General features: G+C 50.5%; 81 protein-coding genes and 1 pseudogene (1 of these 82 running past the window's edge). 36 read left to right on the top strand and 46 right to left on the bottom strand.

Annotated features, from left to right (window positions below):
* The 6 genes from LZD49_RS29915 to LZD49_RS29890 all read right to left on the bottom strand — a co-directional run.
* A protein-coding gene (locus LZD49_RS29915) for a RagB/SusD family nutrient uptake outer membrane protein (RefSeq protein ID WP_234671688.1) crosses the window boundary here: on the bottom strand, positions 1-1,019 show its 5' portion. Its footprint begins 760 nt before the window's first position; the window shows 1,019 of its 1,779 coding nt (coding positions 1-1,019); it begins with the start codon at positions 1,017-1,019; its stop codon lies beyond the left edge, outside the window.
* 25 nt (positions 1,020-1,044) lie between these two features.
* The gene (locus LZD49_RS29910; protein ID WP_234671687.1) at positions 1,045-4,614 is read right to left on the bottom strand and encodes a TonB-dependent receptor; all 3,570 of its coding nucleotides are present in this window, start codon (positions 4,612-4,614) and stop codon (positions 1,045-1,047) included.
* A gap of 210 nt (positions 4,615-4,824) precedes the next feature.
* A complete protein-coding gene (locus tag LZD49_RS29905) occupies positions 4,825-5,916 on the bottom strand; it encodes a FecR family protein (protein ID WP_234671686.1) in 1,092 nt (363 codons plus the stop codon).
* Positions 5,917-6,001: 85 nt separating this feature from the next.
* The gene (locus LZD49_RS29900; RefSeq protein ID WP_234671685.1) at positions 6,002-6,595 is read right to left on the bottom strand and encodes an RNA polymerase sigma factor; all 594 of its coding nucleotides are present in this window, start codon (positions 6,593-6,595) and stop codon (positions 6,002-6,004) included.
* Between the two features lie 142 nt (positions 6,596-6,737).
* On the bottom strand, positions 6,738-10,094 hold the full coding sequence (locus LZD49_RS29895) for an ATP-binding protein (protein ID WP_234671684.1): 3,357 nt from the start codon (positions 10,092-10,094) through the stop codon (positions 6,738-6,740).
* Positions 10,091-10,495, bottom strand: a complete 405-nt coding sequence (locus LZD49_RS29890; protein WP_234671683.1) for a response regulator — start codon at positions 10,493-10,495, stop codon at positions 10,091-10,093. Before LZD49_RS29890 ends, LZD49_RS29895 begins: the two co-directional genes overlap by 4 nt.
* A 349-nt stretch (positions 10,496-10,844) precedes the next feature.
* Here LZD49_RS29890 and LZD49_RS29885 point away from each other — a divergent pair, with 349 nt between their 5' ends.
* The 4 genes from LZD49_RS29885 to LZD49_RS29870 all read left to right on the top strand — a co-directional run bounded on the left by LZD49_RS29885 (position 10,845) and on the right by LZD49_RS29870 (position 14,854).
* A complete protein-coding gene (locus LZD49_RS29885; protein WP_234671681.1) occupies positions 10,845-11,432 on the top strand; it encodes a hypothetical protein in 588 nt (195 codons plus the stop codon).
* Between the two features lie 75 nt (positions 11,433-11,507).
* Positions 11,508-11,732, top strand: a complete 225-nt coding sequence (locus LZD49_RS29880) for a hypothetical protein (protein WP_234671679.1) — start codon at positions 11,508-11,510, stop codon at positions 11,730-11,732.
* Between the two features lie 172 nt (positions 11,733-11,904).
* Positions 11,905-14,310 carry an outer membrane beta-barrel family protein gene (locus LZD49_RS29875; protein ID WP_234671677.1) on the top strand — a complete coding sequence of 802 codons (2,406 nt, stop codon included), beginning with the start codon at positions 11,905-11,907 and terminating at the stop codon, positions 14,308-14,310.
* A gap of 112 nt (positions 14,311-14,422) precedes the next feature.
* Positions 14,423-14,854 (top strand): SRPBCC domain-containing protein, encoded by a 432-nt coding sequence (locus LZD49_RS29870; RefSeq protein ID WP_234671675.1) that lies wholly within the window; start codon positions 14,423-14,425, stop codon positions 14,852-14,854.
* On the opposite strand, the gene LZD49_RS29865 is transcribed toward LZD49_RS29870, so the two are convergent.
* The 3 genes from LZD49_RS29865 to LZD49_RS29855 are packed head-to-tail and all read right to left on the bottom strand — an operon-like array spanning position 14,851 to position 16,830.
* Positions 14,851-15,897 carry an SDR family oxidoreductase gene (locus LZD49_RS29865; protein ID WP_234671674.1) on the bottom strand — a complete coding sequence of 349 codons (1,047 nt, stop codon included), beginning with the start codon at positions 15,895-15,897 and terminating at the stop codon, positions 14,851-14,853. The two genes, LZD49_RS29870 and LZD49_RS29865, sit on opposite strands and share 4 nt — an antisense overlap.
* A gap of 1 nt (position 15,898) precedes the next feature.
* Positions 15,899-16,195, bottom strand: coding sequence for a putative quinol monooxygenase (locus LZD49_RS29860; protein ID WP_234671673.1), 297 nt, complete (start codon positions 16,193-16,195; stop codon positions 15,899-15,901).
* 11 nt (positions 16,196-16,206) lie between these two features.
* On the bottom strand, positions 16,207-16,830 hold the full coding sequence (locus LZD49_RS29855) for an NAD(P)H-dependent oxidoreductase (protein WP_234671672.1): 624 nt from the start codon (positions 16,828-16,830) through the stop codon (positions 16,207-16,209).
* Positions 16,831-16,929: 99 nt separating this feature from the next.
* On the opposite strand from LZD49_RS29855, the gene LZD49_RS29850 reads away from it, so the two are divergent.
* Complete coding sequence (locus tag LZD49_RS29850) at positions 16,930-17,853, top strand: LysR family transcriptional regulator (RefSeq protein ID WP_234671671.1); 924 nt, start codon at positions 16,930-16,932, stop codon at positions 17,851-17,853.
* Positions 17,854-17,919: 66 nt separating this feature from the next.
* Here LZD49_RS29850 and LZD49_RS29845 read toward each other — a convergent pair whose 3' ends face one another.
* Positions 17,920-18,372 (bottom strand): organic hydroperoxide resistance protein, encoded by a 453-nt coding sequence (locus LZD49_RS29845; protein WP_234671670.1) that lies wholly within the window; start codon positions 18,370-18,372, stop codon positions 17,920-17,922.
* Between the two features lie 338 nt (positions 18,373-18,710).
* Between LZD49_RS29845 and LZD49_RS29840 the strand changes: the two genes are divergently transcribed.
* The 5 genes from LZD49_RS29840 to LZD49_RS29820 all read left to right on the top strand — a co-directional run bounded on the left by LZD49_RS29840 (position 18,711) and on the right by LZD49_RS29820 (position 23,166).
* On the top strand, positions 18,711-19,655 hold the full coding sequence (locus LZD49_RS29840; RefSeq protein ID WP_234671669.1) for a heme-binding domain-containing protein: 945 nt from the start codon (positions 18,711-18,713) through the stop codon (positions 19,653-19,655).
* A gap of 243 nt (positions 19,656-19,898) precedes the next feature.
* Complete coding sequence (locus tag LZD49_RS29835; RefSeq protein WP_234671668.1) at positions 19,899-20,711, top strand: thioredoxin family protein; 813 nt, start codon at positions 19,899-19,901, stop codon at positions 20,709-20,711.
* A gap of 208 nt (positions 20,712-20,919) precedes the next feature.
* The gene (locus tag LZD49_RS29830) at positions 20,920-21,378 is read left to right on the top strand and encodes a hypothetical protein (protein WP_234671667.1); all 459 of its coding nucleotides are present in this window, start codon (positions 20,920-20,922) and stop codon (positions 21,376-21,378) included.
* 20 nt (positions 21,379-21,398) lie between these two features.
* Complete coding sequence (locus LZD49_RS29825) at positions 21,399-22,418, top strand: sensor histidine kinase (RefSeq protein WP_234671666.1); 1,020 nt, start codon at positions 21,399-21,401, stop codon at positions 22,416-22,418.
* Positions 22,399-23,166: a LytTR family DNA-binding domain-containing protein gene (locus LZD49_RS29820; RefSeq protein ID WP_234671665.1), complete on the top strand. Its 768-nt coding sequence runs from the start codon at positions 22,399-22,401 to the stop codon at positions 23,164-23,166. The genes LZD49_RS29825 and LZD49_RS29820 overlap by 20 nt, the downstream gene beginning before the upstream one ends.
* 161 nt (positions 23,167-23,327) lie before the next feature.
* Here the strand turns inward: LZD49_RS29820 and LZD49_RS29815 are convergent, their stop codons facing one another.
* From LZD49_RS29815 to LZD49_RS29805, 3 genes are all read right to left on the bottom strand, one after another.
* Entirely contained in the window at positions 23,328-24,008 is a 681-nt protein-coding gene (locus tag LZD49_RS29815) for a metal-dependent hydrolase (protein WP_234671663.1), read from the bottom strand.
* 209 nt (positions 24,009-24,217) lie between these two features.
* Positions 24,218-24,760, bottom strand: a complete 543-nt coding sequence (locus LZD49_RS29810) for a DinB family protein (protein ID WP_234671661.1) — start codon at positions 24,758-24,760, stop codon at positions 24,218-24,220.
* 149 nt (positions 24,761-24,909) lie between these two features.
* Positions 24,910-28,884, bottom strand: coding sequence for an ATP-binding protein (locus LZD49_RS29805; RefSeq protein ID WP_234671658.1), 3,975 nt, complete (start codon positions 28,882-28,884; stop codon positions 24,910-24,912).
* 146 nt (positions 28,885-29,030) lie between these two features.
* Here LZD49_RS29805 and LZD49_RS29800 point away from each other — a divergent pair, with 146 nt between their 5' ends.
* The 5 genes from LZD49_RS29800 to LZD49_RS29780 all read left to right on the top strand — a co-directional run bounded on the left by LZD49_RS29800 (position 29,031) and on the right by LZD49_RS29780 (position 36,393).
* Complete coding sequence (locus LZD49_RS29800; protein ID WP_234671657.1) at positions 29,031-32,669, top strand: choice-of-anchor Q domain-containing protein; 3,639 nt, start codon at positions 29,031-29,033, stop codon at positions 32,667-32,669.
* A 121-nt stretch (positions 32,670-32,790) separates the two neighbouring features.
* Positions 32,791-33,426, top strand: a complete 636-nt coding sequence (locus LZD49_RS29795) for an NUDIX hydrolase N-terminal domain-containing protein (RefSeq protein ID WP_234671656.1) — start codon at positions 32,791-32,793, stop codon at positions 33,424-33,426.
* A 144-nt stretch (positions 33,427-33,570) separates the two neighbouring features.
* Positions 33,571-34,005, top strand: a complete 435-nt coding sequence (locus tag LZD49_RS29790; protein WP_234671655.1) for a globin — start codon at positions 33,571-33,573, stop codon at positions 34,003-34,005.
* Between the two features lie 67 nt (positions 34,006-34,072).
* Complete coding sequence (locus LZD49_RS29785) at positions 34,073-34,663, top strand: hypothetical protein (RefSeq protein ID WP_234671654.1); 591 nt, start codon at positions 34,073-34,075, stop codon at positions 34,661-34,663.
* Positions 34,660-36,393: an alpha-L-fucosidase gene (locus LZD49_RS29780; RefSeq protein WP_234671653.1), complete on the top strand. Its 1,734-nt coding sequence runs from the start codon at positions 34,660-34,662 to the stop codon at positions 36,391-36,393. The genes LZD49_RS29785 and LZD49_RS29780 overlap by 4 nt, the downstream gene beginning before the upstream one ends.
* Positions 36,394-36,467: 74 nt before the next feature.
* On the opposite strand, the gene LZD49_RS29775 is transcribed toward LZD49_RS29780, so the two are convergent.
* The 11 genes from LZD49_RS29775 to LZD49_RS29725 all read right to left on the bottom strand — a co-directional run bounded on the left by LZD49_RS29775 (position 36,468) and on the right by LZD49_RS29725 (position 61,873).
* On the bottom strand, positions 36,468-39,365 hold the full coding sequence (locus LZD49_RS29775) for a PQQ-dependent sugar dehydrogenase (protein WP_234671652.1): 2,898 nt from the start codon (positions 39,363-39,365) through the stop codon (positions 36,468-36,470).
* A 208-nt stretch (positions 39,366-39,573) separates the two neighbouring features.
* A complete protein-coding gene (locus LZD49_RS29770; RefSeq protein WP_234671651.1) occupies positions 39,574-40,872 on the bottom strand; it encodes a hypothetical protein in 1,299 nt (432 codons plus the stop codon).
* 153 nt (positions 40,873-41,025) lie between these two features.
* Positions 41,026-42,588, bottom strand: coding sequence for a glycoside hydrolase family 30 protein (locus tag LZD49_RS29765; protein WP_234671650.1), 1,563 nt, complete (start codon positions 42,586-42,588; stop codon positions 41,026-41,028).
* A gap of 68 nt (positions 42,589-42,656) precedes the next feature.
* The gene (locus LZD49_RS29760) at positions 42,657-44,336 is read right to left on the bottom strand and encodes a RagB/SusD family nutrient uptake outer membrane protein (RefSeq protein ID WP_234671649.1); all 1,680 of its coding nucleotides are present in this window, start codon (positions 44,334-44,336) and stop codon (positions 42,657-42,659) included.
* 17 nt (positions 44,337-44,353) lie between these two features.
* Complete coding sequence (locus LZD49_RS29755) at positions 44,354-47,521, bottom strand: TonB-dependent receptor (RefSeq protein WP_234671647.1); 3,168 nt, start codon at positions 47,519-47,521, stop codon at positions 44,354-44,356.
* Between the two features lie 268 nt (positions 47,522-47,789).
* Positions 47,790-51,923 (bottom strand): two-component regulator propeller domain-containing protein, encoded by a 4,134-nt coding sequence (locus LZD49_RS29750; RefSeq protein ID WP_234671644.1) that lies wholly within the window; start codon positions 51,921-51,923, stop codon positions 47,790-47,792.
* Between the two features lie 140 nt (positions 51,924-52,063).
* Positions 52,064-54,421, bottom strand: a complete 2,358-nt coding sequence (locus tag LZD49_RS29745; protein WP_234671643.1) for a PDZ domain-containing protein — start codon at positions 54,419-54,421, stop codon at positions 52,064-52,066.
* Positions 54,422-54,459: 38 nt separating this feature from the next.
* Positions 54,460-57,591, bottom strand: coding sequence for a PVC-type heme-binding CxxCH protein (locus LZD49_RS29740; protein WP_234671641.1), 3,132 nt, complete (start codon positions 57,589-57,591; stop codon positions 54,460-54,462).
* 423 nt (positions 57,592-58,014) lie between these two features.
* Positions 58,015-59,778 carry an FAD-dependent oxidoreductase gene (locus tag LZD49_RS29735; protein ID WP_234671640.1) on the bottom strand — a complete coding sequence of 588 codons (1,764 nt, stop codon included), beginning with the start codon at positions 59,776-59,778 and terminating at the stop codon, positions 58,015-58,017.
* A gap of 15 nt (positions 59,779-59,793) precedes the next feature.
* Positions 59,794-60,990 carry an FAD-dependent oxidoreductase gene (locus LZD49_RS29730; protein ID WP_234671638.1) on the bottom strand — a complete coding sequence of 399 codons (1,197 nt, stop codon included), beginning with the start codon at positions 60,988-60,990 and terminating at the stop codon, positions 59,794-59,796.
* A 37-nt stretch (positions 60,991-61,027) separates the two neighbouring features.
* Positions 61,028-61,873, bottom strand: coding sequence for a heme-binding protein (locus tag LZD49_RS29725; protein ID WP_234671636.1), 846 nt, complete (start codon positions 61,871-61,873; stop codon positions 61,028-61,030).
* Between the two features lie 287 nt (positions 61,874-62,160).
* Between LZD49_RS29725 and LZD49_RS29720 the strand changes: the two genes are divergently transcribed.
* Positions 62,161-63,333, top strand: a complete 1,173-nt coding sequence (locus tag LZD49_RS29720) for an exo-alpha-sialidase (protein ID WP_234671634.1) — start codon at positions 62,161-62,163, stop codon at positions 63,331-63,333.
* 49 nt (positions 63,334-63,382) lie between these two features.
* Here the strand turns inward: LZD49_RS29720 and LZD49_RS29715 are convergent, their stop codons facing one another.
* A complete protein-coding gene (locus LZD49_RS29715) occupies positions 63,383-64,693 on the bottom strand; it encodes a Gfo/Idh/MocA family protein (RefSeq protein ID WP_234671632.1) in 1,311 nt (436 codons plus the stop codon).
* A gap of 216 nt (positions 64,694-64,909) precedes the next feature.
* Here LZD49_RS29715 and LZD49_RS29710 point away from each other — a divergent pair, with 216 nt between their 5' ends.
* The 6 genes from LZD49_RS29710 to LZD49_RS29685 all read left to right on the top strand — a co-directional run bounded on the left by LZD49_RS29710 (position 64,910) and on the right by LZD49_RS29685 (position 75,327).
* A complete protein-coding gene (locus LZD49_RS29710) occupies positions 64,910-65,584 on the top strand; it encodes an RNA polymerase sigma-70 factor (RefSeq protein ID WP_234671630.1) in 675 nt (224 codons plus the stop codon).
* 237 nt (positions 65,585-65,821) lie between these two features.
* On the top strand, positions 65,822-66,865 hold the full coding sequence (locus tag LZD49_RS29705) for a FecR family protein (protein ID WP_234671628.1): 1,044 nt from the start codon (positions 65,822-65,824) through the stop codon (positions 66,863-66,865).
* A gap of 130 nt (positions 66,866-66,995) precedes the next feature.
* Positions 66,996-70,307 carry a TonB-dependent receptor gene (locus LZD49_RS29700; protein ID WP_234671626.1) on the top strand — a complete coding sequence of 1,104 codons (3,312 nt, stop codon included), beginning with the start codon at positions 66,996-66,998 and terminating at the stop codon, positions 70,305-70,307.
* Positions 70,308-70,329: 22 nt separating this feature from the next.
* Positions 70,330-71,976, top strand: a complete 1,647-nt coding sequence (locus LZD49_RS29695) for a RagB/SusD family nutrient uptake outer membrane protein (protein ID WP_234671625.1) — start codon at positions 70,330-70,332, stop codon at positions 71,974-71,976.
* A gap of 47 nt (positions 71,977-72,023) precedes the next feature.
* Entirely contained in the window at positions 72,024-73,679 is a 1,656-nt protein-coding gene (locus LZD49_RS29690) for a glycoside hydrolase family 28 protein (RefSeq protein ID WP_234671624.1), read from the top strand.
* Positions 73,666-75,327 carry a glycoside hydrolase 43 family protein gene (locus tag LZD49_RS29685; RefSeq protein WP_234671623.1) on the top strand — a complete coding sequence of 554 codons (1,662 nt, stop codon included), beginning with the start codon at positions 73,666-73,668 and terminating at the stop codon, positions 75,325-75,327. The genes LZD49_RS29690 and LZD49_RS29685 overlap by 14 nt, the downstream gene beginning before the upstream one ends.
* A gap of 2 nt (positions 75,328-75,329) precedes the next feature.
* Here the strand turns inward: LZD49_RS29685 and LZD49_RS29680 are convergent, their stop codons facing one another.
* From LZD49_RS29680 to LZD49_RS29670, 3 genes are all read right to left on the bottom strand, one after another.
* On the bottom strand, positions 75,330-75,716 hold the full coding sequence (locus LZD49_RS29680) for a hypothetical protein (RefSeq protein WP_234671622.1): 387 nt from the start codon (positions 75,714-75,716) through the stop codon (positions 75,330-75,332).
* A gap of 76 nt (positions 75,717-75,792) precedes the next feature.
* A complete protein-coding gene (locus LZD49_RS29675) occupies positions 75,793-76,557 on the bottom strand; it encodes a LytTR family DNA-binding domain-containing protein (protein WP_234671621.1) in 765 nt (254 codons plus the stop codon).
* A gap of 3 nt (positions 76,558-76,560) precedes the next feature.
* Positions 76,561-80,148 (bottom strand): histidine kinase, encoded by a 3,588-nt coding sequence (locus LZD49_RS29670; RefSeq protein ID WP_234671620.1) that lies wholly within the window; start codon positions 80,146-80,148, stop codon positions 76,561-76,563.
* A 302-nt stretch (positions 80,149-80,450) separates the two neighbouring features.
* Here LZD49_RS29670 and LZD49_RS29665 point away from each other — a divergent pair, with 302 nt between their 5' ends.
* Positions 80,451-81,155 carry a DKNYY domain-containing protein gene (locus tag LZD49_RS29665; RefSeq protein ID WP_234671619.1) on the top strand — a complete coding sequence of 235 codons (705 nt, stop codon included), beginning with the start codon at positions 80,451-80,453 and terminating at the stop codon, positions 81,153-81,155.
* 289 nt (positions 81,156-81,444) lie between these two features.
* On the opposite strand, the gene LZD49_RS29660 is transcribed toward LZD49_RS29665, so the two are convergent.
* The 4 genes from LZD49_RS29660 to LZD49_RS29645 form a co-directional block, all read right to left on the bottom strand.
* The gene (locus LZD49_RS29660; protein WP_234671618.1) at positions 81,445-81,825 is read right to left on the bottom strand and encodes a hypothetical protein; all 381 of its coding nucleotides are present in this window, start codon (positions 81,823-81,825) and stop codon (positions 81,445-81,447) included.
* A gap of 211 nt (positions 81,826-82,036) precedes the next feature.
* Positions 82,037-82,219: a hypothetical protein gene (locus LZD49_RS29655; protein WP_234671616.1), complete on the bottom strand. Its 183-nt coding sequence runs from the start codon at positions 82,217-82,219 to the stop codon at positions 82,037-82,039.
* Positions 82,220-82,324: 105 nt separating this feature from the next.
* Positions 82,325-82,759 (bottom strand): hypothetical protein, encoded by a 435-nt coding sequence (locus tag LZD49_RS29650; protein WP_234671614.1) that lies wholly within the window; start codon positions 82,757-82,759, stop codon positions 82,325-82,327.
* Positions 82,760-82,840: 81 nt separating this feature from the next.
* Positions 82,841-83,848 (bottom strand): glycoside hydrolase family 43 protein, encoded by a 1,008-nt coding sequence (locus LZD49_RS29645; protein ID WP_234671613.1) that lies wholly within the window; start codon positions 83,846-83,848, stop codon positions 82,841-82,843.
* A 172-nt stretch (positions 83,849-84,020) separates the two neighbouring features.
* Between LZD49_RS29645 and LZD49_RS29640 the strand changes: the two genes are divergently transcribed.
* On the top strand, positions 84,021-85,469 hold the full coding sequence (locus LZD49_RS29640; RefSeq protein WP_234671611.1) for a hypothetical protein: 1,449 nt from the start codon (positions 84,021-84,023) through the stop codon (positions 85,467-85,469).
* A 113-nt stretch (positions 85,470-85,582) separates the two neighbouring features.
* Here LZD49_RS29640 and LZD49_RS29635 read toward each other — a convergent pair whose 3' ends face one another.
* A complete protein-coding gene (locus LZD49_RS29635) occupies positions 85,583-87,244 on the bottom strand; it encodes an arylsulfatase (protein ID WP_234671609.1) in 1,662 nt (553 codons plus the stop codon).
* Between LZD49_RS29635 and LZD49_RS29630 the strand changes: the two genes are divergently transcribed.
* The 3 genes from LZD49_RS29630 to LZD49_RS29620 all read left to right on the top strand — a co-directional run bounded on the left by LZD49_RS29630 (position 87,243) and on the right by LZD49_RS29620 (position 91,289).
* Positions 87,243-87,638 carry a hypothetical protein gene (locus tag LZD49_RS29630; protein ID WP_234671607.1) on the top strand — a complete coding sequence of 132 codons (396 nt, stop codon included), beginning with the start codon at positions 87,243-87,245 and terminating at the stop codon, positions 87,636-87,638. The two genes, LZD49_RS29635 and LZD49_RS29630, sit on opposite strands and share 2 nt — an antisense overlap.
* A gap of 184 nt (positions 87,639-87,822) precedes the next feature.
* Entirely contained in the window at positions 87,823-88,239 is a 417-nt protein-coding gene (locus LZD49_RS29625; RefSeq protein ID WP_234671605.1) for a DoxX family protein, read from the top strand.
* A 485-nt stretch (positions 88,240-88,724) separates the two neighbouring features.
* Positions 88,725-91,289, top strand: coding sequence for a TonB-dependent receptor (locus LZD49_RS29620; protein WP_234671604.1), 2,565 nt, complete (start codon positions 88,725-88,727; stop codon positions 91,287-91,289).
* Positions 91,290-91,329: 40 nt separating this feature from the next.
* On the opposite strand, the pseudogene LZD49_RS29615 reads toward LZD49_RS29620, so the two are convergent.
* Positions 91,330-91,566: pseudogene (locus LZD49_RS29615) on the bottom strand (hypothetical protein); the annotation flags it as partial.
* 171 nt (positions 91,567-91,737) lie between these two features.
* On the opposite strand from LZD49_RS29615, the gene LZD49_RS29610 reads away from it, so the two are divergent.
* Positions 91,738-95,040: a glycosyl hydrolase gene (locus LZD49_RS29610; protein ID WP_234671602.1), complete on the top strand. Its 3,303-nt coding sequence runs from the start codon at positions 91,738-91,740 to the stop codon at positions 95,038-95,040.
* 65 nt (positions 95,041-95,105) lie between these two features.
* On the opposite strand, the gene LZD49_RS29605 is transcribed toward LZD49_RS29610, so the two are convergent.
* From LZD49_RS29605 to LZD49_RS29595, 3 genes are all read right to left on the bottom strand, one after another.
* Entirely contained in the window at positions 95,106-95,786 is a 681-nt protein-coding gene (locus tag LZD49_RS29605; protein WP_234671601.1) for a hypothetical protein, read from the bottom strand.
* 345 nt (positions 95,787-96,131) lie between these two features.
* Positions 96,132-96,884, bottom strand: coding sequence for a rhamnogalacturonan acetylesterase (locus tag LZD49_RS29600; RefSeq protein ID WP_234671599.1), 753 nt, complete (start codon positions 96,882-96,884; stop codon positions 96,132-96,134).
* Between the two features lie 2 nt (positions 96,885-96,886).
* Complete coding sequence (locus tag LZD49_RS29595; RefSeq protein WP_234671597.1) at positions 96,887-97,945, bottom strand: endonuclease/exonuclease/phosphatase family protein; 1,059 nt, start codon at positions 97,943-97,945, stop codon at positions 96,887-96,889.
* Between the two features lie 147 nt (positions 97,946-98,092).
* On the opposite strand from LZD49_RS29595, the gene LZD49_RS29590 reads away from it, so the two are divergent.
* Positions 98,093-99,667, top strand: a complete 1,575-nt coding sequence (locus tag LZD49_RS29590) for a glycoside hydrolase family 43 protein (RefSeq protein WP_234671595.1) — start codon at positions 98,093-98,095, stop codon at positions 99,665-99,667.
* Here LZD49_RS29590 and LZD49_RS29585 read toward each other — a convergent pair.
* The gene (locus tag LZD49_RS29585) at positions 99,664-100,665 is read right to left on the bottom strand and encodes a sugar phosphate isomerase/epimerase (RefSeq protein WP_234671594.1); all 1,002 of its coding nucleotides are present in this window, start codon (positions 100,663-100,665) and stop codon (positions 99,664-99,666) included. The genes LZD49_RS29590 and LZD49_RS29585 overlap by 4 nt on opposite strands.
* A gap of 25 nt (positions 100,666-100,690) precedes the next feature.
* The gene (locus LZD49_RS35605; RefSeq protein ID WP_255721284.1) at positions 100,691-100,822 is read right to left on the bottom strand and encodes a hypothetical protein; all 132 of its coding nucleotides are present in this window, start codon (positions 100,820-100,822) and stop codon (positions 100,691-100,693) included.
* 239 nt (positions 100,823-101,061) lie between these two features.
* Between LZD49_RS35605 and LZD49_RS29580 the strand changes: the two genes are divergently transcribed.
* From LZD49_RS29580 to LZD49_RS29565, 5 genes are all read left to right on the top strand, one after another.
* On the top strand, positions 101,062-102,306 hold the full coding sequence (locus LZD49_RS29580) for a hypothetical protein (RefSeq protein WP_234671592.1): 1,245 nt from the start codon (positions 101,062-101,064) through the stop codon (positions 102,304-102,306).
* Positions 102,307-102,479: 173 nt separating this feature from the next.
* On the top strand, positions 102,480-103,220 hold the full coding sequence (locus LZD49_RS29575) for a glucose 1-dehydrogenase (RefSeq protein WP_234671590.1): 741 nt from the start codon (positions 102,480-102,482) through the stop codon (positions 103,218-103,220).
* A gap of 251 nt (positions 103,221-103,471) precedes the next feature.
* On the top strand, positions 103,472-103,867 hold the full coding sequence (locus tag LZD49_RS29570; RefSeq protein ID WP_234671588.1) for a hypothetical protein: 396 nt from the start codon (positions 103,472-103,474) through the stop codon (positions 103,865-103,867).
* Between the two features lie 3 nt (positions 103,868-103,870).
* Positions 103,871-104,107, top strand: a complete 237-nt coding sequence (locus LZD49_RS36160) for a type II toxin-antitoxin system HicA family toxin (protein WP_409021360.1) — start codon at positions 103,871-103,873, stop codon at positions 104,105-104,107.
* 103 nt (positions 104,108-104,210) lie between these two features.
* Complete coding sequence (locus LZD49_RS29565; protein WP_234671586.1) at positions 104,211-105,539, top strand: glycoside hydrolase family 28 protein; 1,329 nt, start codon at positions 104,211-104,213, stop codon at positions 105,537-105,539.
* Positions 105,540-105,584: 45 nt separating this feature from the next.
* Here LZD49_RS29565 and LZD49_RS29560 read toward each other — a convergent pair whose 3' ends face one another.
* Positions 105,585-107,057 carry an MBOAT family protein gene (locus tag LZD49_RS29560; RefSeq protein WP_234671585.1) on the bottom strand — a complete coding sequence of 491 codons (1,473 nt, stop codon included), beginning with the start codon at positions 107,055-107,057 and terminating at the stop codon, positions 105,585-105,587.
* An 18-nt stretch (positions 107,058-107,075) separates the two neighbouring features.
* Positions 107,076-108,128 (bottom strand): hypothetical protein, encoded by a 1,053-nt coding sequence (locus LZD49_RS29555; RefSeq protein WP_234671584.1) that lies wholly within the window; start codon positions 108,126-108,128, stop codon positions 107,076-107,078.
* Between the two features lie 314 nt (positions 108,129-108,442).
* Here LZD49_RS29555 and LZD49_RS29550 point away from each other — a divergent pair, with 314 nt between their 5' ends.
* Positions 108,443-109,453 carry an AraC family transcriptional regulator gene (locus tag LZD49_RS29550; protein WP_234671583.1) on the top strand — a complete coding sequence of 337 codons (1,011 nt, stop codon included), beginning with the start codon at positions 108,443-108,445 and terminating at the stop codon, positions 109,451-109,453.
* 27 nt (positions 109,454-109,480) lie between these two features.
* Here LZD49_RS29550 and LZD49_RS29545 read toward each other — a convergent pair whose 3' ends face one another.
* The 4 genes from LZD49_RS29545 to LZD49_RS29530 all read right to left on the bottom strand — a co-directional run bounded on the left by LZD49_RS29545 (position 109,481) and on the right by LZD49_RS29530 (position 112,926).
* The gene (locus tag LZD49_RS29545; protein ID WP_234671582.1) at positions 109,481-109,882 is read right to left on the bottom strand and encodes a response regulator; all 402 of its coding nucleotides are present in this window, start codon (positions 109,880-109,882) and stop codon (positions 109,481-109,483) included.
* A 9-nt stretch (positions 109,883-109,891) separates the two neighbouring features.
* Entirely contained in the window at positions 109,892-111,781 is a 1,890-nt protein-coding gene (locus LZD49_RS29540) for a PAS domain S-box protein (protein WP_234671581.1), read from the bottom strand.
* 163 nt (positions 111,782-111,944) lie between these two features.
* A complete protein-coding gene (locus LZD49_RS29535; RefSeq protein WP_234671580.1) occupies positions 111,945-112,685 on the bottom strand; it encodes an SDR family NAD(P)-dependent oxidoreductase in 741 nt (246 codons plus the stop codon).
* A 19-nt stretch (positions 112,686-112,704) separates the two neighbouring features.
* The gene (locus tag LZD49_RS29530; protein WP_234671579.1) at positions 112,705-112,926 is read right to left on the bottom strand and encodes a 4-oxalocrotonate tautomerase family protein; all 222 of its coding nucleotides are present in this window, start codon (positions 112,924-112,926) and stop codon (positions 112,705-112,707) included.
* 214 nt (positions 112,927-113,140) lie between these two features.
* On the opposite strand from LZD49_RS29530, the gene LZD49_RS29525 reads away from it, so the two are divergent.
* Positions 113,141-114,400, top strand: a complete 1,260-nt coding sequence (locus LZD49_RS29525) for an Hsp70 family protein (protein WP_234671578.1) — start codon at positions 113,141-113,143, stop codon at positions 114,398-114,400.
* A 313-nt stretch (positions 114,401-114,713) separates the two neighbouring features.
* Here LZD49_RS29525 and LZD49_RS29520 read toward each other — a convergent pair whose 3' ends face one another.
* Positions 114,714-115,313: a hypothetical protein gene (locus LZD49_RS29520; RefSeq protein ID WP_234671577.1), complete on the bottom strand. Its 600-nt coding sequence runs from the start codon at positions 115,311-115,313 to the stop codon at positions 114,714-114,716.
* Positions 115,314-115,343 lie beyond the last annotated feature (30 nt).

Here is a 115,343-nt window from a genome sequence, read left to right as displayed (position 1 = left end):
ATCGTTGCATTGTAATCGGCCACTTTCGGCAGACCAGCTGCATCGGTTTGGAAAGAGTTGGCCAGGTCGACACTCGGCTGATAGAACCCGCAGCAACGGAACGGCGAATTGTAAGGAAAGTTCAGCATACCGCCCGTGTTGGCATTGTCGATCGTGTTGGTACCGTCGTTGGCAGCCATTTGGATCGCAAAAACCGACTCAGCGAGGTTTTTTTGAGCAGCATCGAAGTTGTCCTGGTATTTAGGCAACAGGTCATATTTCAAACCATTGCTGGTCACGCCTTGTGTGATCACCTGATCGAAGATAGTCTTTGCATCGGCGTATTTTTTCTCGTACAAAAGCGTCTTGGCCAGATACGCCGCAGCGGCCCATTTGTTCACGCGGCCTACATCGGATTGTGTGGCGGGAAGGTTGTCCATCGCAAACTTGAAATCCGCTTCAATGTTCGGCCAGATATCGGCGTCATTCTTCACCGCCGCCGGATCGGGTGTATTTTCATCCACCCAGGGCACCATATTGAACATTTTCTTCAGTTCCGAATAATAATGTCCGCGAAGGAAACGCGCCTGGGCCGAATAATCGGTTTTTTCGGCGTCGGTCATACCCGACGTAACGAGGGGGACAAATTTCAGCACGGTATTGGCGCGGTTAATACCCTCATAGGCTGCGCGCCATTTGCTGTTGAAGAATCCGTTGCTCGGGCCTGCGCTGTAAATCATAATGGAGTTAATCCCCGGCTGATCCGCACCATCACTGCCCTTCTTGGCATCTCCACCGGCGATACTGCCGTAAATCCAGTTGTCGGCGGCAGCGTCCCAGGCACTGGCAGCTCCTACACCGTTGCCATCCAATGCTGCGTAAGCGCCTACCAACAAGCTTTGCACGCCTGCTTTCGTGGTCAACTGGGCGTCGCTCAACGATCCCAGTGCGGGTTTATCCAGAAAACTCTCCTGGCACGAATACGATATCAGCCCGAAAATCGCAACCAGCGCTATCTTTGAAAATCTCAATGTCTTCATCTCTTTCTGTTTTAAATACAGTGAATTAGAATGTCAGATTTAAACCAACCAGGAACTGGCGGGTGTTTGGATACACCCCTTCATCCAGGCCGAATGCGGTAGAACCGGCCACCTGGCTTTGTCCCACCTCAGGATCCGGGCCCGAGTATTTGGTGATCGTAAACAGGTTGGCGGTTTGCACATACACACGCAGGCGATCGATTTTCAATGCCTGGGTCAGGTTTTTCGGCAATGTGTAGCCGATCTGGGCATTTTTGGCGCGCAGGTACGAGCCATTCTCTACATAGTAAGAGTTCGGCACGTTGGTGGTGCTGAATGAACCGGTGTTCTCCTGAATAGGCGCAGTAGCGTTCGTGTGCTCAGGCGTCCAGGAATCGTACAATGCGGTGTTGCTTTTCGCGCCCTGGAAGTTGGTGTAGAAGTCGTGCCACCATTTCAGGTTGTTCCAGATCTGGTTGCCCTGCACCCCGTACAGGAAGATCCCGAAATCAAAGTTTTTGTAAGTAGCGCCAATATTCAGACCGTAGCTGAACTTAGGGCTCGGATTACCGAGGAATGTACGGTCATCGGCGGTAACCAAGCCGTCGCCATTTACATCCTGATAACGGAAACGACCTACTTTTACTTCGTTCTGATAAACTGCCGCCGGGTTACCGCTTCTTTCCGCAGCCTGCGCATTAGCCTGGTCGATTTCCGCCTGGCTATTCCAGAAACCTGCGATATTGTACCCGAAGAATTGTCCGATCGAATGGCCGACTGCGTTACGGACAATGGTGCTTCCGTTGAAACGGCGACCTTCCTGATCGAAGTAAGTCACCCCGTCGGTAATCTTCACGATTTTGTTGTTGTAGGTAGTCAGCGTTACGGTTGCATTCAGTTTCAGATCCTTACCAATGGTCTTCTCCCCGTAAAGCGACATGTCTATCCCCTTGTTTTTCATCTGTCCGATATTCACCGCAGGCGCAGTTCCTTGTCCCACAGTTCCGGCCAGCTCAGGCGAGAAGAGAAGGTCGTCGATATTTTTCTGATAGTAATCGATCGTGAAATCGATCGCCCCATTAAACAGCGATGCATCGATACCGATGTTGGAGTTGATGTTACCTTCCCATTTCGCACTCGGGTTACCCACGCGGGTACGTTGGAAACCTTGTGTAGTGCTGTTGCCTGTTCCCTTGATGTCGTAGAATGCGAAACTTCTGTTCTGACCGTAAGTGGTAAATGCATTGGCAGGGTCCACATTGAACTGGTTACCCATAATACCCCACCCACCGCGGATTTTCAGGTCAGTAAGCCAGGTCGCAGTTCTCATGAAAGCTTCCTCTTTCAGTCGCCAGCCCGCGCTCACAGCCGGGAACCAGCCATATTGCGAAGTAAAACGGGAAGAACCGTCACGGCGCAATGTTCCACTTAACAGGTATTTGTCTTTGAAGTTATAATCTATCCGGCCGATGTAGGAGAACAACGCATCCCACGAACGGTTCGAGAAGTTGGTAGGCGTTCCGGAACCGGTGGTAAGGCTTGTATAGTTCGGGTCAAAAGAGAAATAGCTTTGTGTTGAACCACCCACCTCGCGGTAAGAGCTGCTATATGCCTCTGTTCCCAAAAGCACCTTCACATTGTGCTTGTTGTCGAAAGAATGATCGTAGGTAACAGTGTTGGTCCAGGTCCAGTTATAGCCCGAATTGACACGTTCCGAGTACGCGTTGGTCGTTACGTTTTCGGAGTTCTCCCATTCAGGATAGGCAAATGTGTTCTCGGCGTAGGTGAACAAACCACCACCGAAGCTGGTGCGGAAGTTCAGATCTTTCAACACGTCCACTTCCGCAAACATATTACCGAACAGCGAGTTGGTGAGCCCCCGGTTATTGCGCGCCCGTTCACGGATCGCCACCGGGTTTTTAGCATTACCCAAACCGCTACCGAAAGAACCTGCATAATTGCCTTGCACGTCATACACCGGAATGATCGGTTGCATCCGGTAAGCCATACCGATACCGCCGCCTTCTTCGAGAATGCCTGTACGCGGGTTGTCAACCAGTGTCAATGCGATGTTTTCACCTACCCGGATCTTTTTAGTCACATTATACTGGCTGTTGGCACGAACGGTATAACGTTTCAGATACGTGTTCGTCAGGTTACCTTGCTGGTTGAAATAGTTGAACGAGAACAGATAATTGCCCAGCTCGCCACCACCGCTCACCGAAAGGTTATGGCTTTGTGTAGGCGCATTCTTGAAAACCTCATGGAACCAGTCGGTACCCTGCTTGTTGGCTTTCACGATCCGGTAAAACGAATCCATATCCGACTTGTCGGTATAACTGGGGTTCACATAATATTTCGAAAGATCGACCTGACCTTCCTTAACGCCGGTAGGAACGATGTAATCGGGCAAAACGGCCGTTTCACCGGCGCCATATTGCGGATCGTTGATCGTTGCGCCGGAGTTTTTGAGGGCGAGAAATTTCAGATCGGCCATTCCCTGAGGCGAAAGAATGTCGTACACATTGCCTTTCGGAACAGTTTGCCTGCCGTAAAACATATCGTAGCTCACTTTCACCTTGCCCGAGCCACGTTTCGTGGTGATGATCACCACACCGTTGGATGCACGTGAACCATAAATGGATGCCGAGCCGGCATCTTTCAGCACCTGCATCGTAGCTACGTCGTTGGGATTCAGGTTGTTGATATCCTGCGTAGGAACACCGTCGACCACAAACAATGGCGTATTGTTACCAAACGAGTTGATACCGCGGATACGGATCTGCGGTGCCTGGCCCGGCTGGCCGGAAGTCAACACGGTAACGCCCGAAGCGCGGCCTTGCAACTGGTTGCTGAGGTTGGAGTTGGGCTGCTCTGTGAGTTCGGAAACTTTTACAATGGAGACAGCGCCGGTAAGGTCTTTGCGGCTCGCCGTTCCATAACCAACCACAACTACTTCATTCAGAAGCTTCTGATCCTGTGTGAGGGTAACATTGAGCGTGTTCTGGCCTGCGGCTACATCCACATCTTTCGATGAAAACCCTACAAAACTAAACGTCAGCGTTACATTGCCATCCGGTGCATCGATCTTGTAAAAGCCCTGCGCATCGGTACCAGTGCCGCGTGAGGTACCTTTGACCACCACGGAAACGCCCGGCAGATAAGAGCCGTCTGTGTCGATGACGGTGCCGGAAATGGACCGGTCAAGGACAGCCGAATTATAGCTTTGCGGGCTCAGTTTTTCGACGGGCAACTTCACCCGTTTCAGGATGATTTGCTTACCCGACACTTCGAAATCAAGATTGAGTGGGGTCAGAATCGTTTTTAATGCGGAGCCCAGTTGTTCCTGCTGGACGTTCACGCTTACTTTTCGTTCCGCTTTGATAAGGCTGGAACTGTACAGGAACTTTATTTTAACCTGGTCTTCAATCGCTGACAACACTTTACGAACGTCCTGATTCTGCATCTGGACCGTAACGCGGTTATTCAGAACCTCCTGCGCTTCGGTAACACCGGCCACGGCCACGGTCGTCAGGAGTGCAGCAATGATAAGTTGCGTACAACTGAATCTCATAAGGATCTGCCAATAAGCATAGTTAGGATACAATTTTTTCATAACTTTACTAAGTTTTGTTACATGGAAAATGGGCAAAACGAATCCTCCATCCGCTGGTAACGGATGTAATCGTAATGGGGATAAACTTGGGGTTGGTGATGGTACAACATCATCAACCTTTCTTTTTGGGGAGTTTTTATTAAATCATAGAAGCAGTTGGGGGTTTAGATTGTTAGTTAGGTTTATTTGCATTTGGTAAATCACTGAAAATTAATTACATCCGCGACCAGAAACGACCACCTGGCCATCGATAACTTCAAAACTAGCCTCGATCCCTTTGCAGATAAGGTCCATCTTTTCGTATAGGTTTTCGGTTGTGAACGAGGCTGTCAGCAGGCATTGTCCGAACAAACGGTGGTCATATACGATGTCGATCCCATAGGTCTCCTCGATGTTTCCGAATACGCTGGCGACGGACATATCCTGAAATTTCAACAGCGGCGCTGGTAACACCGCCGAAGCAAGGATTTCTGGTGACGCTACAAGTTCTTTGCGGATCTGAATATGGTCTCTGGAAAAAAGCACTTTTTGGTTGGGGGTAATGACTGTTCCCACCAGCTCCGGCGTGCGGATACCCTCGCAGATCTCCGTGTCCGTACGCGGGAACACCGACACCCTGCCTGTCTTCACACATACCTCCACCTGCTTGGCATCATCGAATGCCTTCACCATAAAACTTGTACCCAACACCTTGGTTACCAGCTCGTTTGAATACACAATAAATGGCCGCTCATGGTTTTTGGTCACAGTAAAAAATGCCTCACCCGATAGATAAACTTCACGCAATGTGTCGGACATAAAATTTCTCTTGTAACTCACGCTGCTTTCGGGTTGCAGAAGGATCGTGCTCCGGTCGGGCAATGTGAGCAGGATCGGCTCCGTCGCTGTATTCCTCTGTTCGATCAGCGGGTCTTCCACCGCCGACACCAATTCCTCGTAACTCACATGGGTATCGTGCCGGTTCGGCTTCCGTAACCAGCCAATCACCAGCAGTACCACCGCGGCGGCCGTCAACGACGCCCCTAAACGGAACCATAACCCACGAACCTGACCACGGTCTTTCCGGCTTGTGATTTCATCGAACATGAATGCCACCTGGTTATCTGTAGGGAAATCCTCCTCTACCTCGGACCTGATACCTACCAGAATAGCCTTGGCACTCGCAATGGTTTCGGCCTTTTCAGGGTGTTCGGCTAAAAAATTCTCCCAAAACTTGTCGGTATCCGGGCACGGTGTGCATACCCAGGACTTGAAATATTGATCTTCCAGAAAATCAGTTACTTCAAAATGATAGTAACCCATCAGTATGATTATTTGATGAAAAATTTGAAATGGCGCTCAACAAGAAAGAGCAGGAGAGGGACATGTTTAACTCACTTTCTGAAAATTATTTCAGAATAAATAGTAACAAACCTGAAATGGCAATTGAAATGGTGAGCTGACGTAGCTTGCAGACAGCCCGTTGGACGAGATTTCGCACTGATTGCTCATTGATAGTAAGAAGCTGCGAAATTTGGGAATAGCTGAAATCGTGGTAAAACCGAAGGATCATCACCTCATACTGCCGCCCTGGCAGGCTTTTCAACCATGCGTCGAGCTCGTCTTTCTGCTTTTGGAACTGCTCCGACTCAATGATCTCGCTTTCTTTTGAAAGTGTTACGGGGTGAAAGTCTTCATCAACATATTCCCAACGTTCGTTTAAACGGCCATTACATGCTTTATGAATGCGCCTGCGAAGCGAACGGAAAAGGTAAAAACGGGGAGATTCAGCATCGGCCAGCCGGGAGCGGCTTTGCCAGAGGTCTATAAATAAATCCTGTACCAAGTCTTCTATCACCGCTTCTTCCGTGATGAGCTTTTTGCCGTAGCTGTACAGAACCCTGACATACCGTTGATACAGTAGGGTAAATGCCTCTTCGTCGCCCTGCCGGAAGCGCTGCCAAAGAATTCTATCGTCGGTATCGGTAAAAGATGAAGCCAAACAGTCAGGTTTTTTGCTTTAAATCAAAAATACTAAAAAATGTTTAAATAGAACAATTTTAACGCAATTTGTCTTCGAATATTAGCATTTTCCTATGCAATATTGACAAGTTTTCCGACATAAAACGCTGGTTACATAGCACTTAGGCCGGCAGCCAGATGTGAAAAGTGGCCCCTTCGTCCGCATGCGATTCAGCGGAAACAAAGCCTTCGTGCTGTTCCACGATCTTTTTCACGATGCTCAAACCGATCCCGGTTCCGGCGTACTCACTTTTGCGGTGCAGACGCTGGAAGAGGGTGAAAATTTTCTCGTTGAATTCGGGCTCAAAACCAATCCCGTTGTCTTTCACGCAGAGGTGGTGGTAATCGACCGATGCCAATTCGGGAGGGGCCAATGGAATGTCCCTACCCTTCTCCCGGCTGCTGCTGATACGGATTTCTGGCATAGCAGTCGAGAATTTGAGTGAGTTGCTGATCAGATTAGCAAACAACTGGTTCATTTGCAAAGGATTTGCAGTGACAACGGGTAAATGATCACTAATGACCTTCGCCTGCTTTTCCTGGATCGCGAGTTCAAAATCGAAGCGAATGTCTTCGATAACCTTGTTCAGATCCACTTGCTGCAAAGTCTCTCCATTTTGGGAAAGCCTGCTGTATGTCAGTACCGATTGGATCAGCTCGCTCATTCGCTGCGCCGAGAGATAAATCTTCTGGAAATATCCTTTCGAAAGGTCACTATCGAATTTATTTCGCTCGATGAGGTGGATGAACGTCTGGATTTTCCGAAGCGGCTCTTGCAGGTCATGACTTGCCACGTAGTTAAAAGATTCAAGCTCTTTATTGGCATAAACAAGGTCCTGTGTCCGTTGCTCTACCTTTCTTTCGAGTTCTTCGGTGAAAATACGCTGGTCGTGCACATCGGAAAATGCCCCGATCCAATTAATGATTTTGCCGGATTCATTGCGGATGGGTTCACCCATGCCGACATACCAGCGATACTCGCCGGTCTTGCTTCTAAACCTCACCTCGGCATGATGGCGCTGGCCTGTCCGCAGACTGCGTACCCAACTACGCTTAATGCCGTCGAGATCGTCGGGATGTATGATCTGCTGCCAGAAACGCGCTTCCATTGGCGGAATACCAGTGTATTCCACCCATCGTCCCGACGCGAAAATCTGCCTGCCGGTTTCGTCGGTCATCCAGATCAGCTGTGGCAATGTTTCGGTAAGTATCCGGAACTGCTTTTCGCTGGCCTCGATCTTGTTACGTGCGCCCGACATCCTTATTTGTGCCTGCGTCCGCACGATGAGCTCTTTGCTGGAAAACGGTTTGACGATGTAATCATCCGCACCGATCTCGATCCCCTCGATCCTCGATTCCTCGCCCGCCCGCGCTGTAATGAGTATGATGGGCGTCTGCCCGATCTCAGGATCCGTTTTGACGGCCTTTAATAACGCAATACCGTCCATTTCCGGCATCATAATGTCGCTCAATACCAGGGCCGGGCGATGTTGTCGGATCAACCGAAGCGCTTCGACGCCGTTCGGTGCTGTCAATGTTCTGAACTGTCCTCCCAGAAGCGACTGAATATGCTGGCGCATATCTGCATTATCGTCGGCGATCAAAATACAATCTTTTCGATTGTCTGCATGGCCATTGGTCATCCGCTCTGCCTGATATTCGGGGGCAAGAAGTGTTTCGGCTTCGCGGACAAAAAAATCTGAAATGGCCTCTTCCACACCCGTGTCTGAATCGGACACCAGGGAAGGGTCAAGATGCTGGTTACCGGCCGGTATCGTTACTGTGAATGCACTTCCTACCCCCTCCGTGCTTTCGACGGTTATCCGACCGTGGTGCAGGTCTACCAGCTCTTTGATAAGCGACAGGCCGATGCCGGTACCTTCGTAGGTCCGGCCGCCCGCGTTCTGGACACGATGAAAGCGTTCGAACATATGCGGGAGCTCATGCTTGGGAATACCCACACCAGTATCGCTTACCACCAGACGGATGCTTCCGTCGTGCTCGTACAGTTCCAGCGTAATTTTTCCTTCCAATGTATACTTGAATGCATTGGATAAAAGATTGAAAACGACCTTTTCCCACATCGTGCGGTCCACGTAAGCCGTGCATGCGTCATTTCCCACTTTCACATCAAACCGTACTCCTGCTTTTTCAATCACCGAACGGAAGTTGGACGCCAGGTTCCGGGTGTATCCGGCCAGGTCGGTTTCCACAAAACGGGCATGATTGCGACCGCCTTCCATCCTGCTGAAATCCAGGAGCGTATTCACTAATTTGAGCAGCCGTAACGCATTGCGGTGCGTCACTTCGACCTTGACTCTCTCCGCTTCCGACCATTGCGAGACGTCATGGTTCAGCAATTCTTCCAATGGCCCGAGCATAAGCATCAGCGGTGTCCGGAATTCATGGCTGATATTGGTAAAAAACAAAGTTTTGGCTTGGTTAAGCTCTTCCAGGGCACGCAGTCTGCGCTGCTCCTCCTCATAAGCCATCACATTTCCAAGGCCTAATGCGATACGATCGGCGATTTGTTGCAGAAAATTCCGGTAGGCCTCGTCGAACTTGCGGTACGGATTCAGTCCAACCGCGAGGAGTGCAAGCGGGAATTTTCTGCTTGCCGACTGAATGGGCAGGTAAACCACGTATTTGGGGGCCACATCCCAGCCGCCCGTCGCAAGCTGTTTCCACTGTCCGCGGTTGATAGCCTCGGTCATCCGGTTCTGTCGGACGGTCGACACCAATTGGTCATAGCGCTCGCCAGAATCGGCAAGACGGAAATGTTTGTCTAACTCAGGATCGTTCGGGTCGGCGCCCGAGGTAGCGACCAGCCCTGCTTGCGCTCCGTCTTCTGAAATTTTATAAAGAAACGCAAACGGGAAATCCAGCGGATTGGCCGACAATGCGCGCTCTACCTGCCTGAAAACCTCTTCCTCCCGTTTCTTTTCACCGAGAGAGTCGAGCTGTTGCATGGTTTTTAGTGCGCGTTCGCTGAGAATGCGCTCAGTGTCAGCTGTGTTATAGCAAATGATTCCTGCCGGACGGCCATCATCGCCCAGCACGGGTGTATAGGAGAAAGTATAGTAAGTTTCTTCGGGAAATCCGCTGCGTACCATGATCAGCAGCCGCGATTCTACATAAGTCCCCTCATCCCGGTCCATCGCCCGGGACAACATTGGTTCAATGTCCTTCCAAATATCTTTCCACACCACCGATACAGGTTCTCCCAAGGCATGGGGATGCTTTCCCCGTACGATATCGATGTAGGCATCATTATAAAACTTAAGAATCCTTGGCCCCCAGCCGATCCAAATAGGCTGTTTGGAGCTCAGCATGATACGGATACACGTTTTCAGACTTTGAGGCCACCCGCGCGGCGCTCCCAGCTCGGTAGCATCCCAATCGAACTCCCGTATTCTTTTTCCCATTTCGCCTCCCCCTGCCAGAAATTCCAGTGTGGTTTGTTCCATAGGGTCAGTCATAAAACGGCTCGGTTATCTATTACATGTTGAAAATCCCTTCGTAGATGTTCAATATCGGGACTTTTCTTCATAAACCCGGACGCACCCAATTCCAGGCAACGCGCCACGATTTCCTGTTGGTCCGAAGTAGAATACATATACATGGGTGTCCTGTCAAGACGCGGATTTTGCTTCAACTCGGCAAGCAGCTCTATCCCGTTCATTTTCGGCATGTTAATATCAATAAAGATCAAATGCGGCTCATAGGCGATCCTGGCAAGCTTCTCAAGGGCTTGAATGCCGTCGCAGGCAAACTCGCATTCCACTTCATTGCCAGTGTCCTGCATAGTAAGAAGAAAAATCTCTTGGTCATCGATATCATCGTCCACCAAGAGGATAGAAATATTTCCGGGTGTCTTCATTTTAATATCAAATAGGTGTCTTCCGGCTTTACCTTCGTCCTATACGTCTAGGGCCGCTATTCCAGAACGTTTCAATCCGCGAATGCAAAAGTCGTTCCATAATGAAATTTAAGGCACGCTGCTACCGATTGTATCTGGAACCATACCTAAAATAACATTTTTGCTTGTCCCTGCTCACGGATATTAACCTGCTTTGGGAAAAAATTGCACGTCTGTCCAAAAGCGTGGAAAGGCCTACCAATTGCGAACTTTTTGTAGAAACAATTTAAATACTTCGCATTAAAAGTAGAACTATTTAACTTTTCCGTATACTTGCGGACACAAACGGTTTTTACCCAACACTTTTTTCATGAAGAAAAATTTCCTTCACCTCTGGCTGCTCATGCTTATGACGGCCGTGTCATTCTCTTGCAGTGACGATGACGACAAAACCCCTGACACAATCAAACTCGAAGACTCGTGGAAAGATGGCTGGTCTTCGCAGAAAGTGCTCGACATTACCAAAGGGCAGCGCCCCGAGCCATCGGTGTACCTCGACCAAAAGTACATTGATTTCCACCTCGCCCAATTCAGCGATGGTGCTACTTACCTGGTAACCAAAAAAGCATTGGATGATTACGGCCGCGACACGCTCGGCTATCCCGACAACACGCAGTTTGTGATGATAAAGTCAGAAATGGACGCTATGCTGACCAAAACCAACAAGGATATCAGCAAGATTGAAAAAGAACTCGGCATACCGGCCGATAGCTGGAAAGGCAAGGAAATGGTGCGGATCTCGATCCCCAACCCCAAAGAGCTGAAAGTACGCGTTCCATCCGGAAACGAAATGGGCGCCAACAGCTTGTGGCTGCCGGGTGGCCATTTACCAACAGGCTACTCCGAAGCGGTCGTTAACAAGATACCGAAAGGCAAATACACGGAAACACCGCTATAACCACGAAAATAGGACAATGCGTTGGGCACGCATTGTCCCTCTACCTATATTTAGCCCCGCATAACGCTATCCTTCATGAAAGAAATTGCCAAAGAGGCCTGGAATTATACTTTTTCCGAACACCACCCCGGCGTGTACGTGCTCTCGGTCGTGTGCGGAGGTGCAGGCATGTACGACTTCGCTATCCGTCTCACCTCCGAGCAGATTGCCGCCTATGAACGCGACGGGCTCTCTTACATCACACAATTGGCAGAAAAAATACGCTACGACCAGGCACCGTTTGCCTCACAAAAGGCCTGACATCCCGGCCCCAAATTATATTGCTGATTAACAAATCAAAGAGAGGCCTATCCCGGCCTTTTTTTGTTTTTCGTGCAACGTTCGGGTAATACAATCGTCATTGCATTGCATCGGCATGGCGCTGTTAAGCACTCCGATGGACACAGATCGAACAGTCGTTAATTAGCCATGTATGAAAACACCCCTACTCACCCTGGCCATTCTGGCCTTTGCCATCCATTTCGTTTCGGCTCAGCATATTCGCATTTCAGGGTTGGTGATCGACTCAACCGCCAGTAAACCGGTCGAATTCGCGACCGTGGCACTTATGCAAGACGGAAAGATCACCGAAGGCGTTACGGCTGATGCCAGAGGCCGGTTCGTATTTGCTAAGGTAGCACCGGGCATCTATATCGTGCAGGCTTCGCTGATGGGTTTTGCGACGAAAACCTTCGGTCCGGTACATGCCGACAAGGAGGACATCGAAATAGGCGTGATCAAGCTGTCATCCGCAGCCCAGAACCTGAAAGAGGTAACGGTAAGCGATCAGAAGGCATTGTTTGAAGAACGATCCGACCGGATGGTTTACAATGCTGAAAAAGATATCAGTATCAAAGGCGGGGACGCGACCGATGTGCTCAAAAAGATCCCGTCGGTCGCGGTGGACATCGAGGGTAATGTGCAGCTACGCGGAAGTTCGAATATCAAAGTCCTCATAAACAACAAGCCGTCCAACGTCGTTGCACGCAGCGTTTCGGAAGCGTTGAAACAGATCCCGGCCGACATTATCAAGCAAGTAGAAGTAATCACCTCCCCTTCTGCGAAATACGACGCCGAAGGCACGGCAGGGATCATCAATATTATTACGAAAAAGAATAGTCTGAAAGGCACCAACGGTTCCATCAGCCCCAACTTCGGCCAATGGAACAACTGGCCCAATGCTACGATCAGCCACCGCGTCAAGGGGCTGACGCTCTCGGCAAACGGCGGTTTCAGCAACTGGAAAAACAAGCGGTACATGGACCAGTTGCGCTCATTCAGCTATGGCGACACCGTCACCAAGCAGGATCAGTTCCAACGCGTACGGGGCCGGGGCAAGAACGTCTACGGCACATTCAATGCCGACTGGGATATTGACTCGCTGAACCGCGTCGGCACAGGCCTTAATTACTACAATGGTGTCAATACCAACTGGTTCGATATCGAGTTCGAAGAAAGCACGATGGGCGTCCTGGGCCAGTATTTTCGCCGTGATATGAGCCGCACCTACGATTGGGAGGGCGCGACGATCAACTTCGATTACACCCGCCTTTTCAAGAAACCCAAAAAGGAGCTTGCGCTGCTCATGATGTATTCTTTCGAAGGGGAAGACAGCGACTACGATTCTGACCTGCTCAACCGCCAGAATGCCATTTATTACCGTGAGAAGAGCTACAACATCAGCAACAACAAAGAAGGGACCATTCAGCTGGATTTCACCAATCCACTCGACAGCATCAGCACGCTGGAAACGGGTTCCAAAACCATTTTCCGGAAGATCCTGAGCGATTACCGCATATCCAGTGCCATCGACGGCTCCGACAATTTCCACGACATGCCCGAGCAGGCCAACATTTTCGATTACGCCCAGCAGGTAACCTCGGCGTATCTGGTCTACAACCGCACCCCGAAAAAGGGATGGGGCATTAATCTCGGCGCGCGTTACGAGCATACGTTCATCCAGGCCAACTTTCTGAATGGCACCGCGGCATTCTCAAACAATTATGGCAATCTCATCCCGAGCGTAAGCCTTTCCAAAAGCCTGAAAAAGAACCAGCAAATACGGATGAGCTATACCCAGCGCATTCAGCGGCCGAATTTCTTTTACCTCAATCCGTATGTGAACCAGGCCGATTCGAAGAACCAGTACGGCGGTAACCCCTACCTGAAACCCGAACTGACGCATTCCGTGGAAGCGAATTACAGCGTGTCGATCAAACAAACGAGCCTTAATGCATCCGTTTTCCTTCGCAAAACCAACAACGCGATCGAAAGCATCAGCAATGTCGACAGCAGCGGCGTTTTGAAACAGATCTTTCAGAATGTAGCCCAAAACTCGGCCTACGGTCTTAACCTGAGCGCCAACACCAAATTGATGAAGCAATGGACCGTCAACGGCTCGCTCAATGTATTCTATAATGTGCTCGAAAGCGCGGAGCTCAAAACCCGCAATGCCGACTGGATGTACCGCATCAACCTCAATTCGACTATCGACTTCGGCAAGGGCATCAAAGCGCAGCTTTTCGGCTTCTACAATTCGGCCCGCGTGAATATCCAGGGCAGCTACGGAGGCTTCGGGTTCTATAATATTGTATTACAAAAGGAAGTGCTGAAAAAGAAAGGAACGATCGGATTTGGCTATGATAACCCATTTAACCGCAGAATTAAATGGCGGAATGAGTTCGTAGGATCCAATTTCGTGCAAACGCAGGACGTCGCCATGTATCGCCGCGGCTGGCGATTGAACCTGAAATACGAGTTCGGACAAATGTCGGGCAGCCAGCGTCAGAAAAAACGGATCAGTAACGACGACAAGAAATCGGGCGAAGGAAATAACTAAATCGAACAGACATGAAAAAGTCCCCGAAGCAATCCGGGGATTTTTTTATGCGTATAAATAATGATAGCCTCGCTTCTTATATCAAAACCACCCAATTTAACCAACCGGAAACATGGCTTTCGAACCGTTTGTCTTAGAAAGAGAACTGAATGCGCCACCAGCGCGCGTCTGGAAAGCCCTCACCGATGCGGGGCAAATGCAAAAATGGTATTTCAATATCCCCGAATTCAAGGCCGAACCGGGCTTCGAGTTTGAATTCACAGCGGGAAGCGAAGAAAGGCAGTACCGGCACCTGCTAAAAGTCACGGAGGCCGAGCAAAACCGTAAGCTCAGCTACTCCTGGCGCTACGCCGACCACCCCGGCGACTCCGAGGTAACCTTCGAACTGATCCCCAAAGGCGACAAAACGCTCCTTCGTCTCACACATAAGGGCCTTCAGTCCTTTCCAAAGGACCACCCCGATTTCAAACCCGAGAGCTTTGCTGCGGGCTGGACGCATATTGTTGACAAAAGTCTGGCAGAATTTGTGGAGCAGGAAGGTTAGGGAATCACTTTGTTGGCACGCAGCTGATCGAAAATCTTGTAAAACATCTGTTCGGTATCTACATATTCGTGAAAACCGAGCCGCCTGGCCTTGGAGCCGTCTGCGAGAAAATCGTAGTCCCAGGAAAAGACAAAATCTCCAAACGGCCAGGCGGATAATGCCTCATAACCATATTGCAACTCATGGCGTTCCCGCAGCGTATCCCACACAGGCGCTTTGTCGCGCATGACTTCCGCGAGCGGTAGCTGTACGGGCGGAGCGGTTTCCAGTCCGAAGTACCTTCCTAGTTTTGGCCATAACTCTTCCCAGCGGAACAGGTCGCCATTGCTGATATTGAATGCCTGATTGGCACAAGCCGCATTAGTAGCTGCCCACACGGTCGCTTTGGCCAGCAAATCCGCGTCGGTTATTTCCATAAGCGGATGATATGCTCCTGGTTTACCGGGAAAGCGGAACGGGACGTTCAGCTCCTTGCAAATCGATGCGTACACCGCGATAAGCGATATCAGATTAAGCGGATTACCTGGCGCAAAACCACCTACCACCGATGGCCTGATCGCCGACCAGCTCCATGCTTTTCCTTGCTGCGCCGCGGCAATATACCGCTGTTGCTCGGTCATAAATTCGGGCAGCATAATAGGCGGATCGTCTTCCCGCGCGGGTGTCCTGAATGGTCCGAGGTGCGCGCCGTACACTTTGTAGCCTTGCATAAAACTGATGTGTTCGAGCTTTGTCGATGCCTTCTCCACTGTTTCTACCACATTTCTGAACATCGCCATATTCGGCGCCACCAGCTCCGCCCAGGTGGGTTTATCCTGGTAGGCCGTGTAAAAAACGTGTGTTACGTCGCCAAGACCGGCAAATTTGGCCGCCACGTCCGATGCGTCGAGCAAATCGACCACGATGGTATCAACATTGCCAGGAAGTGGCTTTCGGGACGTACCGATCACCTTCCATTCGGGCAATAATTGCAGGTATGCAAGCAGGTTCTTGCCGATCACACCGCTGGCACCCACTACCAATGCTGTTTTAGACTGCTCCATGTTATGCTGCTTTGGCAATAGGTTGCGTCAGATAAACTTCCGGGTCGTGTTGCAGTTTGTCGAAAGAGGCCACAAATGCACGCAGGTAAGGTTGCCGGTTATGCTCTTCGAGCGCTTCACGGCTTTCCCAGATTTCTTGAAAAACAAACACATTCGGGTCGGTATCGTCCTGGTAAAGATCATATTGCAGACAGGCTGCTTCCTTACGGGATTCGGTGACCAGATTGAGCAGCGTTTCCCGGACCTCGTCGCGGTAGTCGGCTTTGCTTTTGATAACGGCTGTCAGGTAAATAGGCATGGCTGTGTTGGTTATGCTTGATATGCTATTTCAAGATGGGTAAAAGCCTCTTCCAAATGGCTGAGGTATTGATTTTTATAAGCGTCTATCCGCTCCGGCGTTGCGTTCTTTTCCAGATCGTGAAAATGCATGCTCTCCAATGGCTGCATTCCCAAAAATGCATTCATTCGGTGGAAGCCGAACATTACTCCCTGATCGACAGAATGTTCCAGAAAGAACTCGCCGGGCAATGTGAATGCAGTATCGGGCGCGTTCCAGGTAGTAGTGAGCATATACTTGCGGCCATGGAGCGTGCCACCTGTCCCGTAGTTGATTTCCGGCGTCTCGTTTTTTCGGCCGTCGCTGCGGTACAATCCCTTGCGGTGACCGGCTGTGAAGACGACATCAATGTACTCTTTCAATTTGTAGGGCATTGAAAACCACCATACAGGCGTATGATACACCACCACATCGGCCCAAACAAACTTCCTTACCTCCTCATCCGGGTCGTAAGGCTGGTTAATGTCCGTTACCTGGAGTTCGAAGCCGTTTTCTTTGGTAAAATAGGATTGGTCCAACCCTGTCAGCGTATGGTTGAACTTCCCTCCGGAATGTGCGAAATGCTGACCGCCGTTAATGACAAATATCTTTTTCATTGTGCTGTTTAAATTTTGACAATACAAATTTCCGGCTACTTTATGTATTATCAAAATAACTTAAATAGTACATTTGTATTATTAAAATAATAGATAGCTATGCAACTCAATCTCGAATGGCTCCGCACTTTTAAGGCGATCTATGAGACGGGCACCCTTTCGGCGGCGGCCCAGGAACTTTTTATATCACAACCCGGCGTCAGCCTGCATTTGAACTCACTCGAAGCCTACACCGGCCATAAATTGTTTGACCGGTCACCGCGGAAAATGGTGCCAACGGCAAAAGGAAAGGTATTGTACAACTTTGTGCTCGATCCGCTCCGCAAGCTAGAAGCCGTGGAGCAGCATTTCCACAAAAGCTCCAAAGCCGAGCGGCCGACGATCAGCCTCGGAATGTGTTTTGAAACATTCCAGTATACGCTGGAAGAGCATATTGCCACGCTTCCATTCAACCTCATCATCAAATTCGGGGAATACCCGCAAATGCAGCAGGACCTCGATAACGGCCTGCTCGACCTGATCGTGACGCCCCAGCAAGGCCAGCAGCAGAATTTGGTTTACAAACCATTTTCAAAGGAAAGGATCGTACTCATCGCCGGTAGCCAAACCGACACCGAACCGCTCCGTGAACTACTAAACCAGCCCCGTAAAGCAGAAGCCGCCAATTGGCTTAAACAGCACATCTGGTACAGTACCGCCGCGGATATGGAGCATTTGAAAAATTTCTGGCTAAAAAACTTCGATCAGCACCCCGATTTCCGCCCCAATTACATCGTGCCGAACATCTGCTCGATCATCCGCTGCCTCAGCGACGGCGAGGGATTTTCTATCGTCCCGCATTTCCTTTGTGTGGAAGCGCTTGAAGCCGGGCAGATCGAGCTTGTTTGGGAAGGCAGCTCGCCGCTGGAAAATACGCTGTACTTTGGAACGCGCAAAAAAACCATTTACCAGAAAGAAATCGAGCAGTTGCAGGAGTTGTTTATAACCAAATGGAAGGCGCCGGACGCTGTGATGCTGGCCTGACACATGGCAATAAAAATCCCCGCCCGGACAAAACCGGACGGGGCGTCGATGAAGTGTGGGTTATTACTAAATGGCCACGTTAATGGTAACGTTGATATTACCGCGTGTTGCTTTGGAATAAGGACAAGTCTGGTGAGCCGATTCGATCAGGTCACGGGCAATTTCCTCGTCCAGGCCGGGCAGACTTACATTCAGGCGGGCTTGCAGGAAATATTCCCCTTTGGTCGTGCCGAGATCCACTTCGGCGTCCACTGCTGTGCCTTGGGGAAGGGTAATTCTTTTTTTCGCGGCTGCTATGCCGATCGCGCCGATAAAACAGGCCGACCAGCCGGCAGCAAAAAGTTGTTCAGGGTTGGTACCAGTACCCGTCGAACCGAGTGACGATAATTGGATATCGAGGTTCCCGTCCGAGCTACGGGAAGCGCCGTCGCGGCCGCCTGAGGTGTGGGTTTTTCCGGTATAAAGCACTTTATCGATGGTAGTAGTACCTGCTACTTTTGTAATTTCGATGGTTTCCATGATTTTGAATTGGATAATATGGTTTAAAAAGCTTCTGTCTTTACTAGAAACCGCCATTTCCGCTGCGATTTCTGATACAAATAGAATACATTTTGATAGATAAAGGCATCGTAAAATAGCCGGACCGGACAAAATCGGAGGCCAAATGGACAACCACCGCCGCCATTTGTCCTCCCTCCTCTCTCCTCCCTTCCGCCATTCCTCCTATCCTCCCATCCTCCCTCCATCCCCCATCCCCCTTCCCCTGCCCATTTCAGGGTTCAATATGTCCACTTCGGCCGGGTTCCGATTCCGGGAGGCGGCTTACCTGCCTACTTTTGAGAAAAAAACAAACCGTTATGAACGCCCTGAAACATAACCGATACCGAAATGCCGCCGCCGTAGTCGCAGGTATTCTTTTTACAAGTTTTGTGGTCCTGCAGGTCAATAGTCCCACCATCGCAAACCCGCCGGTAACATCCGAGTTTCACGGACCGGAGGAAGTGACCGCCATTCTGAAACGTTCCTGTTATGACTGCCATTCCAATGAAACCAATCTACGTTGGTACGACAAAATCGCGCCATTCTCTTATAAGGTAGCGGCCGACGTGGAGGAAGCCCGGAAACGTTTCAATTTTTCGGAATGGGACAGCATTCCGAAGGGCGACCAGGAAGGTAAGCTCTGGTACATTGTGAATATGATCGATGCGGGCCGGATGCCGCTTCCTGAATATACTGCAACGCATCCGTCTGCAAAAGTCAGTCCGGCCGAACTTGGTATCCTGAAAAAATACGTAACCGAAATTTCACGCAAACATTACGCTACTGGTGACACCGCCCACATTGTCGGAAAGCCCCGCGTGTCGCAAGCGCCGACTTCGCTCAACGGCATCCGCTATTTCGATGATTACAAAAACTGGAAGGTCATCAGTTCCACCGGCCGCGCCGACAATGGCACGATGCGCATTATCTACGGAAATGATATTGCTGTAAAAGCGCTGGAACAAGATAAAATCCGTCCCTGGCCCGACGGTGCCGTGATTGCAAAAGTAGTCTGGAACAGCCAGGCCCCCGACGCCGAAGGCAATGTAAAGCCCGGCAATTTCAACAACGTCCAGATCATGGTGCGCGACGCCAAAAAATTCACCGAAACCGAAGGCTGGGGTTTCGCCCGCTTCAACGGCCTCGAACTCAAACCTTATGGAAAGACGGCATCATTCGCCACCGCATGTATGAACTGCCACCAGTTAGCGGAAGAAACGGGGTTCGTGTTTGACATTCCGACTAAGAGGGTTGGACGGTGACGGGCGTGGGGAAGGACGATGGACGATGGACCGCCGACCATGGACCGCCGACCGCCGATCGCAATTTTGATAACGCGACTTTCAAAAATTACAAGAGTAACAATTCAAGATCGTCCACAGAGCAATCAAAACATCGTCTATGGTCTATCGTCCATGGTCAGCACCCGCGGTCAGCGGTCAGCGGTCAGCGGTCGGCGGTCGGCGGTCCGCAGTCAAAAAACATTCACTCATTCAATCATTATCATGAAAACCAACATCATTGCCTCGCTACTTTTCACCCTTTGCTTTACAATTTCGGCTATGGCTCTATCTCCAAATAGAAACGCCACCACTACCGACGAAAACGCCGTCAACACCGGCTTCGCCGTCGTCGAACTATTTACCTCGGAAGGCTGTTCGAGCTGCCCTCCGGCTGACAAGCTTTTGGCTAAAATTCAGGAAGAGAATGCGGGTAAGCCGGTTTATCTCCTTGCATTCCATGTCGATTACTGGAACCACCAGGGTTGGCGGGATGTGTTCAGCGACCGGGAGTTTACCAAACGCCAATACCAATATGCGGGCTGGCTCAATCTCGAAACAGTTTACACCCCGCAAGTAGTTGTGAATGGCAAACATGAGCTGATCGGCTCGCAGGAAGAAACCCTGAAACGTGCGCTGAATATCGAGCTGCGCTCGGCTGCTCCGGCACAATTGAATGTGGAAGCGCAAATCGCGGCGCGGAAACTACATTTGAATTACCAAACCACCAATGCTGGTCGCGGCACTCTTTTGCAGGTTGCATTGGTACAAAAACTGGCGCATACCATGGTGAAACGCGGTGAGAATGCCGGCCGGTTGCTGCCTCATGTGCAAATCGTGAAAAAAATCCAGAGCTTTCCCGCGAGTGCTAATGGCAATGTGGCGATAAGCCTGCCCGAGGCGTTCAACCCGAACGACTGGGAAGTGATCACTTTCCTGCAAAACACGCAGACTGGTGCCATTGTCGCTGCGGCACGGCCGACGTTGTCTGACGAGAATGCTGACCGCCGACCGCTGACCGCTGACGGCAGACCGTAGACGATGGACGATGGACTATAGACCATGGACCATGGACCATAGACCGTAGACCATGTCTCTCTACCTTAAAGGACCGTGGTCTATCGTCTATGGTCCATGGTCAAAAAATCGACGCCAAACCCGCAATCGGCGGTCGGCCGTCGGCGGTCCATGGTCAAAAAATCGACACCGAACCCGCAATCGCCGGTCAATCAAACCAACCATCATCATGAAAACGAACATCCTCACCCTCTTCCTCACCGTCCTCACATTCGCGGGCTGCTCGGAGCCGCGCAGGCTGGCGCCTGCGCCGGAAACCATCTTCAACGACCATGACCTCCAAGTGGTCACTTCTTTCCACAACGACCGCACCCGCACCATTTCGGTGCTTTACGGCAACGACGACGCTGTCGCAAATGCAGGCAAGGAGCGCGCCGGGCATGTAGCGGGCGAAGTGTACAAGCTCGTAACGTGGAACCTCAAAGGTAACCCGCTCTGGTTTGGTGGGAACATCAACGGTTCGCTCGTCTCCGAGGAAACCGTTACCGTTGTGCCGGGGCGCGACGGTTCTCCGCAAGCGGGTTACACCTTGGAGCTCCGTGGCGGAAACAACCGCGAAAATGCAGCTGGGCAGAAAGCGGAGCGGATTAGTTTTATATTTGCCCAACAGGCGTCGGTTTTCCCTTAAACAAGGTTTTAGTCACAATCATGGCACAAAAAACATTCAGAGTTTCGGCGGTGATCGTCTGGCTGAGTTCCTTGTCGCTGGGCGTGCTCACCACCGTGCCCAAGATAGCAGAGAAGCATCCCAACGTTTTCGAGGCCATTACCAGCGCGTTGATCACCACCTCGTTCACATTATTTGTGTGGTATTTCAATATCTATTCACTGCCGAAATTCACAAAGGAGCATTCGAGCACAGGCTTTTCCTACCCGCTGCTGTTCCGGAGCATCGCAATCGGCATGGTGCTGATGTTCCTGATGGTAGGTGCGCAAAAGCTGGCGGTCCCTTCCCTGGATTTTGGGCCGGTAGTATTGATGTTCGAGGTGCGGGGGATCATGATCAACCTCATCTTTTATATGTTGCTGCATTTGCTCTACCAAACCCACCGCAACCAGCAGGTGATCCTGGAACTCGAACGCAGCAAAGCCGACAATCTGGGCGCGCAATACGAGTTGCTGAAACAGCAGGTAAATCCGCATTTTCTTTTCAACAGCCTCAGCACATTGAAGTCGATGGTGGAGCTGGGCGACAAAAATAGTGTGGATTTTATATTAAAACTTTCTGATTTCTACCGCTTTACACTCGACAACCGAAAGCTTGACCTGATCATGCTTTCGGAAGAAACCGAGATATTGGATGCCTACATGTATTTGCTCAAAGCGCGGTTCGAGGAAGGTATCGAACTGGAATACAGCATTCCGGCGGAAGTTTACCAGACCTGGATCCCGCCGTTTACATTGCAGCTACTGGTCGAGAACTGTATCAAACATAATGTAGTGTCACTCGATTATCCGCTGCATATCAGGGTTCATGTGGAGAATGGCCGGCTGGTGGTCGAAAACCCGCTGCGGCTCAAAAAGAATCCCGAGCATTCCACCGAAGTGGGGCTCGACAATATCAAGAGAAGGTATTTCCACTTGTTGGAACAAAGCATAGAAATTGACAACGACCAGGAATATTTCAGGGTAAAACTGCCGCTCATTCATGAAAATCGTAATCATTGAAGACGAAATCAAAACGGCCCGCTCGCTGGCGCAGCTGATCACCACCATCCGTCCCGAGGCAGAGATCGTGGCGACGATCCAAAGCGTGGAGCGGGCCGTCTCCTGGCTCACCGAAATGCCGCAGCCCGATCTGATCTTCATGGACATTCAGCTTTCAGATGGTCTTTGTTTCGAGATTTTCGAGTCTGTGAAAGTGGTGCCCCCTGTCATTTTCTGTACGGCATACGATCATTACGCCATCGAGGCATTCAAAGCCAATGGCATCGATTATTTGCTCAAACCCTTCAAGCAAGAAGACATTGAAGGCGCCCTGACGAAGCTGAGCCAGTTGAAAAGTTATTTTTCCAATGAAAAACCGCTTGTTCCCGAGCTGGAAACACTATTAAGAAAACTGACCGGACCGGAGCCCAAAAGGAGCTTCCTAGTTTTCAAGCAAAACAAATACATTACCATCAAAACTGAAACGATCGCATTCTTCTACATTCACAATGAAACGACCTGGCTACGCACGTTCGACCAGCAGGATTATACCATCACCCAGCCACTGGAAGAAGTGCAGGGTATGGTGCCGTCGTCACAATTTTACAGGCTAAATCGCCAGTACCTGGTCAATTTTGATGCAATCAAGGAAGTAGAGCACTATTTTTCCAGGAAACTATTCATTAAACTGACGATCCCGACGCCCGAAAAGCTCCTTATCGGGAAGGAAAAGGTAAGCCACTTTCTCGGCTGGCTTGAAAACCGCTGAGCCCTAAAAAGTAAAATCCATTGATCAAAAATGAACAATGGATTTTCACTACATAACTCAATAGCAATAACCGCACTTTTGGTACTTGTTATTGTTTTCGAAATATATCGTTAAGATGAAGGCGTGTAATTAAAAAGAAATTAAAATTAGCTTTCGTTGCATCAGATCGTGATTGTCTCCCCTATTTCCGGCAAATGCAGCGTCAGTCCCGCCTCGGCAAATGTCGCGATCGCAGCAGCTTTATCGACCTTGATAAATCCAAAAGTGTCATAATGCACACCCAATACCTGGGTTACATCCAGCAATTTCGCGGCTTCGATGGCGTCTTCGATGCCCATGGTCAGCACGTCGCCGATCGGTAATGCGGCGAAATCGAGCCTGGCCCATTTCGGGACGAGCGTCATGTCCAGCGTCAGTGCAGTGTCGCCGCTGTAATAGAAATTGCCGTCGTCTGTTTTGAAAACAAAGCCTTCGGCCACCCCGGCGTAACTACCATCCTGGAAGCTGCTCGAATGTACTGCAGCCGTTCCTTTGGCAGTGCCGAAGTCGAATGCCCATTTACCGCCCGGATTGAGCGGGTGCACATTCTTCACGCCCTGCGCGCCAAAATGCGTATACAGTTCCCAACTGCCCACTACCATGGCGTCGTTGTTGTTAGCAATCGTCACCACATCGTGCGAATGGTCGAAATGGCCGTGCGATACAAATATGTAATCGACCTTGATGTCATCCGTATTTATGCCCTTTGCAAGCTCATTATCGGTTATAAAAGGGTCGAAAAGGATGGTCTTGCCACCCGCAACTACCGAAAAACACGAGTGGCCGTAATAGGTTACTTTCATTTGATTTTAGTTTTTAACCGTAATGATACAGCCCTTCACCAAGCCGTCAAAATGCAATCTGTGTAAAACTCAAAAATCTGCTTGATATGGATCGATATTGTGGTTTTAGTGACATCAGGCATCGAACCGCCGACCGCAACCCGTTAACTAACGATGGTCCATGGTCAATCGTCCGTGGTCGCCAGTCTACAATCGTCCATGGTCGCCAGTCAAAGGCGGTCGGTCAGCAGCGGTCCGAATGTACGTTCCAAAAAAGCCTCTATCCTGGCTTTCTGCCGCAAATGATGCCTGAAATGCATTTCGGAGAACTGAAACCATTCCTCCGCGCCGAGGTAATGCAAACCCGGATGCCACGCTTTTCCGCGAAACAGGCTCGTGGCGATCAGCCGGTCGGTTTCCCGCACAAGCTTTTTCAATGCGAGCAGACGCTCGGTCAGCAACTGCTTGCAATCCGGCTGGCGGACAAATGCATTGGTGGCCGGGCCTTCGATGACCTCATCCGGAAATGCATTGTTTCTCAGCATCGCTTTCGCCTCCGAAGTGGCTTCCTCCATCGCATAATCATTCGACGCCAGGCAGATTTTGATCTGGTTGAAATAAAATTCGGACTCATCGAGCATATGCATATACACTTGGCCCAGCGACCATGCGCCCGGTGCCGGCTGTGCCAATAGCCGGGCAATATCGTATGGCTCCAACGTTTGAAGCCAGGTATCGATGATGTGGTGGTAATCCTTAACCCGCGTATTCATTCTGAGTGCTTATTTACTTTACAAACATAAACCGATCGCTGGTGAAGATGCGTGGGGTTTAATGACAATCAGCGGTGGTATTTGCGCCAAATGTGCGGGTTTCAGGGTCGGTCACGGTATTCATAAAAGCCCAGGTCGTAACAGCCTGATCAATGGATGCCGTTGGCGGCAAACTCACGGGGCGTCATATGATACAGATCCCGGAAGCATTTGGCAAAATAAGAAAGGTTATCGAATCCCACCGCGTAGGCGGCTTCGGACACCGCTACCCCGTCCACGAGCAGTGCAGCGGCTTTTTTCAACCGATAGTTACGGATCAGTTCGACCGCTGAAAGGTCCGTCAGTGTTTTGAGCTTCCGGTTGAGGCTGCTGTTGCTCATACCGATCTCGTGCGTAAGTTCGGCCACGCCAAATTCCGGGCTTTCGAGCCGGGTATCGAGGATTTGGTGCAGTTTGACCAGAAAGGGATCCCTGCTTTCTTCCGACTTTGCCGGTTCTGCGACCAAAGCGGTAAATCGGGCACGGAGGCGTTCATACAACCTTGCCTGTCTGTCAAGCAGGTTGCGTACGCGCAGGCGCAGCTCGGGCAGGTGAAATGGTTTGGTAATGTAGTCGTCCGCGCCTAGTTCCAAGCCTTCAACCCTGCTTTCCAGCGCCATTTTGGCCGTTAGCAATACCACCGGAATGTGGCTTGTTTCGAGATTGGATTTAATAAATCTGCAAAAAGCATAGCCGTCCATCACCGGCATCATGACATCGCTGATGATCAGGTCGGGCATAATTTCGGCCGCCATTTCAAGCCCTTGCCGACCGTTTTGTGCGTGGTAGAAATGATAGCTTCCTTCCAGGCTTTCGGAAATGAAACCTGCTAGGCCTGCGTTATCTTCTACCAGGAGGATTTTAGGTAAATCGGCTTGTTCATGAATTGCGTGGCCATTTTCATGACCATAAAATACTTGAACGAGACCTTCCTCCACGGCTTCGGGCGCAGCTTCGCGATAGGGCAATATTACCGTAAAAACCGTGTCGAACGCGTCCACGCCACTTTGCACGGCAACATTTCCACCCTGTAATTGCACAAGCTCTTTTACAATCGCCAGACCGATTCCAGTGCCTTCATGATAGCCGTTCTGCTGGTCGGCCTGATAAAAACGGTCGAAAATGTGACCCAGCTGCGTGTCTGGAATCCTGGGACCTGTATTTGCCACGCGTATTTCCACACCTTCGGGCACAGCAGAAGTTAGAAAAAACTGTATTTGCCCACCTTCGTCAGCAAACTTCACCGCATTCGACAGCAGGTTATTGACGATCCTTTCAAGCTTCTCGTGATCGAACCAGTAATATTGGCTTTCCAGCTTAATAGGAAAGCTTAAATTGATCTTTCTGGCTTCCGCGGCAAGCTGGAATGGCTGAATGAGGTCTTGCATATAGCTACCCAGATTGCCCAAGGCTGTATCTACCCGCGCAGTCCTGGCTTCCAGTTTGGAGAGGTCCAATAATTGGTTAATTAACCCCAGTAATTGCCGTGCATTACGCTCGATCAATGAGAGCCGTTTGCCATCTTTTTCCTGTCGGGGTTCTTCCAGCATTTGTTCCGCCGGACCCAAAATTAATGTCAGCGGCGTCCTGAACTCGTGGGTGATATTGGAGAAGAACTTGGTCTTCATTTCATCCAGTTCCCGCAATTGCTCCGCTTCCCGCACTTTCAGATCAACTTCTTTTTGCTTGAACAAAATCGATTGCCGCATCCGCTCACGGTTAATATAAATCCGCATTAACCCATAAATCAACACCAACAATAGCCCAACGTAAACCGCGTAAGCCCACCAGGTAAGCCACCAGGGAGGACTGATCCTGATATGCAGTTCACGAACTTGCGGGCTCCATATGCCGTGGGTATTGGAAGCATTCAGTCGCAAAACATAATGTCCGGGACGGAGGTCGGTGTATTTAGTGACCGGCGTTTCCGTCTCGATCCATTGCTTGTCCACGCCTTCCAACTGATACCGGTAGCGGACTTTGTCGCTGCGATTGTATTGCATGGCCGCAAATTCGATGGTAACGAAGTTCTGCCAATGCGCCAGATTCAGGCTTTCCAGAGCAGCTACCGGCACTTCACCAGCCGATAAATGGGGCTTCAAAGCCTGATTATTGATAAAGACCCCGGTGATATGGACCGGCGGCCGGTAACTGTCAGCGTTCGACTGTCTGGGATCAAACGCTGTGATTCCCTCCATTCCTCCGAGGAAAATACGGTCGGGCAGTGCTAATGCATGGAAACGGTTGAACTCATCCGCCATCAGGCCGTCCTCACGCGTGTAGGTGCGTGTGCGCAGGGTTTTGCGGTCGATCTGGCACAAGCCCTGGTTCGTAGCTACCCACACGTTTCCGAAATGATCCGGAATCGCGGCGTAAACTACATTGTTGGGCAGGCCATTATCCTTCGAAATGCGGTCGCAACGCCCGGTCCGCTTATCGAAGCGACAGAGCCCTCCGCCGAACGTTCCGATCCAGAGGAGATTATTGTCGAGCGGATCCGCAAAGAGGCAGTACAGATTATCATTGCTCAGCGACCCTGCCGACTTATTAACGCCAAATCGCCTGATGGTGCCCGAATCCTTATCGATCCGGTAAAGCCCCCTGAGCGTGGTGGCGACCCAGATGAACTGCCGGTCGGCAACGATCTGATGGATGCCTGACTCGATCTGCGGGCGGATAGCATGGCGGAATCGCGTCCAGACGCCATTTTTGCAGGAAAACAAAAGGCTGTCATGCATAGCCCACATCCGGCCGTCGGGGTCCTTTGCCAGGCTTATAGCCAGCTCGGAGCGTTTGATATCGTTGACGTCTACCGGAAAAGGAATGTCTTTGATCTGACGCGTGACCAGATCCAGCTCATACAAGGGCGTTCGTCCGGCGCTGAACCACATTTTCTGCGGGTTTTCGAAGGCATAGCGAAAATTGTAGGAAAAAAGATCAGCCGGTAATCTTCCCATTTCCTCCTGCGGCACATTCAGAAAGTCGTGCAGGAGGTCAGCGAGAAAGCCATTCGAATAAGGTTTTGTTTTAAAATAACCTGCCCGGAGATTGTATTTTCTGATTCCCTGTCCATTGGTACCGGCCCAAAGCACGTCGGAACGGTCAATATAGAGGCTTTTGAACTCCTGCACATCCTGCTGAACCGGGAATGCAGTGAGACTGTCGTTCGCACTGAGGCGGTACAACCCGTTCATTTTAAAGAAATAAACGTTCCCTTTGCTGTCGGTCACGATCGGATGCCGGTACTGGGCTTTGGCATCGAAGACCAGCGGGTAAACCCGGCAATCTCCCGAGGCTGGGTTGAGCAGCGCCATTCCGGTATCGAAAAGCAGTATCAAGCGGCCGTTTTGCAGTTCCTTCAATGCATTTATCTTCCGATCTATTGGAGGAAAAGCCTGGGAACCCGAATAGTATTTGGTAAAATGGGCCGTATTATTTTTATGCACAAAAATGCCCTGGTTGGTACCAGCCCAGATGTTGCCCGCCCGATCCTCGCTCACGAACCGCACATGCGCCTGCGCAATGCCGCTTGTGTCGCCTTCCTGAGCATTGTATTGCCCTATTTTTTGGGTATTCAAATGAATAGAAGCCAGGCCGCCACCGTCGGACATTAACCATAGCCGCTGCTGCCGGTCGATATACATATTCCGCAAGAAGCGTTTTCCGAAATGCTTTTGATAAAACGCCTGTCCCGAAAAATTAAAGAACGTCTCCCTGACCGGATCGAAAATATCAATCTGTCCCTGGTCGGTGGTGATCCATATCTTTCCGTCCACGCCGGACTGCAAATTTTCAAGGCCGAGTGAAGAAAGCGATACTTCCTGCGCATCCGACGGTTGGAATACCCTGAACTGCCGGCCATCGTAACGACATAGGCCGTCGCGCGTGGCCAGCCAGATAAAGCCTCTCTCATCCTGCACAATCCCCGGCACAAAGCCTTGTGGAAGCCCTTGTTTGGCGGCGATCGTTTCCGGCACCGGCGCTCCTGCGATTTGCGCGGACACAGTTGTTGACACGCACAAACAGATGGCCAGCACGTGCAGCAAATACAGGATCACCGACTTTGCCATGTAGAATTTATTCAAACCTAGACGTTTCAAGCCAATTTACAACAAAACGGGCTTCGGCGATGAAAAATGAACAGTTTATGACGAAAAATTGACAGTCCGAAAAGCCCCATACCACCCATATTGCGGCCCTTAACCGAATTCTCACCATTCCGGCCTAAGCTATGAAGACAAAACTACTACTACCCTTTTTCACGCTGTGTTGCACGCTGCTTGTCGCCACGATCGCTCGTTCCGCGGTGCTCTACAACCACAATTTCAATAACAGGAACCTTAGCGCTCCGAACTCGATCAACAGCAACATGACCGTCGCGTGGTCATCGATCGGCGACGATATTTACTGGTTCGACGGTGCCGGTAATCCGGCGGCCGCCTTGTACGCACACAACCACGTATACGTCATCACCATCACGATGAAAGAGCGTTACCAGGCCGAACTCACCAGTATTACCTTCTCCCGACTTTCGGGTGACAATGCAAACTTCCAGATCCAGGTCGAGGGTGTAAACTACGGCTCATCCATTACCTCGAACTCGTCCTCGACCGCAATCACCCGCACAAAAACCGTTTCCAACCTGCGCAACACGATCCGCATCAGAATCGCGGTCAGCAACGGGACGACTGTCAACAACTTCTCTGCCATCGATAACCTGACGATCAATGGCAACATCACGGGCTACGATCCCGCCACGGAGGCCCAGCCCGATGAAAACGGCATTTTATACGTCGACGGCAACATTTCGAAGCCAGGCGACGGCAGTAGCTGGGAGAAGGCGCTCAAACGTTTTTATTACGCCACACGCGCCGCGGCGTTGAAGCCGGCCATCGGGCAGGTATGGGTAGCCGGCGGAACTTACGAAACAGAAGAAGCAAATACAGCGCTGGCGCTGACCAACGGTGTGGCCTACTATGGCGGGTTCGAAGGTTACGAAAGCGACGTCCGCGAAAGGAATATCAGCACCGGCAATACCATCCTGAAAGGACTTGGGGGTAATGTACTTTCGGCATCCGGCGTGGGCGCATCCACCCGGCTCGACGGCTTCATGGTCACCGAAGGCACGGGGTTGGCTGTCGGCGGCGCCCGGCATGGCGGCGGTTTGTACCTGGCTAACTCATCGCCCGTTATCACGAACTGTGTTTTTACCAATAATCACACCACGCCATCCGCCAGTGACGGTAAAGGCGGCGCTATTTACCTGCTGAATTCCAGTCCCCTCATACTGCAATGTATTTTTGCGGCTAACTCCGCAAAAGGCACGTCGTCCGGCCTGGGCGGCGCGATTTACCTGGACAATTCTTCACCAACAATACGCAATACCACGTTTTCGGCCAATGAAGTGGGTGGAAGTTCCGGCGCAGGCAATGGTGGCGCATTGTATGCGGCCGGCAGCTCAGCCCCGATTGTCGAAAACAGCATTATCTGGAATAACATCGATCCCGCCTCTCCGGGCGGCGTCAGCAGTGTTAATGGCCCCGGCACTCCCAATGTTTCCTATTCGCTGATCCAGGGCGGGTTTCCGGGGGGCACCAATATCCTCGATACGGATCCGCAATTCACCAATGCGGCCGGAATGGATTTTGTCCAGCGCAAAGGCAGCCCCGTAACCGACGCCGGCAATCCTGATACGGATCTTTCAGATTTCCCGAAAAGTACAGCCGATATTCCCATTCCACTCAACGTTAACCGCAGACTTACCAGCCGGGGGATTGACCTCGGACCGTACGAGGTAACTCCTAGTGCGATCTGGTATGTCAACGCGGCCAGCTCCTCACCAGCCCCGGCAGGTGACAGCTGGCCGAATGCGTTTACAACATTAAACATTGCCCTTCAGGTAGCTTCCGAGGGCGATCAGATTTGGGTGGCTCGCGGCGAATACGACGAAGGAACCATTTCCATGATCCACGGTGTAAAGTTTTACGGCAGTTTCCAAGGGAATGAAACCTCCCTCGACCAGCGCCCCTTACCCATTGCCCACAACAATCCCGCCACAGCGACGATACTGTCCAACACAACCATCATCAATGACGGGAACGGCCTGACACACGACGATGTGCTCGATGGCTTTACCCTTTCTGGTGCCTTCTCGGACGATGGAGGCGGAATGCGGAACATCAGCGTTTCGCCTACGATCACTAATTGCGCCTTCATCGGCAATTCCGCGTCGGATGGAGGCGGTATTTACAATGACAATTCCTCACCACTGATTACGAACACCGTTTTTGCGGGAAATAGCGCCATGTTCGGTAGCGGAGGGGCGATTGCCAACAGATATGGCTCCAACACCATACTCATTAACTGCCTGTTGGCAAATAACTCCGCAGACGAATCGGCCGGGGCAATTTACAACGATGATGCCAGTATCACCCTCATCAACTGTACCGTTTCAGGTAATGAGCAGATCTATCCCGGAGCGATCAACGGATGGGGTGGATCAGTGACCGTTCGCAACAGCATCATTTATGGCAATGACGGAGGCATTACCAACCAGGAAGCTTCGATTTCGGTCAGTTACAGCCTCGCAGAAGGCATTGCCGCCAGCGATGCCGACCATAACCTGGACGGCAATACCAACCCGCAGTTCACCAGTGAAAACGACTGGACGCTCCTCCCCTGCTCTCCGGCAATCAACAGAGGTACCAATGAAACGTTGCCGGACATTCCGGCGAGCACCACAGACCTTGCAAACAATCCGCGTATTTTCAATATCCAAACCGACATGGGTGCTTACGAATTGCAGGCTATCCCCGGTCCCGGTACATTGCCCGCCAGCGGCGAGTCGGCCACATTGCCTGTGTATGCGGGGGCGACACCCATTACTGCCGATTGCAAAACATTTGGTCTCATAGAACCAACCGGCACACCGGGCACTCTTGGCAGCGTCACGGTGAAAGCCTTTCTGGCAGCAGGTAATACAGTTGCGGAAGGCACTAAAGTTTTTGTCAAACGGCACTACGATATCACTCCATCCGGAACCGACGGCCCAGCCAAAGTCACGCTGTATTTTTCCAAACAGGATTTCGACGCCTACAACCAGGCATACGGCAACGCCAACGACGCTTCCTTACCTGCCAATCTGAAAGTGGTGCAATACCATGGCACCAGTCCATACGGCTTCCCGGGGACTTACTCAGGGCCGACGCAAGTGATCACGAACATCACGGTTACCGAAAGTGCCGACCAAACCATGTACCTGGTGTCTTTCCAGGTTACAGGGTTCAGCGGCTTTTTCGTCACGGGCCAGCCCGAATCGGCATTACCCGTTACGCTCGTTTCCTTTCAGGCAAAAAAACGCGAGAACCAGGCTTACCTGCAATGGCAAACCAACTCTGAGATCAATAGCCGGCTATTTGAGATCGAACGCAGCCGCAATGGCAAAGAATGGCATTATCTGGGCGAAGTGAACGCACAAGGCGATGAGCATACCCGTACCGAATATTCCTATACCGATGCTCTTCCCATGGCCGGTACCAATATGTACCGGCTCAAAATGATCGACCGCGCCGCCGACGGTGAAGAAGGCAGTTTCGCATATAGCCGCATCAGCGCGGTCGAGTTTGCAGCGGAAGCTGCGGCTCTTTATCCAAACCCGGCTGTTAATGCTTCGACGGTACATGTAAGAGGGGTGGCTGTCGGTGAAATCGTGAAAGCCAGTATCGTTGATCTGACCGGAAGGAACCCGGGAGGCCCTTTGTTGCAGAACGGATCCATAGATGTTTCGGGACTTAAAACCGGAACTTACACAGTAGAGATAGTACGCACCGATGGTGAGAAGGTGCATTTCAGGCTTGCGGTTATTAAATAACACGGCATGAAAAAGTCGGCTTGTCCTGGCGGATGTTTAAGGGCCGACAGCTATCTTACGGCGGGAGACCAGCGAATTACGTCCATTTCGCGGCTCCCGCTTACTATATCCTGTTACTTGCATGTCCTCAAACCCCTGGCTTGCCGCCGTCAAGCGTATCCTGGCCCTGTCTCAAACCGGCCTCGCATTTCAACCTGGTGATTACGATCGCGAACGTTACGAGGAGATCCGCCAGATCAGCCTCGATCTGCTGGCACATATGAGCAATGCGCCTGTCGAGCAGATTATCAGCCTGTTACCTTACGAAATCGGCTATGTGACACCCAAAGTGGACATCCGGGCGGTGATCTTCCGGGGGAATGACGAGCTTTTAATGGTACAGGAGAAAATAGACCACGACCGCTGGGCGCTCCCTGGCGGCTGGGCGGATGTGGGTTACACACCTTTCGAGGTTGCCGTGAAAGAGACTTTGGAAGAAACCGGCCTGGAAGTGAAAGCAGAGCGGTTGCTGGCTGTTTTTGACAAAAGAAAACATGACCACCCCGAGGAACCCTGGTATGTTTACAAATTTTTTATCCTGTGTAAAATAACCGGCGGGCAAATACTGGAACAGACAACGGAAACTTCCAGCATTGCCTGGGTCAGGTTTGACGAGCTTTCGGGCCTTGATCTTTCCGTGAACCGGGTTACCTATTCGCAGATCAATGCGTTACTTCCCTTTGCTGGTGACGCTTCGTTGCCGGTTCTTTGTGATTAGTGTCTGATGCCCTGAATGCATTTTCTGTAAATCCGTGCCTTCTTGGCAAAATAAGCTTTTCACTAAGCATTCTTGCCAACTGCTCAAAAGTCGGTTGACCTCTCCTTCATTTTCTCCAAATTTTCGGTTTAAAATCGAAAATATATGGAACAAGTCAAACCCACTAATGAACAAATCAGGCTGGTCAAACAAGAATGGTCGTTTATGAAAAACATACGCCCGCATGTCCTGGGCGACGTCTTCTTCGGAAAACTCTTTTTTGATTATCCGCAAACCAGAAAACCTGTCGACCGTCTCCTCTCCGCCGGGCTTACCAACGATTTGAATGAGGGGCTGAAAAACGTATTGGGCGGAATCATCAGCAAACTGGACAGACCCGACGAGCTCTCGATCCGGATGCAGGGACTCGCCTTGTCACTGAAAACCACCGGATTTAACCAGACAGTCTTCCAGCGCCTTGCCGAAAGCCTGATATGGACACTAAAAAAAGCATTTGGCGATGAATGGCCGACTGAATCGGAACTGGCCTGGACGGCCTGTATCGGCCTGGTGGAGTATCATATTTTCGGGCAGAGTTAAAATGGAGGTGTGACAGATAAATGCTATTTTGCCGCCAGCTTGTACAAATCATTTATCTAAAAACACTATGAAACGTTTCCTCTTTTCGCTCGCAGCTATGCTATTCCTCTTCGCAGGAGCCACCCGCACCTTCGGTCAGGGCCTTTTGGTTGAAGGCCTGCTCGATAAGGCAGTATCATTGACGCAAAAAGGCGACAAAACCGGCTCGGCAGATGCCCTTACGGAGAGTGCTTCGGCATTGGAAAGTGAGGCCAAAACCTCCGACGGCAGCCTCAAAGACAAGCTGCTCGGTAAGGCGGGCGATCTCAAAGCACTGATTCCGCTGGCTTCATCGGGAAAGCTGTCGGGCGGCACGCTGGGTAAGGTGGTTAACGCTGTAAAAATGCTGATCGGCGCCAACCGTATCAGCGGATTGCTTGGAAAGGGAGAATCGGGCCTGTTGGGCAATGCGGCTGGCCTTACAAGCAGCCTTGGGTTGATTAAGGCCGGATCTTCTGTTCTGGGAGAGTCCAACGAGTCGAAACTGAATGGCTTGCTGGGCGAAGCTACAAAAAGCGTTTCCGGGCTTGACAAGAAAGGCCCTGCGGCCAAACTGGCTGCCGCAGCGTCGTCCAAGCAATTAGGTAGCATTGTGAGCCTGGTCAGTTCCGCATTATGACGAGAAAAACAGTACTGGTCGTATTGCTCATTTCTATTGGTTTAACTGCCTTTTCTCAAACCGAAATCCCCAAAGCCCAGCGGCTCAAATGGTGGCAGGATGCTAAAATGGGCCTTTTCATCCATTGGGGGCCGGTGTCCCGTGTTGGTAAAGAAATCAGTTGGTCACGCGAGGGTTATGGTAAGGCGAGATACGACTCGCTTTACCTGGGCTTTAATCCTGTTGCATTCAATGCAAAAGAATGGGTCGCATTAGCGAAGGCGTCGGGCATGAGGTATATGGTGCTCACCGCCAAGCACCACGATGGTTTTTCGCTTTTTGACACCAAAACGAACGATTATAGCATTACCCACACGCCATTCGGACGCGATGTATGCAAGGAGCTCGCCGAGGCGGCACATGAGGCCGGTATGCCCATCGGCTGGTACTTTTCGGTCGCCGACTGGAAAGACCCGGATTGCCGCAATCCGCAGACCAATGGCATTTTCGCGGAACGTGTACTGGAACAGGTGCGCGAATTGTTGACCAATTATGGTAAAATCGGCCTGCTCTGGATCGATTATGAAGGCTGGCCTACTCCGGTTGAACCAAAGAAGGTGTATGACCTGGCGAGGAAACTGCAACCTGAGATCATCATCAACAACCGCCTGGAACCTTTCACGCCCGACGAGTCGCACGCGTACCTAGGCCAATATGCCGATTACGCGACCCCCGAAGGCTTTGTAGCCGGTTATGGTAAAGTGCCCTGGGAAACCTGCACCAATATGGGACATCAATGGGCCTGGAAGTTTGGCGACGAGCCCCGAAGCCTCAAAGAATCGCTGCATACGCTGCTGCGCTGTGTCGGTGGGAATGGCAACCTGCTTTTCAACATCGGCCCCGACAGCACAGGCGCTTTCCCAGCCGATTTCGCTGCCAGGGCGCGTGAAATGGGTGATTGGATCGAAAAAAAACAGACAGCCATTTACAATACCAGGGGAGGTGTGTTCACGCCTGCATCCGATTATGTGAGTTCTTACCGGGGCAGCCAGGTATTTTTACATTTGTTGAATGCGGATAAAAACCAGCTTATACTGCCCGCCATTCCGGCTAAAATTACCGGCGCGAAGCTGCTCGACGGAACGCCGATGTCATTTACCCAAAACACCAAAACCATTACCCTGACATTCCCAGCCGACAAGATCGATCCGATCGCTACCATTGCTGTGCTGACGCTTGATAAAAAGGCCGCTACCCTATCACCGACGGTGCCGCTTCCCGCCAGCGGTTCGCTCGCTTACGCGCACAAAGCCACGGCTTCCAGCGCCGTCGGGCAGTTTTACCACGACGCGGGCGCGGCATTTGACGATAACCCGAAAACAGCCTGGAAAATCGGACGGCGCAAGGATGTTGATTTCGCTTCCTATTATGGTAAAAACCTGCATTATCAGTCACCCGAAATTATGGCGTTGTATGAGCCTTCGGGCTGGTTGGAAGTGGATTTGGGTAAGCCGGAGCTGGTGGGGCGCGTCAAACTAAGTGAAACGAGTTACGGCCAGTCGGAAATCCGCAAGTTTGAAGTGCTTTATCTTAAAGGAAATAAATGGGTATCGCTGGCGGAAGGCACGAAAATGGGTGATTGGGATAAAACCATTACCCGAGTGAAAGCGCAGAAGTTCAGGCTTGCGATACAGGATTACCACGGCTATTTCGGTGTGAACGAATTTCAATTGTTCCCGCCCGCAGAATAATTTGACAAGCAGGAACAACTGAATAGAAGCTTTAAAACCGGCCAGGCTGTCGTCTGGCCGGTTTTTTCAACCTTTTATGGTTTGTTTTTGAATTTGATTTTTGAAAACGACATGAGCGGCTCAATCGGCTTTGCGTCGGGATTTCTGAAAACAAAATAGACATCCTGCTTGCCGGAGGTGGGTTGGATGGCAATGCGCACGGGTGGCTGCGCGCCTCGCCGGGGCGGTGCCGCAGCTGGCTTTGCAGGGGGTGTCGCAGCCGGAGCTACGCCCGCAGTGGAAGAGCCTCCGGCCGGGGCCGCCTCCTTCTTCGCACCATTCTCCAATTCAGCCATCATTTTGGCGACATCCACCGGCTTGGCAACCGATACTTTCTGCTGCCCCGCCAGTGTACCGGTCGGCGAGCCGAGCCGGACTTCGATCGTGCCGCCCACGCTGCCCTCGCGTAACTGTGCAGCCGCATTCAATTCGAGAGAATCGATACCGGTGAGGTCGATTGCCGGGAATGCGATGTAGCTGTTTTCAAATGCAACGACGGCAAAACCCTGTCCGGCGACTCCCAATGCTTTCGTCTCAACACCCTTGGTAACGGGCGCTTCAGCAGCATTTAGTTCGGGGCTGCGCAGAACGATCATTTCCTCGGTAGTTTGTGCAGGTACCGCTTTTGTCGCACCTACCGGGCGATCGGTATAGGCCGCGCGGATGATTACCGAGCCTTTTCCATTATCGGTTTTCGGGATCTGCGGGGTGTATTGACCTTGCAATGGCAATGTAGAAAGCGTTTTCTCAGTGCTGTTCAGAATGTATTTCACGATCACCTCGGCATCCGCTACCGGAAGTGCCGGGTGTGCTGCCATCGCCACCTCGCCCCAAACACCCGATCCGCCTTCCAATACTTTTTTCACAAGCCTTGGCAGTGCACCTGCGTCACCTTTGTATTTGTTGGAAATGTCTGCAAATGAAGGGCCTACCGACTTGGTATCCGGCTGATGGCACACTTTGCAATCGCTTTTACCCATCAGTGTCTGCGCTACGGCAAATTGCGTGGTGGCGTCCACGCTCCGCTGGCTTTGGGCCACTTCGGCAAAATCAAAACCCTCGGATGTGTAGTCGATGCTCACGGCCACCTGGTTTGCTTTGATCTTTCCGTCGGCAGTATTACCATCCTCTTTATCCGAAATGTCCACCGCGTAGCCAACGGGCTTGTTTGCAAAAAAGAAAGTATTGTTGCCATCCAGCCTGATCGCTACCATCGGCGGTTCGTTGCCCGCAATAATGCGCACCGACTGGCTGTTGCTTGCGCCTTTGGTGTCGGTAACGGTGAGTGTGGCCGTGTACACGCCGGGTTTATCAAATTTCACCTTCGGGTTTTCGGTTGTAAAAGCCTTCGGTGCCACGCCCGGGCTGGTCACTTTCCAGCTATATTTCAATGCATCGCCATCGAAATCTTTCGTGCCTTTAGAAGACAAGACCGTTTCAAACGGCACTGTTCCGCCCTTCTTCTCCGCCTTTACTGCTACTACCGGTTTCCGGTTCCCGCCATTGTACTCGATCCGTACCAGCCGCGAGTTATCGCTCTTTCGGAACCAGTTGCTGCCGTATTCGAGAATGTACAAGTCGCCATCCGGCCCAAACTTGATGTCGATCGGCTGGACGGGATGATAACTAGGCAAAACACGCTCCATTGACTCATAATCCCCATTGGCACTCATCGTAATGGCCATGATCCAACCGCGAGAGAAGTCGGCGGCTATCCATTTGTTTTCGTAATAAGCGGGCCACGGACGTTTAGGCGCTTTGAAATCGGAACGGTGGTAAACCGGGCCGCCAGTCGCGCTGCGCGAGCCGGAACCCACGGCCGGGAATTTTTCAGAAACGCCATAAGGATAGTAAATAAAGCTGGGCGCGGTAGGAAATAGCTCTTTCAAACCGGTGTTGTTCGGCGAAGAATTAACAAGGTTTTTGGGGTCCTTTTTCTCCCCGGGTTTATTATTACCATAATCAAAAACCGGAAATGCCTGGTCGTTGCCCACGAACCATGGCCAGCCAAAGTTGCCCGGCTTACGTGCCTGGTTCAACTCGTCATAGCCCCTCGGCCCAATTTCCGAATCCTCATTGGCATCCGGCCCTACTTCACCCCAATAGAGAAAGCCGGTCTTGCTGTCGACTGCAATGCGCCACGGGTTACGATGGCCCATGGAATAGATTTCGGGGCGGGTTTTGGCCGTGCCTTTGGGGTAAAGATTACCTTCGGGAATGGTATAGGTGCCGTTCGGCTCCGGATGAATGCGCAGGATCTTGCCACGCAGGTCGTTGGTGTTACCGGCGTGTCCCTGGTCGTCCCAGCTTTCGCGGCCGGGGCGTTCGTCGGTTTGGGCGGCTTTGTCGTTGCCGGTATTATTGCCGACCGTCAGATAAAGGTTACCTGCCTTATCCCAGGTCATGCCGCCGCCGGTATGGCAACATACTTCGCGTTGGGTAGTCACTTCAAGCACCACTTTCTTGGAATTTTCCACCAACTGGTCATCCACTATATTCCACCGCGTCAGAATGTGCTTTTTCTCGGTTGGATGGGCATAATAGAGGTAAATCCAATGGTTTTTGGCAAAATTCGGGTCCAGGCTGATCCCCATCAAACCTTCTTCGGCTTCACGTGAGACACCTTCTTTGCTGGTGTATTTCGTGTTTACCGGAATTGTGGCAATCAGGTCCGTCGTTTTGGTCGACGGGTTGTACTTTTTCAATGCGCCCTTCCGCTCGATAATGTAGGAAGAACCATCCGGGAGCACCTCGAAGGCCATCGGCTCATCGAGATTATCGGCCAATACGACCGGGGTGAAACGGCTTTCATCGGGCTTGGTAACGGTGTCCTGCATCGTGAATGCGGCAAGCGCTGCCACCGTGATCAGTTTTACAGACCAGCGGACGGACGAAATGAAGATTTTGCGCGGGATCGGAAAAGGTTTAAGCATAGATATGTACATCAAAGTGAACCATTTATATATGACTTTCAATGAATGCGCATCCAGAGTAGGAAAGCTGGGACTGGTGCCCCACTGTCCTCTTCATCCATCGTACTTAAATTCGTAAGACACGAAGAGCCAAAAACTCCTCGAAAGAATGATGCGGCTTTCCTCCCTTCCTCCATCGTCCCTTTCCTCCTACCCGCCTTCCTCCTTTTCAAAGTGGCAAAATCCCCCTGATCGTTGGGTTATCAAGCAACATCCGCAGGCGAATGGAATCGGGATAGGGAATTTCAAATTGCGGCTGGACCAGCACCGATGGATCGCCCGTTTTCAGGTATGCTCGCACGTTCGATTCCTGTTTCATAGAGAGCTGGTAAGCCCTGCGAACAACGCGCATATCGCGATTCCAGCGGGTAATGTGACCCATCACGAACACCACAAAGAACATCGCTCCTATACAATAAACCTTCCAATTTTTCGTCGAAAGCGCTATAAAGCGGGCTGCGAACCACCCATTGCCTATCAACCCAAGCGTGAACAACTCGGAGTGCCGTGACGACACGCTCCCCATTGCCTGACCGCGCCCGTATGCGATCGCGAACACCTGCGTCAAGGACCACATCACACATCCGGCCATGACGATATCCGCATGCGAGAGCTCTTTTTTACGCAGCAGCCAAGGCACCATGCCGAATGCCGGGATCCATAGCACTGTCGCTGCAGGCCAGCTTTTCGACACTGGCCATGCAAGCAGGTAACGCAATGCTCGCACCACTTCCGCGACATTCCGTGCACGGTAAACGTGGTTGGCTTCGATATGCGGCATGATGAGGTACCCCTTCAGAGTCGCTGCCGCCAGCAAAACGGCCATCGCCACCTGCTGCCAGCCGACCTTGCGCCGGTCCAGCACCTGCAAAGCATACACGCCTATGGCAGTAAGCGGCGTAAAAATACCCGAAGCCATCGTGAGCACGCTCACCCAAGAGCACAGCAGCACTCCGCACATCGCCAGCAGGTTATCGGGATACAATGCGGCGAGGATCAATGCAAAAAGCGTGAAAATAATCAGGAAGTAAAACTGGCTCTGAAATCCGACCAGAATATTCTCGGATGCGAAAATGAGCGAGAACTGCGCGATAATGACGATCAGCACGAGCCAGTGGAACCCGTACAACGCCTTCTGGCGTGAAAGGAAAACAATGATAATGAACGGAATGCAGGCCGCAACGAAAATATTCACACGCGCTTCGATAAGGTTGTCCCAAACACCTGTCACGTTGAAAATGAGCAGTGATAGAAGCCGGGTTAGAAATATCCGGTGCTCGTTATGCGGCTGCCAGAGAGTTCGCATTTCAAGCTTGCCCTCGATCCATGAACGGAGCAGTTGATCGCCCTCGCCATCCCACTGATCCCAGAAGGGCAGAGCGATCGCATAGGTTTCAACGTAGTAGAACCGGGCGGCTATCACAACCAGCAAGGTCGTAAGCAGGGCAAGGATATTTCTTCTAGGCAAGAGCTGAACATAAATGTGGAAATCAAAATTAGCTTGCGACCGTCAAAAAGAGGTGATCTTTTTGAAATATAAAAAAACGAACCGGCACCTATGTACCGATCCGTGAAGGGCAAATGCTGTTTTTCAACAGCATTCACAACGCATTACTTCAATCTACATTTTGCCGGTTACAGTTACAATGCTTCTCGCCTTCACTATCATTTTACCATCTGCATCACCACTTTTTACTGGTGCCAGTTCACTCTGAGCCGAAGTTTCGTATATCTTTCTCACTCCAACTTTTTGCGCTGAGCTAAGTGTAATATCCACCTGCCGGTCCTGGTTATCACTGTTAATAATTACCGTCACCAGCTCTTTATCAGTATTCAAATAGGAAGAAACCAGCAAGCCATCCGTTCCCAAACTGCTCGCAGCCTCCACCCGTACAGCTCCCGGCCGCACGAATCGGCTGAAATTACCCATGGCCCAGAGCATTTTGGAAGACTGATAATTTCCGTCGGTTTTATTTCTATCAATGTAAACCAGCCCGTCCTTGTAATCATAAGGCGAAATTGATATCCACCAGTGCCAGGCAGAGGCATTCGCATTCACAAGGTCGTTATGGATCACTTTCGCAATATACAGGCCGGCATCAATGCCCAAATCGCGGCCCTCCCCTTTGATCTCACCATCGTTATCGCCCAAAATGCAGTACTCCGACATCCAATATTCGAGCCCCGGCACCGTGGCCAGCTTCGCCGCGAGTTGCTTCCGCTTTGCAACAGCGTCTTTATAAGGAGAAGTAGTAAAATAGCTGTGCCCTGAAATAGCAGGCAGAACGTTGGTCAGGTTGCCGAGATAGTCGGGACTGTTTTTATCAAAAAAAGTAGAAATCTGGCTGGCACGGCCCGGCCGGTTGTGCTCCGAATAAAGATACTCGATCTGCCCGGCTTCGGCGATGTTGATTTTGGTAGGAAGATTTTTCTTCAAAAGCGATGCGCTGAGCGAGCGGGTGATGGCGGCGATCTGGTTATTGAAGTAGGGCGTTCCCTCCTGCCCTCCGTCGCTCCAATCCCATTGTGGCTCGTTCACCGGACTCACGTATTGAAATGTAATGCCCGTTTTCTTTTGGACGCCTTCGATTACATCAGCCAGGTAACCAGCAAACTTGTCGATTTGTTGTGACGCGAGGTTCGGCTGGCCGTTTGTTGCATAGCCTTTGCCATTGGCGGTAAACTGAACTGGCGGAGTATTTGGGAAAATAAGAAATTCGCCAACGCCCCGCTCTTTGGCCGCATTCAGGAACCACATTTGCCCGGCTTGCTTGTTCCAATCATAACCACCGTCTCCCGCGAAAAACGACTCGGCACGCCGCCACTCGTCACGGATACCGCTGGCGTCGCCTTGCTCGGTCGTACCTCCTCCAACATTAAAGCGCCACAGCGACAAACCTATGCCTTTCATACGGCCGTCGGCCAACGTGTCGCGGCTGAACAGCAGATCGGCGATCGCGTTCTTTTTTGGGAGGGGCCAATTGCCCGCAAACTGGCAGGCCCAGGCGTCGGAGCCACCGAAATGGCGGATAGTTTGGTAAGTTTTGGACGGATCGATGCGGATCGTGACGGTTTCGGCAATCGGATCGACTGTTTGCGTGGCCGGTTCGGTTCCGTGGCAGCTTGTGGAAGCGGCCATGAGTAGCCCAAGGAACAGCGTTCCCGGAAGTTGAGAAAATTGCATGAGCAGGTCTTTCAGGGAATGGATAAAAAAACTCCCGGTGATGGTGGCACCGGGAGCGAAGGATCTGATTAATAGCCCGGATTTTGTTCGAGCTGGTTGTTCGAAGCCTGGATTTCGGAGCGCGGGATCGGCAGCCAATATTGCTTGTCGGCAAAGTTACGGCCGGTCAGCGCTTCTTTCCTGGTGTAGGTAAATGTGCTTCCGCTCTTGCCGATCTCGACCCCGTAAGCAGGGACGTTCTCAGTTACGTTGGCAATTTTCCAGCGGCGCACATCGTAAAAACGGTGCTCCTCAAATGCCAGCTCCACGCGGCGCTCATTACGGATACGGTCGCGCATCTGCGCCTGCGTGAGGCCTGCGGGTAATGCGGGCATACCCACGCCTGTCCGCTGGCGGACCGCGTTCACAGCTGCGTACACGCTTGCGTTGGGTCCTGTGGCTTCATTTTGCGCCTCCGCGTAGTTGAGCAGGATTTCGGCATAGCGAAAGTAAATCCACGTTTGCGTGCCGGCTACATCCCAGGGATTGTCGATCGGCAGGTTGTCGTTCATGAACTTTTTCAGATAATAGCCGGTTTTGGACGTATTCCAGTTCGAGGGGCCGTCTTTACTATCCTTGCCGCCCGGTGTGAACGTCTCTACGGTACTGTTCCGGTAGGGAGCGCCATTGTACAGCACGGTTGCATAAAAACGCGGATCGCGGTTTTTATACGGGTTCTTCGGGTCATAGCTGGTATTGGCATCGGTAATGCGGGTACCGTCCATCATTTCATAATCGTCCACCAGGTTTTGCACCGGCACGTTCCCGCCCCAGGCGTTGTAGCCATTCGGTCCGTTCGCGATTTCGAGGCACACGTGGCGCGCGCCCACAGCGTACAAGCGACCAAAAATGATTTCCGGATTATCGTTCGTCGTAAACAAACTACCGTAACCACCGGTGTAAAGGGTGTATTTATTCAAATCCATCACCGCCTTCGCCGCCGCTGCGGCTTGCTGCCAGGTTCCGGCATTGTAAAGCGGGCTCGCCGCGTAAAGTGCCAGACGCGATTTCAATGCCAGTGCAGCACCTTTTGTAGCGCGCCCGAGCTTCCAGGTGTTATTATCATTTGATTCGGGCAGCAATGCCGCGGCTTCGTCGAGTTGCGCGATGGTGTAGTCCAACCCGGCTTTGATTTCCGATTTTTGGAACAGTTCAGGGCTCGTCAGATCATCGCTTACTTCATAAACCTTATCGCCAAGTAACACTACTTCCCCATAATTACGGATCAGATCGTGATAGCGGAATGCGCGGATAAACTGCAACTCGCCTTTCAAGCGGTTGCGGCGGCCCGCACTCATCGGTACTTGCTCAATGTTCGCCAATGCATAGTTAACCTCCCGGATACTGCGGTAGCTGCGACCCCAGAATGTGCCCGCGATACCGGTATTTTCCGGCGCGATCTGCCCGCGCTGGATTAGCCAGGTGTTGTCGTCGTTGTTGTAGATCGACTCGTCGGTCAAAGACGACCACATCGCATATTCAAAACCGCGCCCAAAACCGGGCAATGTGCCTTCGGCTTCCTTATCGGTCAGGCGGGTGCCCATGTAGCGGTTTGTGACGTATGCTTCGAAAAGTACGGAATCGGATAGAATGGAGGCGTCGGAAACCCGGTCGGTGGGCACGACATCCAGCAAGTTCTGGTCACAGGCGGATAGCGAAAATAGCATCGCCGCGGCCAGGGCAGGTAATGTTAAGCTCTTTATGTTCATGTTAATCATGATTTCAATTAGAATTTGAGATTGAGGCCCAGGTTCAGGATGCGCTGCTGTGGATAGAACTGGCCGCTGGTGCTGTTACCTTCCGGATCGTAATCTTTCACGCCCGTAATGGTGAACAGGTTGAATGCGCTGGCATAAATGCGAAGTGACGATATTTTCAGCCTAGATAATGCTTCTTTCGGAAGCGTATAACCCAACTCGACGTTTTTCAGACGAACGAATGAGGAATTATTCAACCAGAAATTATTGGCATACAACCCACCATTTATCGAAGACGATGCACGGGTGTCCACGCGGGGGAAACTGCCTTCAGGGTTGGTTGGGCTCCAACGGTTGTCGGCCCAGCTGCTGTAAAAGTTTCCTACCTGGCCCGATTCCGGCAAAACATACTGGCTTACCATCCCCTGGCCCGCGAAAACTACCGCCAGATCGAATGCATCGTAACCCGCATTGAATGTCAGACCGTAAGTGAGCAATGGCACGTTGCCGTATTTACTACGTATCTGGTCATCGGCGGTGATCTTGCCGTCTTTATTGTAATCTTCCAGGATCAGGTCGCCCATTTGCGCGCCCTGCACGTGCGGGTAGGCATCCAGGTCAGCCTGCGTGCGGAAGATCCCGAGCGTGTTGTAAAGCAGATTGGTATACAATGGACCACCCGTCTGACGCTGGTAATCAATCGCTCCGGGTGCTTCATCGATAAAAATCACCTTGCTTTTGGCATAAGTCACGTTTCCGGAAATGTTGTAGCGGAACTTGCCATTGTGGTTATAGCCCAATGTCGCTTCTACTCCGGTGTTATTCACTTTTCCAAGGTTCTCGTCCGGCACCAGCGGGGTGTTGCTATCTGTTTTGAAAGGGTTTACAATACCCGAAGTATTTGGAATGGAAGCATTTCTGGCCGCAAGGATATCCGATCTTTTCTGATTGAAATAGATCACCTCGATATTGAAGTTTTTCAGGAAAATAGCATTCAACCCAATATCCAGCTTCTTGGAAGTTTCCCAGGTAATGTTCGGGTTGGCCAGTTTGGTAAGGTCAATGCCCGGCGTGATCACGTTGCTGCCCAGCACATACTGGTTGTTGAACGAGTAGTTGTTGTAGAACTGAAATTGACCTACATTATCATTACCCAATGTCCCATAGGAAGCACGGAATTTCAGATCGTCGATAAAATTGACGCTGTTTTTAAACCATTCTTCTTCCGAGATACGATAACCTGCCGAAACCGAGGGGAAGAAACCGTATTGCTTGCCTTTCGGGAAAACAGATGAGCCATCTACGCGTGCCTGTACTTCGGCCAGGTACTTCTCATTAAAGTTATATGCCAAACGGCCGATGTAGCTCCTGCGGGTGAAATTGTAGCTGCTACCCGAGTTGTTTTTGTCCGTCGCTGCTGCGCCACCCTGGGAAAGCTCTGGGGTAGATGTGGTTGGGAAATTGATGCGGGAAGCACCAAAAGTGGCCTCATTACGCTTGTTCTGCTCATAAGCCACAAATGCATTGATATTGTGCTTGCCGATCGTTTTGAGATAGTTCAAACGAAGGTTTTGCGTGAGATTGGTGATATTCACCTGCGACTGGTTCAGCGATGCTGCGCCCGCGGAACCTCCCGTCACGACACCCGTATAAGCGCCGGTATTTTTGTCGTAATTGTAAAGTGTATAAGGCGTGCTGAAAGTCTTCGTAAAGTTGAAGGATTTATCCACCGAATAGAAACCATCCACAGAAAGCCCGTCCACGAACGGCATGTTATAGCTCGCACGTAAGATACCGTTGAATACAGACGTCGGGTTGCTCACGGTGCCGCCCATGTCGGTACCGAGCACTACCGGGTTGCTGTTCTCCACACCGGTCGAGTAAAAACCATTCGGGTATTGTGCGATCACGGTTGGATATGCGCGGTAGATGGAGCGGAATGTGTTACCCGCGGATGAAGTCGGGAAAGCACGGTTTTCCTGACGGCCCGAAAGTCCGAGGCTTACTTTGAAGTCCTTCGTCACATTGGCGTCGATATTGGAGCGGAAATTATACTGCTTGTATTTCGTAGCGCCGTTTTTGTATAAACCATCCTGATAGATCGTTCCAAGCGACACATAGTATTTTACATTATCGGTACCACCATTAATAGCCAGACTATGCTGGTTTTGCAATGCAAAGCTTTTGAGGGTCTCTTTCTGCCAGTCGGTATTCGGGTAGTTCAACGGATCGGAGCCATTGCCAAACTTGGCGATTTCCTCCGCCGTGTAATGCTGGTTCATACCTCCGGCCGGGTTGTTGTAGTAATCGATCTCGTTCATGATCGTCGAGTAGGTGGCCGCATTCGCAAGCTTGGGCAAGCGTGTCGGTGACGAGAACCCCTGGTTGAAGCTGTACGAAATGACCGGTTTGCCCGTGGTACCGCGCTTGGTGGTCACGAGAATGACGCCATTCGCCGCGCGGCTTCCGTACACCGCCGCCGAAGCGTCTTTCAGGATGGAAATGCTCTCGATGTCGTTCGGATCGAGGCGATCGAGGCCGCCCACCTGGCCGGGAATACCGTCGACAACGATCAGCACGTCGTTATTTCCCGTCGTAGCAAATCCACGCACGGTGTAGCTCGACCCATCATAACCAGGCTCACCACCCCGGTTGTTGGCCACAAAGCCGGAAAAACGGCCTGCCAGTGAGTTCGACAAGTTAGGCTGTGGGCTTTTGACGATATCCGCACCTTTTACTTCCGAAACCGAGCCGGTTAAAGTCGCCTTTTTCTGCGTGCCGTAACCTACGACCACTATTTCATCCAGTGTTTTATCGTTCGGCGCCAGTTTCACATCCAGCTGTGAGCGGTTACCAACCACGATTTCCTGGTTCACATAACCGATGTAGGTAAACACGAGCGTACCGTTGCCATCCGGCAAGCTCAGGGAATATTTGCCGTCCACATCGGTGGTGGTACCGGTGGAAGTGCCTTTCAGGATCACACTTGCGCCAGGTAATCCTTCACCGTTCTCGGCGGTGACTGTTCCTTTTACGGTAAATGTGTTTTGTGCAAATGCTGAAAAGGAGATCAGCACAAAGAGTACCGACCAGAGCGCCGCTGTGAGGGTAGCCCCAAAGTCAGCCCTGAGGGTTTGGCCAGCGTTCATACCCGATTGCCAGGAGCGTTCAGGTCCTCTGTTAAAAGTTTTTTTCATACAGCTGTAAAAAGTTGAATAATTGGATGCCGGATCAGCACATAGCAGCGGTGGGAAAGCGTTTCCGTCCGTGCATCCCAAATCTTGAAATAGTCATAGGCCCGGGTGCCTATCGCCGCTTTTATGAATTGATCAATCAAAAGTAGGACTATTTCAACCCCACAGAGGGGGGACATTTTCGCATTAAAAAGGGGGTGAATTCACAAAAAATGCCCGATTCTGTTAGAATCAGGCAGGAAAAGCTGGGGATACTCCAATAAATGAGAGATTAAACCGATTTTTTCCGGAAAATATCCTTGTCAATGGTAATCTGCTCGTGGAAGGGTTTTCTGAATTTCTTCACATAGTCCGACGGCTTCATGCCGAACAATTTCTGGAAATGCTCACGGAAATAGCGGATGTCGTTAATACCGACGCTGAATGCCGTCTCGCTGATCGTAATGTCGGTGGTGATCAGCAGCTGCGCGGCCTTGCGCAATCGGATAAAGCGCACGAAACTGGTAGCCGACTGTCCGGAAATGGATTTGATACGGTTATAGAGCGTCGAATGGCTCATGCCGATCTCGGAGGCCAGGACTTTTACATTGAATGCAGGATCGGTAATATGGTTTTCGACAACGCGGATACATTCGTTGAGAAACTCCTTGTACTCGGCCGAGATCTTGAAATCACTCGTCTGCAAGGTAATCTCGTTGTAAAAATACCTTTGCAGATCGTTGCGGTTACGAAGAATGGAAGTAACACGCGCTACAAGGATGTCCTTGTCGAAAGGCTTGCTGATATAATCGTCGGCACCACCCTCGATACCTTTCAGCCTCACGTCCTGGGAGGTGCTGGCGGTAATCAGGATCACTGGTATGTGACTTAGCGCCATATCGAGCTTCATCTGGCGGCACAGTTCGATCCCCGAGGTTCCACCCATCATAACGTCGCTGATGACGATGTCGGGCAAATGCCTCCGGACAAGTTCCAGTCCTTCTTCCCCGCTTCCCGCTTCGAACATCTTGTATTTGCCCGAAAATATCGACGCCAGGTACTGCCTGATCTCTGAATCGTCGTCCACCACCAGCATCGTGTGGCTTTCGGTCGACGGTTCCTTCATATCCAGCAGTTCGCTTTGCCAGTCGGGCATCGCGGGCACTTTTACCGGCATTACTCCGTCGGAAAGCTCTTCCAGCAACACCGAATCGCGTGCCTCGCCTTGCTGCGCATTCGGGATGAGGTTGGGATGGCTTTTCCAAAGCATTACCTGGAATGTCGTGCCCTTGTCGAGCTCGGATTCATACCGTAGCTCTCCGAAATGGCTTTCGACAAACGTTTTGGCAAGATATAAGCCAATTCCAAAACCACCTTTGGCGGCAAAACGGCGGTCGGCATACTGGTGGAATACCTTGAAAATATCTGCACCTGCATCGGCCGGAATGCCCGGACCGGTATCACTGACCGTGATTTCTACCTTTTCACCTACATCGTACACCCGCACCGACACGTTTCCATGCTCGGGTGTAAATTTCAACGCATTGGAAATCAGGTTGAATATCGCAATCTCGATTTTCTCCCAGTCACAGGTAATCTCAACATCCGATTCGGGCAGTGTCAGTTCATAATGGATATGCTTTTGCTCGGCCTGGTGCAGGAAGCATTGAAACACCTCAGTAATGAGTTGCGGCAGGTTATGGATGGCTGGTTTGAGGCGGTCGGTTTGCTGATCGGCCTTACGGAACAGGAGCAGCTGATCGACGAGACTTAGCAGTCTTTTCGCATTTCTATAAATGATATGTGTGCTGGCATCCGTACTACCCGCCTGCAACATTTCCCGTATTGGGTTGATGATCAACGTCAGAGGAGTTCGGAATTCGTGTGAAACGTTGGTAAAAAACGAGAGTTTCTTTTCATTCAGCTCAATCTGCTGCCGTGTTTCCAGGTGTGCCAACTGCACCTCGTATTTCATCTTCTCCCGTCCCAGCTTGTATTGCTGGTAATAGTAAAGGATCAATCCGACAGTCAGAATGTATAACAAATACGCCCACCAGCTCTGGTACCAGGGCGGCATCACGCGGATCGGCAGCGATGCATAATCCTCAAACCACACCCCATCCTGATTGGCAACCTTCACTTTGAACTCATAATTCCCCGACGGCAGATAGCGGTAAGTGGCCGAACGCTCGTTCTGCACGTAATTCCAGTCTTTATCCAGCCCTTCGAGCATGTATGCGTAGCGGGTAAGCTCCGGATACGCGTAGTTTAATGCCGTGTAGTCGATTGAGAAAATAGGTTGGTCGGGTTTTATGGAAAATCTCCGCGACTTTCCCAGATATTCATAAAGGGAAACAGCCTCATTACCTTCCCGGTCTTCGCCAAATATCCGCATTCCGCTGATCATCACTTTAGGCTTGTAACGCGATGCTTGTACTTGTGTCGGGTCAAAGAGGTTCCAGCCTTCGGTACCGCCAAAGCAGATCATGCCGGTTTTAGTATTGTATAAGGTAGAACCGGGATTGAACTGCCCGCCCTGCAAGCCATGGCTCGTATCAAAATTTTCGATAACACCCGTCTTGGCATCGATCCGCGACAAGCCTTTGTTCGAGCTCACCCAAACTTTCCCTGTACTTTCGGGCTGGATCGCATTAATCACATTACTGGCCAGACCCCGTTTCTCATCAAAAAAACGGACATTCCGGGCGCGGGTATCCAACAACAACAATCCGTTCCCCTCCGAACCGATCCAAAGCCGGTCCTGGCGATCCATATAAAGCGAAAAGATTATACGGTTGGACAAATAAGGCTCCTTACCCGCCGCATTGAACCACGATGTGAACTGCATCGTGCGCGTGTTCAGATAGTTCAGCCCGCCTCCATAAGTCCCGACCCAGAGGTTCCCGTATTTATCTTCGGTAATGGCACGCACGTCGTTGGCATTGATAGAGCTGTTGGAAGGGATAAAATGGCGGAACTGGCCTGTCTGTTCATCGAGTAACCCCAGTCCTCCCCCATTGGTACCGACCCATATATTCCGGCGCATATCCTGGTAAATCACACGCACGTCGTTCTTAGCCAGCGAATTGGTGTCGCCTGCCTTGTGCGCGTAACGTATGAAAGTATCCGTGGAGGGGTCGTACCTTACCAGACCTTTGGAATACGTCCCGAACCACAGGCGGTCCTGCCGGTCGCGGTGTGCGGCGATAATGGCACCGTCGGGCAATTGTCCAGGTTGTGAAGAGGCTGAATAATGCCTCAAAATCTCACCCGATGCGCTGGTTTTGTAAATCCCGTCGCCATCGGTGCCTATCCAGAGATTGCCGTCCTTGTCGGCACACATGCCATAATAGCGCAGATAGCTGTCAGCACGTGCGTCGGTTGTTTTTTGCTCAAATTTTCTGAATTTCTCGGGAATGGCGCTGATCAGGTAAGTACCTTCTCCATAGGTGCCCAGCCATACATTACGGTCCTTATCTATAAAAAGCGATTGTACGGAACGCTGCGTAATGCCCTTGCTATCTTTATCCCGAACTTGCTCAAAGACAAGCTTTTCCGGTGACTGAGTCGCCATTTGTGATAGTGCCAGCCGGTAAAGTCCGCCATCCTGCACGCCTATGAGCAGGTTTTGCTGCCGGTCTTCGATTAGCGAAAGATAAATGTCGCTCCGGTGAAAGGTATCGATGTGCAAGTCATAAAACCGCCCTTCCGATCTTTTGAAAAGTATCAAACCTCGGGAGGAGGCGATCCAGACATTGCGCAGATGGTCTTCGTAAATGGCATTGATCCGCGTCGACGGCACGTTGGTCGCGTTCAGCCCGGCTTTGACGAGCTTTCCCGTGCCGTCGCGTTTCCAGACCTCGATACCATTATCGCGAGAGCCGAGCCATAACATCCCCTGAGAATCTTCGAAGACGATCAGAATGGAGTTCGTAAAAAGCCCCGGTAATGTTTGCTGGTTATAGGAAGTGAACTGATGTTTTTTTGTGTCAAAAGATGCAATTCCTGATCCGTTCAAAGCCAGCCAAAGCCGGTCGCCAGAGCCCTGACTAATGTCGCTGACGTCGTTACCCGTGCCGCCTTTGTTCTGAGAGGGCTTGTAACGGTTGAAACTTTGTGTCGCTGGTACAAATTCACCGATGCCGTCCCTGGACGAAACCCAGATCTTGCCGTTCTTGTCGCGGAGGATGGATTTGACATAATTACCCGGCAAACTGCGCGGATCGTTACGATCATATTTGAAGTTTTTGAATGCCGTTCCATCGAACCGGCTCACGCCATCGCCGGTTGCAAACCACATCATACCGTCGGTGTCCTGTGCAACACTGTTCACCACCCCAAACGACAATCCCTCACGGATGGAGTAGCGCAGCACGCGGCCACCGGCATTATCGGCAGCAATGCCTGTGAGCGCAAGACTGCACATTACAAGCAATAGTAACTTTGAAAATATGTGTTTCATCACCCGCATAACCCACTTTCTGACATATTTTACGAAACAAAGTAATCCTTCTACGCCCGCTTTTTGCACAAGCGAAACTTCAAATATACAGTAATCCGGGACGACTATTTGAAAGAAACCGTCAACTTCTGCATAGCCTGGTTCCTGAAAAATGCAACTTCCCCTTCCCCCATCCAGTTGATTTCCTGGAACACATCCATCAGCTCTTTCACAGTGCTGATTTCGCGATGGTTGAGCACACGGATGACATCGCCCGGTTTCATCCCGGCCCGCGCGAGAATGCTATTTTCCGGCGCAACTTCCACAACCACACCCTTTTCATCCGGCAAGCCGAAAGCGGAGCGGTCGCCCAGGCCATTCACATTCCGCAACTTACCTCCCAACCACGCCGCGTCGCTCACCGCCGTTCCGGCAGCAAGATTATTGACCGTCGGCAATGGCACCGGTGCCGCTCTCCTTTTCAGCTCCGGTGATACGACACCGAACGCGTCCATATCAAAATTCACAAAACCCAGCTGTAATGCCGGACTGCCCGGTTTTACGCGGTAATCACCTTTGGCCGCGTCTATAAACATCGGGTCGCCCGCGAGGCTATGTGAGTCGGTGCCGCTCTGACGGGCTTTTTCCAGTGCATTTTGATCAGGAAACAGGTTGTAGTCTACTTCCTTACCCCATTCGTTCACCCGGATCGGCGCGTAGGCTTTGGTCACGATGTTTTTCCTGAACACATCCCCGCTTTTGGCAAACCATACGTGCGGATGGAAGGAATTGTTGACCATAATGTTATTTTCTACCACTCTTTGAAAGCCCTCCCGCAGTTTCAGCCCACCATTCAGACACAGGTTATTGTAAATGTGATAATTGGAGCTGCCGTCATCGAGATCGACATCCCAGCCATGGTCGCACCGGAAACGGTTGTTACGGATGACGATCGTTTTACCGGCGTCGAGCAGGATCAGCTCGGGATGGGCTGCTGCAAGACTGTCCATCGTTTCGCGCACGGGATGCCAGAAGCGGTCACGTCCCCAGGAGTTGAACGACCCATGATCGCCGGTTTCGAGCACGGTATTGAAAACGTCGTTATACTCGATGATATGCCCGCCCCAGGTGCCCTCGCTCACATTCACACCCGCACGGGGAATATTGTAAATCGTATTGTGACTCACTGTAATGTCCATGCTCATGGAAATCTCCACGCCCGCAATCTGCTTTTCCACGCTGCCAAGGCCATTCATGAGATTATCAAAAACTTTACATTCAGCGGGATAGTTGTTGGTTTTAGGGCCGGGTGACTTATCCATCTGCGCATAAGGCACCGACTCCTGGTACTCGAAGCCCGGTGAACGCACCGCAGCGGGATCGCCGACGAAGCAGACCGCGCTGGCTCCGGTATTTTCAAAATGGCAGCCCGATACTTCGCCACTACGGTTGTAATTACTAAAAAACACACCATTACCACCGATCGCATTGAAATGACATTGGCGGACGGCGCAATGCTCCGTGCCTTCCAGCAGCACCGCACCGCCGCGATAAATGGCCCAGTCGCTCCTTAGCAGGGGCTCTTTGGTTTCCATGAATGTGCGCAAGGTGTGCGCCAGTTCGAAGCCCTCGATATGGATATTGGTCACCGGCTTGCTGGCCGAGCCACGAAACTCGAACAAATGCCGGATCTGCGGGGAAAGCACTTCCTGCGCATTCCCGGGCGCATACACGTAAAGGGTTTTGGCTTGGGAATCGAAATACCATTCATCGGGCGCATCGAGTTCTTCCAGAAGGTTTTCGATGAAGCGGTATTTGTCGTGCATACCCATCTGGCGGTTGTTCTGGTAACCGCCTTCCAATGCGAGGGTGCTATCGCTCGCTTTGCCGGTAACCCGGTAATGGTAATCGCCCCATTCATGCTTGTGCATGGCATGGATAAACGCACCCGCCGGGCTCTTCCACGACTGTATTTTGGCTGGCGAAAGCACATCCGCCGAATACCCGCCAAAATGGCTCGCCGAGGAATCGTAGTTTGGAAAACGTGCCATATGCAGCTTCTGATCTCCGATATACAATTGGTCGAATGCCACATTGCCAGCAATCATCGTCTTTTTAATATTCCCTTTGTATGCCGACCATTTCACCGGGATCACTGCTGCGCCGCTGATGGTCACTTTCTCGCCGGGATATGCCTTGTAGGTAGCAGTTTCCGCCCTCGCACGCGAATCTTCCGGACTGAACACCACTGGTTTCGATAAATAATATGTCCCACCCCGGACCAATATCACCACCGCTCCCCGCATTGCCCGCACTTTATTCCGTGCCGCTTCCAGGGTTGCCAAAGGTTTTTCCTTCGAGCCCGGGTTGCGGTCATCACCATTTCGGGCTACGTACAGTTCGGCAGCCGGTGCAGAATGGACCAGGATTGTAATAATGGTGCAGAGCGCAGCCAGGATCAGTTTGTTCAAAATTTTATTCATAAGTTTAATTAATAGCATTCCACTGATTGACCTTGATGCTATTTCAATGTACGGATATAGGCCAATAAATCGGCCACTTGCTGATCGGAATACAGGTCGATCAAACCTTTTATCATAAAAGACCGGCCACCCAGCGTCCCCTGGCTTTTGATCTCGCTGGCGGGGATGAAAGTTTTGGCGCCGCCCATGAATGCAATAGTTGTACCACGGTTATCCTGATTGACCAGATATCCTTCCACTGTGGTACCATCCCGCTTGCCAACCCTAAAAACAGCATATCCGCTTTCCACTGCCGCGTCGGGATCGAGGATTGCCGTGAGCAATGCCTCATTCTCCCGATTGGCCGAACCATCCAGCGACGGGGCGATATTTTGTCCTTTGCCACCTGTCTGATGGCAGTTCAAACAGGTTTGAAACAATACCCTTCCGGTCTCCGCATTGCCCTTTTTCTTTTCCGCAACCATCATGTATTTCTGCAACCGGGTTTTGAACGCCTTTTTCTTTTCGGTTTCCAAAGCTTTGGCGTGAGCCAGCATTTTGGCCGTTTCAGGGTCGCTTTTGCGGACGGCTGTGAGTCGCTCTGCCGTAGGGACGTCTACAAACCGGGTGTTCAACTGTTTATTTTTAATCAGGTAAATCAAAAGATCCGCCCCGGCTTGCGACGATGGGAGCATGCTGGTAAGCTCGGCTTTTTCGACGTCGTCTAACTTTGGAACCCATTTTAGGGCCGCCTGCCTGGCTCCTGCGGCATCTGCCTTAGCTAATGTCAGTAGCGCCGCTGCCCGTACATCGAATGCACGGTTATCGTCACCAGCCATTTTCTCCAATACACTTTTTCCTGCCCCGGGATTGATGTCGACTGCTTTGAGCGCCAGTTTTACGGATGAAGCCGGCATATCACGGTCTAGCGTGCCGAGCACCTCTCCCACCGATTGACGCATCCCGAACCTTCCGACAGCATCCAGGCCCAGGTCTGTTTCTTCCTGAACAGTACTTTTCAAGAGCTTCGATACCGGCGCGGCCAGCAAACCTGCCAGCTCTACGGATTGTACCTGCGCTTGGTTGCGGATCGCATAACGCACGTAATCCGTCGCCTGTGGTTGTTCAAATGCCGGTTTGACCATTGTCACAACATTTTTATCAGAAAGCATTCCGGCGATGCTGATAAACGTCGGCTCATCGATTTTCTCAATATGCGCTTCCGGCCAAAAGCGCAGGAATGCGCTTTCACGCTCTTCCTTTGGCAATGCCTGCGTTGCCCATAGTAAATTTTCCACCGGCACTTTCGCCACTTCCGGTCCTGAAATGAACCCGGCTAACGCCTTCGAATGCTTTTCAAGCGCCTTCCTGGCCAAAAATCGTTCAAAACGCCGCTCATAAGGGCCACCGAGCGACTCTCCTGTTAACTCTGGCTTGCACGCCGCGACCAGTATAGTGATTCCCGCCGTATCCAACTCGCCCACCTCGCCCAGCGTACGCAACACCTGCGACCGCACCATCGGATTCGGATCATCCGTCAACGATTTTAGTCGCGAAGCAATTTCACTACCGCCCAATTCAAATGAACCAAGCGAACGCACCGCTTCGCGACGGATGTCACCCGACTCCGCCGATAACAAATCTTTCATCACTATTTGGTCGAGATGCTGCAAACTCTCGAGGCACCATAGCGCGTGAATGCGCGTCACGTCATCCGCATTGTGATCGGCTGCGATTGCGGTAATGGCTGGGATCAGGCCGGATGTTTCCTCGCCTGGCCGATCGGCGATCTGGTGCCAGGCTGCCCGCTTCTCCCACAACGAAGGCGACCGCAAATGCTCCGGCAACGCCGAAACCGGCATTTGATAAAAATCAGGAATGTCCCTCGGCCGCTGGCTCACATGCCGTATCCGCCAGATTCGGCCACGCGTTTTGTTGCGGTCGGGATGCGTGGTAGGCAGCTCGTTATGTGAAATGATTTTGTTGTACCAATCGGCAATGTACAGGCATCCGTCCGGGCCAAATTCCATATTCACCGGTCTGAACCAGTCGTCGTCAGATTTAAGCAGGTCCGGCAAATGTGAGGCGGTAACCGTGCCGTCGGGATTTCTGATCACTTTGACGGCGTTAATGGAACTGGTGATGGGATTGGCCAGAAAAGCGACGTCACGGTAAGCTTCCGGAAAGGAACCGGAAGCATCATCAGCGAAGGCTGTTCCTGAAATGCCGGTCCCACCCACGCGGAACGAATGCAGTTCAGGCATAAATGGCTGGTAAGGCCTGAACCGCTCATTCCCAATGCCCGGGAAGGCGGTCCCCGGCTCCATCGGCACTACCGAGTAGCTGAGATCATTGGCCTCCGACCCGTACCATTGCCCATTACCCCTCAGCTGAAAACCCCAAATATTGTTCAAACCCGCGCTGACCAGCTCCATCTTCCGGCCATCCGGCGAGAACCGCGCTATTTTACTAAAATCCACCTTCAAACTGTCTCCACTCAAAAGTGACTTCACACGGCCCCTGTTCAACGCTCCATGACTGAAATGGATCCAGTTACCTGGCGCACGCACAAGCACATGCGCCATTGTATGCGAGTCGGTGAACCCGAAACCGGTGAACAGCGGCACACGTTTATCGGCCCTACCGTCCTTATCGGTATCATCCATAAAGAACATCTCTGATCCCTGCGCGATATACGCACCGGTGCGGTACGGCAGGACACTCATCGGGATCGTCAGGCCGTCGGCCCAGATATGTGGTTTGACGGGGCCGTTGCCGTTAAGCCCCGAAAGGATAATTACCTTGTCCGAGCCTTTGGTTTCGCCTTTATACAAACTCAGCACGCGTTTGAAATTCGGGTGGTTTCGCTGGGCTTTCTCATCGTCCATAAGTTTGAGAAGATCATCCCACTGAATATCGGAAATGGGGTCTAGCGGGTACATCCGTGCCGTTTGCGTCCAGAGCCGACCTGCGTCGTCGAATGTCAGGTCAATGGGATTGACCACGCTATCGCGCTCGCTGGCCACCAGTTCCACGACAAAACCTTCGGGCAAATGAAACCCTGCCAGTTCCTCTTCAGGTGCATTCGCTCCCTTTCTTACTGAATGCGTTTTGTCCTGGGCGAAAGCGGGAATGGCCAACATTGCCATTGTACAAAGCAATGTTGCGAACCAATTTCTGAGGTTGTTCATGGTTGGTGGTGTCTTGATGGGTTTGTCGAAACAAAAAGGAAGCAGGGCGCTTGCTTTACTGATAGTTACAACGTTAGCTCAAAAACACTCAACGTTTGAGGGGAAAATCAATCATCGGACATTGCCGCTTACACTTGTCAAAGATCAGCACAACTACGTGGCACCATTCCGATTCGGGGAAAAATCGGTGTACGCACTTTGGTTTTTGACAACAGACGACATCGCCACTATGTTGAATGAAAATGAGCATCACCTCATTGAGCTGAGGGTGAGTTGTAAGCACGAATTAACCGGTTTAGGCAGTGTGTTTGTCAAGACCTACTCCAAACACGATATCAAGGAGGAAACTCTCAAGTCGGGCAACACTTTTAGCAGAGGCTGCCCCCCAAAAAAAGGCAGCCTCTTCATTTGCATTTCGCCCGATCACCACCCCATATAATAAGTATCGCTGATCCAATCCGGGCGTGTCAACCCGAAATGATCTTCCAGCATTTTTTCCGCTACGCAGAACGCGCCTTCCACCCAGCCCTGCTGATCGGAATAGGCTTCACCTACGACGTGGATGCGCTCATCCGCATCGGGTTTGCGCATGTATGGCATCACATCTTTCACTGAAACGCCGGCTTTCCAGGCATGATAACCCGCACCGAAGGGATCGTCGCTCCAATCGCGGAAATAGGTTACGTATGGTTCGGGAATCACAACCTGGTCACCATGCACCTCGCGGAGTTGCGACATCAGTTCGTTCACCATCAGCTCCGTAGCCTGTTCATGTTCCAGTGCTTTCAATTCGTTGAGGGAAGCCGATCTGGCCGCGCTCACCTTGAATAATACCGTATCATCCGAAAGCGCTTTCCAGAATGTCTCGGTTTCCATATCGCCATAACTGCCGAGGAGCATCGAGTTGTTGGTTTCTTTATCGGTGCCGAAGTAATAACATTGGCGCATCGGCAAATCGGTAATCGAATGCCCCGAGTCGATGCCTAGTTGCTTCCACCATGGTTCGGGGAAGCCCATCAGGATCTTGAATGCAGGTTCCATGATCACGGATCGGATGTTCCGGTCGAGGACAGTATTCTCGTTGGCATTGAAAAAGAAATTGTCCTGATCCAGCAGTTCGAGTGATTTGCGCGGCATACCGAGGATGATCGCATTGGCGTAAGCATGCCAGATCGTGTTGGTAGGGATATTCAGGAATGTCAGTTCGTAACGGTACTGGTCGCGGAGCTCGTGGCCTTTTGAGAAGGTCAGCAATTTGTTTTCAGCCCAAATACGTGCGCCCGGAATGCCCACATACTGATTCGCCAGCGCGTAGGCAATGCTGTCGTAACCCTCATCGATCGTCTTGTAAGTCACGTCGGCCGAAAAATCACCCACCATGTAAGGAAATGCTTCGGCCGCATTCCAGTTAATCGTGTTGGAATAATAACCACCCGCATTGGCTACAAACTGATAACCTTCTTCCGAAACCAAGTCTTTGATAAGGTTCCAGAACCCGAGGTCGTTCACTTTGCGACCATTGTAAGGTGATCCTGGAAAATTGTACGTGAGATTGGGTTTCACATCGTCCCAATCGCGGCTCGTGAGCTTGAATCCGTAATCGTATTCGGTCGGCCCTTTTGTCACTTTGTCGGAATACTTGCCCGCAAACCACGGATCGGCCATAAGCACGTCATAGATAATCTTGTTGAAAAGCTGGTCGGAACTGAAACCGATATCGTCATCATTGAGATAGTAACGCGTCACCAGTTTCCGGCCTTGTTGCTGGGCCTCATTCCAGGCATCCTGTTTGAAATGCTCTTTGCGGAGATAAAAAAGCAGATCGGCCGGGTTGCCCATCGGAAAGGGTACGGGCGTCATCCGGTCGTCCAGGACGAACTTGCGTTTCGCCGGATCTTTCTCTTTCAGGGGATACCCTTCTATCAGCGTCGTCACGATTTCCTGGGAAGTGAGGTACCGCATGCCGCCGAGCTCGCCCCAGAAGTTCATGCCAGGCAGGATCACCGATTCGAGCCTTCCGCCGAGCCGTTCGCTCATATCGAAGATTTGTACTTGCTCACCGGAATATTTACCTGTACTGGTCAGGCGGAAAGCACTGTACAGCCCCGATGTACCGGCGCCGATGATAGCAACCTCCATCTGAAGGCCTGGTTTCATTCCATTGTCAAGTGGCGTGTTTTTATTCATGTTGATAAATCAGGTTTAAAGCGCTTTGAAATAATTGTAACCTAGTTTGAATGGGGAGATGTCGAAGGTCGAATGACCGTCCAGTGCCAACTGGGTGAGGATCTCACCCAGGAATGGGGTGAATTTGGCCGCCCAGCCGGTGGCATATACCACTATATTCTGGTGATTGGGCACGTAAGGCGGCGCAAAATCGATCAGCAGCTCCTTGTTGGCTATTTTGCTGAGGGCAATGAGACAGGTGGAGGTGTAATGCGGCGTGGGATCGAGGCCGGTCATGTGCTCGCGGACCCACCCGGCAGTATACTCCAGCTCCTGCGGGTTGGGCACGAGCGTCCGCTGCTCGGGACTTTCAAGCGGATCGATCACGAAATCGGGCGCGACACGGATATACTCCGGATGATCCCATACGACGCCCGGAAAGCCGTAAAACTGGTTGCCATTCGAACCAATTGCATTCTGGAACACAAACCAGGTCGGGTACTGGATCGACGGATCGGTCTTTTTGAAATAGCACGACGACATATTCCAGTATGTCGCCTGGATCGTGAAACCAAGCAGGTTAATCACATTGTCGATATAAGGGCCCGGCACGAGCACCAGCTTTTCGCTTGTAAATATGCCTTTGGGAGTGGTGACATTAAAAAGATCCCCGTCCTGCTCAATGGCCGTCACCGGCGATTGATCCTGCAAGGTGGTGTAGGGACTGTGTTCGCAAGCCTGGTATAACGTCTCGATCGTCGCCCTGAAATCGATGCTCGCACCATCGGCCTGAAAGAGACCGGTGTAGGTATCCGGCAAATTCCGGAAATGGTATTGCGTTTCGATTTCCTTTGCGGTCAGGCTAGTGTAAGGTACATTCAGTGCTTTGAGCGCTTGTTCGGCTTCGGCAATGTTTCCCTCGGTGGAATGGACCGAAGGATCGCCGAACCAGAGCGTACCGACCTTGTCGAGCAAAGTTTTTGGTGTAAGAGATTGGAGTTCATCCCAGTACGGCTGCGAATCGAGCGCCATTTGCACCATATATTCCTCGGGATACGGAATGCGATATTGCCTTGAGACGCCTGCCGAACTGCCCAACTGGTTTTTGAAATTGAATTGTTCCAAAACAAGCGTTTTAGCTTTTCGTTTTGCCAGATGGTAGCCGGTGGACAGCCCCATGGCCCCTCCCCCGATCACGATCACATCAAAGTGATGTTCTGCCGGTATTGCCATTGTATTTTCTTTTTTTGTGAAGGATAGAATGTTGAGTTTACTGTTTTACTAATGTATTGATGTTCACATGCGGCCACTGGATCAGCTTGGACGGGTCATGGAATTGCGGAATAAACTCGATGATAGCGGTTTGAGAATATTGCAATTGCTGGAATGAGCCGCCCGTGTTTGCATTCTCCACAGTCTCGATCCAGAAAGTAGCCTCGAAACTGGTGGTATTGGCATTCTGCACGATAAATGGAATGTTGGTAATACCGCCTTTATTGGCCGTGCTGACTGAAATGGTCGTCGTGGAAGTGATCGTTTGTCCTGCGATTGCGGCTTGCAGGGTGGCATTAGGGTTGGTTTTGGTGAAGCCGGGCAAGGGCGTCAGATAGGGGTCGGTGTAACCCAGCGGCTTGGAGCCAGGGCCGGTAATCGGCAGCGTGCTGATCTCGGGAATGTTGGGAGCGCCACTATTTACAGCCGACCCGCCGAGTGCCAGTAGCGAATCTCCGTGTGGTACCGATGCCTGGCGTGCAATGCTGAATTCGTCGGGACAGTCGTTGAGCAGGAGCCAGGTACCGTTTTCGGCATGCAGTAGGCTGCCGTCGACATTGCTGTGAATGCGGAGGCTGTAGAGCAACGTGGGCACCTGCTGTACGACATGTGTGCCGCGGTTGGGTGTCGGCGTGCTCAGGGGCGTGATAGTGAGCGTTTCGGTGTAAGGCTGTACCAGCAGCAGAAAACCGCCTTTTTGATTGGGAACCGCCACGAGGTTCCAGCCTTTGTTTCCTACCCAGGTGCCGATCAGGTCTGTGAGCGGACCGAACATCGAGTTAGTTTCTGTGGAGGCGCCGCCCAAACGGATGGTTTGGGGAGCATTACTAGTAACTTTTAACATGGTGTATGATGGTTAAAGTGAAATGAAATGCGGACTCAATGCATGGCTGTGCCCACGTTCACCTCAATCAATCCTACACTCCGGGATTGCATCATTCCATGTATTAATAGAATTAGTTTGACAATTTATTAAAAATATGGTTACATAAATTTTATAAGAGTTATTGCGACAGTCAAATTTACTTAACGGTAAAAAATCATCTGATCGGTGACATTTTAACACCAATTAGGAATATTTACCTGTTCAGTAGCAATAGTTTTAGATTTACCTACACGTAATCAGATGATATGCTCCGAAAGACCTTTTTGATACTGACACTTCTGGCTATTACATCGGCGGCATTTTCGCAAAGCGATCCGGATCTTCAAACATTGTTCACGGCGGGTGAAAACGGTTATAAAAGCTACCGCATCCCTGCGTTGATCCGCTCCAAAAGCGGCGTACTGATCGCATTCTGTGAAGGACGGAAAGAGGGGGCCGCGGACGCCGGGGACATCGACCTGCTCATGAAGCGCTCTACCGACCATGGCAAAACATGGAGTAGCCAGGCCGTCGTCTGGGACGACGGGCCAAATACCTGCGGCAATCCCTGTCCGGTGCTCGATGAAGAAACCGGAGAAATATTACTGCTGCTCACCCACAACCGCGGAGATGTGCCCGAAAAAGACATAATCACCAAAAAATCCGCGTCGACCCGCACCGTGTGGTTATCGCGAAGTGGCGATCACGGTGCAAGCTGGACGAAACCGGTTGATATCACCCAAACCACCAAGAAACCCGAATGGGGCTGGTACGCCACCGGGCCGGGCATTGGTATTCAAATCAAAAACGGCCCGCGCAAAGGTCGGCTCGTAATCCCCTGCGATTTCAGCTACGACGACCCCAACGGCAAAGTCCGCAACGGCCCGTTCGAATACGGATCGCACGCCATTTACAGCGACGATCATGGCAAAACCTGGCAGCTTGGCGGCACTATCACACCAAAAATGAATGAATGTCAGGTAATTGAAGTAGCAGACGGAAACGGCACTTTGCTCATGAATATGCGCTCCTATTTCGGCCATGGACGAAGGGCACAATCGGTAAGTTATGATGGTGGCGTAAGCTGGACGGCCCCGGAAGACGTTCCCGAACTGGTCGAGCCGATATGCCAGGCATCGATCCTGCGGTACACATACAAAAGCGGTAAGAGAAACAGGAACACCATGCTCTTTCTGAACCCGGCAAGCTCCACAAAAAGGCATAACCTTACGCTGCGCGCAAGTTTTGATGAAGGAAAAACCTGGCCCGTAATAAGAACAATTTCCGCTGGCCCATCGGCCTATTCGAGCCTCGCGGCTTTGCCAGACGGCCGTATCCTATGTCTTTATGAATGCGGAAAAACCGGTTCTTATGAGCAGATCGTGCTGCAAAGCATTACGCCGGAATGGCTTTTCAGCGCGTCGTCCAAATCGCCTTAATGTCTTCGGCCCATTTTCCCGCCGATGTGCCCGCCGAGTTCCTGAACGGCTATGCACGTGGCATTTTGTAGCCATTGTGATAATCGTTTGCGATTAGCTTGTTGGCTGCCGCGTTGTCAAACTCGCCTTTTTGTGCATTCCAATGTAAGGTGCTGCCCGTCCGGTAAGCGATGTTGCCCATTTGCGACAAGATCGCCACTTCTGCGCCTACGCGAATGGGGGCATGCAGGTCGCCCAGGTTGCGGGAACGGATGACCTCCACAAAATTACGGGCGTGCTCGTCGAGGCCGTTATCGGATGATTTTTGCAACATTACCGCCTCCATCCGTTTTTCGTAGGGCACCACTTCCCAGCCGTTCCGGTCGACAATGAGCGTTCCGTTCTCGCCCAGGAAAGCAATGCCGTGCTGACGGTTGTAAATACCCGCACCATAACCGATCACATGCTCCCATTGGATGTTGAACCCTTCATATTCGAAAAGCGTAGTCAGCGTGTCGGGCGTTTCGGCTCCCGGATTACGCAACATCGTGCCATTCGCGCTCACACGCCGGGGTTCAGCGGTCGCCTTCATACCCAACAATGCATAATCGAGCAAATGCACGCCCCAGTCAGTCATAATACCGCCGGCGTAATCCCAAAACCAGCGAAATGAGCCGTGGAAGCGATTGGAGTTAAATGGCCTTTTGGTAGCCGGCCCAAGCCACATATTATAATCGACACCCGCCGGTGCCGCGGTATCAGGCTGTTTCAAAATCGGGTTGCCGTAATTGAAATAACCCCACACTTTCACCAACCCTATTTTGCCCAATTTACCTGAATACATAAAATCGACCGCGTCGCGGAAATGCTTCTGGCTCCGCTGCCATTGCCCCACTTGCACCACGCGCTTATAACGTTCCTGCGCGGCGACCATGCTCCGGCATTCGGCAATGGAATTCCCGATCGGCTTCTCCACGTAAACATCCTTTCCTGCCTCACACGCTTCGGCCATCATCAGGCAATGCCAGTGATCGGGCGTACCGATCACGACCGCATCGATATCCTTATTGTCCAGCACCTGGCGATAATCCGCGTAGGTTTTTACCTGAATGCCCTTTCCGGCGAATTCGGCTGCACGTTTGTCGAGCACATTGCGGTCGGCATCACACAATGCGACACATTCCACACCCGGATTTTTGATGACCGCATTAATGTCCGCCCAACCCATACTATTAATCCCGATGGCCGCGACGCGGATCTTGTCTGCGGCGGCACGAAATGGCTTGCCAGCGTGTGCCAGCTCAGTGATAGCCGGGAAAAACGCGGCGCCAGTGGTGGCCGCAGTGGTGGTTTGGATGAATTTTCTTCTCGAAATAGTCATGACTGGTACAGGTAAGGAACAGGTCAGATAAAAGCACGTTTTAATGCGCTTTTACCGCAGATTTTGCACAAAGTAATCTTGTAATACTGCAAATGTCTATTCGGCAAATCTAGTCGTATTATTTTGCAATGCCGGGAAAAAGTATGCTTTTCCCGGTAAAAATTCCAAATGATAACGTTCCCGGCAACGTCTGCGTAAAAAAATCAGGCATTTGCATTGGTCACGATCAAAAATGGGTTCAAATTAAGTCCAGCTACCTATCCGGCAACTGGACGCATCCAGGAAAAATCCTACTATTCAAACCGCATCAATTACGACAAACGAATTAACCAGGCATTCATGAACGTCAAATCTCTATCGGACCCACAGCTTGTCGACGCACTGCATGACGACGACTGCGGCATGGCATTTCGGGAGATCTACGAGCGTTACTGGAAAAAAATGTACCTGCTCGCAATCCGCAAGATCGCCGATCGCGAGGCTGTGGAGGGAATTGTACAGGATGTATTCCTGCGCCTCTGGGAACGCCGCAGCCTTTTGCAAGTTGAAAACCTGGAAGCTTACTTGGTTACTTCGGTGAAATACAGTTGCATCAACCATTTTAAATCGGCCATGGTGCATGAAAAATATCTTACACACTCATTTTCAGGACATTCGGATGCCATTTATTCGACAGAAGAACAACTGAACGCCAGCGAATTGATGAACAGCATCGAAGCCCGCCTCAGTCATTTCCCAGAAAAGTCACAGACTATATTCCGCCTCCACCGCCTCGAAAACCGCTCCACCAAAGAAATCGCCAGTGAAATCCAAATGCCCCAGCGAACTGTGGAGCATCATTTAAGCCTCGTAGTGAAGGCGCTGCGCACTTATTTGAAGGAGTATCTTTGAAAAAGGAGGAAAGGGAATCGCGGCATATGTTTTTTTGCTACCAATATTACAGCGCTACGCGATTCCTTCTTTTAGCCCACCCTCTCTTTCCCCTGTCCTCCCCTAGCACAAAAGAAAGAATCTTCTACCCAAATGCCACAATTAATATAACAAATCAAATAATCTCTAAAACGTTTTGCGGATCAGCGACCGATTCACTGACTACTTGTTCAAAAAGCAGATTAGCTATTGCAGCCCATGAACCGGGAAGAATTCGCAGCATTATTGGAGAAATATCAGGAAGGCCGGTGCTCCGATGACGAGAAACGACTGGTCGAACACTGGTTTGCGTTGCTTGAAAACGATCGCGCAGAAAACATCTCCGACGCTGATCTGCAAGGTATTGACGCGCGGATATGGGCCGGAATGCAGGAAAAGGCCAGCCTCCCGGATCTGGACGAAGTTCGTAAAAATCCCTTTCGGTCGATTTACTTCCGGTGGAGCGCAATAGCTGCATCCCTTCTATTGATCGTATGGTTTCTTTCGGGTAAAGTGCTGGACCGGGGCATTCCTTTGGCCACCTATTCCTGGGACGAGCGACGGAACGATGGTACCGGTATATTGCCCGTGCTATTGGAAGACAGCAGCACCGTGGAGCTCAGCCCCGGTGCATCCGTGCGCTTTCCGACCCATTTTGAACAGGAAAAAAGAGTGGTGATGTTAAAGGGAAATGCGTTTTTCAGCATTCGCAAGAATCCGAAAAGACCTTTCTATGTGCATTCGGGCGATGTTACAACCAAGGTGCTTGGCACCAGCTTCCACGTCGGCACCGCTGCCAATGGCAGACAAACCACGGTCGAAGTGGTGACAGGCCTCGTGTCGGTTTATGCCGGACAGGCAGGCAAAAAAACAGCTGATATTCTCATAAGCCCCAACCACACCGCTACTTTCGACCGGGCTTCGGGCAAACTTTCCGCCGGGTTGGCCGGGAAACCCCGGATTTTGAATACCAACGTCTCGTTCCGTTTTCACAACGTCCCACTTTCGGAAGTAGCACAGCACATCCGCGATGCATGGGGCGTAGATATTGAAACCGAAAACAAGCAGGTCCTGAACTGCACACTGACCGCCGACCTGAGCGGACAACCACTTTTTGTTCAACTGGATATTATCTGCGCGGCTTCAGGCGCGAAATACCAGATCCGTGGATCCACTATCCGCATTTCCGGACCCGGCTGCAAGCTCCAGGGATCACAAGCTTTTCGAATACATAAACTCAACCGTTCACTTATGCAGACATAGCCGCAAACCAAAACGCTGGCCATGCAGCGAACATGGGCCAGCGTCAGAAACCCCGCAGGACCGACAGCGAATCGGGCCATTTCGGGACCTTCATTTTATCAAATGTCCATTCAATAAAACATTTAAAGGTATGAAAAAAACAGAACCTTTACTTTTAATACTCTTCTGCCGCGGCCTGACAGTGCCCGGAAAATTATTGCTACTGGCAACAGCCATGGCCTTTTTGGCATGCCAGATCGCATTTGCCAGTGATGCCGATCAACAGGAAGTGATGTCGAAGCTGGTGACATTAAAATTTCAGAATCAGCGCTTCGAAAAGATCATCAGCAGCATTGAGAAACAGACCAAAGCCCGTATAGTTTACAGCTCCGAGCGGGTGAATGTCGCCAGAAATGTGAGTGTGGAAGTCAATAAAAAGCGGCTGGATGCGGCGTTGGACGAAATTCTGGCACCATTGAACCTTACCTACCGTGTCGTAGGCGGACAAATTGTGCTGGAAAATGCCGCAAGAGAGGAGTCGGTAGCGCCCATTAAAGCACAAATTATAGTAGACCGAACAGTTACCGGCGTACTGACCGATGAAAAAAATGCCACGCTCCCGGGTGTGAGTATTATATTAAAAGGTACGAACCGCGGCACGAGCAGCGACGGTCAGGGCAAATTCAGCCTTCTGGTGCCGGATGACCCTACGGCCATTCTGACCTTTTCATTTGTAGGTTACCAAAGCCAGGACGTGGTACTGGGCGCGCAAACCGCATTTAACATCTCTCTTAAACCCGACGTAAGCGCATTGGATGAGGTAATCGTGATCGGTTACGGGGCTGTGCGCAAGCGCGACCTGACAGGCTCGGTGGTTCAGCTGAAAAGTGAGCAGTTGAAGGAAGTACCTTCCGCCAACGTGCTTGATGCCGTGCAAGGAAAGATCGCAGGGGCGGACATTACCCGCAGCAGCGGGCAGGCAGGTGCGGGCGTGAACATTACCATTCGCGGCAACCGGTCGATAGGCGGTAACAACTCCCCGCTCATTATCGTCGACGGCGTGCAGTATGGCGATCTGGCCGATATCAATTCGAATGACATCGAGTCCATGGAGGTTTTGAAGGACGCTTCTTCCATTGCAATTTACGGTTCCCGCGGTGCCAACGGCGTTATTTTGATTACCACCAAAAAAGGAAAAAGCGGCCGTCCGGATATTTCCTTCAACTCATACGCGGGCGTATCGCAGGTAACGATGTACCCGCGGGCAATGGATATCACCGAGTTCCGGGACTTTAAAAGGGAGGCCTGGCGTGCAGCCGGCGTTTGGAACACCCCGGCCGACGATCCTGCGATTTTTACCAATGTAGCCGAATATGATGCATTGCAGAAAGGTGTCTGGACCGATTATCAGAAAGAACTGATCCATCCGGGTTTCCAGCAAAACTACCAGCTCGGTTTCCGTGGCGGTTCGGAAAAGCTTAAATCCTATGTTTCTGTCGATTATTTCAATGAAAAAGGGATTTTGAAACTGGATGAAATGAAGCGTTACACGGCCCGGCTCAATGTGGATTACACGCTGACCGACTGGATGAAGATCGGCTTGCAAAGCCAGCTGACCTACTATAACCAGAGCGTCCGCCGTGACCCGCTGAACCAGGCCAACAAAATCAGCCCGCTCGGTTCTTTGTACGACGATCAGGGGAATTTCAACTTCATTATGCTCGACGGGCAAACGGCCAACCCGCTGTCGGACGAGCAGCCGGGCGTTTTTAACAACAATATCCTCACCACGCGTACGCTCACAAACGGCTACTTAGAAATTACGCCATTGAAAGGGCTCACATTCCGCAGTACGCTGGGTGCGAACCTGTCGAATTCTCGCAATGGAGCATATTCTTCGCCCAAATCCATCGACCGATCATTAACAGGAAAATCACTGGCAACTTACAATGTTTCTAACGGCCGGACCATCAACTGGGAGAATGTAGTGACTTACCAAAAGGCATTTGCGCAGCACAGCTTTACATTCACCGGCATCGGGAGCTCGCTTGCGACGGTGTCCGACAATGCATCTGCATCGGGTGTTAACCAGCTGATCCCTGCGCAGTTGTTTTATTCGCTAGGAAGCGCAACGGAAGAGATCAAGATCAATTCGGCTTATTCCAAAAACAATCTGGTATCGTTCGCCGCTCGTGTGAATTATGGTTTTAAAGAGCGGTACTTGCTGACATTAACTGCCCGCAAGGATGGTTCTTCCAAATTGGCGCCTGGCAACAAATGGACTTTCTTCCCATCGGCTGCGTTCGCATGGCGCATTATCGATGAAGGTTTCATGAAAAATGTCAAAAAACTCAGCGATCTGAAACTGCGCGTGAGCTATGGTATCGCCGGTAACGATCCGTCCGGGCCTTATGCGACGCAAACCACGTTAACGCGAATTGCATTTGGATTTGATGAGGTGGCCTATCCTGCCTACACCTTCTCCCGAAACGTGGGCAATGCTGCATTGGGCTGGGAACTTTCTGCGACGCAAAACCTGGGTCTGGACTTCGGGCTGTTCGACGGACGTATCAACGGTTCGATCGACTATTACGATACCCGCACTTCCGACCTGCTCCTCGATCGCGGCCTGCCGCCAACCACCGGTGTGACCACCGTGAAGCAGAACATTGGCAAAACCCGCAACCGGGGCGTGGAGGTCGTTTTGGGTACCACAAACATCCGCACGCAGAACTTTACCTGGAATTCGAGCCTGACATTTACCCGAAACAAGGAGGAGATTACCGAGCTTGTGACCGAAGGCAACGACATTGGTAATGGCTGGTTTATCGGCAACCCGATCAGCATTTTTTATGATTATGAGAAATTGGGCATCTGGCAAACTTCCGAGGCTGAGGCGGCAAAGGCCATTTCCCCGACCCAACTACCGGGTGAAATCAAAGTAAAAGACCAGAATGGCGACGGCAAGATCGACGCTGTGAACGACCGCGTGATCCTGGGTACACCCCGTCCGAAATGGAGCGGCGGCTTGGACAATACGATCAAATACAAAGGGTTTGATTTAAATGTGATGATCTACGCCCGCATCGGCGCGATGATCAATTCCGACCGTTACGCGCGTTTTGACCAGCAGGGCGTAGGTAACAGCACCGCCGGCCTGGATTACTGGACACCCGAAAACCCGACCAACGAATACCCTCGTCCCAACAAAAATGCAGGATTGAAATACCTGTCTACATTGGGTTACCGCGATGCTTCCTACGCACGGATACGCAACATCACGCTCGCCTACAACCTGCCCGTGAGCAGCTTCAACTGGAAGGTGATCCGTGGCTTGCGCATTTACGCAACGGCCAAAAACCTCGCCACATTCACCAAGCTCGATTATGACCCGGAACGCGGCGGATCGGAGAATTTCCCGATGACAAAACTGTTCGTTTTTGGCCTGAACGTGAACCTGTAACCCTTTAAACCAGTCAGCACAAATGAGATCACACATATTAAAAACAGGGTTTATCGCGGCTTTCCTGCTGGGTATATTTTCCTGTGAGAATGTTTTGGAAGAATATAACCCTTCCGGACTCACGTCCGGAAACGTTTTCACCACACCCGAAGGTTTTGAAACACTCGTCAATGCCGCCTACACCTACCAACGATGGTGGTACGGCAAGGAGGAAGGCTACAACCTTGCCGAAACCGGCACCGATATCTGGACCAGCGGTGCCGGCGAAGTATACCGCGATTTGACCCAGTATCTGAACCTGCAAGGCAGCAATGCCGCCCTAACCAACGAATGGCGTGAGTTTTATGCGGCCATTAACCTCTGCAACGGCGGGATTAACCGCATCGATCAGGCCGGGCTTTCCGCGTCATTGCGGCCCGTACGCGAAGGGGAACTGCGCTTTTTGAGAGCTTTTTACTATTGGCACATTGTGGAAACCTGGGGCGGCGTGCATTTCACAACCACCGAAACCGACGGTATCACGACCACCGCCAACAAAACACCGGTGGAGACATTTTATAACCAGATTTTCGAAGACCTCAAAATCGCGGTGAATAACCTGCCTGCTACACAGCCGCAATATGGCCGTGTTACCAAGGGCGCTGCGCAGGCGTTTCTCGCAAGGATGTATCTCACAAGAGGTATGAACAAGGAGGCCCTGGAAATGGCTAAGGCGGTTTTGGATGGTAATTATGGGTACAAACTGGAAGCCAGGTATGCGGATCTGTGGAGCATGTCTAATCTCAAATCGAAAGAGGTGATTTACACCGTGGACTATTCTGCCAACCTGGCGCTGAATGACCTGGCGAACTCGACATTTAATCCGTACGGTCACGGGCGCGGCAGCAACAATGCGCATCTCCTGTTTCTGATGAAGTATGACGACCGCCCCGGGATGACCCGCGACATTACGAATGGCCGTCCATTCAACCGCTACATGCCGACCCGCTTTTTGCTGGATCTGTATTCGGCCGATGACGCGCGCTACGAAGCCAGTTTCATGGAATCATGGTATGCCAATTCAAGCACATTACCTCCCGGTATTGCAAAAGGTGATACAGCTGTTTTTTGTACTAAAAATGAGATCCCCGACGCTGTTGAAGCTTCGAAAAAATACCAGACCTACGATCGCAGCGACATTTACCTGACCGACGGCACCGTGAAGGATAACCTCCGCTACCCTACACTTTCCAAGTTCATGGACCCGACACGCGCGAGCCTGAACGAGGCGCAAAGCGCGCGCGACGTGTTTGTGATACGCCTGGCTGAGGTGTACTTGATCGCTGCCGAAGCGGCTATGCAGCTCGGCGACCTCGCAGGCGCGGCAGAGTACGTAAATGTGGTGCGCGCCAGGGCGGCAAAACCCGGCAAAACGGCTGCTATGCAGGTAAAGTCCTCAGACATTACACTCGATTTCATTCTCGACGAGCGTGCCCGCGAACTTGCAGGCGAACAACTCCGGTGGTTCGACCTCAAACGGACCGGTAAGCTGATCGAGCGCATTAAAAAGTACGCGCCGGACAATGCAGTCAATGTCCAGGAGCACCACACCGTCCGCCCGATCCCGCAGACGCAACTGGATGCGGTGGTGAATAAGGACGAGTTCAAACAAAATGCCGGTTATCAATAATCCATTTTAAATGTCTTCCTGCCTAAAAGCAGGAAGACTCCTTTGCTATGACTTACAAAACACAACTCGCCGCGCTTGCCCTCGCCGCATGGGGATATCTGGATGCATCGGCACAAACCACAGCCACATATAGCTGGGCCAATCTTCCGAAGATCCAGCAGCCAATATTCAAAAAAGATACGCTACGCATTACTGCATTCGGCGCAGTGCCGGACGGTCATACCCTCAATACTAAGGCCATCAACCAGGCCATCGACGCTTGCAGCAAAAAAGGCGGCGGCGTGGTGTTCGTACCTTCGGGATTGTGGATTACCGGGCCGGTGGTGATGAAAAGTAATGTAAACCTGCACCTGGCCGAGGCCTCGACGCTGCTTTTTACGACCGACAAGTCGCAGTATGCGATTACCGAAGGATTTTATGAAGGCAAAGCCGCCGCTCGCAACGAGTCGCCCATTTCTGGCAAAAACCTCGAAAACGTAGCCATTACGGGCAAAGGTATCGTCGACGGCAATGGCGATATCTGGCGGGCGGTGCACAAATCACAGTTGACCGAAGCGCAATGGAAGGAAAAGATCGCGTCGGGCGGTGTGTTAAAGGATGATGGCAAGACCTGGTACCCAAGCGAACAATTTAAGAAAGCCAGCGTGGAAAATAAAAGTATGCTACTAACCGCTGGCAAAAAGCCCGCTGATTTTACCGATATAAAAGACTTTCTGCGGCCCAATCTGGTGGTTTTTAATAATTGCAAAAAAGTATTGCTGGAAGGCGTCACATTCCAGAACTCGGCCGCCTGGTGCCTGCACCCGCTCATGGTACAAGACCTGACGATCCGCAATGTGCGCGTCAAAAATCCGGAATATGCGCATAATGGCGACGGTATGGATATCGAATCCTGTAAAAACTTCCTCATCGAAGGCTGTGTGCTCGATGTGGGCGACGATGCGATTTGCATTAAGTCCGGCAAAGATGAAGAAGGCCGAAAACGCGGCATACCTACCGAAAATGGCATTATTCGCAACAATATCGTGTACCAGGGTCACGGCGGATTTGTAGTCGGCAGCGAAATGAGCGGCGGGGCGCGGAATATTTTCGTGGAGCAATGTACGTTCATGGGTACCGACAAGGGCTTGCGTTTCAAGTCGGTGCGCGGGCGTGGTGGCGTGGTGGAGAAAATTTATGCAAGAAATATCTATATGAAAGATATTCGTCAGGAAGCGATATTCTTTGACCTTTACTATTTCGTCAAATTCGCGACGGATGGCGAGCGCGATATGCGGCCGGTGATGAACGAAGGCACGCCTGTTTTCAAGGATATGCATTTTGAAAATATTGTATGCAATGGCGCTACCAAAGGCGTGTTTGTCCGTGGCCTGCCCGAAATGCCGGTACGGAACATCGTGATGGAAAATATGGTACTTTCCGCCGAGACAGGTATTGAGCTCACCGATGCCGACCTGATTCGTTTCAAAAATGTAAAACTGATCACGAAGCATTCCAAACCGGTCATTTTCACCGACAATGCTACCAATATCACGTTCGACAGCCTGCAATACAAAGACCACAGCGAGACACTCATTTCTGTTACCGGCGACCGCAGCCAGAATATCAGCTTCTCGCATACAGATGCCTCCAGAGCACAAAAAGTAAAGGAATTTTCAAAAGGAGCACAGGAGAAAAGTCTGGTCATTCATGAAGGTAAATAATCATTACTGGGTCGCCGGGCTGTTGTTGGCCAGCACTGCATTGGCACAGAAAAAAAACGTTTCAACCCAATATCCGCATACGCCTTTATCCCAAACCTGGGTAGCCGATCTGCAAGACGGCCGTTACAAAAACCCGGTACTCCACGCTGACTATTCCGATCCCGATGCCTGCCGTGTAGGGGACGATTTTTACATGACCGCATCCAGTTTCGACGCGATCCCCGGGTTGCCGATCCTGCATTCCAAGGACCTGGTTAACTGGACATTAATCGGACACGCCTTACCCCGGCAGGTGCCCATCGAACATTTTGAGACAACGCAGCATGGCAATGGCGTTTGGGCACCGGCAATCCGTTTTCATAACGGGGAGTTTTACATCTATTATCCCGATCCTGACTTTGGTATTTATGTGATCAAGGCCAGGAATCCCGTAGGTCCTTGGACAGAACCGGTTCTTGTAGAAGGCGGAAAAGGCCTTATCGATCCTTGCCCGCTCTGGGACGACGACGGGCAAGTGTACCTCGTTCATGGATGGGCCGGCAGCCGTGCGGGTATTAAGAGCGTGATTACCGTCAAGAAAATGAATGCTGAGGGCACCAAAGTTACCGATGCGGGCTCGCTTGTGTACGACGGCCATAAAGTAGATCCGACTGTAGAAGGCCCCAAGTTTTACAAACGGAATGGCTACTACTACATCTTTGCTCCGGCGGGTGGTGTTGCAACCGGCTGGCAAATCGTGCTGCGATCCAAAAATGTGTACGGGCCATACGAGCGGCGGGTTGTAATGGCGGAAGGAAGATCGGGCATTAACGGGCCGCACCAGGGCGCGTGGGTGACTACCAGTCCGGTCAATGGCAAATCGGAAGATTGGTTCCTACATTTTCAGGATAAGAACGAATACGGCCGAGTGGTGCATTTGCAGCCGATGAAATGGATCGACAACTGGCCGGTGATTGGGACAGATGCGGACGGCGACGGCATTGGCGAGCCTGTTTTGACCCACACAAAACCATTAACCGCTAAAAAATATCCGGCTGCAACACCTCCCGAATCGGATGAATTCGGCGAGACTGCTTTAGGGAAACAATGGCAATGGCAGGCCAACCCGAAAGGCACCTGGGCGATGCCGGCAGCAGGTTTTCTGAGATTATATTCTTACAAAATTCCCGGGCATGCCAAAAACCTCTGGGACGTTCCAAATATGCTTTTGCAAAAATTCCCGGCAGAAGAATTTACCGTTACTACCAAACTCCTCTTTACCCCCAATGCCAATTTGACTAATGAGAAGGCCGGACTGGTGATCATGGGACAAAGCTATGCAGCGATTTACCTGCGAAGCGGCAAGAATAAAACCGAGCTCGTGTATGCCAAGTGCCTGAAAGCATCTGAAGGTAATTCCGAAACGGAGCGTGTGCTGGCCGAATTCAAACCTGAAACCGATTTGTACCTGCGTGTAAAAGTAAACAAGGGCGGAAAGTGTGAATTCGGATTCAGTGAGGATGGGAGCCAGTTTAAAACGACTGGTGAAGTTTTTCAGGCAGGAGTAGGAAAATGGATCGGCGCGAAGGTGGGCCTTTTTTGTACCCGCGAGACGCAAACGAATGATTCGGGTTACGCAGATTTTGACTGGTTCAGAATTGCTGATTAATGCTAAACCTGGCCTATGCTATCCAGGTTTAATGCCACGGTCCGCTTTCGCCCCGAATAAATGTATCTGACCGAAACGTGGTCACCGGCCTGGGGTATGCGTTTGAGTTGTTCGCGAAGCACGTGCACCTCGGACACGAAATTGCGGCCCCTGGCTGGTTTCACATGTACCTGAAAAGTGCAATAAGCGTCACCCTGAAGGTATGAACTGGGATGTTCTTCGGAAAGAAGTACAATCGCATCCGCGACCAACCCCTCCCTGATATCGCGACCTCTGAGCAACCTTGTTGCCCGACGGATGCGCATGGCAAACCAAAGTCCGCAGACCGTAAAAAGTACCAGTGATAAAATGAGCAATATTTGCTTCGAATGCAGTGCCAAAATCTCCATAGCCAGTAGAAGTCGATGGCTTCAAAGAAAATCAGCAATGTACCAAAGTAAGACAATAGTGATCTAACGGGCGCTTTCACTTATCGAGTGGCTGATTACCGAGGGGTAATTGTAAAAGCACTTCTTCCTTTTTTCGTCTCGATATTTCTACGCGGCTACCATCCAGCAATTCGACCAGATCGTGGTCAGCCATGAGTTTTGCAATAAATTTGGGGTTGACCAGATGTGATTTGTGCGTACGGATAAAACCGAATTCGGTCAGCATTTCCTCGTAATGTTTCAAGGTCTTACTCGCCAGTACAGGTTTACGGTTTTTGATGAAAATATTGGTGTAGTTACCTTCCCCCTGTAACCGGATGATCTGATCGAGCGTAAAAAACGACACACCGTCCTGAAATGGCACTGCCAGGCGGAATTCACTGGCGCGCTTATGGGCAATGTTCCGGACCAGGTTATCAAACAGCACCGGATTCTGGTGCACATTCTGCTTTTTAAGGAAACGGTCGACAGCGGTACGCAGCTCGTCGGGATCAACAGGTTTGAGCAAATAATCCAGTGCACTGAACCGGATAGCCTGTACGGCATATTGGTTGTAAGCCGTGGTAAATATTACTTCGAAAGCAGGGTCTTTCAATGCCCTTAAAAAATCGAAGCCGTTTTTACCGGGCATTTCCACATCAAGAAAAACGATATCCGGGCGGAAATTTTTCAGGATATCGAGCGCGTTATCTACCGATTCAGCCTGCTTCACTTCCTTTATCTCCTCCACGTAGGTGTTAATATAAAACGACAGCACACTTCTTGATTTAGGTTCGTCGTCAACAATTAGTGCTTTAATCATCGTCTAGGTTTGATATAAATAGGTGGACAATTCTATTCTGACAAGGGTTCCGGACGGATTACCGGCAGCATCGTACCTGTCAATAACTTCGAGACGTGCATGGTTTCCCTGGCGGGCGAGCACATCGATCCGGTCTTCACAAATACGTATTCCCTGCGACTCATGTTCCCTGGTGCGTGAGGAATTTAGTTTCATTTCCGCCGATTTTTTCCGGCCGATACCATTATCCTCGATCTCACAAGCAAACTGCTCCGGCCCGATCGGGAAGAAGCTGATCCTCATGTGTCTTGTTCCTTCCTTGTGCATCAACCCGTGCCATAATCCGTTCTCCACGAACGGTTGCAGCAACATCGACGGCAGCCTCACATAATCATCTTCCAGCTCCGAGTCCACATCAATGGAATAGGTGAACCCCTGGCCGAAACGCATCAGTTCGAGTTCCAGGTAAAGCTCCAAAACATCGCGCTCTTCGGCAATGGTTACCAGATTTCTCCCGGAGTTATTGAGTACCAGCCTGAACAGCTTGGCGAACTTATTCAGGTATTTGCTGGCCTCCGCGTATTTCTCCGTTACGATACATTCCTGAATGCTGTTGAGGCAATTGAAAATGAAGTGCGGGTTCATTTGCGCACGCAGGGCCATCAGTTGGCTCTCGGCTAACATTTTATTAATCCGCAGCAACATAATTTCCTGCCGTTCGGCCTGCGCCCGGGCCATTGCCTCGGTTATTTTGTTGGCACTGATCGCCGCGATCGTGGAGATCGCCCGTACGTGGTCGTTGTTGTAAAAGTTCTTCCGGGGATGCTCCGAATCAATCACCCCGATGACCTGCCCTTCATGCAGGATAGGTACCGCCAGTTCCGACAATCGTGCCAGATCGTCGACGATGTAACGCGGGTCTTTGGATGTATCCGCTATGATTTGTGGTAGGCCGGTAGCCGCAGTGGCGCCCACGATCCCCTCACCTACCGGAATTTCAATCGGGTTCAGTATTTCATATTCCTTCGGACTTTTCGGGCCATACGCCGCTTTCTGGATCAGCTTATTACTTTCTTTATCAAGCAAATAAACCACACAATCTTCAAAATGGAGCTTTGAAATGCAGTTCCGCGCGATGTCCCAGCATATTTCGTTGACAGAGTTGTCGCCATAAACGCTGTTGGCAAAATACTCGATCGTATCGTCGAGGTCTTTTTTTCGAAGCCTTTTGGTATAAACATAATAAACCCAATACAAAATGCCGATGACAGCCAGCGCGCAGGCAACAAAAAACCACCAGGTTTGCCACCAGTGAGGTAAAACCCTCACCCTGAGCATTCCGGCACTCTTCATCCAGCGCCCGTTTTCATCTGTACTGCGCACTTTGAAAACATAATCACCCGGAAGCAAATTGGTGTAGGATGCCGTTATATTCCGGCCCGCTACCACCCAGTCGTCATCAAGTCCTACCAGTTGGTAATTGTACTGCAGGGAGGGAATGTCCCGGTGACTAAGCGAGGCATACTGGAATGCGACAAAGGATTCATCCGGTTTCAATTCTAACAAATTCCCTTTCAACTCCTGGATTTTTTCCTGGCCGAAAATCTTAACGGAAGTGATGGCAGGTGGGCGTTGGACCGGTACGGACGCAAAGTGACGGGGATTGATCACCACCACGTGGTCGAGCATAACCGCGTAGATTTTGCCGCTGGTCACCGTTACATAGTTCCAATAATCCTGCAATGTTTTACCCAGGTCAATCTCGACTTTGCTGATATTATCACTGACAGGATCGTAGGTGGTCACACCTTCACGCGTCGCCGCCCATATCACTCCGCTATCGTCGATATCCAGGGACGAAACATGATCATAGGGTAGGCCGTCCTTTGTAGTTATACTGCGGATTACTTTTCCATTTGAATCGATTTTTACCAATCCTTTGGCGCTGGTGGCCGCCCAAATGTCGCCGGTCTTGCTTTGCCGCATTTCATAGATATGTTCCTCGGCAATATCGGGTGCGGTAAGTATTGTGAAATGTTCATGCGCATGTTCGTAGCGCAACAGCCCTTTTCCTTGCATCGCAAAAAGTATGTCACCATTGGCGAGCCGGACAAACGCTTGCAAGTCGGCAAAATTGAACAAGCCGTATTGGGGGTCCTTTCCGTCGAAACGGGTGCAAACCTTCGTGGTAGGCTGATAGCGATAAAGGGCATCTCCGCCGATCTGGAACCAGATATATCCCTGCTTGTCCTGGAAAATGAACGGTGCTTCGTACGACGGCAGATCTTTCGTTATTTGATCAAATCGCTGTAAGACAGATTGTCCGGGTGAAAGCGAATATACGCCGCCGAAACCCGCAAACCACCAGGTATCTCCAACTTTGATAGTCATTACAAACCGGTTGTCTCTGAGTTTTTTGCTCGTAGTTATGTACCTGCGATAGGTGCGGTCAACGGTGTTATAATATACTGCTCCATCTTCTTTACAGGCCATGATCATTTTCCCGTCCACGGTAATGGAATTGGCATGAGCAAAATTGGTTTCCAGGAAGAACGGGAAACTCGGAAGCTTGTAAATGGCTTCAATGGGATTTTTCGGCAGCGTTTTGCTTACACCATTAATGGTACCCAGCCATACATTTCCCTGGTCGTCGGAAATAGCGTCGCGGAAATGCCCATACGCGATTGTGTAGGCCTGATCCTGGCTATATTCCAGCTTGTGAAAAGACTGCCCGGGTTCTTTCAGAAAAGCGGCAAAGAGCCAGGTGGAAACCCAGAGGCGGTCCTGGCGGTCGATAAATAGCGAATTACAACCCTCGCCGATCTGTTTTCCGTCTAGCGCGTAGTAAGTATCCAGTTTACCGTTTTTATAATTCCAATAGTTCAGCGACTGATCCGCATCGCAGCCGTACCAAACATTGCCTGAGCGGTCCACTGCAATGGCGTGCACATTTTTTGATTCCAGCAAGGGACTTTGGAATGGGTTATTCCCTGCAAAATATACATGGCTTGTCTTGAAGTCAATGAAAAGCGGTCGGTCGCCACCTATCCAAATCCCACGTCTCAGCGTGTCATAGACCATCACCGAAAGCTGAAAATTCCTAAAATCAAACTTCCGGGCTTCGGGAAAAAGATCGCTGACCGGGCTCAGTTGACTGTTTTGATAGATGTAAACACCCGTGGAAGTACCAATCCAAATGCGTTTCATACCATCGCCGCGTATTGTCACGATATTCTTCTTGTCCAACGCTTTAAATCTGGAGTCACTTGAAAACCTGCCGGATTTCTTGTCAAACAACAGAATGCCCCTTCTAAGTCCGATAATAAGTGTATCCTCCCCTCCGAAAGGCAGAACAGCATTGACAAAATGCTTTTGCCCTCCCCGTGCATCAGGAAAACGCCGCACAACCGCGCCATCGTAACGATCAAGCCCGGCGGATGTGCCGATCCATAAAAAACCGGACGAATCTTTGTGCAAACACCTGATTTGCTTTGCACTGAGCCCGTCCTGCCACCTGATGTTCTGAAATAACGTCTGTGCCCTCAGCGTCCCTCCAATCAGACAGAGCCACCCAGAGACAACAAACCAGACCAGCTTTCGGAAGTACAGCATTAGCTTGCGCAATTTCTTTAGACGATTCGCATTCAATATGCGCTATCTGAAGACCAAATACGTCAATTCTGTATAACAGTACTATCCTATTTATTTATCGGTAAAAACCCTTATTGGCCTCTACAACGGATCTGACAGTGTTTCCCTTTGATCGAAATACTCAGTTATTAACCGGTAAATAGACGAAAGTTACCGTTGCATCATTTAAAGTAGACGATGCTTATCTCGATATGCACTTTTGCCGAAGAATCGAACGCCATGAAAAATAAATCTCATCAGACTCAACATCATCCTATACCATTATGCTCATCCTGCTATTGATAGCCAGCGTATGCCTGACCCTGGTCGTTGCAAGCCTCTTTCTGCTCCGTCCCGCTACCAAATCTTTTCCGCCTTCGCCCGCCGCCGATGTCTACCTTATCGAAAACAAAGTAGTTTATTACATCGGAAAACCGGATACCAAAACAGTTGTTGTCGATGCACATGCCCGCACATTTCAGGTGTTAACAGCCAGCGCTATCGGAAATCCGCTACCATCTCGGTATGCCCGTGACTTTGAAAATGTGTATTTCTGTGGCAAAATCATTCCCGGCGCGAATCCCGTGTATTTCCAAATCCTGCGGCCAGATCTTGCCCGCGACGACCGGAACGTTTTCAAAGCCACCCATCTCATCTCGACGGATGCAAAAAACTTCAAATGCCTCGACGAACATCTGAGCAAAGACAGCCAAAACGTGTATTTCGACGATCAGGTCATTTCAAAAGATGCTGGTAATTTCAGATTTGTCGGCAAATGGCAGAAAACCTGCTTTTATAAAGATCAAAGTAAAGTCTTCGTCAATGGAAAAAGCTACCGCGTAGCCGATATCGACACTTTCGATTACACCGGAAACGGCGTTTTCACCGACCGCTATCAAGTTTATAAATTCCAGGGCGACAGCTTTCAAAGCAATTCAGGCCAACACATTTTCCGGGCATTGATGCAGTTTCAGCCGGTTTTTGGATGATTAATGGCCGGCGGCTGACCGCTGACCGCCGACCGCCGATGGTTTGTAGATATAGACGATGGACGATAGACGATAGACGATAGACCATGGTCCATCGTCCATCGTCTATCGTCCATGATTATCGTTTCTATAACGACGGTTGTTGATCGCCAATCACTACCTTTTCATACAGCCCCTACCCATTTTACTGACGAAACCATGGTCCATCGTCGATGGTCCATGGTCAAATCGTTACCCGAATCAGCAATCGCCGTTCAGCGGTCAGCGGTCAGCGGTCAGCAAGCCCCTCCTACTTCACCCTCTTCGCGGTAGCGTCGAACATGTTTAGCAGGTTTCCTTTCAGATTATCGTCATCCACTTTGGAAAGATCCAGTGTGACGTCGTATCCCTGCGCAGAAAAGCCCAGTGTGATCTTGTCAGCAGCTTCTTCCACACTGGTGATCACTATTTTCTCCGCCTCCGGATCGGCTGTATTTTTGAGATGACCGGTCAGCTTTCCATCAGTGCGAGCCAGGTCTGCGATCATTTTAGAGTCGCCTTGTGGTGTGCCAAAAATGGTAACCTCCCATTTACCGGCAAAAAAATCGGCAGGAGCTGCCGTTTGGGCGATGCTGGTACAAAAAGCACCAAGCATAGCCAAGAGCATGAAAATAGACTTTCTCCCTTTCATTAGTCAAATGTTTTTGATGAACAATATGGATATCCGACTGGCAAGTATTGCCTGCGCTAATCTGATTAGGACAAATGTAAAGAAGAAGTGTGATTATTGTCTACATTAAAGACAATAATATTTTTCCTATTAGTTACCCAATTAATACAAGGAACTAATGCGATCAAAACTTACTTTCTTAGGGTATTCGGTAAATGAAAGGTGTTCTAGCCTAGCTCTTTTTCTTGCCCCATTTGTCCTTCATTGCGGAATAAGATTTCTTATTGACGGTCTTTTTGCTTTTCGAACGCGAGGCACCCTTCTTTTTGCGGGCATTGATATTGTTGACCAGCGAATTTTTTACCCCAAGCTTGTTCTTTTTGGTGCTACTCTTTTTCTTTTTAGGTGCTGACATATCCTGCTTTTGATTTTTGATTGCAATATGTCAATATCCGTGCCGTCCGTTCCCCACTTGGAGACCGAATGACTTTTGCTCACGGGAACAGCCCAACCTGGCTGTTCAATCATTGGAAGAGGTAGTTGAATTACTCCCTGGTGAATCGCTTCCGAAAGAGTCAGACCCCGAAGAACCGAAAGGGGTGTCGCTTGAAAAGTCGCTTGAAAAGTCGCCGGAAGGATCAGTTGCAAACTCACCCGAAAATTCGGCGCCGCCCCAATCGTTGTCAGTACCCATTTCGTGAGATTCACCTGCTCCACCCCCGCCAAATTCGCCGCCGCCGAAAGCAAATGTATCAGCGCTCGCTGTTTCGTGGCCGGCATCGCTGGTAAACCAGTAATCCTGCATTTGGCTTGAACTTTTCGGCTGATCGCTCACAAAATAGCTGCGATCGGAATCGGCAACCTTTCGCCGGTAAATGATCTTACTCCGCCTTTCGGCACGAAAAAGAAACACAACTAATGCGACGACAGCGAGTAAAACGATTGCTCCCAGCATAACGAAAATATTTTGGTGAAAAACCAATATATCTCCACCTATGCAGCAGTTAAAATCCGATTACCAGACGGCTACGACTCGTTATCTTTCGTATAAAATCTGCTTTCCGATAACCAACCTGTCCCCTGAATCATCCACCTCGAATAGCTTTGGAACGCGAACGGTGCGGCCATTTATGCTCCTATGGCTGTGGATCGACATCAGCAACTTCCCGTCGAAACTCCGGAATAGCATGCCGTGGCCGAAATTCGGTGGTGTAATGGGATCTTTTTCCTGTATCCACGGGCCGTCCAGCGTGCCGCTTTGGGAATAGGCTACACCTTGCGTATAAACGTCGTAGATCCAGCTTGTCCAAAGCATCCCCAATTTCCCCGTTTGCGTGCGGAACACCCACGGGCCGTCGGTAACTTTGTTAGGACGGTCCGTTCCGTCTTTATTTTTCTCGCGGCTCCAGGGCGAATCGCTGGCGAGGAACAACAGCTTCGGCGAGCCGGTGGTCCCGCTGAAATCGGGCTTCAACGCGATTTTCTCGACAGTCCCGTTACCATTTTGGAGCCATTCGTGGCAAAAAAGCATATAAGGTTTCCCATCCGTATCTGTCCAGAGCGTTGCGTCAAGAGTAAGTTTATCGGCTGGCAAATAGGTGGAATCCCGCATTGGCACATAAGGCCCGTCCGGACGGTCGCTCACGAGCACATGGCACGCCCGGCGTTCGAGGCCTTCGCCGAGCTTGACTGCCTTGTTGGTGAAAGTGGCAAAATAGTAGTATTTGCCATTGTACGCATGCAATTCCGCTGCCCAGATCATCGGCGTGGGCCCCATCCACGATTTTGGGTCGGTTTGTGCAATGGTGACCGGCCCCGTCCAGCTTTTCAGGTCTTTACTTTTCCAGAGCTTACCGCCGGTGCCGGTCATGTAGTAGGTTTGAGTCGCCTTGTCGGCGAGGATAAACGGATCGCTGAGTCGGATAGAGTCGAGCGGCACATCGGTTTTCAATACGGGTGTGTTATTCTGTGCGCGGGAAACGATCATTACCAGCATCGTAGCGGCACACGTGAGCAAAATAATTCTAAGAAAGGATAGGATCATGTATATAGATGGTTCAAAAACGGCCGTTTTGGTTGCCCAAAATAGCGTAATGCAAAAAAATCACCAAATACTTGTATTGGGTATGGGATCTTGTCGCCCGGGCTGCCTGCTGGCATATCTTTTTCCTACCGTCCCACATCAACACATTTAAAACCGACAATCTTATTTCACTATGGGAAAAGATCAATCAGGAGGGTTCCATCCCCCCAAAGGAAAACCATCCGGAGGTAAGCCCGAGGGGCTTGGCATTTCTACGACAGCTCCCGAGGAAATCGAGGCCTACCTCGAACGCACCGACCAATATGTGCTGGACGACGAAAACCTTGATCCTGGAATACCTGTGCGGCATCCAAACAGACGGTCGGGTGGAGGAAATGACAATGCCAGGAAACCCAACCTTAAGGAAACGGACACCACCATTGAAATGGCGACCGCTTCCGGCGTCGACACCGAACCCGAGCAGCTACCCGATACACTCGAAAAGGAGCTCTTTGCAGAAATGGCCGAATTCCGTTCCGATTGCTGCATCACCATTTATCTTCCTACCCATCAGTCGGGCGTGGAAGTGAATGAGAAGCACGATGCGATCTTGCTTAAGAATACTTTGAAGGATATCGCAGGACGGCTCAGCGAGCAGGGCATCGATACCGCCCGCATCGAACAGCTACTCACACCCGCCTACCGATTGCTGCAACAGGACCGTTTTTGGGGTAGAATGGGGAAAGGATTGGCCATTTTTATCGCTGACGGTTATTTTAAATACCTCATCATGCACGTAATGCCACGGCATGAAGCGGTTTGTCAGAAACGTTTTCTGATGACGCCGCTGATACCGCTGCTGACTTGCAAAACGCACTTTTACCTGCTGGTCATCAACAAACAGAAATGCAAACTCTTCAGGGCCGACACCTTCGGTATGGAATATATTGACGTCCCAGGCCTTCCCGATGAGATGCTGGATGTGAAAAGGCTGTCGGAGAAAGATGCCAGTACATTCAGGCCCGGAACAAGTTCAGGTGCCGGCGGAGCGAACTTCCATGGCATGGGTGGCGGTAACCCCGATCATAAAGATACCATTGCAGTTTATTTTGAGGCGGTCGACGATATCATTTATAAGGAAGTGCTGCATGCGGAAAACGCGCCGTTGCTGCTGGCGGGCGTCGAATACCTGATCCCGATCTACCGGGCAGCAAGCGATTATCACAACATTTGTTCCGAATCGCTCACCGGCAGCCACGAACACGATGGACTGAACCAGCTTTACGCCCAGGCAAGGGAAATCATGGCGCCGTACTTTGCGCAGGCCCGGGAGAAAGCCCTGACTATTTTCGCCAATCAGAAGGCGACCCCTTTGACTACGTCTATGGTACGGGATGTTATTCCCGCTGCATATTACGGCCGGGTATCGCATTTGTTTGTCCGCGAGGGCGCTCACATTGCCGGCCGGTTCGACGAGATGAATTCCATATTGGACCTCGACCACAATGACCAGGAGCCGCAGGAGGATCTGGTAGATATGGCCGTAATCAAAACCCTCACGCAGGGTGGCGAGGTGTATATTCTGCCAGAAGAACTTATGCCGTCCGAGTCGACAGAGCTTGCCGGGGTTCTGAGGTATTGATTTTTGTATGTTAAAAAAAGGAGGTAGCCAGCAGGCTACCTCCTTTTTTGGGCCGTCGTGATCAATTACTGGCCGATTCGGGGGCGGGCAATAAGCGGCTAGACCTCATCGCATTAAAAAGTAGGCGGCGTGCGTTTAGGCCGTTCGGCCGGAGCGCCGATCGGGTTGGCCGGTTTGATCTTATCATATTCCACTACGCCGGTACGTTCGGCCCAGCGAAAGTAATCTGCCGCCAGCTGATCCACCACGTTGGAATTGACCGCAGCCACGTCAGTGGTTTCGCCCCGGTCGGTTTCGAGGTCGTAAAGCTCCCATTTGTAAGCCGGATAGGTAGATACGATCTTCCATTTGCCCTTTCTGACCGCACGGTTGCCCGCGCGTTCCCAGAAAATGGGTTCGCCTCCGCGGCCTACCTCAGTTGTTTTGCCGGTAAGCACCGGAACGAGACTTTTGCCGGGAAGTTGGTTGATGGCAATGCCATTTTCAGTAACCGGATAGGTAGCTTTGGCAACATCATAGAAAGTGGGTGCGAGGTCTATGAGGTGACCTGTGCCTTTCACAATCTGCCCGCCTTTGATCTGCTTTGGAAACCAGGCAATAAATGGCGCGCTGATACCGCCCTCGTGCATATTGTTTTTATAGGCCTGATGCGGAGTGTTCGAAACATAAGCCCAGGGCTGATCCTGATAGACATATGAACCAGCCGTTCCCGCAGGGCCGGTGTTGCGCTGCGGCCTGCGTGGTGATGCACCTGCATATCCACCCTGCGCACCATTGTCGGAAATGAATATAATCAGCGTATTTTCATCTTTTTGAAGCGCTTTCAGTTTCTCACGAAGCTTGCCGATGTTCTGATCCACGCGGTCTACCATGGCTGCATAAATTTCCATTTTCTTTTCCCACAACAATTTTTCATCATAAGGCACATTATCCCAAGGCGTTACATCCTTGTCGCGCACTGCTACCGACTGTTTGGGATCGGTAATGCCCAATGTTTTTTGCCGTTGGAGCCGCTCGGCGCGTAACGAATCCCAGCCGATGCTATACCGGCCTTTGTATTTGGCAATATCGGCCTCATGCGCCTGCAGCGGCCAGTGTGGCGCATTATAAGCCAGGTAGAGGAAGAATGGCTTAGCCGTTTTGCTTTGTTCGTCGAGGTATGTCAACGCGTGGTCGGTAATCTCGTCGGTCAGGTATTTGTCGGGCGGGAGGTTAATGCGCTTGTTGTTTTCAACCAGTTCTACTGCCGGGCCTTTGCCATATTTGCCAAGATCGAAATAATTGCTCGCGCCATTGATAAAACCGTAGAAGCGGTCTAAACCGCGCTGGTTGGGCCATCCGGTACTATCGTTGCCAACGTGCCATTTGCCACTCATCAGCGTGCTATATCCGGCACTGCGCAATACTTCACCAAATGTGAGCGACTCTTTATTCAGATAGCCCTGGTAAGCCGGCAAGCCGAGGTTTACATTGAAATAACCTACCCCTGCCTTGTGCGGATATTGGCCTGTAATGAGCGATGCACGCGTAGGCGCACAAATAGAATTGTTGTAAAACTCGCGGAAACGGATGCCTTCTGCAGCGAGCTGGTCAATATTAGGGGTTTTGATCTCGGAGCCGTACGCACCGATGTCGGAGTAACCCAGGTCGTCGACCATCACCAGGACGATATTGGGTCGCTGGTCCGGGCCCCTCCGGTCGGGTGCAGTTTTCTTTTGTGCCATAACGCCCGAAAAAGCCGCGAGGCACAGGGCAAGGAGTGCAGAGGTCTTCATGATTTTAGAAAAAGGTACAACAAGAAAGATTTCAGCGACAAAAATATATTTATTCTATATAATTAATATACTATTTAAAAAATCTCTTTCTTGCATATGCCAACCGCCGGGCTCCGATGCAGCAACCTCCACGCTTTCTAAAAGCCTCGCCACAGCTACCGCCGACGAGAACGGCTGGCGCAACATTGACTATTCTGGCGGTTCCGATGAAGCGCAATTCATTCCATTCCTGACATTCAAAAATCTGGAAAAGAGCGTGGTGGAGGATGTGCAACGCATTCGCAGGCATCCATTGGTGAATCCGGCGATTCGGGTTTATGGGTATATTTATGATGTCCGATCGGGGCGGCTTATTGAGGTGGAGGAAGCTACGGAGATAGGCAAAGTTGCCTAAAACCAACAGGCCGCCCGATGATCGCCGGGCAATTTCTGGCGCAATTTCTTTACACCACCTCGCCGCTCTCGCATTCCCCTGCGTCCAAACCGGGCCCGATTGTGTCCATTTCGGCCCGAATGCGAATACGCCTGCTACGCTTATGAGCCAATTTCGTGTCATCAATCACTAAACAAAAACGGTCATGACACAGAAAACAACAACCAAAATCTACTGGACAGGCGCGGCATTAACATCTCTCTGGTTTGGGGCCAGCGGCTTTTTTGAACTCACCACCAATCCGGTCGTATGGGATATTACGGTACAACTGGGCTATCCCGCGCATTTCATTTATCTGCTCGGCGTTCTGAAGCTTTCAGGCGTTGCGGTGCTCCTCACACCCAACAAACTGCACCGATTAAAAGAGTGGGTTTTCGCGGGAATATTCTTCGACATCACCTTCGCATTCGTGTCAAAGCTGGCGGTGCTCGGCTTTGCGTCCACTGCCGATGCGATCATCGCATTGGTGATGGTATCGGTCACTTACGCTGCATTCCGTAAACTGGAGACATTCGACCAGCAAATCGGAAGCGCCCGTCCGGCATTAGCCAAGCTGGCGTGAAGTCGGTACCCGCATTACTTACGCCTAATGGCAATGTGTTGCAAATCAACTTGGCGCTTCCATAGAGCATTTGAAATAGTGTTTGAAAAGTGGAAGTGACAGGGCCGGGACGATGCTCCCGGCCTTTTTTGTTTGAAATGCTTTGCCGAAACACAGGTCAATTATCACAATCGTCCATAAGAGTACAAAAATCGTTAGAAAACAACACCCGTATATCTTATTGATTATCAATTATATAAATTCAAAAAAATGCATATACAACCGCATTTAATCCAATATTTTCACAAAAACTACTACTCTACTATTTCTATATATTAAATAATATTGATAGCTTTGTGACTGAACTTACAATCCCTACAATATGAAGCCACCGATTATACCTTACTGTTGTTGTCAGCCATTTTATAAACAGCGATAACACAGGCTGTTTTGCAGTAACCACCACTCATGAACACCATCGAAAACAGTAAAGCAAATCCTCATTTATGAAGACATCTTTAAAGACCCTATTCAGCTTCGCAATTCTACTCATCTCTCTTGCTGCTCAGGCGCAGAATCCGCCCATTGTCAATGCGACCGTTTCAGGTACTGTCCTGGACGCCGCTAATGACTCGCCGCTCATCGGCGCAACGGTGACAATTAAAGGCACCACCAATGGATCGGCAACAGATGCGAACGGACAGTTCCAGCTGGTAACGGGTCAGAAACTCCCTTTTACACTCATTGTTTCCTTTTTGGGTTATATTAAAAAAGAAGTCGTGGTTGAAGGAAGCGGCGTCACCATCAAGCTCGACGCCTCGGCTGGCAATCTCGAAGACGTGATCATTTCTTCGCGTCGCCGTCAGGAAAATGCGCAGGAAGTACCCATTCCTATTACTGTGATCCGTGGATCGACAGCGGAAGATGCGGGTGCGTTCAACGTAAACCGTTTGAAAGAACTCGTTCCGACCGTTCAACTATATGTGTCCAACGCACGTAACACGACATTGAACATACGCGGTTTGGGCTCGACTTACGGTCTGACCAACGACGGTATCGATCCGGGTGTAGGTTTTTATGTGGATGGCGTTTATTATGCACGTCCTGCCGCTACTGCACTGGATTTCATTGATATCGAACGCATTGAAGTATTGCGTGGACCTCAGGGAACGCTCTTTGGTAAAAACACCACTTCCGGTGCATTCAACATCACAACCCGCGGAGCAAGCTTCGATCCGGGCGGCAGCTTCGAATTGAGCTATGGTAACTTCGGTTATATCCAGGCCAAAGGCTCTTTCACCGGCCCCATCAGCAAGAAACTGGCAGCTAGGGTTTCATTTACAGGAACGCAACGTAACGGCCTGTTCTTCAATGAGCACACGCAGCAGCCGATCAACGACATCAACAACATCGGGGTACGCGGTCAGATCCTTTACCAACCTAGCAGCAAAGTCAACATTACCGTGATCGGTGATGTTTCCGACCAGAAACCGAATGGATACGGTTGGCCGGTAGCAGGTGTGGTGCCAACGAAACGTGCCGCATACCGCCAGTTCGACGCAATCATCGCCGACCTGGGTTACAAAATCCCCTATTCCAGCGCATTCGAACGTAAACTGGATTTGGACACGCCTTCCAAAGCAGATAACAGACTGGGTGGCGTGTCAGCCAATGCAGACATCAAAATCGGAAACGGAACACTTACCGCTACTTCGGCATGGCGTTTTTGGAAATGGGTGCCTCTTAACGACCGCGATTACCTTGGGATTCCTGTTTTCACAATTTCATCCGGTAACTCTGTGCATGACCAGTGGTCACAGGAGATTCGTTACTCAGGTAAAGTTTCCAACAAAATCAGCGGTGTAGTAGGTCTGTTCGGCCTTTGGCAAGATCTGAAATCGGATCCTGTACAAACAGAGGAAGCAGGTTCGGCACAATGGCGGTTCGCCCAAAGCACCACCAGCGAGCTTTGGAAAACACCGGGCTTGTTCGATAACTTCGGTATCCGTACAACCAACCGTATTAAAAGTACCAGCTTGGCCGTTTTTGCAAACGCAGACTGGGCTATCACCGACAAATTTCACATATTGCCCGGTGTACGTTACAACTACGACAAAAAGGTTGTAAACTATAAAAGAGAAACTTACGGCGGTTTGCAAACAACCGATCCGGCATTGCTGGCGCTCAAACGCCTCGTGTATACTGATCAGGCATTTGATACCGATTATGATCAGGGTAATTTCTCCGGTCAGTTGTCGCTTCAATATAAAGCCAGCAACCGCCTGAATGCCTTCGCGACCTACTCGATCGGTTACAAGCCTATCGGTGTGAACGTGGGTGGTTTGCCAACCGCCAACGGCGCCGTTCTGCTCGACCTCGCCAATGTAAAGCCCGAGCACGTGGAGCACAAAGAACTGGGTATCAAAACCAAACCATCGGCTAATTCGGTCTTGAACCTGACCCTGTACCGTTCCGACATCAAGGATTTCCAGACGCAGGTACAGACTCCTGAGCCAGGTGTTAACCGCGGCTACCTTGCCAATGCGGAGAAGGTGCGCGTACAAGGTGTGGAACTGGACGGTAACATCCGTTTCAGCCATCTGTCGTTCAACGCGTCAGTCGCTTATACCGATGGTAAATATGTATCATTCAAAAATGCGCCTGTGCCTCTGGAAGAAGTAGGTGGCGAGCAGGCTTTTAAGGATATTTCGGGTGGCCGACTGCCTGGTATCTCTAAATGGTCGGGTTCTGTGGGTGGTGAAGGAACTTTAAAAGGCACGTTCCTCGGCTTGAAGGGCAACTACTTCCTGGGTGTAGACGTGTTTGCACGTTCGGAATTCTCTTCAAACCCGTCCCCTTCGAAATACCTGAACATCGACGGTTACTCATTGACCAACGGCCGCCTGGGTTTCAGAGCATCCAATGGCATTTCTTTCTTTGTGTGGGCTAGAAACGTATTTAACAAAGATTACTATGAATTGCTCCTCGCAGCACCAGGAAGCTACGGTCAATACGCGGGTATCGTAGGCGACCAGCGGACTTACGGGGTAACATTGCGCTACTCTTTCTAAGATTTCAGAAAAGTAAAACGAATTATTATAACACTGCTGATCAGGGCGTCTCTACATAGAGGCGTCCTGATTTTTTTGCTGGTGTAAAAAGTGTGGCATTAACCTCCTCTTCCATTTCCTTCTTATCAGATTGGATGGCTCCACTCGAAACTTGAAAAATTGGTATGCCCGGTTTTACTTCAGGCAATGCGAGTGTCTTGATCGTGAAGTTATGCGTCCCGGTCACCCACTTGCTCACCTGTGATTCCTTCTTACCCAGCATTTCGGCCAAGTCCTTCTGAGATAACCCTTAAATACAAAACATTCCATAGAAAAGGAATGTTGAGTGAGATCGATTGCATTAGCAATATCTAAAAAAATCCCCTCAAAGTCTTATGAGTAGATCATAACGAAAAGCCGCTTCACCATCCGGACCGTTCATATCCCGGCAGTAAATCAGCATATTACCATGAAGAAATTCGCGCTTCTCGCCTGGGCGCTTCCCGCGCTCGCCTTTGGACAAAATGCAACCCTGCAACAAGGCTTTCAAACCCCTCCCGACGCTGCCAAACCGCGTGTGTGGTGGCATTGGATGAATGGTAATGTTACAAAAGAGGGTATTACCAAAGACCTGGAATGGATGAAACGTGTAGGCATAGGCGGTTTCCAGAATTTCGATGCAAGCCTTTTTACACCGAATGTGACCCCGAAGAAACTGGTATTCATGACACCCGAGTGGAAGGATGCATTCAAACATACCACCGATCTGGCTCAGAAGCTCGGGCTTGAAATGGCGATCGCCGGGTCACCCGGATGGAGCGTCACAGGCGGGCCCTGGGTGCCCGCAAGTGACGCGATGAAAAAGTATGTATGGACCGAAACACGCTTAGCAGGCGGGCAGGCGTTCACAGGCAAACTGCCGCAAGCCAAACCCGTTGCAGGTAAATTCCAGAACGTGCCATTGCCTGCTGAGGGAGGTATTACCGGCCCCAACGGCGAAGTCCCGGACTACTATGCCGACGCCGCAGTGATTGCCTACCGGCTGCCCACCACCGACAAGCTCATGACCACCCTGAACCCGAAAGTAACATCGAGCGGTGGTACGTTCGCCGTCGCCGCATTGACTGACGGTGATCTGGCTAAAACAGCCTTGCTCCCGCCCATGGAAGTCGGCCAGGACATGTGGATTCAATACGAATTTGACACTCCGCAGACTTTCAAGGCATTGACTATCGTAGGCGCAAGCTCGGGCGGGGCATTGGCGGAATTTAATGGCGCACCCAACAACCGCACATTGAAGGTGAGCGAAGATGGGGTTACCTTCCGGGATGTAGCACCTATCAAAGGAAGCACTATACCTCAAAACACGATTGGCTTTGCACCGGTTACCGCGAAATTCTTCCGCATTGCATTCAAAACCCTCCCGCCGCCATCCAGTCCATTCGCAGCGATGTTTGGCGGGAGTGCGCAGCCAGCCAAGCCGGAAGGCGTGCAGGTCGCCGAAATCGTGTTCCATAACACCGACCGGATGGACCAGTTCGAGGAAAAAGCCGGTTTCAGTCCGTGGAGAGAAAACACAACATCCTTTATCCAGACCAATGCGGATGCCGTCCCGGTGACCGACGTCGTGGACCTTACTTCCAAAATGAGCGCCGACGGGAGTCTGAACTGGACGCCTCCCGCAGGCAATTGGGTGGTAGTGCGCCTGGGATATTCGCTTACGGGGCGTAAAAACCATCCCGCGTCACCAGAAGCTACCGGCCTTGAAGTGGATAAGCTCGACAAGGATGCTGTGAACAATTACATTAATACCTACCTGGACATGTACAAAGATGCCACCGGCGGACAAATGGGTGCGAAAGGGTTACAATTCATGGTGCTCGACAGCTACGAGGCCGGCCATATGACGTGGACAAAAGCCTTGCCCCAGGAATTCAGGAAGCGTCGCGGGTATGACATTACTCCGTGGATTCCCGTGCTTACCGGTATAGTAGTGAAGAGCGCTGGTGAGAGCGACCGTTTTTTGTGGGATTTCCGAAAAACCATCGGTGAGCTGATCGTCGAGAACCATTATGAAACGATCGGCGATGCATTGAAAGCCCGCGGCATGAAGCGTTATACCGAATCTCATGAGGGCGGGCGCATTTACCTCGCCGACGGAATGGACGTAAAACGCAAGGCCGATATCCCGATGGCGGCCATGTGGACTCCGGGCAGTCTCGCGGGCGGTGCCGATGAAGAGGTCCGCAGCGAGGCAGATATCCGGGAATCAGCTTCGGTAGCACATATTTATGGCCAGAATATTGTCGCTGCGGAATCGATGACATCAGTAGGCAATGCATTTACCTGGTATCCCGAAAAATTGAAGCGCACCGCCGACCTGGAAATGGCGTCGGGGCTTAACCGGTTCGTGATCCACACGTCCGTTCACCAGCCGCTGGATGATAAAAAACCCGGCTTCTCACTCGGGCCATTCGGACAGTATTTTACACGACAGGAAACCTGGGCCGAGCAAGGAAAAGCGTGGATGGGCTATCTTGGCAGGAGTTGTTACATGTTGCAACAGGGCAAACCAGTCGTAGATGTGCTTTATTACTATGGTGAAAACTCCAATATCACGCAGATTTCAACGCAAAAACTACCTGCTATCCCGGCAGGCTATGCTTTCGATTTTGCCAATGCCAATGTGATCAAAAACCAATTGAAAGTAGAAAAAGGAACCATTGTAACGACGAGCGGTCAGCAGTACCGGTTACTCGTACTGGATTCGACAGCCCGGAATATGACATTGCCGGTCCTGCAAAAGATTGGCGAGTTGGTGGATGCCGGAATGAAAGTGGCTGGAGTGAAACCGGAGCGCTCTCCCAGCCTGAACGACGATACAACAGCCTTTGGCGCATTGGTAAACAAGATTTGGGGAAATCCCAATGTTTCTACCCAGCCGCTTGAAACCGTTCTGAACAGCATAACGCCCAAAGACGTAAGCATCACAGGTGAAAAAGCAAAAATCCTGTACGTGCACCGTCAAACCGCTGACAGCGACATTTATTGGCTCGACAACCGCAGCAATGACCCCAATGAAGCGCAGATCAGCTTTCGGATAAGCGGAAAAGTCCCGATGCTCTGGAACCCAGAAACGGGCAAAATGAGCAAAGTTTCCTACCGCATTGCCGACGGCCGGACTACAGTTCCGCTAAAATTCGAATCGTGGCAAGCGTATTTCCTTGTTTTCAGTGGTAATGCAGCAGCCAATTCCTATACCGAACCTGTCATGACCGAAGCGGCCGTAGCGGACATCAGCAGCGCATGGAAAGTGACTTTCCAACCAGGCCTGGGCGCTCCGGCACAAACCCAGCTGAATGCCCTGGCATCGCTTTCGGAAAATGCCGATGCGGGTATCAAGTATTTTTCGGGCACCGCCACTTACGAAAACATCTTGAATGCACCCGCGATCGCAAAAAATGCCCGCTACTGGCTGGACCTGGGCGATGTAAAAAACCTGGCGGAAGTGATTGTGAATGGCAAGAATGTGGGCATTACCTGGAAAAAACCTTTCCGGATCGACGTGACCGATGCTTTGAAACGGGGGGCGAACAACATTCAGATCAAGGTTACCAATACTTGGGTGAACCGCCTGATCGGCGACGCACAACCCGGCATGACAACGAAAATCACGTATACAACCATGCCTTTTTACAAACCCGATTCACCCTTGCAACCCAGCGGTCTGCTCGGGCCGGTGAAACTGGTGGCCGCAACGCCTGGCAAGTAAAAGATGAGTAAACAGTCATGTGTAGTCATAGGTTATCAACCCCTGACTACACATGACAACAAAGATTAGCAAGTACGTGGGCAAGGGGCGCTCAGGTCGTAATAGCCGCTGTCGGCGTCGGGGCCTATCAGACCGCTTTCCTTCTGGTCGGGGATAGCCTGAAATAGTAGTCCGAAAGTGTAAGAAGCCTCCAAATCCCCGATTCCCGGTTCCTCCGCGAATTTAAAATACCGGTGTAGCACAAACCGGATGTAGTACTTAGGCATTTTCGTAAAATTGAAGAGCGCGGCGATCAGCTCTTTCACCGGATAATTGTAACCATTCAAAAAGCCGTACTGGCTGCGGAACAGCGTGCTGGTGATATCGTCGGCATGCCCTTTTTCTTCCCAGTATCGGATCCATTGTTTTGCCAAAACGTCGGGCACATTTCCGCCCGGGCCATCGCCGGACGGACGGAAATCGGCCGGCGCATGTGCATAGTACGGCGTAATGATTTGTCCGGCGCTGTCGACACCGAACAACACCAGTTTGAATTGCTTTTCTTCCGTGTCAAATCCGAAGCGGACCTTTATAACGGTAATGCCGGGCGTTGATACCAATGTTTCCAGGTCGGCACTGTCAAAATAATCACCCAGAAGTAGCTGATCCCCTGATTTAAAAAAGTTGAAAGGTTCGCGGCTGTGTTCCAATGCCTGCCACTGGGCGGCCCATTTTGCAAAGAGCTCGTCGCTGATAAATTTCGACATGTTTCGCTGATTAAGAGGTTGATAAAAAAGGTATTGCTTTCCTTTTGTGCCATCTAACGCGGACTGACACAACAGAAAAGCAATATACCTAGCGAAGGGTAGGAATGTAACTAATTCTCATAAAAAGTAGAAAAAGTTCGATTTAGCGGTTTGGTTATGATTCTTTTTGATTTTTGGTTTTTAGAATGCTGACAAAGTGAGAGTAGCGCCCGAAAAGACCAGGGCCTTCTGATACGCCAACCCAGCACCCTTTGTCACTAACTTGACATTTCAAAATTCCGCAAACTTTGGTGAGCATGTAAGCGTGTAAACACGTGTTATGTAAAAACAGGTGTTTTCCGGGGGTCAGGGGGCGGGGATCACCACGCGCTCTGCGAGGCCGAGCTTCAACGCCTTTAGGTCTGCAAGTACCAACTCCGCCATTTTCCGGGCACCAAGCTCGTTGAAATGGGTATTGTCCTCTTTTCCTTCGGGATAGTTGGGATGCTCGCCCGGTGCCATATGCAGAAATAGCATTTTAGAATTTTCCACGCCCATCTTTTGCAGCAATTCCTGGCTTTTTTTGTCAAGGTCTATTAACGGAGTATGCTGTGCGGCCGCTACGTCCCTTACTAGTTGTGAATAGACCGCGTGTGTCTCCTGGATTTTGCCTTTGGCGTCGAAGCTTCTTCTTGCTACCGGTGTAATCAGTACCGGATTAGCTTTTTTGGCACGCGTCTCTTCGATAAAGCGAATCAGGTTTTTCTGGTAGCCGACTTCGTCGATGTAACTTTTCTTGGTTTTCACCTCATCATTGTGCCCAAACTGGATCAGCACATAATCGCCTTCGCGTAGACTGTCGGCCACCGACTGCCAGCGGCCTTCCTCGATAAAGGTTTTCGTGCTCCGCCCATTCATTGCACGGTTATCGACTTTCACGCTCTGATTAAAAAAGTAAACAAAAGGCATCCCCCAGCCAGTCTCGGGATAATAGCGCACCTGTTTAATAGCCATGGTCGAGTCACCGATCAGGTAGATAACAACAGGCCGATCGGCCGGAATAAAACTGAGTAACAGCAGAAAGCAAGAACCTGCGAGATGTCGGAATATGCGTTGCATGGTTATGATTCTTTGGAAATTTTCTCGTTAGCCAGCGCGATATCTTCCGGCTCCGCTTCCGGCTCGTCCTGTTCGATGCTTGCCGCGGGTTCGTACTGCAACGAAAGAAGGATCGGGAAATGGTCGGACGAAAAATTTTCCAGCCGGGCGATTTCGACAAGCTTGAAATCTGTGGAGCAGAAAACATGGTCGAGCGGAAAGCGTAGCAACGGAATACCCGCGTGGAATGTGTTATAAAACCCCCGCCCCAAACGGGGATCGAGCAAGCCACTGATTTTGGTAAAAAGATCGGTGGTGTAGGACCACGCCACGTCATTCAGGTCGCCCACTACAATGCATGGTAACCGGCTTGCTTTTACTTCTTTCGCAACTAGCAAAAGTTCTTTGTCGCGCTCGGTGGAATGCAGATTTTCACCTGGCACAGGCGGTGTCGGATGCACGCAAAAAAGCTGCACTTTCTGGCCCGAAAGCAAGGTTACCAGCGTTTTAATCGATGGAATTTCATCATCTACCAGATGGCGGACCTGCGTTTCGGAAAGCTCCAACCTTGAATACAACAGCATTCCATACGTATTTTCCAGCGGGACCGGCATTTCATAAGGGTATTTCTCACGCAACGCCAAAGTGCTTTCGTACCAGAAACGGTCGGTTTCCAGCAACAGCACAATGTCCGGATCGTATTTCCGGATGAGATTCAGGCACCCGCTGGCATTTTTGTTATCCTGTAAGACGTTGGATGACAAGATCGAGATTCTGTTTTCGGGCAAATGCGACTGGGCAGGCAGGATCGCCTTTTTTGCTACGGGTGTAAAAGGAAAGATCAGGTAGCAAAGGTAGAGGCTATTCAGAACGAATGCGCCGGAAAACAGCAGCGCCCGTACTTCCTGAGAAAAGAACAGGCTCAAATAAACACCGGCTATCGCCACGCTGAGCACCAGTTTCTGTAATCTCGGATATTCAAAAACCCTGAATGTCCAGTAATCATTGCGTATCAGTGGGACGAGTGACATCAGCACGACCAGAGAGCCGGCAACTTCAAGGAATATCTTTAAATAATACATCGTGTGGTCGGAGTAAGGCCGCAATATTCTAATTATTCCGCATCATTTCAACCCTTAGCACACACTATTGCCAGCTTTCCACCGGATTTTCCGGTTTATTATTCGGGAATAAATCCCTTTATTCGCAATTCCATCAATTCGCATCCCATGAAGTTTCTGCACGGCATACTCTTGCTGACAATCTCTTTCGCAACGAATGCACTTGCCCAACGACCTGCTCCCGCGGGTGTTGTCACATACCGCAACCCGGTGATTGCCGGCGACTTCGCGGATCCGTCGGTGATACGCGTGGGCGACACCTACTATGCAGCCGGAACTTCCTCGGAATGGGCGCCAGCCTACCCTATTTACAGTTCGAAGGATCTGATCAATTGGGAATATGTGGGACCGGTGTTTGCCGAGTTGCCCAAATGGACCATGGGCAGCTACTGGGCGCCGGAGCTTTTTTTCAGGAACGGGACTTTTTATGTTTACTACACCGCACGGAGAAAATCGGACAAACAATCGATGATCGGCGTGGCGAGTACCAAGGATATTACGAAAGGCTTCAAAGACCACGGCGTCATCATCGAATGGACGAAAGAAGCGATTGATGCATTTGTGGTGGAAGATAAAGGAAAATTGTTCATTACCTGGAAGGCGTACGGTTTGGATAAAGACCGGGGCATTGAATTGCTGGGTGCCGAACTTTCGCAGGATGGGCTTAAAGTAACAGGCAAGGAATTCAGTCTGATCAAGGCCGACCCGGCGGGTTGGGAGGCTGGCGGTGCGGAAGGGCAGGCTATTTTCAAGAGGGGCAATTACTGGTACATGCTTTATTCCGGTAACGCCTGCTGCGGCGAACGCTGCGATTACCAGGTGGGGATGGCGAGAGCCGAGAACCTGCAAGGGCCATGGGTAAAGTACGGGAACAACCCGGTGCTTTTCGGAGACGATACCTGGAAATGCCCTGGGCATGGGACGGTGGTGCAAACGTCCGACCGCCGTTATTTCTATCTGCATCATGCCTACCCCGGAACAGAATTTACATTTGGTGGTCGGCAGGGCGTGTTAAGTGAGCTGGTTTGGGACGAAACGACCAAATGGCCGGCATTCCGTTACGGCAAAACGACCCCTGCACAGGCCGAAGCTCCCGCTGGAGCGGGTGCTCCTACGCTGCATGCGCATAATTTTTCCGCTAATTACGACCGTGATACGCTGAGGCTCCCGTGGGTGTTCGATGCGGGCTTGCCTAAACCGAAGTTTGCCGTACAGAACGCTGCTTTGGAAATAGAATGCGAGAATCCCGCGATGACGGGTAATTTTTTAGGCCATACCATCAAAAAGGGCAATTATTCTTTCGCTACCGAGGTCGTGACCAAAGACGGTATCCTGCAAAATATTGTCATTTATGGTGACGCGCAGAATGCGATTGGCTATGGGGCAGGAAGGAACCGCATTGAGCTGTGGCAGGTGAAAGATGGCGTATATGAAACCCTCAAAACCCAGGAGATCCCTGATAAATACCACAATATCCGGCTGGAACTGCAAAGCCGCTATGGCCGCTTCTTCACATTTAGCTGGGCCGTAAAAGGCCAGAAAATCGATTCGCTTACCAGTTCCGTGCAGATGGAAGCACCCTGGCTTCCACGTTGGGACCGTGCGCCGAGAGTTGGGATCAACGTTACCGGCCAACCAACGCAGAAGAGCGAAATAAAAGCGATTGAAATGAAATACGATTAAAAGTATTGCTGCATCAGCTTGGGGTAAGCAGGGATGACGATTTCAGGATCCTCAATTTCGGGATGCCACTTTTTCTCCCATTCGAAGCTGTAATAGCCTTTGTAATTGTCCTTCACGAGCACGCTGATTGCCTCTTGCAATGGCCCTTCGCCCTTACCGACTGCCACATACCGGATTTTGCCGCCTTCGAGGATGCCATCCTTAATATGGGTATGGCGGATGTATTGCTTCAATTGGGCATAAACCTCTTTCGGTGGCTCTTTCGTTACCGACCACATATTGAAAATGTCCCAGATCAGTCCTACGTGCTTGTGCTCGGCCTTACCCATAACATTCGCCAGGATGTCCTTCTTCGTGACATCTCCGTGCGATTCAAGGAGTACAGTTACCGACGTGTTTTTTGCATATTCACCCAATTCGAGCAGACCTGTACTGATTAATTCCACTGTTTTGTCTACTTCCTGATCCTTGGGCAGGTCGTTCGGGAATACACGCACATAGGGGCAGTTCAACTGCTGGGCCAGGTCAATAAACCTTTTCGCCTCATCCAAATTTTTCTTCCGCTCGGCAGGGTCTGCCATGTGCAATGCTGCCGAAGAGCCGAGGTCGACGATCCTTAACCCTTTGTCTTCTGCCAGCTTGCGTGATTGCGCGATGTTTTGCGGGCTGCCAAAGTCGTTGCATTTGGGAAGGTCCATACAATCCAGCACCCCGCGGATCTCGATCCCGTGGTAGCCGTTGTCGGAAGCGTATTTGACGATTGTCGCCCAATCCCATTTAGGACAGGCCAATGTAGAAAATGACAATAACGGTTTGGCTTTTGCCAGTGCGTTTAATGGCTGTACCAGGGGCAGTGCCAGACTGGCGGAAGCGGCGGCCAGGAAGTCCCGGCGGGTAAAGGATGATGATCGGTTCATAAGGTTCAGGAAAATGTCCGGAAATATATTGTCAATCGCGTGGAATGCCAACTTGTTTCCCTTTTTAGTTGTGACGGACATTAAACCGACCGATAACCGATCATCTCTATTTTACGTGAATCTGATCGTCGAGCTCATTTTTTCGAAGCTCAAATACGATCCTGATCCCCATTGCTGCTATTGCTACCGCGATCCCTATCTGGACCAATCCGGCCCACATACCAATTGTCAATTCCATTATATATTAATTTGATTTTCAGTGCAAAATAAAATCAGATACAAGAGGGAATAAAGCACAAACCATTTAGCGGTTTCAGAAATTAGTAATCGGCAGCAACGCCAGAAAAAAAATTATCCCAACCCTATTGCAGAAATCCGAATCGTTTTTAACTTTGAATTACAAAGTACTTTTTAATATTAAGAATCAGGCGCCACTCACCACTTAAAAAAGTAATCACAATCTGTCAATCATTGTTTATGCGCGAAGAAATCCTGTCAAACCAAGACAACCCCTTACACCTGGAAAAGCTGTACCGGGGCAACAAGCCTGGCTTCAAGGCTGCATTTAATGCTTTGTATCCCGATTTGGGTAGCAATCTGCTGGTGGAAGGCTGGCACCAGCGGCTTAATTTCATCCAGGACGATCTTTCCTGGGGCACCGCCAGCGAACGCACCTTTGTAGTGGCTGCGTCCTTGTTCGCGGCATTGCTCGCCAAGATTCCAGCCATGCTTTCCCTTAACGAAGAGTTTTTCTACACCCGCAACACAGGCTTCATTGTTTTTCCAGTCCTCATGGCGTATTTCGCATGGAGAAACAATGCTTCATGGAAGACACGGGCGTCGGCTTTTGGCTTTGTGGCCCTCTCAGCGCTGTTTATCAACCTGCTTCCGAACGATGTCACAAGCGATACGCTGAACCTTTCATGCATTCATTTGCCCTTACTGCTTTGGTCGATGCTTGGATTTGTGTTCGGAGGCGGAACGTGGCAAAAAGGAGCGAATTGGCTCGGGTTTCTGCGCTACAATGGTGAGCTGCTGGTGATGATGGCCCTGCTGCTCATTTCAGGGGGCATCATGTCGGGAATTACCATCAATTTGTTTGGATTGATCGGCTGGGACATTCAGAAATTCTACTCCCAGTATATCGTGGTCAGCGGCCTGGCCGCGATACCACTTGTGGCCACATTCATCACACGCGTGCAGCCGACGCTCGTAAACAGGGTACCGCCCGTTATCGCGAAGCTATTCAGCCCAGTCGCCCTTGTCATGCTGATCATATATCTGGCCGCTACGCTTTTCGCAGGCAAAAATCCTTACCATGACCGGGAATTTCTTCTCCTTTTTAACGGCATGCTGATAGGTGTCATGGCACTGATATTCTTCTCGGTGGCCGAAACAGAGCAATCGGGCACGAACCGGGCCCAGGTTGTATTGCTCCTACTGCTTTCCGCAGTAACGCTGCTGGTCAACAGCATTGCGCTTTCCGCCGTCTTGTTCCGCATTTCGGAATGGGGCATCACACCGAACCGGGCCGCTGTACTCGGTGCCAACGTGCTAATGCTTGTGCATTTGTTTTATGTTGGGTTAAAACTTTTCGGAGCGCTCAACAGAAAAACAGACTTAGCCCTGATAGCCAGATCACTGGTGACGTTCCTGCCGGTTTATAGCGCCTGGGCGGCCATCGTAACATTTGTTTTCCCTTTAATTTTCGGTTTCAAATAAGATCCGATTTGCACTTAGATAAAAATAATACACGAGGCTGTCAGTAAATGGCAGCCTTTTTTCATGGTTTGAACCGATCTGAGAAATTTGCAACTCTTGCAGTGATCCTTGTACGCGAGTCGATCCACCGATCCGCCATCTTTGTAATGTCATTTAACCAAACAAAAAAGACCATGAACTCACTCGAAAACAAAGTAGCCCTGGTGACCGGGGCGTCAAGGGGAATAGGAGCAGCAATAGCCCTTCATCTGGCAGCAGCAGGCGCGAAAGTGATCGTCAACTATACCAGCGGAATGGAAGCCGCGCAGCAAACGGTTGCCGCAATCGAATCGCAGGGTGGCGAGGCCATCGCATTACAGGCCGACGTCAGTAATGCACAGCAGGTCAAAGAATTGTTCGACGCCGCGATCGCACATTTCGGTAAAATTGACGTGCTGGTCAACAATGCCGGGATCATGATCACCAAATTACTGAAAGACACGACCGACGAAGAATTCACCCGTCAGTTTGAAGTGAATGTGCGGGGAACCTTCAACACCCTCCGGGAAGCCGCTACCCGCCTGGCCGACGGTGGCAGCATTATCAACTTCTCCTCCACCACGACGCGCGTCATGATGCCTACGTACGCAACATATGTGGCCACAAAAGGTGCGGTGGAACAAATGACACGGGTTTTTGCCAAAGAAATAGGCGCACGCGGCGTCAACGTCAACGCCGTCCTCCCCGGGCCGACCAACACGGAACTTTTCACCAAAGGCAAGCCCCAGGAAGTGATCGACCGCCTTGCCTCACTGAATGCCTTCAACCGTCTCGGAGAACCTGACGACATTGCCAAAGTAGTTGCGTTCCTGGCTGGTGACGATGCGAAATGGATTAGTGGGCAGACGATTGGATTGAATGGGGCTATGGCGTAAGGGCGAGGGTTGCTTCTACCATTTAACCGTTTGGCCAATTGTCTCAGCCGACTGATAAACGCTAATGAATCGAACTGGCTAACAGCAACGCTTAATGTAGACACAAACCACTTATAGTCAGACAATTGACGTTATTTTGCAAGTTTTGTCTATCATAAATGCACCGATTTCCAATGCTACGTTTAAGCTAATTTTTTCGCACTTTTGATAAACAAACTAAATTCAGTACACGGCCAAATAGCATAAACGATATGTCACAAATTGAAATGCATTTATTGGATGAGGCCGGAGACAACTTTTCCGATCTGCTGAAACTCTCGCAGCACGAAGTGGTCGGGACATTAAGGATGTTTACGGGACAGCAAGGCGAACATTGGGTTGGTATTGTTCCAAATTTGAATGTCACTGGCTACGGAGAAAATGAGACGGACGCAGTGCAGGCATTGAAAGAAAATCTAGATACATTTTTTGACGACCTCTTTAAACTTTCGGAATCGGAGAGGCAAAAGGTTATGGAAAACATCGGTTGGCATAACGAGAAGGCTTTCCCCAAGAAGTTCTCTAATCCATCCTTTGATGAGCTAAAAGTTTTGCAAAGCTTTGATCACCCTGAGCAGGTTAAAAAGTTGGTATTACAAACGGCATAAGCTTTGGGAAATAACAGACCTGTTAAAACGAAGGACTGGATTCGCTTTCTTGAAGCTCACGGATGTAAATATGACCGACAAAATGGTCGTTCTCACGAGCATTGGAAGTGTCCGGGTTGTTGGCGGACGATTACACATCGAAGCCATTTAAAAGAAATCCCGGCAATGCATCTTAAAACCAACCTTGTAAATATGGGTAGAACGCTCGAATACTTGTACGATTGGATCGATAAAGAATAGTAATTAATTTAAGGGGCCGCAAGCCCCTTTTTTGCGTGCTATTTATGAGCATTTCAATATTCCCGTAAGAGTATAACCCTACAAACCCCGTCTTCATGGGGTTATGACAAAACTTTTTTTCCTTTTCTTCCAAATGCTTTGCATTGCGTCGGTCGCTTTCTCGCAAACCGGCAGAGCTACTACATTCCCCGACGGTACGGAAATCCCCAAATGGTTTTCGGATACAACCAAAATTAGCCTTGCAAATCTCGGAAGGCAGTTTCTGATCACGGAACATGGCGTTTCAAAAGATAGCAATGTCGTGCAAACGGCGGCCATTCAAAAGGTGATCGATCAGGCTCAGGCAGAAGGTGGTGGTGTGATTGTGATCCCTAAGGGTACTTTTCTGAGCGGGGCATTGTTTTTTAAACCCAAAACGCATTTGCATTTGGCGGAAGGCGCGGTGTTGAAAGGGTCGGACAAGATCGCTGATTACCCCATGATGCCTTCGCGCATGGAGGGGCAAAACCTGGATTACTTTCCGGCACTAGTGAATGCATACGGGGTGAACGGTTTTACGATTTCGGGGAAAGGGATTATCGATGGGAATGGGTTGAATTACTGGAAGGCTTTCTGGCAGCGCAGAAAGGAAAATCCCAATTGCACCAATCTGGAAGTTTCCCGGCCCCGGCTGGTTTTTATCTGGAAAAGTAATGATGTGCAGGTCCAGGATGTGACTTTACAGAATTCAGGTTTCTGGACGAGCCATTACTACCAATGCAATAATATCAAAATCCTGAATGTGCGCATTACCGCGCCGCATGAACCGATAAAAGCGCCGAGCACGGATGCGATCGATCTTGATGTGTGCAACAATGTGCTGGTAAAAGGCTGTTACCTGGCCGTGAATGACGATGCGATCGCGTTGAAAGGCGGCAAAGGGCCGTATGCCGACAAAGATCCCGGCAATGGAAGTAATACCAATATCATTATCGAAGACACGAATTTCGGATTTTGTCACGCAGCGCTCACCTGCGGCAGCGAGGCCATTCACAACAGGAATGTCGTCATGCGCAATTGCCACATCGAAAACGCCATGCGTGTGTTATGGCTCAAAATGCGTCCGGATACGCCTCAGAAATATGAGTTTGTAAGCGTCGAAAATGTGGACGGTTATGCTTATAGCCTCATTTACGTAAAACCCTGGAAGCAATTTTTTGATTTGAAGGGAAGAAAGGACGTCCCGCTCTCCTACTCGGATCATATCAGTTTAAAAAACATCAAGCTGAAATGCGAGGTGTTTTTTGATGTGGAACCGGGCGAATACGACAAACTTTCAAAGTTCAGTTTTGAGAATCTGGACATTACTGCTAAAAACAGCGCCTATAACAAATCGGTCGTGCAGGACTTTACGCTAGACAATGTCAAGGTAAACAACAAAATGGTTCAGTGAAGGCCGTAAATGCCCTACTGAACCATTCGCTTCATTTACTGACTTTTAGAACTGGAAATAAATAAATGAACCGGTGCTTTTCTGTGTGAGAACGATCAGAATGAGCATAATGCCCCATAACGTTCCGAAAAGCCACCAGGGCATCGATTGGAACAACCCCTTCACCGAACGCTCGCGCATGTTCCAGTGACAAACAAGCAGTCCGACTGTCACGATCGCCACTTTGAGCATATCGGGTGTTGTGAGCATTTTCGGGCCTTGTGTGATCACCCCGAACATACAGAGCAGCATACGGATCGCTGTACCAAAATCCGGCGAACGGAAGAATACCCAGGTTACGTTCAAGAGGAAAAATGTGAGCAAAACCCGCAGTAAAACGGAGATATTGTTGCGACGTACCGGGATCACCGTTGCCTGCAAAACCACTTCCTCCGCCTCAGTAGCAGCTACTCCCGCTTTTTTGGGATTTCTCTTTATTAATCTCTCAATGCAGAGAAACAGTCCGTGTAAACCGCCCCAGATCACGAAGTTCCAGGATGCACCATGCCATAAACCACCTAATAGCATGGTTATCATCAGGTTAATATAGGTCTGAAAGCGCCCTGCGCGGTTTCCGCCTAATGGAATGTACAGGTAATCGCGGAGCCAGGTTGAGAGCGTAATGTGCCAGCGGCGCCAGAAATCGGAAAAGCCAACGGCCGCATACGGATAACGGAAGTTTTCCGGCAGTTTGAAGCCCAGGCAAAGTGAAACACCAATAGCGCAGGTGGAATAGCCGCTGAAATCGCAGAATATCTGCCCGGAAAAAGCCAGCACCGCCGACCACGCATCCAGAGGGTTAACCGGAAATGGCAGCCCAAAAATAAGATCGGATGTCTCAGACAGCCAGCCATCTGCAATCACGACTTTGAGGAACAGGCCCAATGTGAGCAGGAATATGCCCCACATAAACTGTTGCCCCGTCGCTTTTTTGGGTTGTTTGAATTGCGGGATCAGGTCCTCGGGACGAACGATAGGCCCGGCAACAAGGTGCGGAAAATAGGTTACGAATAATGCGAAGTCGAGAAAGGATGACTCCGGCGCGAACTTACGTTTATATACGTCAATCGTGTAGGACAGTGTCACGAAGGTGTAAAATGAAATTCCGACAGGTAAAATAATATCCGGTTTGGCCGCCTCGAATGCAATGCCCAGCGAATTCATCAGCATGGTAAAGTTTTCGAGCAGGAAACCACCGTATTTGAAGTAGCTCAGCATACCGAGGTTCAACACCAGACTGACAGCCAGCCACATCCGTCGCCGCGTCTTATCTTCGGTTATCGAAATAAGTTTGGCCATATAAAAATCTACAATGGTCGATAACCAGAGCAACAGGATAAAAGGCGGGTTCCAGAGTGCGTAGAAAAGATAGCTGGCACCCAACAGATTGATTTTCTTGGTTTTCCAGGAAAAAGGCATGTTATGCAATGCGAGCAGCACCGCAAAAAACAGGACGAATGTATAAGAATTAAATACCATGGCTAATAATGTCGATTGTTATGGAATGTTTTGAGATACCGCATTTTGCAAAGACCACTTTGTTTTCGTCTCGATAATACGCGTGAGGTCTTTGGTAAAACTCTTTGCGTCGGCCGGTGAAAGGTGCGACCATTCGGGGCATTTGTAGCGCGAAAGCTCGGGGTAGTCGGCAAAATGGATGCCGGTAACGCCGGTTTCCTTCAACAACCTTTCCCAATACAATTCCCGTGGGTAGGCTTGCTGCTCGGCATTCCATACTTCGCCGCTGGACGGAAACCGGACGAATACCACCTGCCCGCCCCGCGCGCGGATTTGGTCCACCGACTTTGCTACTGACCGGATAATGTTCGTAAGCGTGTCGCCGCCTACGCCGCGTTTGGTACTGGTAAGTCCCATTCGTGCCCACACGCCCTTCACCTCGGCCTGCGCGGCTGTATCGGTTAAAAAACTGTCGGTAAACGATGTCTGGCGATTTGGGAGCCCGTATTCTAAGTTCAACGGGAAAACAGGGAATACAAACACGCCCGGCCGGCTCGCGATAGGGAGACGTTTAATGAGCGCATTCACGGAGAATTTCTCCTCGTCCAGAAAGAGCAGATGATCTTCCAATTGGCGATTAATCACAAAACTGGCTTGCTGGGAAAGCGACCATTTGGGGTAATAGGCCAGTCTTTTCGTCGCAGAGACCTCGGCGAATGAACCATTAGGCTGAAAAAACAGTGGTTCCATCACGTCCAGGATCAAAGTCCCCTTGAAATTGGGGTCGCTGGCGAGGTCTTGAAGCACCGGACGTGGTGTGGTACCCACGATGGCCAGCTGCACGGGGGCCTTGCCAGTAATACCTTCCCAGGTTTGCAGGTCAATATCAAATTTAGCACGGGATGTGCCAACGATCACCGGCCCGGCAGGCGTGGCCTGATAGATGTTCCGGCGGGTGGCCGCCCAGAGACTTTCATCGTCATTATAAGAGCAAATAAATCCGCTCTGCCGGAGATAAGATTCCCAGCCGATCAGGAAAAGGACGACAAGCGCACCGCCGAGGCACGCCGCTTTGAGGTTTGTTTTTTTCATGGCTATAAAAATTTGACTAATAAACTACTACGCTGCCAGGTGCACTTCCGGCAATTGATCCGCGAATCGGTAAATTGTAATTACAGCTCAAATTTACTTCAACTATTACTCTCGCGGAACAACATGATGACCAATTGCTACTGACCGGTAATAGTTTCTGAGTGAGCGGGTTAAATAACCTAGGCTATTCGGCTTTTATGCATTTATTTTGGCACAAATTAAATTGTTCCTCCCTTGGTGGTGAATGATAGTATACGCCAAACTGGTGGTACTAGGCGCCATCAGAGTAACCGTTCAGCCCGTAAACCATTGATATGTATACTACTATACGTGTATTAAGAAACCTCATCTACGCAGCAAGCACTCGCGGAGCTGACCTTCAAAAAGCATGCAGCGCACTCGGCATTACACCCGAGGGCCTGAACGATGCCGACAGCCGTGTCGAAGGTGTGGTTCCGGTAATGAACATGTGGAGTACACTGGAAGCCTCTTCCGGCGATCCATGTATTGGATTGCATTCAGGGATTCAGAATAACCCGTCGGTTTTCGGTTTGCTGGGTTACCTGATGCAGAGTTGCCGCACTGTCAAGGACACCTACACCGAATTGCAACGCTACCAGCAAATGGTATCAGGCTGGATCTCCTACAAAATGGAAGTGACCAACAAAGGTTGTGAAGTAACGTTTGGCGTCAATCCGATTTGGTGGGATGTTTCCCCCGAAACGGCCCGGCATGCCATCGATGCGGCCATGAGCGGAACATTCAACTTCATTTACATATTCACAGGCCGAAAAATCTATCCCCTTAAAGCTGAATTTCAGTTCCCTGCTTTTCAGTCCAGATCCGATTATGAGCGGGTGTTCAACTGTCCGGCAGGCTTTCAAAAGGAGAAGAACCTTCTTATTTACGAAAAAGGGTTTGCAGATATTCCGATTCTCAGCTATGACGAGTCGCTGTATGCGCATTTTGCCGAAACGTTACGCGAAAAAGCCGCCACATTCGAAAAATCGGCCAGTTTTTGCGACCAGGTCCGGCAGGTGATCATGCGCGACTTCGCTGGCAAAATACCGTCGCTCGAAATAATTGCCGCACATATGAATATGAGCGAACGGTCGTTCCAGAGAAAGCTCAGCCAACATAGCGAAAGTTACAGGTCGCTGGGAACGTCCATTAAAAAAGAACTGGCATTTAACCTCCTGCGCAATACCGACGCCAAAGTTCATTCCATATCGGACGTGTTGGGCTACGCCGAACCGAGCGCATTCCACCGGGCATTTAAAAGCTGGACAAAGACAACGCCGGTACAGAAGAAGAACGATTTCTGACTGTGCCGGTTTGACCGAGACGGTACGTCAGCATCCAAAATACCGGCAAGCCAGGCGATAAAATTCGCTTACAAATGAATCATAGGCAACGAAAATGTCCGGTTTGGCGATAAAGTCCCTCGCACCTGCCCGAATGCATTTTTCGCGGGTCGATGCTACCGATGAGGTGGATGTGGCGAATACCAGGATGTCGGGATTTGTTGTTTTGAGCTCGTCGATGATGTCGTAGCCATTTTTACCAGGCATATTCAGGTCCGAAAGTATGAGTTCGGGGAGCTGTTTCGGCGCGGCTTGCAGCCATTCCGTCAATTGATCACCATTACCAAATTCGCCGATGATCTCAAATTCGTGCGAAGCCCTGAAAGCCTCCGACATAAAGAAGCGCTCATCCTCGTCATTCTCTACGATAGCAAGTTTTAATGTTCTCATTTTCCGGTGTCAGTTTATTAGGCTGGGTAATTTAATATGAAAACTAGCCCCCCCGCCCTGCTCCGATTCTGCCCAAATTTTACCCCGGTGCCGCTCCACCACTTTCTTGCAAACCGCCAATCCTACACCCGTTCCAGGGTACTGGCTGGTAAAATGCAGCCTTCGGAATATTTCAAAGATCTTTTCGAGGTTCTGGGATGAAATTCCAATGCCATTATCTTCCACCACGAATCGCACATGGCCGTTTTCCGCCCAGCATCTGACGTCCACCCGGGGGGCGCTACCGTTGGTAAACTTGATGGCATTGGCCAGCAGATTTTGAAATAACTGAACCAACTGCAGCCGGTCACCATACAAGGATTTTACACTACTCGCGACGCTGATTTGCGCACCCGAATGCGCGATAGCATCGGTGAGGTTCTGCATTGCCTCTCCGATCAGGTCATCGACAGTCAGCTCCTGCTGTTGCAGTCCCACCTTGCTGATCTGCGAATAGTCGAGCAGATTATCGATCAGCTCCTGCATGCGCTGTGCGGCCTGAATGCTCTTACCGATATTTGGTTTGAGTAATTCATATTTTTGCTGGTTCACATGCATGTCCATCAAATGCAAAAAGCTCCTCACGGTACGCACAGGTTCTTTCAGGTCGTGCGAAACGATTGCGGTGAACTGTTCGAGTTCACGGTTTACTTCCGACAGCTCACTATTCGTTATCGAAAGTTCATCTGCCAGCCGCTTATACAGGATCGAACTCTCCTGCAAAGCCTGCTCGTTCATTTTCCGTTCAGTCAAATCGCGGGTCACTTTGGAAAAGCCTGCCAAACGTCCCTCGGAGTCAGAAACTGCGGTAATGACAACGTTGGCCCAGAATCGGGTACCGTCTTTGCGTAAGCGCCAGCCTTCTTCCTCATATTTACCCGAAGATCGCGCGACTTTAAGTTCCCAGGCCGGCTTTCCGTTCACAATATCTTCTTCCGGGTAAAAAATGGAAAAGTATTTACCGATCACATCTTCCGCGGTATAACCTTTGATGCGCTTGGCCCCTTCATTCCAGCTGACTATCCTGCCTTTCGTATCGAGCATAAATATCCCGTAATCAGCCACCTGCTCCACCAGCGAACGATAACGTGCCTCACTTTGCCGCAGCGCCTCTTCACTTTTAAGGCGGTCGGTGAGGTCACGGGTTACCTTGGAATAGCCTATAAGCTTGTTCTGATTGTTGAATAAGGCCGTCAGTACCACATTCGCCCAAAATAACGACCCACCCTTTTTCACACGCCAACCTTCCTCGCGGTAGGAGCCGTTCTCCTGCGCTATCCGCAATTCACGCTCCGTTTTTTCCGCAACCTGTTCGCTGGGCGGGTAAAATACTGAAAAATGTTTACCTATGATCTCGCTTTCGACATAGCCATGGATCAGCGCTCCTCCATCATTCCAAGTCACGACAATCCCTTCCGGATTGAGCATAAAGATCGAGTAGTCACGGATCGCTTCGACCATCAGTCGGTAGTGTTCCTCACTCTCACGGATATCGACTTGCTGTTGTTTTCTTTCGGAAATGTCCCGCAACAGCACACAATAACCCGAATGCTTCTGGTCGTCGTCGTAGATAGGTGAGTAGCAAGTTTCCGCCCAATAGCGGGTTCCGTCCTTTCTCCGCTTCCAGCCTTCCACGACCAGCCGCTTTTTCTGTAAAGCCTGATCCAGCTCATACCGGTATTTGATAGGATCGTCCTGGCCGTCACCTACCGTTTCAAAGGGTTTGTTCTCAACTTCGGAGTTTTGATAACCGGTAATGGCCGTAGCTATGGCATTGCACTTTTGAATCGTTCCTGCCTCATCCAACACAAATATGCCCTCACTAAGGTTTTGGAAAATCAAATCGTTCGTCAAATGCATGGATGCGTAAAGTAAGCGTGATTGGTGGTTACAGCAAAATCCGTACCCAAAGAAAACGGCGTATACGGCTCCGGGGTATGCCTACCCCGGAGCCGTATACGCCCCGTCGAAATCAAACTTACCTTATATCATTCCCCCACTTGTGGAAATAATGTCCTTCCGCCTAACCAATATGGTGACCGGCCACATGGCCTCCGTCCAGATTGATCACCTCACCGGTCACAAAGTTGCTACCTGCAAGATAAAGTGCCAGTTGCGCCACATCCTCGGTTTCACCAATCCGGTTGACCAGATGCAGGCCAGCCAGGCCGTCGGCGTTATCAATGCCGTTTTTCGCTTGAAGCGGGCTTCTGATAATACCGGGGGCAATGCAGTTGACACGAATGTTGTCCTTGCCAAATTCAGCCGCAAGTTGGCGGGTTAATGCGTGGATACCACCTTTGCTGGCAATAGGTGCAGTGGCCGGGAAGCCGCCGATTGCGTGGTCAACGAGCACGGTACCAATGTTGATGATCGATCCTTCACCCTGTAACAACATCTGACTTATGGCAGCCTGACTGGCGAAAAAGGTACCTTTCAGGTTAATACCCAGGAAGCGGTCCAGATGTTCCTCATCCACGTCCAGGAAGCCTTTAGGTTCAAAAATACCCGCATTATTGATCAGAACATCTGCGCTGCCGAAACGTGTCACTGCTGTTTCCACCAACTGCTGCCCGGTAGCTCTTTTACTGATATCACCCACTACCATCGCCAGGCGGTCGTGATGCCCCAGCTCGTTGTATGTTGCGGTCAGATTGTCCTCGTTGGCGGAGTTAATAACCACATTATATTCATTTTGCAGAAAAAGACTTGCGATGGCTTTTCCTATACCAGTGGAAGCGCCGGTTACGATTATTGTTTTCATTGTTATTTTAAAGGTTGTTTTACTGATTTTTTTTTGCTGTAATCCCTTTTTCGCGAAGCACGGAAACCTGCTCGCCGGCAAAGCCCCAGTCGTCCAGCTCAATCTCCTGGATTACCACATGTGTAAGCTGGGGATCTTTGTCCAGGACATCGGTTATTAAATTTGTCACTCCGGCGATGAGCGCCTGTTTTTGCTGTCTGGTAACACCTTCACGCGTCACCTCGATTTTCACGTATGGCATGATTTCTAATATTTAAGGATTATCAATGTGTTTGTTATCAATCCATTATTGCGTTTTGACATTACAAAGGAACCGCATCGCAAGCGGTTCGTTACGTGACATAGATCACAAGTTGCAGGGATCTCCGGGAGATTCAGTTCTCCATTTAATTTCCATTCTGATTTGCATTACACTGCAAATAATCGGACATTTGCGCCCCCAATTTCCCAACACAATGGCTACTCCTGTTTTCTGCGGCATCGATTTCGGCACCTCCAATTCAAGCCTTGCGATCGCCAACCAAGACGACGTTTTTCTCATTCCCGTAGAAAACGACCATAAGACAATCCCGAGCGCGATGTTTTTTGCGCGGAAAGACAATGAGGCATTCTTTGGCCGCGCCGCCATGGAACGGTTTCTGAACCGCAATCCAGGCAGGTTAATGCGAAGTTTGAAACGCGTTTTGGGCACACCTGCGATGCGGCAGGGAACGATGGTCAATGGTGAGTTGATGAAGTTCGATCAGATTGTGGCGGCATTCCTGGATCAGATGAAACAGAAGGCAGAGGCCGATTGCGGTACGGAGCTGAAACATGTCGTAATGGGCAGGCCGGTCCATTTTGTGGACAATGATCCGGCTGCCGATCAGCGGGCTGAGGACGAATTGAAGGCCATTGCCAAAAGCCTGGGCTTCGGGCACGTCGGCTTCCAGTTCGAGCCAATCGCCGCTGCATTTGCCCATGAGGCCAGGGTAACGGGTGAAAAACTCGCCATGGTTGTGGATCTCGGTGGAGGTACTTCCGATTTTACGGTGATCAGATTGTCCAAAGATAACGCGCTTAAACATGACCGTACCAGCGATATCCTTGCAAACACCGGCGTGCGCCTCGGCGGGAATGATTTTGACAAAGACCTCAGCCTGGCGCGCATGATGCCCGAGCTCGGGTTCCGCACCACTTATGGTACCAAAAACCTCGAAGTGCCTTCCTATCATTATTTCGACCTGTCGGAATGGAGCAAGGTCAACTTTTTATATACCAACAGAACCATATTCCAGGCCAAACAACTGCTGCGCGAAACACATTCGCCTGAAAAATACGGGCGACTCATCAACGTCCTCGAACAGGAAAGCGGCCACGCGGTGCTTGCGGAAACCGAGAATATCAAGATTGGCCTTACAAACAGTGACGCCTATGTAGCATCTCTCCCGTTTATCGACAAGGATTTGCAGATCAATGTCGAACGCGAGGTGTTCAATGCCGCCATCAGTACAAAAACGCAGCGCATTATTGAAGCGGCCAAACAATGCCTTGAAAGCGCAGGCATAGCGGCAGACGCTATCGGGCTCGTGATCATGACCGGCGGTTCCACCGAAATACCCCTGATCCAGGAAAGCTTCCGTGCGCTTTTTCCGGCAGCGGAATGGTCGGAGGAGAACAAGCTGTCGAGCGTCGGATTGGGATTGGCCTACGACGCGCGAAGCCGGTTTTCGTAGGCACGGTGTTCGTCGTACACGATGGCCTCAGTCCCACTTAAAGAAGTCCTGAAAGGCTGCATGACCACGCTATCTATCGATTTTGCTGCTCATAGGCAAAATAATGGCCGGGCCAATCGATACCAAAGCCATTTATACGACTGAAAACCCTGGCACTCAATGTCCGGGAGTCGCTTCGATGATGAACAATAATTTTAAATCGAGTGAAAAGTAAAAAAATCTTGAAAAAACGAATTCAAATCGTATATTTAGCATGATCGACTCGAATGACCTTGGTCAAGCTGTCGCCTGACGGGTGTTCTTGTCGATTTTTTTATATGCCTGCCAAAAGGAATTTACTGCTTTTTATATTCCGCAGTTGTTTTAAATCGCTTACCCCCAATCGCTTTTTTAAGTAATCGGTAATGGCTATTTTGGTTGGGTTTCGAGGTTTCCCAAACAATTCGCCGTAAATACTTCCAGTAAATAAATCACTTAGCTGTAGAAGATTATTCCCAAGTCGTTCGTCTGCTAAAATTATAGATCGAGATCTGGCATAGGTCGTCAATTCCTTTATAAGCGCTTCCTGAGAGGAATAAAAATTCATTTTTAATGATTTACTATTTGCCAGTCCACTAACATCGACAACAGCCTTTCTATAAGTAGCATTATATGCACTTTGTCTAATTTGAACAAGATATTTTTGGCTGGTGTTTGTTACTTCTTGAATGATTCTCCCATAAAATCTCAGGCTCGGCTCTTGAAAAAAAAGGTCAATTAAAGCAAGTGAAATCGGACGTTTGAATTTATCACGACTCCTATACATGATATGGCTGCGATATTTGTGCTTTGCGCGAAGCTTTTGTATCAGTGTGTTATCCCCTTTTGGGTGATCAATTGCTGAATAGAGCTTATCCCGTTTGTTTAAACTCATTCGGTGTTAAAAAGCCAAGTGCTTGATGTG

It is taken from the genome of Dyadobacter sp. CY261, assembly GCF_021440085.1.
In the GTDB taxonomy this organism is placed as follows: Bacteria; Bacteroidota; Bacteroidia; order Cytophagales; family Spirosomataceae; genus Dyadobacter.
Note: the sequence above shows the minus strand (reverse complement) of the source record. Positions and strands in the feature narration are given on the sequence as shown.

Coding starts and splice junctions, on each gene's coding strand:
- LZD49_RS29910 (WP_234671687.1), bottom strand. CDS start 4,614: ATGAAAAAATTGTATCCTAACTATGCTTATTGGCAGATCCTTATGAGA.
- LZD49_RS29905 (WP_234671686.1), bottom strand. CDS start 5,916: ATGGGTTACTATCATTTTGAAGTAACTGATTTTCTGGAAGATCAATAT.
- LZD49_RS29895 (WP_234671684.1), bottom strand. CDS start 10,094: ATGACTGACCCTATGGAACAAACCACACTGGAATTTCTGGCAGGGGGA.
- LZD49_RS29890 (WP_234671683.1), bottom strand. CDS start 10,495: ATGAAGACACCCGGAAATATTTCTATCCTCTTGGTGGACGATGATATC.
- LZD49_RS29885 (WP_234671681.1), top strand. CDS start 10,845: ATGAAGAAAAATTTCCTTCACCTCTGGCTGCTCATGCTTATGACGGCC.
- LZD49_RS29880 (WP_234671679.1), top strand. CDS start 11,508: ATGAAAGAAATTGCCAAAGAGGCCTGGAATTATACTTTTTCCGAACAC.
- LZD49_RS29875 (WP_234671677.1), top strand. CDS start 11,905: ATGAAAACACCCCTACTCACCCTGGCCATTCTGGCCTTTGCCATCCAT.
- LZD49_RS29870 (WP_234671675.1), top strand. CDS start 14,423: ATGGCTTTCGAACCGTTTGTCTTAGAAAGAGAACTGAATGCGCCACCA.
- LZD49_RS29865 (WP_234671674.1), bottom strand. CDS start 15,897: ATGGAGCAGTCTAAAACAGCATTGGTAGTGGGTGCCAGCGGTGTGATC.
- LZD49_RS29860 (WP_234671673.1), bottom strand. CDS start 16,195: ATGCCTATTTACCTGACAGCCGTTATCAAAAGCAAAGCCGACTACCGC.
- LZD49_RS29855 (WP_234671672.1), bottom strand. CDS start 16,830: ATGAAAAAGATATTTGTCATTAACGGCGGTCAGCATTTCGCACATTCC.
- LZD49_RS29850 (WP_234671671.1), top strand. CDS start 16,930: ATGCAACTCAATCTCGAATGGCTCCGCACTTTTAAGGCGATCTATGAG.
- LZD49_RS29845 (WP_234671670.1), bottom strand. CDS start 18,372: ATGGAAACCATCGAAATTACAAAAGTAGCAGGTACTACTACCATCGAT.
- LZD49_RS29840 (WP_234671669.1), top strand. CDS start 18,711: ATGAACGCCCTGAAACATAACCGATACCGAAATGCCGCCGCCGTAGTC.
- LZD49_RS29835 (WP_234671668.1), top strand. CDS start 19,899: ATGAAAACCAACATCATTGCCTCGCTACTTTTCACCCTTTGCTTTACA.
- LZD49_RS29830 (WP_234671667.1), top strand. CDS start 20,920: ATGAAAACGAACATCCTCACCCTCTTCCTCACCGTCCTCACATTCGCG.
- LZD49_RS29825 (WP_234671666.1), top strand. CDS start 21,399: ATGGCACAAAAAACATTCAGAGTTTCGGCGGTGATCGTCTGGCTGAGT.
- LZD49_RS29820 (WP_234671665.1), top strand. CDS start 22,399: ATGAAAATCGTAATCATTGAAGACGAAATCAAAACGGCCCGCTCGCTG.
- LZD49_RS29815 (WP_234671663.1), bottom strand. CDS start 24,008: ATGAAAGTAACCTATTACGGCCACTCGTGTTTTTCGGTAGTTGCGGGT.
- LZD49_RS29810 (WP_234671661.1), bottom strand. CDS start 24,760: ATGAATACGCGGGTTAAGGATTACCACCACATCATCGATACCTGGCTT.
- LZD49_RS29800 (WP_234671657.1), top strand. CDS start 29,031: ATGAAGACAAAACTACTACTACCCTTTTTCACGCTGTGTTGCACGCTG.
- LZD49_RS29795 (WP_234671656.1), top strand. CDS start 32,791: ATGTCCTCAAACCCCTGGCTTGCCGCCGTCAAGCGTATCCTGGCCCTG.
- LZD49_RS29790 (WP_234671655.1), top strand. CDS start 33,571: ATGGAACAAGTCAAACCCACTAATGAACAAATCAGGCTGGTCAAACAA.
- LZD49_RS29785 (WP_234671654.1), top strand. CDS start 34,073: ATGAAACGTTTCCTCTTTTCGCTCGCAGCTATGCTATTCCTCTTCGCA.
- LZD49_RS29780 (WP_234671653.1), top strand. CDS start 34,660: ATGACGAGAAAAACAGTACTGGTCGTATTGCTCATTTCTATTGGTTTA.
- LZD49_RS29775 (WP_234671652.1), bottom strand. CDS start 39,365: ATGCTTAAACCTTTTCCGATCCCGCGCAAAATCTTCATTTCGTCCGTC.
- LZD49_RS29765 (WP_234671650.1), bottom strand. CDS start 42,588: ATGCAATTTTCTCAACTTCCGGGAACGCTGTTCCTTGGGCTACTCATG.
- LZD49_RS29760 (WP_234671649.1), bottom strand. CDS start 44,336: ATGAACATAAAGAGCTTAACATTACCTGCCCTGGCCGCGGCGATGCTA.
- LZD49_RS29755 (WP_234671647.1), bottom strand. CDS start 47,521: ATGAAAAAAACTTTTAACAGAGGACCTGAACGCTCCTGGCAATCGGGT.
- LZD49_RS29750 (WP_234671644.1), bottom strand. CDS start 51,923: ATGTGCAGTCTTGCGCTCACAGGCATTGCTGCCGATAATGCCGGTGGC.
- LZD49_RS29745 (WP_234671643.1), bottom strand. CDS start 54,421: ATGAATAAAATTTTGAACAAACTGATCCTGGCTGCGCTCTGCACCATT.
- LZD49_RS29740 (WP_234671641.1), bottom strand. CDS start 57,591: ATGAACAACCTCAGAAATTGGTTCGCAACATTGCTTTGTACAATGGCA.
- LZD49_RS29735 (WP_234671640.1), bottom strand. CDS start 59,778: ATGAATAAAAACACGCCACTTGACAATGGAATGAAACCAGGCCTTCAG.
- LZD49_RS29730 (WP_234671638.1), bottom strand. CDS start 60,990: ATGGCAATACCGGCAGAACATCACTTTGATGTGATCGTGATCGGGGGA.
- LZD49_RS29725 (WP_234671636.1), bottom strand. CDS start 61,873: ATGTTAAAAGTTACTAGTAATGCTCCCCAAACCATCCGTTTGGGCGGC.
- LZD49_RS29720 (WP_234671634.1), top strand. CDS start 62,161: ATGCTCCGAAAGACCTTTTTGATACTGACACTTCTGGCTATTACATCG.
- LZD49_RS29715 (WP_234671632.1), bottom strand. CDS start 64,693: ATGACTATTTCGAGAAGAAAATTCATCCAAACCACCACTGCGGCCACC.
- LZD49_RS29705 (WP_234671628.1), top strand. CDS start 65,822: ATGAACCGGGAAGAATTCGCAGCATTATTGGAGAAATATCAGGAAGGC.
- LZD49_RS29700 (WP_234671626.1), top strand. CDS start 66,996: ATGAAAAAAACAGAACCTTTACTTTTAATACTCTTCTGCCGCGGCCTG.
- LZD49_RS29695 (WP_234671625.1), top strand. CDS start 70,330: ATGAGATCACACATATTAAAAACAGGGTTTATCGCGGCTTTCCTGCTG.
- LZD49_RS29690 (WP_234671624.1), top strand. CDS start 72,024: ATGACTTACAAAACACAACTCGCCGCGCTTGCCCTCGCCGCATGGGGA.
- LZD49_RS29685 (WP_234671623.1), top strand. CDS start 73,666: ATGAAGGTAAATAATCATTACTGGGTCGCCGGGCTGTTGTTGGCCAGC.
- LZD49_RS29680 (WP_234671622.1), bottom strand. CDS start 75,716: ATGGAGATTTTGGCACTGCATTCGAAGCAAATATTGCTCATTTTATCA.
- LZD49_RS29675 (WP_234671621.1), bottom strand. CDS start 76,557: ATGATTAAAGCACTAATTGTTGACGACGAACCTAAATCAAGAAGTGTG.
- LZD49_RS29670 (WP_234671620.1), bottom strand. CDS start 80,148: ATGCTGTACTTCCGAAAGCTGGTCTGGTTTGTTGTCTCTGGGTGGCTC.
- LZD49_RS29665 (WP_234671619.1), top strand. CDS start 80,451: ATGCTCATCCTGCTATTGATAGCCAGCGTATGCCTGACCCTGGTCGTT.
- LZD49_RS29660 (WP_234671618.1), bottom strand. CDS start 81,825: ATGAAAGGGAGAAAGTCTATTTTCATGCTCTTGGCTATGCTTGGTGCT.
- LZD49_RS29655 (WP_234671616.1), bottom strand. CDS start 82,219: ATGTCAGCACCTAAAAAGAAAAAGAGTAGCACCAAAAAGAACAAGCTT.
- LZD49_RS29650 (WP_234671614.1), bottom strand. CDS start 82,759: ATGCTGGGAGCAATCGTTTTACTCGCTGTCGTCGCATTAGTTGTGTTT.
- LZD49_RS29645 (WP_234671613.1), bottom strand. CDS start 83,848: ATGATCCTATCCTTTCTTAGAATTATTTTGCTCACGTGTGCCGCTACG.
- LZD49_RS29640 (WP_234671611.1), top strand. CDS start 84,021: ATGGGAAAAGATCAATCAGGAGGGTTCCATCCCCCCAAAGGAAAACCA.
- LZD49_RS29630 (WP_234671607.1), top strand. CDS start 87,243: ATGATTTTAGAAAAAGGTACAACAAGAAAGATTTCAGCGACAAAAATA.
- LZD49_RS29635 (WP_234671609.1), bottom strand. CDS start 87,244: ATGAAGACCTCTGCACTCCTTGCCCTGTGCCTCGCGGCTTTTTCGGGC.
- LZD49_RS29625 (WP_234671605.1), top strand. CDS start 87,823: ATGACACAGAAAACAACAACCAAAATCTACTGGACAGGCGCGGCATTA.
- LZD49_RS29620 (WP_234671604.1), top strand. CDS start 88,725: ATGAAGACATCTTTAAAGACCCTATTCAGCTTCGCAATTCTACTCATC.
- LZD49_RS29610 (WP_234671602.1), top strand. CDS start 91,738: ATGAAGAAATTCGCGCTTCTCGCCTGGGCGCTTCCCGCGCTCGCCTTT.
- LZD49_RS29605 (WP_234671601.1), bottom strand. CDS start 95,786: ATGTCGAAATTTATCAGCGACGAGCTCTTTGCAAAATGGGCCGCCCAG.
- LZD49_RS29600 (WP_234671599.1), bottom strand. CDS start 96,884: ATGCAACGCATATTCCGACATCTCGCAGGTTCTTGCTTTCTGCTGTTA.
- LZD49_RS29595 (WP_234671597.1), bottom strand. CDS start 97,945: ATGTATTATTTAAAGATATTCCTTGAAGTTGCCGGCTCTCTGGTCGTG.
- LZD49_RS29590 (WP_234671595.1), top strand. CDS start 98,093: ATGAAGTTTCTGCACGGCATACTCTTGCTGACAATCTCTTTCGCAACG.
- LZD49_RS29585 (WP_234671594.1), bottom strand. CDS start 100,665: ATGTCCGTCACAACTAAAAAGGGAAACAAGTTGGCATTCCACGCGATT.
- LZD49_RS35605 (WP_255721284.1), bottom strand. CDS start 100,822: ATGGAATTGACAATTGGTATGTGGGCCGGATTGGTCCAGATAGGGATC.
- LZD49_RS29580 (WP_234671592.1), top strand. CDS start 101,062: ATGCGCGAAGAAATCCTGTCAAACCAAGACAACCCCTTACACCTGGAA.
- LZD49_RS29575 (WP_234671590.1), top strand. CDS start 102,480: ATGAACTCACTCGAAAACAAAGTAGCCCTGGTGACCGGGGCGTCAAGG.
- LZD49_RS29570 (WP_234671588.1), top strand. CDS start 103,472: ATGTCACAAATTGAAATGCATTTATTGGATGAGGCCGGAGACAACTTT.
- LZD49_RS29565 (WP_234671586.1), top strand. CDS start 104,211: ATGACAAAACTTTTTTTCCTTTTCTTCCAAATGCTTTGCATTGCGTCG.
- LZD49_RS29560 (WP_234671585.1), bottom strand. CDS start 107,057: ATGGTATTTAATTCTTATACATTCGTCCTGTTTTTTGCGGTGCTGCTC.
- LZD49_RS29555 (WP_234671584.1), bottom strand. CDS start 108,128: ATGAAAAAAACAAACCTCAAAGCGGCGTGCCTCGGCGGTGCGCTTGTC.
- LZD49_RS29550 (WP_234671583.1), top strand. CDS start 108,443: ATGTATACTACTATACGTGTATTAAGAAACCTCATCTACGCAGCAAGC.
- LZD49_RS29545 (WP_234671582.1), bottom strand. CDS start 109,882: ATGAGAACATTAAAACTTGCTATCGTAGAGAATGACGAGGATGAGCGC.
- LZD49_RS29540 (WP_234671581.1), bottom strand. CDS start 111,781: ATGCATTTGACGAACGATTTGATTTTCCAAAACCTTAGTGAGGGCATA.
- LZD49_RS29535 (WP_234671580.1), bottom strand. CDS start 112,685: ATGAAAACAATAATCGTAACCGGCGCTTCCACTGGTATAGGAAAAGCC.
- LZD49_RS29530 (WP_234671579.1), bottom strand. CDS start 112,926: ATGCCATACGTGAAAATCGAGGTGACGCGTGAAGGTGTTACCAGACAG.
- LZD49_RS29525 (WP_234671578.1), top strand. CDS start 113,141: ATGGCTACTCCTGTTTTCTGCGGCATCGATTTCGGCACCTCCAATTCA.
- LZD49_RS29520 (WP_234671577.1), bottom strand. CDS start 115,313: ATGAGTTTAAACAAACGGGATAAGCTCTATTCAGCAATTGATCACCCA.